At 72.6% G+C, this 111,903-nt stretch carries 103 protein-coding genes, 1 other RNA gene and 5 pseudogenes (1 of these 109 cut by a window edge); 52 read left to right on the top strand and 57 right to left on the bottom strand.

The window, feature by feature from the left end; all coding sequences use genetic code 11:
• The 3 genes in view from BJ961_RS28350 to BJ961_RS28340 are tightly spaced (at most 37 nt apart) and all read right to left on the bottom strand, a layout consistent with a single transcriptional unit that may run on beyond the window.
• Positions 1-936, bottom strand: the 5' portion of a protein-coding gene (locus BJ961_RS28350; protein WP_271415628.1) for a sensor histidine kinase. Its footprint begins 393 nt before the window's first position; the window shows 936 of its 1,329 coding nt (coding positions 1-936); it begins with the start codon at positions 934-936; its stop codon lies off the left edge, out of view.
• 37 nt (positions 937-973) lie between these two features.
• Positions 974-1,690 (bottom strand): ABC transporter permease, encoded by a 717-nt coding sequence (locus tag BJ961_RS28345; RefSeq protein WP_271415627.1) that lies wholly within the window; start codon positions 1,688-1,690, stop codon positions 974-976.
• The gene (locus tag BJ961_RS28340; RefSeq protein WP_271415626.1) at positions 1,687-2,616 is read right to left on the bottom strand and encodes an ABC transporter ATP-binding protein; all 930 of its coding nucleotides are present in this window, start codon (positions 2,614-2,616) and stop codon (positions 1,687-1,689) included. The genes BJ961_RS28345 and BJ961_RS28340 overlap by 4 nt, the downstream gene beginning before the upstream one ends.
• A gap of 221 nt (positions 2,617-2,837) precedes the next feature.
• Between BJ961_RS28340 and BJ961_RS28335 the strand changes: the two genes are divergently transcribed.
• Positions 2,838-3,725, top strand: coding sequence for a MaoC/PaaZ C-terminal domain-containing protein (locus BJ961_RS28335; protein ID WP_271415625.1), 888 nt, complete (start codon positions 2,838-2,840; stop codon positions 3,723-3,725).
• A 148-nt stretch (positions 3,726-3,873) separates the two neighbouring features.
• Here the strand turns inward: BJ961_RS28335 and BJ961_RS28330 are convergent, their stop codons facing one another.
• Together BJ961_RS28330 and BJ961_RS28325 are read right to left on the bottom strand one after the other, a co-directional pair.
• Positions 3,874-4,041: a hypothetical protein gene (locus tag BJ961_RS28330; RefSeq protein ID WP_271415624.1), complete on the bottom strand. Its 168-nt coding sequence runs from the start codon at positions 4,039-4,041 to the stop codon at positions 3,874-3,876.
• 97 nt (positions 4,042-4,138) lie between these two features.
• Positions 4,139-5,413: a hypothetical protein gene (locus tag BJ961_RS28325; protein WP_271415623.1), complete on the bottom strand. Its 1,275-nt coding sequence runs from the start codon at positions 5,411-5,413 to the stop codon at positions 4,139-4,141.
• A gap of 209 nt (positions 5,414-5,622) precedes the next feature.
• On the opposite strand from BJ961_RS28325, the gene BJ961_RS28320 reads away from it, so the two are divergent.
• The 3 genes from BJ961_RS28320 to BJ961_RS28310 are packed head-to-tail and all read left to right on the top strand — an operon-like array spanning position 5,623 to position 8,455.
• Positions 5,623-6,480: a Nif3-like dinuclear metal center hexameric protein gene (locus tag BJ961_RS28320; RefSeq protein WP_271415622.1), complete on the top strand. Its 858-nt coding sequence runs from the start codon at positions 5,623-5,625 to the stop codon at positions 6,478-6,480.
• Positions 6,477-7,220, top strand: coding sequence for a zinc ribbon domain-containing protein (locus BJ961_RS28315; RefSeq protein ID WP_328661352.1), 744 nt, complete (start codon positions 6,477-6,479; stop codon positions 7,218-7,220). The genes BJ961_RS28320 and BJ961_RS28315 overlap by 4 nt, the downstream gene beginning before the upstream one ends.
• A gap of 35 nt (positions 7,221-7,255) precedes the next feature.
• Positions 7,256-8,455: a bifunctional RNase H/acid phosphatase gene (locus tag BJ961_RS28310; protein ID WP_271415620.1), complete on the top strand. Its 1,200-nt coding sequence runs from the start codon at positions 7,256-7,258 to the stop codon at positions 8,453-8,455.
• On the opposite strand, the gene eda is transcribed toward BJ961_RS28310, so the two are convergent.
• The 4 genes from eda to BJ961_RS28290 form a co-directional block, all read right to left on the bottom strand.
• Entirely contained in the window at positions 8,430-9,089 is a 660-nt protein-coding gene (eda, locus tag BJ961_RS28305) for a bifunctional 4-hydroxy-2-oxoglutarate aldolase/2-dehydro-3-deoxy-phosphogluconate aldolase (protein WP_271415619.1), read from the bottom strand. The genes BJ961_RS28310 and eda overlap by 26 nt on opposite strands.
• Positions 9,090-9,206: 117 nt before the next feature.
• Entirely contained in the window at positions 9,207-9,989 is a 783-nt protein-coding gene (yaaA, locus tag BJ961_RS28300; RefSeq protein WP_271415618.1) for a peroxide stress protein YaaA, read from the bottom strand.
• Between the two features lie 39 nt (positions 9,990-10,028).
• Complete coding sequence (locus BJ961_RS28295; RefSeq protein ID WP_271415617.1) at positions 10,029-10,643, bottom strand: hypothetical protein; 615 nt, start codon at positions 10,641-10,643, stop codon at positions 10,029-10,031.
• Positions 10,640-11,401 (bottom strand): MerR family transcriptional regulator, encoded by a 762-nt coding sequence (locus tag BJ961_RS28290; protein ID WP_271415616.1) that lies wholly within the window; start codon positions 11,399-11,401, stop codon positions 10,640-10,642. The genes BJ961_RS28295 and BJ961_RS28290 overlap by 4 nt, the downstream gene beginning before the upstream one ends.
• Positions 11,402-11,537: 136 nt before the next feature.
• On the opposite strand from BJ961_RS28290, the gene BJ961_RS28285 reads away from it, so the two are divergent.
• The 6 genes and pseudogenes from BJ961_RS28285 (at position 11,538) to BJ961_RS28260 (ending at position 16,605) form a co-directional block, all read left to right on the top strand.
• Positions 11,538-12,104 (top strand): Uma2 family endonuclease, encoded by a 567-nt coding sequence (locus BJ961_RS28285; protein ID WP_271415615.1) that lies wholly within the window; start codon positions 11,538-11,540, stop codon positions 12,102-12,104.
• 26 nt (positions 12,105-12,130) lie between these two features.
• Positions 12,131-12,964, top strand: a complete 834-nt coding sequence (locus tag BJ961_RS28280) for an AraC family transcriptional regulator (protein ID WP_271415614.1) — start codon at positions 12,131-12,133, stop codon at positions 12,962-12,964.
• Positions 12,965-12,983: 19 nt separating this feature from the next.
• Positions 12,984-13,811: pseudogene (locus tag BJ961_RS36225) on the top strand (DMT family transporter); the annotation flags it as partial.
• Between the two features lie 70 nt (positions 13,812-13,881).
• Positions 13,882-14,295, top strand: an RNA gene (gene rnpB / locus BJ961_RS28270) — RNase P RNA component class A.
• Positions 14,296-14,327: 32 nt separating this feature from the next.
• Positions 14,328-14,786 (top strand): annotated as a pseudogene (locus BJ961_RS28265) (pyridoxamine 5'-phosphate oxidase family protein).
• Positions 14,787-14,958: 172 nt separating this feature from the next.
• Entirely contained in the window at positions 14,959-16,605 is a 1,647-nt protein-coding gene (locus BJ961_RS28260) for a serine/threonine-protein kinase (RefSeq protein ID WP_271415613.1), read from the top strand.
• A 47-nt stretch (positions 16,606-16,652) separates the two neighbouring features.
• On the opposite strand, the gene BJ961_RS28255 is transcribed toward BJ961_RS28260, so the two are convergent.
• Both BJ961_RS28255 and BJ961_RS28250 read right to left on the bottom strand, forming a co-directional pair.
• Positions 16,653-18,851, bottom strand: a complete 2,199-nt coding sequence (locus BJ961_RS28255; protein WP_271415612.1) for a serine/threonine protein kinase — start codon at positions 18,849-18,851, stop codon at positions 16,653-16,655.
• A gap of 96 nt (positions 18,852-18,947) precedes the next feature.
• The gene (locus tag BJ961_RS28250) at positions 18,948-19,775 is read right to left on the bottom strand and encodes an SDR family oxidoreductase (protein ID WP_271415611.1); all 828 of its coding nucleotides are present in this window, start codon (positions 19,773-19,775) and stop codon (positions 18,948-18,950) included.
• Positions 19,776-19,925: 150 nt separating this feature from the next.
• On the opposite strand from BJ961_RS28250, the gene BJ961_RS28245 reads away from it, so the two are divergent.
• From BJ961_RS28245 to BJ961_RS28235, 3 genes are all read left to right on the top strand, one after another.
• Positions 19,926-20,552, top strand: coding sequence for a TetR/AcrR family transcriptional regulator (locus tag BJ961_RS28245; RefSeq protein WP_271415610.1), 627 nt, complete (start codon positions 19,926-19,928; stop codon positions 20,550-20,552).
• 268 nt (positions 20,553-20,820) lie between these two features.
• Positions 20,821-21,843 (top strand): glycoside hydrolase family 11 protein, encoded by a 1,023-nt coding sequence (locus tag BJ961_RS28240; protein WP_271415609.1) that lies wholly within the window; start codon positions 20,821-20,823, stop codon positions 21,841-21,843.
• A 31-nt stretch (positions 21,844-21,874) separates the two neighbouring features.
• A complete protein-coding gene (locus tag BJ961_RS28235; RefSeq protein ID WP_271415608.1) occupies positions 21,875-22,891 on the top strand; it encodes a polysaccharide deacetylase family protein in 1,017 nt (338 codons plus the stop codon).
• Between the two features lie 58 nt (positions 22,892-22,949).
• Here BJ961_RS28235 and BJ961_RS28230 read toward each other — a convergent pair whose 3' ends face one another.
• Both BJ961_RS28230 and BJ961_RS28225 read right to left on the bottom strand, forming a co-directional pair.
• Positions 22,950-23,288 carry a MazG-like family protein gene (locus BJ961_RS28230; protein ID WP_271415607.1) on the bottom strand — a complete coding sequence of 113 codons (339 nt, stop codon included), beginning with the start codon at positions 23,286-23,288 and terminating at the stop codon, positions 22,950-22,952.
• Positions 23,289-23,318: 30 nt separating this feature from the next.
• Positions 23,319-23,861 carry a DoxX family protein gene (locus tag BJ961_RS28225; protein WP_271415606.1) on the bottom strand — a complete coding sequence of 181 codons (543 nt, stop codon included), beginning with the start codon at positions 23,859-23,861 and terminating at the stop codon, positions 23,319-23,321.
• Between the two features lie 156 nt (positions 23,862-24,017).
• Between BJ961_RS28225 and BJ961_RS28220 the strand changes: the two genes are divergently transcribed.
• The gene (locus tag BJ961_RS28220; protein WP_271415605.1) at positions 24,018-24,344 is read left to right on the top strand and encodes a nuclear transport factor 2-like protein; all 327 of its coding nucleotides are present in this window, start codon (positions 24,018-24,020) and stop codon (positions 24,342-24,344) included.
• 238 nt (positions 24,345-24,582) lie between these two features.
• On the opposite strand, the gene BJ961_RS28215 is transcribed toward BJ961_RS28220, so the two are convergent.
• Positions 24,583-25,374 (bottom strand): SDR family oxidoreductase, encoded by a 792-nt coding sequence (locus BJ961_RS28215; RefSeq protein WP_271415604.1) that lies wholly within the window; start codon positions 25,372-25,374, stop codon positions 24,583-24,585.
• Positions 25,375-25,506: 132 nt separating this feature from the next.
• Here BJ961_RS28215 and BJ961_RS28210 point away from each other — a divergent pair, with 132 nt between their 5' ends.
• Positions 25,507-27,201 (top strand): alkaline phosphatase D family protein, encoded by a 1,695-nt coding sequence (locus BJ961_RS28210; RefSeq protein WP_271415603.1) that lies wholly within the window; start codon positions 25,507-25,509, stop codon positions 27,199-27,201.
• Here the strand turns inward: BJ961_RS28210 and BJ961_RS28205 are convergent.
• Complete coding sequence (locus BJ961_RS28205) at positions 27,188-28,246, bottom strand: Gfo/Idh/MocA family protein (protein WP_271415602.1); 1,059 nt, start codon at positions 28,244-28,246, stop codon at positions 27,188-27,190. The two genes, BJ961_RS28210 and BJ961_RS28205, sit on opposite strands and share 14 nt — an antisense overlap.
• A gap of 136 nt (positions 28,247-28,382) precedes the next feature.
• Here BJ961_RS28205 and BJ961_RS28200 point away from each other — a divergent pair, with 136 nt between their 5' ends.
• From BJ961_RS28200 to BJ961_RS28180, 5 genes are all read left to right on the top strand, one after another.
• Positions 28,383-29,744 (top strand): multidrug effflux MFS transporter, encoded by a 1,362-nt coding sequence (locus BJ961_RS28200; protein ID WP_381159645.1) that lies wholly within the window; start codon positions 28,383-28,385, stop codon positions 29,742-29,744.
• Complete coding sequence (locus tag BJ961_RS28195) at positions 29,681-30,868, top strand: serine hydrolase domain-containing protein (RefSeq protein ID WP_271415600.1); 1,188 nt, start codon at positions 29,681-29,683, stop codon at positions 30,866-30,868. Before BJ961_RS28200 ends, BJ961_RS28195 begins: the two co-directional genes overlap by 64 nt.
• A 576-nt stretch (positions 30,869-31,444) precedes the next feature.
• A complete protein-coding gene (locus BJ961_RS28190) occupies positions 31,445-32,431 on the top strand; it encodes a small ribosomal subunit Rsm22 family protein (protein WP_271415599.1) in 987 nt (328 codons plus the stop codon).
• A 96-nt stretch (positions 32,432-32,527) separates the two neighbouring features.
• Positions 32,528-33,184: a response regulator transcription factor gene (locus tag BJ961_RS28185; protein ID WP_271417191.1), complete on the top strand. Its 657-nt coding sequence runs from the start codon at positions 32,528-32,530 to the stop codon at positions 33,182-33,184.
• A 125-nt stretch (positions 33,185-33,309) separates the two neighbouring features.
• On the top strand, positions 33,310-34,227 hold the full coding sequence (locus BJ961_RS28180; protein ID WP_271415598.1) for a CPBP family intramembrane glutamic endopeptidase: 918 nt from the start codon (positions 33,310-33,312) through the stop codon (positions 34,225-34,227).
• Here the strand turns inward: BJ961_RS28180 and BJ961_RS28175 are convergent.
• Positions 34,222-34,428 (bottom strand): DUF6243 family protein, encoded by a 207-nt coding sequence (locus tag BJ961_RS28175; RefSeq protein ID WP_271415597.1) that lies wholly within the window; start codon positions 34,426-34,428, stop codon positions 34,222-34,224. The two genes, BJ961_RS28180 and BJ961_RS28175, sit on opposite strands and share 6 nt — an antisense overlap.
• Positions 34,429-34,537: 109 nt before the next feature.
• Here BJ961_RS28175 and BJ961_RS28170 point away from each other — a divergent pair, with 109 nt between their 5' ends.
• Positions 34,538-35,188: a TetR/AcrR family transcriptional regulator gene (locus tag BJ961_RS28170; protein ID WP_271415596.1), complete on the top strand. Its 651-nt coding sequence runs from the start codon at positions 34,538-34,540 to the stop codon at positions 35,186-35,188.
• Positions 35,189-35,320: 132 nt separating this feature from the next.
• A complete protein-coding gene (locus BJ961_RS28165; protein ID WP_271415595.1) occupies positions 35,321-36,052 on the top strand; it encodes a bifunctional DNA primase/polymerase in 732 nt (243 codons plus the stop codon).
• Positions 36,053-36,131: 79 nt separating this feature from the next.
• Here the strand turns inward: BJ961_RS28165 and BJ961_RS28160 are convergent, their stop codons facing one another.
• Positions 36,132-37,133, bottom strand: a complete 1,002-nt coding sequence (locus tag BJ961_RS28160; RefSeq protein WP_271415594.1) for a hypothetical protein — start codon at positions 37,131-37,133, stop codon at positions 36,132-36,134.
• A pseudogene (locus tag BJ961_RS28155) lies at positions 37,093-37,230 on the bottom strand (iron transporter); the annotation flags it as partial. The gene BJ961_RS28160 and the pseudogene BJ961_RS28155, both read right to left, overlap by 41 nt.
• Before the next feature lie 126 nt (positions 37,231-37,356).
• On the opposite strand from BJ961_RS28155, the gene BJ961_RS28150 reads away from it, so the two are divergent.
• Complete coding sequence (locus BJ961_RS28150; RefSeq protein ID WP_271415593.1) at positions 37,357-38,001, top strand: PhzF family phenazine biosynthesis protein; 645 nt, start codon at positions 37,357-37,359, stop codon at positions 37,999-38,001.
• Positions 38,002-38,047: 46 nt separating this feature from the next.
• Here the strand turns inward: BJ961_RS28150 and BJ961_RS28145 are convergent, their stop codons facing one another.
• Entirely contained in the window at positions 38,048-38,695 is a 648-nt protein-coding gene (locus tag BJ961_RS28145; protein WP_271415592.1) for a biliverdin-producing heme oxygenase, read from the bottom strand.
• Positions 38,696-38,869: 174 nt separating this feature from the next.
• Positions 38,870-39,727: a type I methionyl aminopeptidase gene (map, locus tag BJ961_RS28140; protein WP_271415591.1), complete on the bottom strand. Its 858-nt coding sequence runs from the start codon at positions 39,725-39,727 to the stop codon at positions 38,870-38,872.
• A gap of 58 nt (positions 39,728-39,785) precedes the next feature.
• On the opposite strand from map, the gene BJ961_RS28135 reads away from it, so the two are divergent.
• Positions 39,786-40,028 (top strand): hypothetical protein, encoded by a 243-nt coding sequence (locus BJ961_RS28135; protein WP_271415590.1) that lies wholly within the window; start codon positions 39,786-39,788, stop codon positions 40,026-40,028.
• Here the strand turns inward: BJ961_RS28135 and BJ961_RS28130 are convergent, their stop codons facing one another.
• Positions 40,029-41,369 carry an MFS transporter gene (locus tag BJ961_RS28130; RefSeq protein WP_381159654.1) on the bottom strand — a complete coding sequence of 447 codons (1,341 nt, stop codon included), beginning with the start codon at positions 41,367-41,369 and terminating at the stop codon, positions 40,029-40,031.
• A 351-nt stretch (positions 41,370-41,720) separates the two neighbouring features.
• Positions 41,721-42,335, bottom strand: a complete 615-nt coding sequence (locus BJ961_RS28125; protein ID WP_271415589.1) for a vWA domain-containing protein — start codon at positions 42,333-42,335, stop codon at positions 41,721-41,723.
• Positions 42,336-42,466: 131 nt separating this feature from the next.
• Here BJ961_RS28125 and npdG point away from each other — a divergent pair, with 131 nt between their 5' ends.
• Positions 42,467-43,174, top strand: a complete 708-nt coding sequence (gene npdG, locus BJ961_RS28120) for an NADPH-dependent F420 reductase (RefSeq protein ID WP_271415588.1) — start codon at positions 42,467-42,469, stop codon at positions 43,172-43,174.
• Between the two features lie 83 nt (positions 43,175-43,257).
• Positions 43,258-43,458 (top strand): hypothetical protein, encoded by a 201-nt coding sequence (locus tag BJ961_RS28115; RefSeq protein ID WP_271415587.1) that lies wholly within the window; start codon positions 43,258-43,260, stop codon positions 43,456-43,458.
• Positions 43,459-43,464: 6 nt separating this feature from the next.
• On the opposite strand, the gene BJ961_RS28110 is transcribed toward BJ961_RS28115, so the two are convergent.
• Complete coding sequence (locus BJ961_RS28110) at positions 43,465-44,262, bottom strand: site-2 protease family protein (protein ID WP_271415586.1); 798 nt, start codon at positions 44,260-44,262, stop codon at positions 43,465-43,467.
• Between the two features lie 220 nt (positions 44,263-44,482).
• Here BJ961_RS28110 and BJ961_RS36220 point away from each other — a divergent pair, with 220 nt between their 5' ends.
• Both BJ961_RS36220 and BJ961_RS28100 read left to right on the top strand, forming a co-directional pair.
• Positions 44,483-45,634: an AfsR/SARP family transcriptional regulator gene (locus BJ961_RS36220; RefSeq protein ID WP_408648693.1), complete on the top strand. Its 1,152-nt coding sequence runs from the start codon at positions 44,483-44,485 to the stop codon at positions 45,632-45,634.
• 125 nt (positions 45,635-45,759) lie between these two features.
• The gene (locus BJ961_RS28100; RefSeq protein ID WP_271417189.1) at positions 45,760-47,928 is read left to right on the top strand and encodes an ATP-binding protein; all 2,169 of its coding nucleotides are present in this window, start codon (positions 45,760-45,762) and stop codon (positions 47,926-47,928) included.
• A gap of 71 nt (positions 47,929-47,999) precedes the next feature.
• On the opposite strand, the gene BJ961_RS28095 is transcribed toward BJ961_RS28100, so the two are convergent.
• The 3 genes from BJ961_RS28095 to panB all read right to left on the bottom strand — a co-directional run bounded on the left by BJ961_RS28095 (position 48,000) and on the right by panB (position 50,884).
• Positions 48,000-48,824, bottom strand: coding sequence for an ABC transporter permease (locus BJ961_RS28095; protein ID WP_271415585.1), 825 nt, complete (start codon positions 48,822-48,824; stop codon positions 48,000-48,002).
• Positions 48,821-49,846: an ATP-binding cassette domain-containing protein gene (locus BJ961_RS28090; protein ID WP_271415584.1), complete on the bottom strand. Its 1,026-nt coding sequence runs from the start codon at positions 49,844-49,846 to the stop codon at positions 48,821-48,823. The genes BJ961_RS28095 and BJ961_RS28090 overlap by 4 nt, the downstream gene beginning before the upstream one ends.
• 162 nt (positions 49,847-50,008) lie before the next feature.
• Positions 50,009-50,884: a 3-methyl-2-oxobutanoate hydroxymethyltransferase gene (panB, locus tag BJ961_RS28085; RefSeq protein WP_271415583.1), complete on the bottom strand. Its 876-nt coding sequence runs from the start codon at positions 50,882-50,884 to the stop codon at positions 50,009-50,011.
• A gap of 309 nt (positions 50,885-51,193) precedes the next feature.
• Here panB and BJ961_RS28080 point away from each other — a divergent pair, with 309 nt between their 5' ends.
• Entirely contained in the window at positions 51,194-52,246 is a 1,053-nt protein-coding gene (locus BJ961_RS28080) for an endonuclease/exonuclease/phosphatase family protein (RefSeq protein ID WP_271415582.1), read from the top strand.
• 143 nt (positions 52,247-52,389) lie between these two features.
• Positions 52,390-53,616: an MFS transporter gene (locus BJ961_RS28075; protein ID WP_271415581.1), complete on the top strand. Its 1,227-nt coding sequence runs from the start codon at positions 52,390-52,392 to the stop codon at positions 53,614-53,616.
• A gap of 172 nt (positions 53,617-53,788) precedes the next feature.
• Here BJ961_RS28075 and BJ961_RS28070 read toward each other — a convergent pair whose 3' ends face one another.
• Positions 53,789-55,318, bottom strand: coding sequence for an MFS transporter (locus BJ961_RS28070; RefSeq protein WP_271415580.1), 1,530 nt, complete (start codon positions 55,316-55,318; stop codon positions 53,789-53,791).
• A 120-nt stretch (positions 55,319-55,438) separates the two neighbouring features.
• Here BJ961_RS28070 and BJ961_RS28065 point away from each other — a divergent pair, with 120 nt between their 5' ends.
• Positions 55,439-56,464: an Lrp/AsnC family transcriptional regulator gene (locus tag BJ961_RS28065; protein ID WP_271415579.1), complete on the top strand. Its 1,026-nt coding sequence runs from the start codon at positions 55,439-55,441 to the stop codon at positions 56,462-56,464.
• A gap of 30 nt (positions 56,465-56,494) precedes the next feature.
• Here the strand turns inward: BJ961_RS28065 and BJ961_RS28060 are convergent, their stop codons facing one another.
• The 4 genes from BJ961_RS28060 to BJ961_RS28045 form a co-directional block, all read right to left on the bottom strand.
• The gene (locus tag BJ961_RS28060; protein ID WP_271415578.1) at positions 56,495-56,617 is read right to left on the bottom strand and encodes a hypothetical protein; all 123 of its coding nucleotides are present in this window, start codon (positions 56,615-56,617) and stop codon (positions 56,495-56,497) included.
• 113 nt (positions 56,618-56,730) lie between these two features.
• Positions 56,731-57,102, bottom strand: coding sequence for an ASCH domain-containing protein (locus BJ961_RS28055; protein WP_271415577.1), 372 nt, complete (start codon positions 57,100-57,102; stop codon positions 56,731-56,733).
• Positions 57,099-58,214: a hypothetical protein gene (locus BJ961_RS28050; protein WP_271415576.1), complete on the bottom strand. Its 1,116-nt coding sequence runs from the start codon at positions 58,212-58,214 to the stop codon at positions 57,099-57,101. Before BJ961_RS28050 ends, BJ961_RS28055 begins: the two co-directional genes overlap by 4 nt.
• Complete coding sequence (locus BJ961_RS28045) at positions 58,211-58,708, bottom strand: ATP-binding protein (RefSeq protein WP_271415575.1); 498 nt, start codon at positions 58,706-58,708, stop codon at positions 58,211-58,213. Before BJ961_RS28045 ends, BJ961_RS28050 begins: the two co-directional genes overlap by 4 nt.
• A gap of 108 nt (positions 58,709-58,816) precedes the next feature.
• On the opposite strand from BJ961_RS28045, the gene BJ961_RS28040 reads away from it, so the two are divergent.
• The 5 genes from BJ961_RS28040 to BJ961_RS28020 all read left to right on the top strand — a co-directional run bounded on the left by BJ961_RS28040 (position 58,817) and on the right by BJ961_RS28020 (position 62,894).
• Entirely contained in the window at positions 58,817-60,187 is a 1,371-nt protein-coding gene (locus BJ961_RS28040; protein WP_271415574.1) for an XRE family transcriptional regulator, read from the top strand.
• Positions 60,184-61,002 (top strand): class I SAM-dependent methyltransferase, encoded by an 819-nt coding sequence (locus BJ961_RS28035; RefSeq protein ID WP_271415573.1) that lies wholly within the window; start codon positions 60,184-60,186, stop codon positions 61,000-61,002. The genes BJ961_RS28040 and BJ961_RS28035 overlap by 4 nt, the downstream gene beginning before the upstream one ends.
• 171 nt (positions 61,003-61,173) lie before the next feature.
• Positions 61,174-61,698, top strand: a complete 525-nt coding sequence (locus BJ961_RS28030; RefSeq protein ID WP_271415572.1) for a hypothetical protein — start codon at positions 61,174-61,176, stop codon at positions 61,696-61,698.
• A 135-nt stretch (positions 61,699-61,833) separates the two neighbouring features.
• A complete protein-coding gene (locus BJ961_RS28025) occupies positions 61,834-62,685 on the top strand; it encodes a helix-turn-helix domain-containing protein (RefSeq protein WP_271415571.1) in 852 nt (283 codons plus the stop codon).
• Positions 62,682-62,894: a DUF397 domain-containing protein gene (locus tag BJ961_RS28020; protein ID WP_271415570.1), complete on the top strand. Its 213-nt coding sequence runs from the start codon at positions 62,682-62,684 to the stop codon at positions 62,892-62,894. The genes BJ961_RS28025 and BJ961_RS28020 overlap by 4 nt, the downstream gene beginning before the upstream one ends.
• Positions 62,895-62,955: 61 nt before the next feature.
• Here BJ961_RS28020 and BJ961_RS28015 read toward each other — a convergent pair whose 3' ends face one another.
• Together BJ961_RS28015 and BJ961_RS28010 are read right to left on the bottom strand one after the other, a co-directional pair.
• The gene (locus BJ961_RS28015; protein ID WP_271415569.1) at positions 62,956-63,858 is read right to left on the bottom strand and encodes an aldo/keto reductase; all 903 of its coding nucleotides are present in this window, start codon (positions 63,856-63,858) and stop codon (positions 62,956-62,958) included.
• Between the two features lie 15 nt (positions 63,859-63,873).
• On the bottom strand, positions 63,874-64,815 hold the full coding sequence (locus tag BJ961_RS28010; protein WP_271415568.1) for an NAD-dependent epimerase/dehydratase family protein: 942 nt from the start codon (positions 64,813-64,815) through the stop codon (positions 63,874-63,876).
• A gap of 70 nt (positions 64,816-64,885) precedes the next feature.
• Here BJ961_RS28010 and BJ961_RS28005 point away from each other — a divergent pair, with 70 nt between their 5' ends.
• The gene (locus BJ961_RS28005) at positions 64,886-65,812 is read left to right on the top strand and encodes a LysR family transcriptional regulator (RefSeq protein WP_271415567.1); all 927 of its coding nucleotides are present in this window, start codon (positions 64,886-64,888) and stop codon (positions 65,810-65,812) included.
• Between the two features lie 43 nt (positions 65,813-65,855).
• Here the strand turns inward: BJ961_RS28005 and BJ961_RS28000 are convergent, their stop codons facing one another.
• Positions 65,856-66,437 carry a TetR/AcrR family transcriptional regulator gene (locus BJ961_RS28000; RefSeq protein ID WP_271415566.1) on the bottom strand — a complete coding sequence of 194 codons (582 nt, stop codon included), beginning with the start codon at positions 66,435-66,437 and terminating at the stop codon, positions 65,856-65,858.
• Between the two features lie 128 nt (positions 66,438-66,565).
• Here BJ961_RS28000 and BJ961_RS27995 point away from each other — a divergent pair, with 128 nt between their 5' ends.
• Entirely contained in the window at positions 66,566-67,402 is an 837-nt protein-coding gene (locus BJ961_RS27995; RefSeq protein WP_381161306.1) for an SCO6745 family protein, read from the top strand.
• 128 nt (positions 67,403-67,530) lie between these two features.
• Here BJ961_RS27995 and BJ961_RS27990 read toward each other — a convergent pair whose 3' ends face one another.
• On the bottom strand, positions 67,531-68,118 hold the full coding sequence (locus BJ961_RS27990) for a TetR/AcrR family transcriptional regulator (RefSeq protein WP_271415564.1): 588 nt from the start codon (positions 68,116-68,118) through the stop codon (positions 67,531-67,533).
• 121 nt (positions 68,119-68,239) lie between these two features.
• On the opposite strand from BJ961_RS27990, the gene BJ961_RS27985 reads away from it, so the two are divergent.
• Positions 68,240-69,328, top strand: coding sequence for a saccharopine dehydrogenase NADP-binding domain-containing protein (locus BJ961_RS27985; RefSeq protein ID WP_271415563.1), 1,089 nt, complete (start codon positions 68,240-68,242; stop codon positions 69,326-69,328).
• Positions 69,329-69,371: 43 nt separating this feature from the next.
• Here the strand turns inward: BJ961_RS27985 and glnA are convergent, their stop codons facing one another.
• On the bottom strand, positions 69,372-70,733 hold the full coding sequence (gene glnA, locus BJ961_RS27980; RefSeq protein WP_052840241.1) for a type I glutamate--ammonia ligase: 1,362 nt from the start codon (positions 70,731-70,733) through the stop codon (positions 69,372-69,374).
• A 303-nt stretch (positions 70,734-71,036) separates the two neighbouring features.
• Between glnA and BJ961_RS27975 the strand changes: the two genes are divergently transcribed.
• The 3 genes from BJ961_RS27975 (at position 71,037) to BJ961_RS27965 (ending at position 74,232) form a co-directional block, all read left to right on the top strand.
• Positions 71,037-71,711 carry a DUF3105 domain-containing protein gene (locus BJ961_RS27975; RefSeq protein WP_271415562.1) on the top strand — a complete coding sequence of 225 codons (675 nt, stop codon included), beginning with the start codon at positions 71,037-71,039 and terminating at the stop codon, positions 71,709-71,711.
• On the top strand, positions 71,708-72,334 hold the full coding sequence (locus BJ961_RS27970; RefSeq protein ID WP_271415561.1) for a DUF305 domain-containing protein: 627 nt from the start codon (positions 71,708-71,710) through the stop codon (positions 72,332-72,334). The genes BJ961_RS27975 and BJ961_RS27970 overlap by 4 nt, the downstream gene beginning before the upstream one ends.
• Before the next feature lie 83 nt (positions 72,335-72,417).
• Positions 72,418-74,232 carry an NAD+ synthase gene (locus BJ961_RS27965; RefSeq protein WP_271415560.1) on the top strand — a complete coding sequence of 605 codons (1,815 nt, stop codon included), beginning with the start codon at positions 72,418-72,420 and terminating at the stop codon, positions 74,230-74,232.
• Here BJ961_RS27965 and BJ961_RS27960 read toward each other — a convergent pair.
• Complete coding sequence (locus tag BJ961_RS27960; protein ID WP_134655433.1) at positions 74,226-74,480, bottom strand: Txe/YoeB family addiction module toxin; 255 nt, start codon at positions 74,478-74,480, stop codon at positions 74,226-74,228. The genes BJ961_RS27965 and BJ961_RS27960 overlap by 7 nt on opposite strands.
• Positions 74,477-74,740 (bottom strand): type II toxin-antitoxin system Phd/YefM family antitoxin, encoded by a 264-nt coding sequence (locus BJ961_RS27955; RefSeq protein WP_271415559.1) that lies wholly within the window; start codon positions 74,738-74,740, stop codon positions 74,477-74,479. The genes BJ961_RS27960 and BJ961_RS27955 overlap by 4 nt, the downstream gene beginning before the upstream one ends.
• A gap of 173 nt (positions 74,741-74,913) precedes the next feature.
• Between BJ961_RS27955 and BJ961_RS27950 the strand changes: the two genes are divergently transcribed.
• Entirely contained in the window at positions 74,914-77,916 is a 3,003-nt protein-coding gene (locus BJ961_RS27950; RefSeq protein WP_271415558.1) for a bifunctional [glutamine synthetase] adenylyltransferase/[glutamine synthetase]-adenylyl-L-tyrosine phosphorylase, read from the top strand.
• A 79-nt stretch (positions 77,917-77,995) separates the two neighbouring features.
• Here BJ961_RS27950 and BJ961_RS27945 read toward each other — a convergent pair whose 3' ends face one another.
• Positions 77,996-78,856, bottom strand: coding sequence for a phosphatase PAP2 family protein (locus BJ961_RS27945; protein WP_271415557.1), 861 nt, complete (start codon positions 78,854-78,856; stop codon positions 77,996-77,998).
• 86 nt (positions 78,857-78,942) lie between these two features.
• Positions 78,943-79,977, bottom strand: coding sequence for a LacI family DNA-binding transcriptional regulator (locus BJ961_RS27940; RefSeq protein ID WP_271415556.1), 1,035 nt, complete (start codon positions 79,975-79,977; stop codon positions 78,943-78,945).
• 391 nt (positions 79,978-80,368) lie between these two features.
• Between BJ961_RS27940 and BJ961_RS27935 the strand changes: the two genes are divergently transcribed.
• The 4 genes from BJ961_RS27935 to BJ961_RS27920 all read left to right on the top strand — a co-directional run bounded on the left by BJ961_RS27935 (position 80,369) and on the right by BJ961_RS27920 (position 85,493).
• Positions 80,369-81,640 carry an extracellular solute-binding protein gene (locus tag BJ961_RS27935; protein WP_271415555.1) on the top strand — a complete coding sequence of 424 codons (1,272 nt, stop codon included), beginning with the start codon at positions 80,369-80,371 and terminating at the stop codon, positions 81,638-81,640.
• Positions 81,641-81,751: 111 nt separating this feature from the next.
• On the top strand, positions 81,752-82,756 hold the full coding sequence (locus BJ961_RS27930) for a carbohydrate ABC transporter permease (RefSeq protein ID WP_271415554.1): 1,005 nt from the start codon (positions 81,752-81,754) through the stop codon (positions 82,754-82,756).
• Between the two features lie 13 nt (positions 82,757-82,769).
• A complete protein-coding gene (locus BJ961_RS27925) occupies positions 82,770-83,681 on the top strand; it encodes a sugar ABC transporter permease (protein ID WP_271415553.1) in 912 nt (303 codons plus the stop codon).
• A gap of 129 nt (positions 83,682-83,810) precedes the next feature.
• Positions 83,811-85,493, top strand: a complete 1,683-nt coding sequence (locus BJ961_RS27920) for a glycoside hydrolase family 13 protein (RefSeq protein WP_271415552.1) — start codon at positions 83,811-83,813, stop codon at positions 85,491-85,493.
• A 201-nt stretch (positions 85,494-85,694) separates the two neighbouring features.
• On the opposite strand, the gene BJ961_RS27915 is transcribed toward BJ961_RS27920, so the two are convergent.
• The 3 genes from BJ961_RS27915 to BJ961_RS27905 are packed head-to-tail and all read right to left on the bottom strand — an operon-like array spanning position 85,695 to position 88,764.
• Entirely contained in the window at positions 85,695-86,324 is a 630-nt protein-coding gene (locus BJ961_RS27915) for a LutC/YkgG family protein (protein WP_271415551.1), read from the bottom strand.
• Positions 86,321-88,000: a lactate utilization protein B gene (locus BJ961_RS27910; RefSeq protein ID WP_271415550.1), complete on the bottom strand. Its 1,680-nt coding sequence runs from the start codon at positions 87,998-88,000 to the stop codon at positions 86,321-86,323. The genes BJ961_RS27915 and BJ961_RS27910 overlap by 4 nt, the downstream gene beginning before the upstream one ends.
• Positions 87,997-88,764, bottom strand: a complete 768-nt coding sequence (locus BJ961_RS27905; protein ID WP_271415549.1) for a (Fe-S)-binding protein — start codon at positions 88,762-88,764, stop codon at positions 87,997-87,999. The genes BJ961_RS27910 and BJ961_RS27905 overlap by 4 nt, the downstream gene beginning before the upstream one ends.
• A 206-nt stretch (positions 88,765-88,970) precedes the next feature.
• Between BJ961_RS27905 and BJ961_RS27900 the strand changes: the two genes are divergently transcribed.
• Complete coding sequence (locus BJ961_RS27900; RefSeq protein ID WP_271415548.1) at positions 88,971-90,644, top strand: L-lactate permease; 1,674 nt, start codon at positions 88,971-88,973, stop codon at positions 90,642-90,644.
• A 12-nt stretch (positions 90,645-90,656) separates the two neighbouring features.
• Here BJ961_RS27900 and BJ961_RS27895 read toward each other — a convergent pair whose 3' ends face one another.
• Complete coding sequence (locus BJ961_RS27895; RefSeq protein ID WP_271415547.1) at positions 90,657-91,376, bottom strand: FadR/GntR family transcriptional regulator; 720 nt, start codon at positions 91,374-91,376, stop codon at positions 90,657-90,659.
• Positions 91,377-91,580: 204 nt separating this feature from the next.
• Here BJ961_RS27895 and pulA point away from each other — a divergent pair, with 204 nt between their 5' ends.
• On the top strand, positions 91,581-96,995 hold the full coding sequence (gene pulA / locus BJ961_RS27890; protein WP_271415546.1) for a pullulanase-type alpha-1,6-glucosidase: 5,415 nt from the start codon (positions 91,581-91,583) through the stop codon (positions 96,993-96,995).
• 47 nt (positions 96,996-97,042) lie between these two features.
• Complete coding sequence (locus BJ961_RS27885; protein ID WP_271415545.1) at positions 97,043-97,399, top strand: 5-carboxymethyl-2-hydroxymuconate Delta-isomerase; 357 nt, start codon at positions 97,043-97,045, stop codon at positions 97,397-97,399.
• Between the two features lie 24 nt (positions 97,400-97,423).
• On the opposite strand, the gene BJ961_RS27880 is transcribed toward BJ961_RS27885, so the two are convergent.
• The 5 genes and pseudogenes from BJ961_RS27880 to BJ961_RS27860 all read right to left on the bottom strand — a co-directional run bounded on the left by BJ961_RS27880 (position 97,424) and on the right by BJ961_RS27860 (position 102,307).
• Positions 97,424-97,867, bottom strand: a complete 444-nt coding sequence (locus tag BJ961_RS27880) for a hypothetical protein (RefSeq protein WP_271415544.1) — start codon at positions 97,865-97,867, stop codon at positions 97,424-97,426.
• Complete coding sequence (locus tag BJ961_RS27875) at positions 97,864-98,556, bottom strand: TetR/AcrR family transcriptional regulator (protein ID WP_271415543.1); 693 nt, start codon at positions 98,554-98,556, stop codon at positions 97,864-97,866. The genes BJ961_RS27880 and BJ961_RS27875 overlap by 4 nt, the downstream gene beginning before the upstream one ends.
• 57 nt (positions 98,557-98,613) lie before the next feature.
• A pseudogene (locus BJ961_RS27870) lies at positions 98,614-99,701 on the bottom strand (PDR/VanB family oxidoreductase).
• 103 nt (positions 99,702-99,804) lie between these two features.
• On the bottom strand, positions 99,805-101,736 hold the full coding sequence (locus tag BJ961_RS27865) for a hypothetical protein (RefSeq protein ID WP_271415542.1): 1,932 nt from the start codon (positions 101,734-101,736) through the stop codon (positions 99,805-99,807).
• Between the two features lie 61 nt (positions 101,737-101,797).
• On the bottom strand, positions 101,798-102,307 hold the full coding sequence (locus BJ961_RS27860) for a tetratricopeptide repeat protein (protein WP_271415541.1): 510 nt from the start codon (positions 102,305-102,307) through the stop codon (positions 101,798-101,800).
• Positions 102,308-102,443: 136 nt separating this feature from the next.
• On the opposite strand from BJ961_RS27860, the gene BJ961_RS27855 reads away from it, so the two are divergent.
• On the top strand, positions 102,444-102,884 hold the full coding sequence (locus BJ961_RS27855) for a hypothetical protein (RefSeq protein WP_271415540.1): 441 nt from the start codon (positions 102,444-102,446) through the stop codon (positions 102,882-102,884).
• A 73-nt stretch (positions 102,885-102,957) separates the two neighbouring features.
• Here BJ961_RS27855 and BJ961_RS27850 read toward each other — a convergent pair whose 3' ends face one another.
• The 8 genes and pseudogenes from BJ961_RS27850 to BJ961_RS27815 form a co-directional block, all read right to left on the bottom strand.
• Positions 102,958-104,463 (bottom strand): DUF1996 domain-containing protein, encoded by a 1,506-nt coding sequence (locus BJ961_RS27850; RefSeq protein WP_271415539.1) that lies wholly within the window; start codon positions 104,461-104,463, stop codon positions 102,958-102,960.
• Between the two features lie 144 nt (positions 104,464-104,607).
• Entirely contained in the window at positions 104,608-105,261 is a 654-nt protein-coding gene (locus BJ961_RS27845; RefSeq protein WP_271415538.1) for a response regulator, read from the bottom strand.
• Entirely contained in the window at positions 105,246-106,523 is a 1,278-nt protein-coding gene (locus BJ961_RS27840; RefSeq protein ID WP_271415537.1) for a sensor histidine kinase, read from the bottom strand. Before BJ961_RS27840 ends, BJ961_RS27845 begins: the two co-directional genes overlap by 16 nt.
• Positions 106,524-106,575: 52 nt before the next feature.
• Positions 106,576-107,604, bottom strand: coding sequence for an SDR family oxidoreductase (locus BJ961_RS27835; RefSeq protein ID WP_271415536.1), 1,029 nt, complete (start codon positions 107,602-107,604; stop codon positions 106,576-106,578).
• Positions 107,605-107,674: 70 nt separating this feature from the next.
• Positions 107,675-108,301: a winged helix-turn-helix domain-containing protein gene (locus tag BJ961_RS27830; protein WP_271415535.1), complete on the bottom strand. Its 627-nt coding sequence runs from the start codon at positions 108,299-108,301 to the stop codon at positions 107,675-107,677.
• 343 nt (positions 108,302-108,644) lie between these two features.
• A pseudogene (locus BJ961_RS27825) lies at positions 108,645-109,061 on the bottom strand (DUF6891 domain-containing protein); the annotation flags it as partial.
• A 164-nt stretch (positions 109,062-109,225) separates the two neighbouring features.
• A complete protein-coding gene (gene glnII / locus BJ961_RS27820) occupies positions 109,226-110,266 on the bottom strand; it encodes a glutamine synthetase (RefSeq protein ID WP_271415534.1) in 1,041 nt (346 codons plus the stop codon).
• 134 nt (positions 110,267-110,400) lie between these two features.
• Entirely contained in the window at positions 110,401-110,904 is a 504-nt protein-coding gene (locus BJ961_RS27815) for a MarR family transcriptional regulator (protein ID WP_271415533.1), read from the bottom strand.
• Positions 110,905-111,007: 103 nt separating this feature from the next.
• Here BJ961_RS27815 and BJ961_RS27810 point away from each other — a divergent pair, with 103 nt between their 5' ends.
• Complete coding sequence (locus tag BJ961_RS27810; RefSeq protein WP_271415532.1) at positions 111,008-111,880, top strand: alpha/beta fold hydrolase; 873 nt, start codon at positions 111,008-111,010, stop codon at positions 111,878-111,880.
• The last annotated feature ends 23 nt before the right edge of the window (positions 111,881-111,903 follow it).

Here is a 111,903-nt window from a genome sequence, read left to right as displayed (position 1 = left end):
CCACCCCAGCAGCGCCTCGACCCGCGGCGGCAGCGGCGGGCCCGAACTGCGGACCACCGGCTCCACGTCCGCCGCGCTCAGCGCCGAACGGGCGCGGTCCAACTCGGTGGCGAGGCTCCCCTCCCGGTAGCCGGTGACCGCCTCGCGGACCTCGGTCAGTGCCTGCCGGCCGACCGACTCGATGTCCGTGACCTGGGTCAGGGCCGCCTCCAGATCGCGGTGCGCCAGCCGACGTGCGGCCTCCGACTTGACCACGATCACCGACAGCGTGTGCCCCAGCAGGTCGTGCAGGTCACGGGAGAACCGCAGCCGCTCCTCCGCCACCGCCCGCGTGGCCAGTTCCTCCCGGGCGGCGCGCAGTTCCCGTACGGCGTCGGACAGGCTCAGGATCGCGGCCGTCACCATCGTCGACAGGAAGGTCCCGTAGGCGATGTTCAGGCCGTTCCAGCCGTCCTTGACACCGGCCACGACACCCGCCACCGCCGCCAGCGACCAGCCCCAACGGCCCAGCCACCGGCCGCGCAGCGCCGCCCCCGCGGCCAGGCCGAGCAGGGGGAAGAACAGCAGCCAGCTCCCGCCGTACGCCAGGGCCAGAGCGCAGGTCACCACCGCCATGGCGGCCAGGGCCAGCCGTGTGGACAGCGACTCGCGCAACTTCTTGTGGAAGGAGCGGAAGGCGACGTGGATGTACAGCGAGTTGAAGACGATCAGCCCCGCGCCGCCGATCCACGGGTTGGAGCTGTTGCCCTGGAAGATGTTGGCGAGACTGCCCAGCCCCAGCAGCAGCCACGGCAGCAGCGTGAAACCGGTGGGCGGCGGCCCGATCCGCTCCGGCCGGCCACCGGCCCCGACCCCGGCCGCTTCCGGCTGCCGTGCCAACTGCCACGCGTCCAGGCGGGACGAGATCCCGCGCAGCCGCCCTCGGACTCCGGTCATGGCCGTCGGCCCCCTTCCACTCCGCCGCTCGCGGCGCTCAGTTGTCCGCCGCGCCGCGGCGGTAGGACAGGACGGCGTACGTCCCGAACGCCAGCAGCCACCCCGCCAGGACGAGCATGGCACCCGCGGCGGGCGCGTGTCCCGTGGCGACCGAGGTGCCCAACTCCGCGAAGCGGTTGGTCGGGGTGTACGCCGACACCGTGCGCAGCCAGTCCGGGAACAGCGCGAGCGGGAACCACAGCCCGCCGAGCACCGCGAGCCCCAGGTTGGCCACCATGTTCGCCACGCCCGTGGTCTGCCCGGTCAGCCGGTAGCCGTTGCCGAGCCCCAGCAGCGTGAAGGGGACCGAGCCCAGCCAGAGCAGCAGCGCCAGCGCCGCCCACTGCCAGGCGTCCAGCCGCACGCCGTTGACCAGCCCGCCCGCGGCGAGGACGGCGGTGATCGCGGGCAGCACGGTCACCGACGCGGTCAGCGCCCGGCCCACGACCACGTGGTGCGCGGGCATCGGCGTCACCCGCAACTGCCGCAGCCAGCCGATCGCCCGGTCCTCGGCGACCCCGCCACCGGTGTTGAGGGCCGAACCGACCGCGCCGTACGCGGCCATGCCGACCATCGCGCCGGTCTTCCACTCGCCCGCGTCGCCCCCGAGGTTGGTGAACAGCAGGTACATCAGGACCGGCATGGCGACGCCGCCGATGACGAAGCCCGGATCGCGCAGCGTACGGCGGGTCTCCAGCCGCAGGTAGTCCCTCATCGCACACTCTCCTTCTCCGGCCGGGGGCCGGCCGGTGTCGTCAGGGCCAGGAACGCGTCGTCCAGGGAGGCCGGGGCGACCTCCAGACGGCGTATCGCGCCGAGTTCCGCGAGGGCGACGACGGTCGCGTCGGAGTCCTCGGTGCGCAGCAGCGCCCGGTCACCCCGTACCTCCGAGGAACGCACCCCGGGCAGCAGCGTCAGGCCCTCGGTGGACCGGCCGGCCAGGTCGAAGGAGACGCGGCTGCCGCCCGCCGCCCGGCGCAGCTCGTCACCGGTGCCGTCCGCGACGACCCGGCCCCGGTCGACGACCAGGATCCGGTCGGCGTGCGCGTCGGCCTCCTCCAGGTAGTGGGTGGAGAAGAGGACCGTGCTGCCGCGCCGGGCGTACGCCCGCATCGACTGCCAGAAGGCCTGCCGGGCCTCCACGTCCAGGGCGGCCGTCGGCTCGTCCAGCACCAGCAGGTCTGGGCGGCCGGCCAGCGCGAGGGCGAACCGCACCCGCTGGACCTGCCCGCCGGACAGCCGGTCGACGCGCCGCCCGGCCAACTCGGTGATCCCGGCCAGCTCCAGGGCCGTGCCGGCGGGCATCGGCGCCGGGTAGCGGCCGGCCACGAAGGCGACCAGCTCGCCCACGGTGACCCGGGGCACCGCCCGTGCCTCCTGGAGCATGGCCCCCACCCGGCCCGAGCGCACGGCCCGTTCCGGAGGTCCGCCGAACAGCTCCACCGTGCCCGTGTCGGGCGGGCACAGACCGAGCAGCAGCGCGATCGCCGTCGACTTGCCCGCGCCGTTGCGGCCGAGCAGCGCGACCGTCTCGCCGGGCTCGATGCGCAGGTCCACGCCGTCGACGGCGCGGACGTCGCCGTAGGCCTTGGCCGCTTTCGCGAAGGAGACGGCGGGGGTGGTGCCCTCTGTCGGTGTCATGCCGATGACGCTACGGAGCGGACGGGGTCGGACGGCAGATGCGGTTGTCCGGTGTTCGGCAGGACAAATGTCATGGGCGGCGCGACAGATGTCATGGGCGGCGCGACAGATGTCGTGAGCGGCGGGACAGATGTCGTGGGCGCCCGGACTCCCGGGCCGCCGCGTACCGTACGGTCGGGCTGTCCGTGATCGTCGTCGTGACCATGAGGAGCGGGAGCGCCATGCCCATCGACGCAGCCGGGGCACTCGCCGCCGCGCCCCGGGTCCGCGAGATCACCTGGGGGCCCGAGGACGTCCAGCTCTACCACCTCGGCATCGGCGCGGGCCGGCCCGCCACCGACCCCCGCGAACTGCGCTACACCCTGGAGACCCGGCTGCACGTCCTGCCGAGCTTCGCGACGGTGGCCGGCGGCGGCCCACCGGGCGTGATCCGCGCCCTGTCCGTGCCCGGCGTCGACGTCGACCTCGCCCACGTCCTGCACGGCGGCCAGCGCCTGCGCCTGCACCGGCCCGTCCCGGCGCACGGCCGGGCGAACGCGGCCTCGCGCGTCGTCGCCGCGTACGACAAGGGCACGGCGGCCGTACTCGTCCTGCGCACCGAGGTCACCGACGCGGACGGGCCGCTGTGGACCGACGAGGCCGAGGTCTTCGTCCGCGGGGAAGGCGGCTGGGGCGGCGAGCGGGGCCCGTCCGGACGCCCCTCGCCCCCGCCCGCCGAACCCCCGGACCACGTCGTCGACCACGTCGTGCGCGAGGACCAGGCGCTCCTCTACCGGCTCTCCGGCGACCGGAACCCCCTGCACGCCGACCCGGAGTTCGCCGCCCGCGCCGGCTTCGAGCGGCCCGTCCTGCACGGACTGTGCACCTACGGCGCCGCGCTCAAGGCGGTCGTCGACACGCTGTGGGACGGTGACGTGACCCGGGTGCGCGAGTACCGCACACGGTTCGCCGGGGTCGTGTACCCGGGGGAGACGCTGCGCACCCGCATGTGGGGGACCGCGGGACCGGACCGCGCCGGCTCGGTGGGCGGCTCGGTGCGGGTGGCCGTCGGCGCCGTCGAACGGGACGGCGCCCCGGTCCTCGCCGACACCGTCGTCCGGTACGGGTGACGACGACGGCCCCGTCCGCCGGATGCGGCGAACGGGGCCGGAGCCGCGTACTTCGTGCGCTTCTGTGCCTCACACACGTCCTGCTCGCGGTCCTGCCCGCGTCCTGCTCACGACGTGCGCGTGTCCTGCTCGTGCCTTGTCCGGGCCGTCAGGCGGCCGTTTCGGACTCCTCGGCCGGCCTGCGGTGGCGGCCCTGCGGGGTCACCACGCCCTCCTGGCTGGAGACCGGCCCACGGTGCTTGCCGTGGCCGGTGTCGGTCTCGGAAACGTCGGCACCGGCGGCCTGGATCGGCTGGGTCGTGCTGGCGTCGTTCATCGGAAGGAATTCACCCCGTCAACATGATCTTTCCTACAGCCGGGCGAGTCTAACCGGCACACCTCGGGTCGAATCCAGACGGCCACGCCAACCGGCACTAGTTCGTTACAAGCCGTGCCAGCGGCGCCTGTTGCAGCGGAACGGGGCGCGGCGAAGCGGGCGCGGGCGCAGGCGCCGGGGCGGGCGTGGAAGCGTCCGCCGCGCCGTCGCTCCCGCCCCCGCCGGACCTGCCCGGAGCCGATTCCTCCGTATGTCCCGCGCCTCCCGCGCCATGTCCCGCGCCTCCCGCGCCCCCGGTTCCCTCCGTGCCCCTCGTCCCCTCCGCCCGCTCGTCGCCGGTCCCGGGAGCGACCAGCCGGGCCACGCCGCACGGCAACCGCGGGGTGGAACACGGCAGCCGCAGCTCCCCGTCCGGGGTCCACAGTCCGGCGCCCGCCAACCACCCTTCGGGCGCCGGGAGATGACGGACCTGCCGTTCGGCGGGCCGCCACACGCCGACCCAGCTGCCGAACGCCCCGTCCACGCGCAGCGCCACCGCGCAGCGCTCCGGGGTCAGCACCTGCCCCGGCTGGACGGCGAACGGAGTCACCACGCAGTCCGGCAGCCGCAGACACTCCGGGAAGCGCACCGGCAGCGTGCTGCCCAGGACCCCCCAGCCGAGCCGCTCCCGCCCCGGGGAGGGAGCGTCCGAGCGGATGAGCACCAGCCCGCTGTCGGGGTCGGCCAGCAGTATCCGGTCGTCGCTGTCCGGGGCGATCTGCAGCAGCGGCGACACCTCGCCGCCGCACTCCAGATCCACCACGACCGCCTTGGTGCGCCCGCCGGTCTCCCGGTCCACGGCCAGTATCCGGCCCGTGCGGTCCAGCCAGACCCCGCCCGAGCAGCGGCCCGGGATCTCGGCGACCCGCTCGGGCCCGAACGCGCCGCCCGCGACCTGCCACAGCACCGACGAGCGCGGGCCGACCGCCAGGGCGTACGCCTGCTCGCCGCCCGGCGCGGCAGGCAGCAGCCGCAGAGCGGTGGTGTCCGCCGGGCACTCGACCGCGCCCAGCGGCAGCTCGCCGGTGCCGGGCCCGGTCGGGTACAGCAGCGCGAAGAGGTGCCGGCCGGCCGCGACGCGGTGGACCAGGACCCGCCCGTCGCCCATCGGCTGCACCTCGGTGCCCGGCTCCTCCGGCTGGTTGCCCGGCAGCGGCACCGCGTACGGCTCGGGGCCGTCCAGGGTCCAGCGCTCCGGGTACCAGGCCTCGCCGCTCCCTCCGCTCCGGGCCAGACGCGCCGCGTAGGCACCCTCCGCGGTGATGCTGCAGCCCGCCTTCGGGGCCCCGCTGTTCCCGGGGTCCGCCGAAGGCTCGATCGCACAGGCCGTCATCGTTCGGTCACCTCCGGCGACGAAGCTAGTTTTCGCACGCACGGGCGGGGGACCGGCAGCGCCCCCCATCACACGTACGTGTGTCACAGGAACGATTCGCCTGAGGGGAGGGCACGGGGTGTGCTGCGCCGAACCGGGCGCCGGCGGTCACGGCGGGGTGTCCCGGCTGCGGGTACAAGGGCACAGAACCTCCAGGTAGCCTTGCACGCGTGCCCCGTCTGTCAGAAGTCATCGCCGCGCTGGACAACCTGTGGCCCGCCGAGCGGGCCGAGTCCTGGGACGCGGTCGGCACCGTCGTGGGCGACCCCGACCAGGAGGTCTCCCGGGTCCTGTTCGCCGTGGACCCCGTCCAGGAGATCGTCGACGAGGCGGTGAAGCTGGGCGCCGACCTGCTCGTCACCCACCACCCGCTGTACCTGCGCGGGACGACGACGGTCGCGGCCTCCACCTTCAAGGGCCGCGTCGTGCACACCCTCGTCAAGAACGACATCGCCCTGCACGTCGCCCACACCAACGCCGACACCGCCGACCCGGGCGTATCCGACGCGCTGGCCGGCGCCCTCGACCTGAACGTCGTCCGGCCCCTGGTGCCGGACCCGGCCGACCCCGAGGGCCGCCGGGGCCTGGGCAGGGTGTGCGAGCTGCCGCACCCGCTGACCGTCCGCGAACTGGCCGCCCGCGCCGCCGAGCGGCTGCCCGCCACGGCGCAGGGCATCCGCGTCGCGGGCGACCCGGAGGCGACCGTCCGCACGATCGCGGTCAGCGGCGGCTCCGGCGACGGCCTCTTCGACCACGTACGGGCGGCGGGCGTCGACGCCTTCCTCACCGCGGACCTCCGCCACCACCCGGCCTCGGAGGCCCGCGCCCACAGCCCCCTCGCGCTGCTCGACGCGGCGCACTGGGCCACCGAGTGGCCCTGGTGCGAGCTGGGCGCGGCCCAGCTCGACGAGATCTCCGACCGCAACGGCTGGGACCTCAGGGTCCACGTCTCGAAGACGGTCACCGACCCCTGGACCGCCCACGCGGCGTCCGCCCCGACCTCTAGCGCAATGGGAGCCCCCAACTGAAAGCCGAGCCCGCCGACCAGATCCGACTCCTCGACGTCCAGGGCCTCGACACGCGTCTCCAGCAGCTCGCGCACAAGCGCCGGTCGCTGCCCGAGCACGCCGAGATCGAGTCGCTGAACAAGGACCTCACCCAGCTGCGCGACCTGCTCGTCGCCGCGCAGACCGAGGAGAGCGACTGCGCCCGCGAGCAGACCAAGGCCGAGCAGGACGTCGACCAGGTGCGCCAGCGCGCCGGCCGCGACCAGCAGCGCCTCGACTCCGGCGCCGTCACCTCCCCGAAGGACCTGGAGAACCTCCAGCGCGAGATCGCCTCCCTCGCCAAGCGCCAGGGCGACCTCGAGGACGTCGTGCTGGAGGTGATGGAGCGCCGCGAGTCCGCGCAGGAGCGGGTCGCCGAGCTGACCGAGCGGTCCGGCGCCGTCCAGGGCAAGATCGACGACGCCACCGCGCGCCGCGACGCGGCCGTCGAGGAGCTGGACGGCGAGGCGGGCTCGGTGACCAAGGAGCGCGAGGTCGTCTCGGGCTCCGTCCCCGACGACCTGCTGAAGCTCTACGAGAAGCTGCGCGAGCAGCAGGGCGGCGTCGGCGCGGCCAAGCTGTACCAGCGCAGCTGCCAGGGGTGCCGCCAGGAGCTGGCCATCACCGAGCTGAGCGAGATCCGTGCGGCGGCGCCCGACACGGTCGTCCGCTGCGAGAACTGCCGCCGCATCCTGGTGCGCACGGCCGACTCCGGGCTGTAGGGGCCGGTTCGGTGGCTGATCCGGGGGCTGATCCGGTGACCGGTTCGCGGGGCCGGGTACGGGAGTTCGTCGTCGAGGCCGACGGCGGGTCGCGGGGCAACCCGGGGCCCGCGGGCTACGGCGCGGTGGTCCTCGACCCGGCGACGGGGGAGTCCCTGGTGGAGGCCGCCGAGTACCTCGGGGTCGTCACCAACAACGTCGCCGAGTACCGGGGGCTGTTGGCCGGCCTGCGCGCGGCGAGGGAGCTCGACCCGGACGCCGTCGTCCACGTGCGCATGGACTCCAAGCTCGTCGTCGAGCAGATGTCGGGCCGCTGGAAGATCAAGCACCCCGACATGAAGCCGCTGGCGGCCGAGGCCGCGCGGGTCTTCCCGCCCGGCCGCGTGACGTACGAGTGGATCCCCCGCGCGAGCAACAAGCACGCCGACCGCCTGGCCAACGAGGCGATGGACGCGGGCGCGCGCGGCGAACAGTGGTCACCGGCCGGGTCGACGGCGGAACTGGACGCCGCGGCCGACGCGGCCTCCACCGACGTAGGCGCACGGGCGGCCGACGCCGACGTACGCGCGGCGAAGACCGTGGCCTCGCCCGGTTGGGGACCACCCGACATGGGCGCCCCCGCCACCTTCGTCCTCCTGCGGCACGGCGAGACGCCCCTCACCCCGCAGAAGCGGTTCTCCGGCAGCGGCGGCAGCGATCCGTCCCTGTCGCCGGTCGGCCGGGAGCAGGCCGAGAAGGTCGCCGCGAGCCTCGCCCGGCGCGGCACGATCGAGGCGGTCGTCGCCTCACCCCTGGCCCGCACCCGCGAGACCGCAGGCATCGTCGCCGCCCGCCTCGGTCTCGAGGTGGCGGTCGAGGAGGGCCTGCGGGAGACGGACTTCGGCGCCTGGGAGGGCCTCACCTTCGGCGAGGTCCGCGACCGCCACCCCGACGACCTGGACGCCTGGCTGGCCTCCCCGGACGCGGAACCGACCGGCGGCGGCGAGAGCTTCGCGGCGACCGGTGTCCGGATCGCCGCGACCCGCGACCGGCTCGTCACGGAGTACGCGGGCCGCACGGTGCTGCTGGTCTCCCACGTGACGCCCATCAAGACGTTCCTGCGACTCGCCCTGGGCGCCCCGCCCGAGTCGCTGTTCCGGATGGAGCTGTCGGCGGCGTCCCTGTCGGCGGTGGCGTACTACGCGGACGGCGGCGCCAGCGTCCGCCTGTTCAACGAGACGTCCCACCTGCGCTGAGCCCGGCCGCCTCCCGGGCCAGCGCCTCGACGCGCCCCCAGTCCCGGCCGGCCACCGCGTCCTTGGGCAGCATCCAACTCCCGCCCACGCAGCCGACGTTGGGCAGCGCCAGGTACTCCGGTGCGGAGGCCGGGGTGATGCCACCGGTCGGGCAGAAACGGGCCTGCGGCAAGGGCGCGGCGAGCGCCTTGAGGTAGGCGGTGCCGCCCGCGGCCTCGGCCGGGAAGAACTTCATCTCCCGCACCCCGCGCTCCAGCAGCGCCACCACCTCCGAGGTGGTCGACACCCCCGGCAGGAACGGCACCCCGGACCCCCGCATCGCCTCCAGCAGTACGTCCGTCCACCCCGGGCTGACCAGGAACCGCGCCCCGGCCGCCACGACCTCCCCGACCTGCTCGGCCGTGACGAGCGTGCCCGCGCCGACCACCGCGTCCGGCACCTCACCGGCGATCGCCCGGATCGCGTCGAGGGCCACCGGAGTCCGCAGCGTCACCTCGATCGCGGGCAGCCCACCGGCGACGAGCGCCCGGGCGAGCGGTACCGCGTCGGCGAGGTCGTCGAGGACCACGACGGGCACGACCGGCGCGAGATCCAGCACCGAGGGGGCGGGGGAGGAGGGCAGCGGAGAACTCATGCCCTCATCGTGCCGCCGGAACGCACTCTCTGCAATCACCGTTGCAGCCAGTGCAACGCGAGGGAGCGGGGTGGGGTCGGGGCAGGGTGAGGTGGGGTGGGGCAGGGTGGGGGAGGGTCAGTGGACCTCGTCCACCAGCACGTCCAGCGACCACGGCCTCCCGGCCTTCCCGGGCGCCTCGGCCTCCACCTCGTACCCCAGCTCCCGCAGCGCCTCCACCAGCTCCCGAGGCCCTTCGGGCGCGCTCCCGGACGTCAGCAGACCCCGGACGATCCGCCCCTTGGTCGCCTTGTTGAAGTGGCTGACCACCTTCCGGGTCGGCGCGTGCAGCACCCGCACGGTCGCCGTCCGCGAGGCGACCTCGCCCTTCGGCTTCCAGGCCGCCGCGTACGCCGCCGAACGCAGGTCGAGGACGAGCCCGTTACCGGCCGTCTCCGGCAGCACCTTGGCCATCGGCGCCCGCCAGTACGCGCCCAGCGCCCCGAGGCCGGGCAGCTTCACGCCCATCGAGCACCGGTAGGAGGGGATCCGGTCGGTCACCCGCACGGCACCCCACAGCCCCGAGAACACCAGCAGCGACCTGGCCGCCCGCCTCTTCGCGGCGGCGTCGAGGGAGGCCAGGTCCAGGGCGTCGTACAGCACCCCGGTGTAGATCTCCCCGGCCGGACGCGCGCCCGCGGTCAGCAGCCCCACGTTCTTGGCGACCTCGCCGCGCAGCCCCTCGCTCAGCCCGAGCACCTCGCGCGCCTTCTCCTCGTCACCGGCGCACAGCTCGACCAGCTCCCCGAGGACGGCCTCCCGGGCCTCGGTGAGCCCCGGCAGGGACAGCGACCCGGTCTTCAGCGGGGCACCCCGGCCGGACGCGGCCTTCCCCTCGGACGGCGGCAGCAGGACAAGCACACGTACTCCTTCACATCGAGCCGGCTCCCCAGCCCCCGGTCAGGGTACGGCGTCCCCCGCCCGCGCCCGCTCGACGGCCCGTACCAGCGCCCCCGGGTCGTCGGCATGGCACCGCACCACCCGCACCTCCCGCCGCCGCCCGAAGAAGGAGACGTGGGCGACGGGCTCGGCGAGCTCGACGGTGACGGAGGTCTGGGACCCCACGGCGAGGTCCAGCTCCCCGTCCCTCGGCTCGTGCGTCGTGCGCAGCTCGCGCCGGACGGAGGCGATCCGCTCCAGCGGTATCCGCACGTCGACGTGGAGGGCCCGCCGGATCCGCAGCGTCCCGGCGGCCGGATCCAGGACGTGCGGCCGGACCACGGACGCGGCGTGCAGCCCGATCACGATCACGACCGTGTACACGTCCAGCACCAGCATCACGTGGTGCACGGCGGGCCAGTCCCGCAGCAGCACCGACATCATCACGGACTCGACGACACACACGAAGGCGAACCCGGCCATCATCGCGCCCTGCCCCCGCGCGTACCCGAAGACGGCCCCGCCGGCCGCCGCCCCGTGGGTCCGCCGGGCCGCCCACAGCCACAGGCTCCCCCACAGCTCCAGCTCGTGCCGGACGAGCAGGGACGGAAGCGCGGTGAGACCGGCGCCCCTCACGACCGCCGTCCCCGGGCGGTGATCTCCATGGCCCGCCGGACCGCCTCCGCCTGGGCCGGCGCGAAGTCGGCGAACAGGGCGCGCAGGAGACCGTGGCCGGAGTCCAGCTCGAAGCCCTCCTCGGGCAGCAGCTCCGCGGGCATGAAGGCGGCGAGTACGCGGGCCGCCTCCGCCACGCGGGGGTCGTCGGCGCGGGCGTCGGCCAACTCGTCGAGCAGCGCGTAGGTACGGCGGGCCCGTGCCGCGGCCTCCGGCGAACCCAGGGCGCCGCGCATCGCGGCCACCAGCCCCTCCCGCTCCTCCGGGGCGACGGTGCTCTCCAGCAGCACCAGCATCTCCCGGTCCCGCAGGGCCATCGGCGAATCGGACACGTCCCCGATCCCGGCGAACAGCTCCGCCAGCCCCGGCGAGACCGGCCCCTCGGGCGGCACCCCGCCCTCCGCCTCCAGCAGCGCCCGCAGCCGCGACCGGCGCTCCCGGATCGCCGCCTCCTGCCGGGCGAGATCCGCGTCCAGCTCCTCCAGCACCTCGGCGAGGTCCTTCCCGGCGTCGTCCGCCAGCACGTCCCGTACCTCTGCCAGGCCGAGCCCCAACTCGGTCAGCCGCCTGATCCTGGCCAGCACGACGACGTGCCGCAACGTGTACGTCCGATACCCGTTGGCCAGCCGCTCCGGTTCGGGCAGCAGGCCCTGATGGTGGTAGTGCCGCACGGTCCGCGTGGTGACGCCGACGGCGTCGGCGAGTTCTCCGATCCGCATGACCTCAGTAGAAACGTTGACGTTGCGGCAGGGTCAAGCAGCCACGATCGAGGGAACGGCTTCCATGCTCGCGGAGAGCGGTGGGGTGGCTGCCCCACCATGGTCGGCGAGGAACGAAGGGAGATCCGCCTTGGCGATGACACACGATCCGATCTCACTGCAGCTGCTCGTGGAATGGTTCGTCGAGCTGGAGGCACCCACGGGCTTCCGGGCGGAACTCATCGAGGGCGAGTTCGTCCTCACGCCGCCGCCGGACGGAGAACATGAACACTGCATCAGCCGGATCGTGAGCCAGATGTACAGGCGGTCGCGAGCCGACATGCAGTTCTCCGCGCACAAGGGCCTGACCCTGAAGAGCGCGGAGGGCCAACCCCTGGACCATGTGATCCCGGACGGCACCTTCGTCCCCCGCGAGCTTCGGCTGTTCCGCGGGGCAGCTCCTTGGATGCCGTGCGAGGGCGTCACCCTGGTGCTGGAGGTGACGTCCCCGCGTCGGAGGACCGACCGCGAGACCAAGCGCCGCTGCTATGCACGTGGAGCCATGCCCTTCTACTTGCTCGCCGACCGTGAGGCATCCTCGATCACACTGTTCAGCGCCCCGGAGAGCGACGACTACCGACAGCACTGCACCGTCGCCCTCGGAAAGCCGCTCACCCTCCCCGCCCCCTTCTCCTTCGACCTGGACACCACCGACTTCCTCTGATCCCGTAGGAGCAGGGGTGGTCGGCGATGGACGCGCGCGGCGAGCAGGCACGCTGGACGAGGGCACGGCTGGGGGCGGCCGGCCCTCCCCTCGACCTCCTCACCGCCCGCTTCGACCGGCACGTCTACGCCCCGCACGCCCACGACGAGTTCACGGTGGGCGTCACCGTCGGCGGCCTGGAGGTCATCGCCTACCGGGGCGGGCACATCCACTCCGGGCCGGGCTCCATCGTCGTCCTGGAACCGGGCGAGGTGCACACCGGCGGCCCGGCCGCCCCCGACGGCTACTCGTACCGCGCTCTGTACGCGACCCCGCCCCTCCTCACCGACGGCACCCGCGCCACCGCCCTCCCACACTTCCGCGAGCCGGTCATCGACGACCCGGAACTCGCCGCCGCCCTGCGCGCCGCGCACACGGACCTGGCCCGCTGCCCCGACCCCCTGGAGGCCGAGTCCCGCCTGCCCTGGCTGCTCACGGCGCTCGCCCGCCGCCACTCCACGGCCCGCGCGGCCGACGACACGGTCCCCGGTGCCGACCGCGTCGCCCGCGTCGTACGCGACCGGCTCGCCGACGAACTCCTCGCCCCGCCGCCGCTGGCCGCCCTCGCCACCGACCTCGGTCTGTCCCGCTACCAACTCCTGCGGGCCTTCCGTACGGCGACGGGGATGCCGCCGTACGCCTGGCTCGCCCAGCACCGGGTGGCCAGGGCGCGCGGGCTCCTGGACGCGGGCCTGCGCCCGGCCGAGGTGGCGGCCCTGGTGGGCTTCGCCGACCAGGCGCACCTGACCCGCTGGTTCCGCCGGGTGCTCGGGGTGACCCCGGCGGCGTACCGCAACAGCGTTCAAGACCGCACCGGGTGAGGCGGCCGAGACTCGCCGCATGACTGCACGCGGCTGGTTCCTGTTCTCCCTGATGGGAGTGGTCTGGGGTGTCCCCTACCTGATGATCAAGGTGGCGGTGGACGAGGTGTCCCCGTCCGGCGTGGTGTTCACGCGCTGCGCGCTCGGCGCGGCCCTCCTGCTCCCCTTCGCCCTGCGCAAGGGAGACCTCTTCGGCACCGTACGACGCCACTGGAAGCCGATGCTGGCCTTCGCCGTGATCGAGATCATCGGCCCCTGGTGGACCCTGACGGACGCCGAGCGGCACCTGTCCAGCTCCACCGCCGGGCTGCTGATCGCGGGCGTGCCGATCGTCGGCGTGCTCCTGGCGCGCTTCTTCGGCGCCGCGGAGCGGGTCGGCGCCCGCCGGATCACCGGCCTCGGACTCGGCCTCGGAGGCGTCGCCGTCCTCACCGTCCCGCACCTCACCGGTGGGGACGCCCGCTCACTGGCCGAGGTGCTGGTGACGGTCGTCGGCTACGCCACCGCCCCCCTCATAGCCGCCCGCCACCTCAAGAACGTCCCCACCCTCCAGCTCATCACCCCCTGTCTCACCCTGGCCGCCGTCGTCTACGCCCCCGCCGCCTTCCTGACCCGGCCCACCTCCCTCCCCTCCGGCGAGGCCCTGGCCGCCCTGGCCGGCCTCGGCGTCGTCTGCACCGCGATCGCCTTCGTGGCCTTCCTGGAGCTGATCAAGGAGGTCGGCCCGGTACGCGCCGGCGTCATCACCTACGTCAACCCGGCGGTGGCCGTCGCCGCGGGCGCTCTGCTCCTGGACGAGGACCTGACCCTCGGCATCGGCGTCGCCTTCACCCTGATCCTGGCCGGCTCGGTCCTCGCGACGGCTGCCGCCGGTCCGGGGCGGGAGGTCCGCCGGGTACCATGGTCGACACGGCAGACGAGCCGGGCGGGCGGCCGCGTGGAGTCCCTCACGGGACTTCCCGAGGAACGTCCGGGCTCCACAGGGCAGGGTGATGGCTAACGGCCACCCGGGGTGACCCGCGGGACAGTGCCACAGAAAGCAGACCGCCGGAGGCTTCGGCCCCCGGTAAGGGTGAAACGGTGGTGTAAGAGACCACCAGTGCCCAGGGCGACCTGGGCAGCTAGGTAAACCCCACCCGGAGCAAGGTCAAGAGGAGACGCCTCCTCGCAAGAAGAGGCGCCTCTGCGCGGACGATCGAGGGCTGCCCGCCCGAGTCCGCGGGTAGACCGCTGGAGACCGGTGGCAACGCCGGTCGTAGATGGATGGCCGTCGCCGGAGGGCCCGCGAGGACCCTCCGGAACAGAACCCGGCGTACAGCCCGACTCGTCTGCCGCTTCCACCGGGCTCGCCGCGCACGGCAGGATGCGCGGCGTGACGACTTCCGACTTCGATACGGACACCTTCCTGCGGCGACCCCTCACCGCTCGCCTCGCCACCGGCGGGCCCACCGTGCGCCCGGTCTGGTTCCTGTGGGAGGACGGCGCGTTCTAAGTGCTGACGGGACCGTGGACCCGGTTGTTCGACCGGGTGAGGAGCGACCCGGACATCGCGCTCGTGGTGGACGAGTGCGACCTCGCGACGGGACGCGTACGGCAGGTGATCGCGCGAGGGCAGGCCGAACTGGTGCCGTTCGACGTCCCGAGGGGGCGACGCAAACTGGCCCGGTACCTGGGAGCGGACGAGACCCGTTGGGACGAGCGGTTCGTGCGCTACCTGTACGACGCGCCGAGCGAACGCGGCACGACGTGGCTGCGGTTGCGGCCGGCCTCGCTCACGGCCAAGGACCTCAGCTACTCCGTCGCTCCCGGGGAAAGCGGGTGACCGCGTGGTGTCCCGGCCGCCCCGGCCCGGGACGTGCAGGGGGAGGGGACGGGCCGTTGTCCCTCAACCTCGCGCGTGCCGGGGGAGGTTGGGGAGAGCCGTCCCCCGGGGGTCGGTATGGTGGGGGCGGATGCGGGTTGCCGAGTGGTAGCGAGAGGGATGTGAGAGACCGGTGCTGACCGGTGTACCTGATCAGCAGGCCGACGGGGGCTCCGGGCGGCTGATCGCCGGCCGGTACCTGCTGTTCGACGTACTCGGCAAGGGCGGCATGGGCGTCGTCTGGCGGGCCCACGATCAGCTGCTCGACCGGCCGGTCGCCGCCAAGGAGCTGCGCGTCGCCGTCGAGGGCGACGAGGACCGCCGGACGCGGATGCGGCGCGCGGTCCGTGAGGCGCGCGCCGTCGCCCGGGTGCCGCACCCCCACGTGGTCGGCGTGCACGACCTGGTCGAGTTCGAGGACCGGCTCTGGATCGTCATGGAGCTGGTGCGGGGGCCCTCGCTCGCGGCCCAGGTGCGCCGGTCCGGGCCGCTCACCCCGGGGCACACCGCGCGGATCGGGCTTCAGCTGCTCGACGCGCTCAGGGCCGTCCACCTCGCGGGCACCCTGCACCGCGACGTGAAACCGGCCAACGTGCTGCTGCGGCCCGACGGCAGCGCCGTACTCACCGACTTCGGCATCGCCGCCCTCGACGACGGCGAACTGCTCACCTCCACCGGCCAACTCGTCGGCTCCATCGAGTACATGGCACCGGAACGGGCCACGGCGCAGGACGCCGGACCGGCGTCCGACCTGTGGTCGCTCGGCGCCACGCTGGTCACCGTCTGCGGAGGACGCTCGCCCTTCCGCCGGCCCGAGTACGCGGCGACCATGCACGCCGTCGTGTACGGCGAGCCGGTGCTCCCCGAGCGGCTCGGCCCGCTCCGTCCCGTCGTCGAGGCGCTGCTGCGCAAGACGCCGGGCGAGCGCCCCACCGTCGACGACGTGGCGGCGGCCCTGCGCGGCGTCGCGGCGCAGGAGGCCACCGAGGGCGCCCTGCTGCCCGTACTCGGCTCCGCGAGCGGATCGGTCGCGTCCGACGCCGACGCTGTCACCGTCACCGTCGGCCGCGACGCCGAGGAGTCGGCCCGGGCCGGAGACACGCGGCTCGCACCCCCCGGGGGCTTCGAAGGCACGGCCGTCCACACCGTCGAGAGCACGTACACACCGTCCCCGGCGCGTCAGGCGAGCCCCGGCCGGTGGCTGGCGGGGACCCTCGCCGGAGCCGCCGCGCTCGTCGGCGTCATGGGCGGCGGACTGCTCCTCGCGGGCGTGACACCCTTCCAGGGCGACGACGAACAAGGGCCGGTCCAGGGCGCCACCGAAGCCCCCGCCCCGGCGGCGACCCCCCTGGCCTCACCCGTGGGGGCGCCCCAGGAGGCGTCCTACGAGCTGGTCGTGAGCGCCCAGCAGGGCTGGCAGCCGGTGGAGAACGCGGTGGTCCGGGCGGGCGACACCGTCACCGTGCGGTTCCGGCAGGGCGAGTGGACGGTCGACCAGCAGACCATGCCCATGACCGGCCCGGCCGGCTACGACGCGCAGTCCGACCGGACGCTGGACTTCGCGGCCCAGTGCAAGGTGGACCCCGACGCGCCCTTCGGCACGCTGGTGACCCGCCTCGCCGACACCCAGGACGCACCGGTCCTCGCCATAGGAGAGGCCAAGACCTTCAAGGCGGGCGGGGACGGCCTGGTCCAGCTCCGCATCAACGACGGCGAGGGCTGCCTCGACGACAACACGGGTGAGATCGACGTGGTCGTGGAGATCACCCACGAGCCCTGACGACGGTCTTCGGCCCGCTCGGACGCCGGGGTCACCGGAAGCCGGGGTCACAGGTCGGGCATGTCGTTGCGCTTCCACACCACCCTGCCGCAGAAGGCGCCGCCGTTCTCCGGGCTCCACTGCTCGTCGGTGCCGCAGTTGCCCTCGGGCGCACCGTCGGGGGAGACGGCGGTGACACGCACGATGTACTCGTACTTGTCGGGGAAGGACGCCTCGCAGTCGGTCACCGCGTTCCAGTAGATGCTCAGTACGTCGCCCTCGTGCACGGCGAACATGCACTGGCCGACGCGGTAGTTGCGGTTCAGGCAGAGGTTGGTCTCGGTGCCGTCGTCGTTGTCGTGCCACCAGACCATGTCCTCCGACTCGCAGCCGAGGTCCTCGGAGACGGAGCTGACCCGGTAGTAGGAGCCGGGGGCGGAGCAGGAGGCCACGGTGGGGGTGGTGGAGGACCAGTCGTCGTCGTCCCGGTGATCGCCGAGGCAGTCGTCGACGTCGACCGCGGCGAACTCCTCGTCCTCGGCGCTGAGCGGGGTGGTCTCGGGTTCGGCGGGCTCGTCGTACGCGTCGTCGGTGCTGCCGCCGTCGCCGTGGTCGTCGAGCGTCGAGTCGCCCGTGTTGCCGCCGTCGCCGTACTGGCCGACGGTGTCGCCGTACTGGCCGACGGTGTCGCCACCCGTCCCGGAGGCGTCGGTGTCGGTGTCGGTCGTGGCGGAAGCGGTGGCCGCCGGCTCGTTGTCGACGGTGTCCGAGGTGTCGTTCTTGTCGTGCTGCACCAGCCAACCGACCCCGATGGCGAGGAGGATGACCACGGTGACGACCGCCGCCCAGTTGAACTCGCCCGTCTTCGCCGGTGAGGGTGGCGCGGCGGGACTGACGGGACTGACGGGACGGGGGGTGGGTTCCGCCGCCTTCGGTCTCCCGGCGCCGGGCCGGTCCAGGTACAGGCGGCCCTTCGACACGCCCGCTTCGAGAGCCAGCACCTGGTCCCGCCTCAAGGCGTAGACGTGGGTCACGGCCTGCTTCCCGGGGGCGGTCAGCCGTACGTTGCGGGAGCCGACGGGGAGGGTGACGCTCTTGCGCTCACCCGGATCGATCTTCCTGACGAACCTGCCGCCGGAGTAGACCCGTACGGTCACCTTCGCGGTGTTGCGGACCCGGAGGACGGCCTTCGGGTCGAGCTCGTCCTGCTTCGGCTGACTCGGCTGACTCGGCTGACTCGGCCGGCTCGGCTGGCTCGACTTCTTCGGCTTCTTCTGCCGCTTCGGCTCGCCGGGGGGCTCGGTGAGGAGGCGGGTGGGGGGTGTGGTCCAGGTGCGGACGACGGTTTCGGCTTCGGAGAGGGCGGTGGCGCCTTCGAGGCGCAGGCCCTCCGCCGCGTAGAGGCCGATGAGGGTGGACCAGCCGGCCGGCAGGGCGTCGGGGACCGTGTCGTCGGCGAGGATGTCGAGGAGTTCGAGGGCGGTCGGCCGGTCGCCGGGGTCGCGGGCCAGGCAGGCGGTGACCGGTCCGGTCAGCCCGTCGGGCAGGCCGTCCAGGTCGATGTCGGCGCACCGTACGTAGTTGAGTTGCTGGAGCGGTTCGACGGTCTCCGGGTAGGGGAGCCGGCCGGCGGCGATGTAGTACAGGGTCACGCCGAGGGAGTAGACGTCGGAGGCGGCCGTGCAGGACTGGCCTTCGGCCTGCTCGGGGGCGGCGAAAGCGATGGTGCCGAGGGTGAGCCGGGTACTGGTGAGGTCGCTGGCGTGCGAGATGCCGAAGTCGATGACCTTGGGGCCGTCCCCGGTGAGCAGGATGTTGAGGGGTTTCACATCGCGGTGCACGATCTTCCGGCGGTGCAGTTCGACCAGTGCCTCGGCCGCGCCCCGGCCGACGCGGCACACCGCGCCCACGTCCCGGAGCGCGCCGCGCTGCACCACCAGCGCCTCCAGGGAGGGGGCCGGTACGTACTCCATCGCCATCCACGGTTTGGCGTCCTCGGCGTCGGACCCGAGGACGCGGACCGTACGGGGACTGGTGACCCGGCTGGCGAGTTCGACCTCGCGGCGGAAGCGCTTACGGGCCTCGGTACTGACTCCGCCGGGCGCCAGCACCGTCTTGAGTGCCGCGAGCCGACCGGTCTCCTGGTCCCGGCCCAGATAGATGATCCCCATCCCACCGGTGGCGAGCTGCCCGAGCAACCGGTACGGACCGAGGCTGCGCTCCTCACCGCTCAGCTCGACGATCCCCATCGTGAACCGCTCCGCCACCGTGCCTCCCCCTCGACTCGCCCTCCGCCACACCATGACGGTGACGCGGACTCGACGGGGGCCGGTTCCCCGGCGGGGATCGTCGCCGGGCGCCGGTCAGGGACGCAGGGCCGTGGGCTGCGCGTCCGGGCGTATCGCCGCGTCGGTGCCGCCGTCCACGTAGAGGACCGCGCCGGTGGTGAACCGGGCCTCGGGGCGCAGGAACTGCTCCACCCAGAACGCGATGTCCCGGGGCTCGCCGAAGATGCCCAGCGGCATCGGGGTCGGGAAGGAGTCGGGGTCCAGCTCCTCGGCTGCGCTCGTGGAACCGGTCATGAGCGGGGTCAGGACGGCGCCCGGGGCGATCGCGTTGACCAGGATGCCCTTGCGGCCCCACTCGGGGTCGGTGGCCGTACGGCGCACCCAGTGGGCCAGGGCCAGCTTCGAGGTGGCGTACGCGGAGATGCTGGGGCTGGACTCGGACAGGGTCGGGGGCAGCACGCTCTGCGCCTTGGTCGCGCGCTCGCGGGAGGCGTTCTCGTCACCGGCGAGCAGCAGCTCCACCAGGGTGTCGTCGATCAACGGCACGGTGCTGGCGGAGTTGGAGCTGATCACGACGACGCGGGGCGCCTCGGCGCGCTCCAGCGCCTGGTGCAGCCCGTCGAGCAGGGCGACGGGGCCGAAGTAGTTGATGGACGCCACGGCCGCCGCGTCCTTGAGGTTCGGTCCGACACCGGCGACGGCGGCGACACCGTCGACGACGCCGCCGCTCCGCTCGAGGATCTCGCGCACGGCGCCCCGCCGGCCCTCGGGGGTGCCGAGATCGGCGATCACGTCGGCGGAGCGGAGATCCACCCCGATCACCCGGTGGCCGGCCGCGCGCAGCCGCTCGGCGCTGGCGGCGCCCATGCCCGACGCGGAACCGGTGACGACGAAAGTACCCATGGTGTTGCTCCTGTGCTGCCGGGCCGCGCCCTTCGCCACCCTCGCTCCAAACATAGCTCAATCAGTGATTGGATGATGATTCGGACCTGATGGAGGGCTGGCTCCCGCCGTCGGCGCCGACCCGGTTCCCGGCTGTGCTGGAATGTCCGTATGAGCAGTCCCAGCGATTCCTCCACCCGTGAACGGCTCCTCGCCGCGGCCAAGAAGCTGTTCCTGGAGAAGGCTCCGGACCAGGTGTCCGTCCGTTCCGTCAACGCCGAGGCGGGACTCAACGCGGGGGCCGTGCACTACCACTTCGGCTCCCGGGAGGGGCTGGTCTCGGCGCTGCTCGAACAGGAGCTGGGGCCGCTGTGGCTGGAGCGCATGGCCCCGCTGACGAGGGGGCCGGTCGACGCGACGTCGGTCCGCGACCTGACGGCCAGCGTGGTCGAGCCCTTCGCCGAACTCGTGCGCACGCCGGACGGCCGCATGCTCTGCCACCTGCTGGCCCGCTCGGCCATGCCGACGGGACGGCTGCCCAACGTCTCCACCCAGTTCCTGCCGGCCCCGTTCGAGGTCATGATCGGCCGGGCGCTGCCCGAGCTGTCGGTCGACGAGGTCACCGAGCGCTGCGCCCTGGCCTTCGGCCTCATCCTGGAGACCTACGGGCGCCCGCTCGCCGTGACGCCCACGGCGTCGTCCCCGTTCCCGCACCCGGCCACCGTCATCGCGTTCGTCACCGCGGGGCTGACCGCGCCCCCCGCCCTCCTGCCGCCGCACCCGGTACCCGAGCCGTAGTCCCGGAGGCCCGGGTCGGCTCGCGCGCGTATCGGCTCCGAAAGTTTCGAATCCCGGTGTTTCGCTTTCCGGGAGTCGCGCCGGACACTCTGTGGGCCGCGGGCTCGTTCGCGGCTCGCATGTCGAGTGAACTGCTACGTCGTCCTCGCGTGTGCGTCTTCGGCGATCTCGAAGGTTTCGAAACATCTACCGAAACTGTTGACGCTCGACGGGTGCGGGCCAACACTGGCGCCGTTGACCGAACCCCCACGGGAGAGGAACGCCTGTCATGAACCTGCTCATGCCGTCGCGGCGCCGCAGACGTGGTCCCGTCACCCTGCTCGTCAGAAGCGCGTGGGCCGTCGCCCTCGCCGCACTCGCCGCGCTGATGCTGCCGGGCACCGCCCGGGCCGACACGGTCGTCACGACCAACCAGGAGGGCACCAACAACGGCTACTACTACTCGTTCTGGACCGACAGCCAGGGCACCGTCTCCATGAACATGGGCTCCGGCGGCCAGTACAGCACCTCGTGGAGCAACACCGGCAACTTCGTCGCGGGCAAGGGCTGGAGCAACGGCGGGCGCAGGACCGTGCAGTACTCGGGCAGCTTCAACCCGTCCGGCAACGCGTACCTGGCGCTCTACGGGTGGACGTCGAACCCGCTCGTCGAGTACTACATCGTCGACAACTGGGGTACCTACCGGCCCACGGGCGAGTACAAGGGCACCGTCACCAGTGACGGCGGCACCTACGACATCTACAAGACGACCCGCGTCAACAAGCCCTCCGTCGAGGGCACCCGCACCTTCGACCAGTACTGGAGCGTCCGTCAGGCGAGGCGGACCGGCGGCACCATCACCACCGGCAACCACTTCGACGCGTGGGCGCGGGCCGGGATGCCGATGGGCAGCTTCAGCTACTACATGATCATGGCCACCGAGGGCTACCAGAGCAGCGGCAACTCCAGCATCAACGTCGGCGGCACGGGCTCCGGCGGTGGCGGCGACAACGGCGGCGGCGGGGGCGGCGGTGGCGGTGGCGGCGGTGGGTGCACCGCGACGCTGTCCGCCGGGCAGAAGTGGGGCGACCGGTACAACCTCGACGTGTCCGTCAGCGGGGCCAGTGACTGGACGGTGACGATGAACGTGCCGTCTCCCGCGAAGGTCATGTCGACCTGGAACATCAACGCGAGCTACCCCGGCGCGCAGACGCTGACGGCCAGGTCGAACGGCAGCGGCAACAACTGGGGTGCCACCATCCAGGCCAACGGCAACTGGACCTGGCCCTCGGTCTCCTGCAGCGCGGGCTGACCCCACCGCACGACAACCGAGAGGAGGAACCATGCGTACGCGCACCGGACCCCGCCCGTCGTCACGCCCCCTGCGCACCCTGGCCACCGGCGTGGCCGTGACCGCGCTGGCCGCCGCGGGCACCGTCGTCGCCGGCGCCGCCCCGTCCCAGGCCGCCGCCTGCACCGGCTACGTCGGGCTCACCTTCGACGACGGCCCCTCCGGCAGCACCCAGTCGCTGCTCAACGCGCTGAAGCAGAACGGGCTGCGGGCCACCATGTTCAACCAGGGCCAGTACGCCGCCCAGAACCCGTCCCTGGTCCGGGCCCAGGTCGACGCCGGGATGTGGGTCGCCAACCACAGCTACACCCACCCGCACCTGACCCAGCTCGGGCAGGCCCAGATGGACTCGGAGATCTCCCGCACCCAGCAGGCGATCGCGGGCGCGGGCGGCGGCACGCCCAAGCTGTTCCGGCCGCCGTACGGCGAGACCAACGCGACGCTCCGGTCGGTCGAGGCCAAGTACGGGCTGACCGAGGTGATCTGGGACGTCGACTCGCAGGACTGGAACAACGCCAGTACCGACGCGATCGTGCAGGCCGTCTCCCGGCTCGGCAACGGCCAGGTCGTCCTCATGCACGACTGGCCCGCCAACACCCTCGCGGCCATTCCGCGCATCGCCCAGACCCTGGCGGGCAAGGGACTGTGCTCCGGCATGATCTCGCCGCAGACCGGCCGCGCGGTCGCCCCCGACGGCAGCGGCGGGGGCGGGGACGGGGGAGGCGGCGGTGATGGTGGCGGTGGCTCCTGTACCGCGACGCTGTCGGCCGGGCAGCGGTGGGGCGACCGGTACAACCTCGACGTGTCCGTCAGCGGGGCCAGTGACTGGACGGTGACGATGAAGGTGCCGTCGCCGGCCAAGGTCATGTCGACCTGGAACATCAACGCGAGCTACCCCGACGCCCAGACGCTGACCGCCAGGTCGAACGGCAGCGGCGGCAACTGGGGCGCCACCATCCAGGCCAACGGCAACTGGACCTGGCCCTCGGTCTCCTGCAGCGCGGGCTGACCGAGTCACCGGTCCGCACCCGTGACCGACTCCCACGGGTGCGGACCCCTTCGCGCGCTCACCCGCCCAGCGACCGGCCCGCCACCCGTGCCAGATGCCGCCCGAACACCTCCCGGGCCTCGGGGGTCAGCGTCCGCAGGGCCACCATCGCCGTGATCACGACGTCGCACAGCTCGGCCTCCACGTCGTCCCAGGAGTGCGTGCGGCCCTTGCGCGGGTTCTGGCCGGTCGCGCCGATCACCGCCTCGGCGACCTCGCCGACCTCCTCCGACAGCTTCAGCATGCGCAGCAGCAGGCCCTCCCGGCCGCCGACGGGCTGGTCCGCCTCCAGCCACGTCCACAGGGCGTCGATGGTGTTCCAGGGGTCGGCGGGAGCACCGCCGGGATCGTCCGTCATACCGGGAGCCTGCCACGGACTGTCGCGGCGTCAGTCGAACAGGGGCTCCTGCTCCCCCTCCGCGGCCTTCCGCAGCCGCTTGTTCCGCGCCCCCACGATCGCGGTCGTGGCCGCCGCCGTCGCCGCGAAGGCGGCCGGGACCATCCAGTTCCGGTTGACGGCGTGGCCGAGCACGTGGTCCAGCGAGAGGCGGCCGGGGCCCGTGACCGCGAGTCCGGCGGCCGTCAGGCCGAGGGACGCCGCGTACTCGAGGCCGCCGGCCTGGGCGAAGAAGCCGTTCGGGGCGTGCACCGCCGCGGCGCCCGCCATCGCGCCGGCCGCCGCCGCCCCCGCGGCCGGTGTGGCCAGGCCCAGCGCCAGCAGCGTCCCGCCGCCCGCCTCCGCGAGGCCCGCCGCGGTGGCGCTGGCCCGCCCCGGGGCGTACCCCATGGCCTCCATGGCCTGGCCGGTCGCCTCTATACCGCCCCCGCCGAACCAGCCGAGCAGCTTCTGCGCGCCGTGCGCGGCCAGGACTCCGCCGGTACCCAGGCGGAGCAGCAGCAGGCCGAGATCACGCCGGTCACACCAGTTCACGTCGACTCCCTCGCAGACAGCGGCGGCTCATCCCCCCACCGTCGCCCGTCCGCGGCGTCCCGGCCCGTCGCGGGCGCCGTTCGGGTGGTGGGCCGGATGGCGGGCCCGGGGACGGACCGGGTGGCGGGGGTGCGGGGCCGGTGTGACGCTGCCGCCATGACGATTCAGACCACGCGACTCAGCGACCCGGCCGTCCGCGCCTTCGTCGCCGCCGTCAACGCCCACGACCGCGAGGCCTTCCTCGCGCTGCTCGCGCCGGACGCCACGATGGCCGACGACGGAGACGACCGGGACCTCGACCAGTGGATCGACCAGGAGATCTTCTCCTCCAACGGTCACATGGAGGTCGACAACGAGTCGAACGGCGGTCGCGCCCTGATCGCCCGCTACCGCAACGACACCTGGGGCGAGATGCGCACCCGGTGGGACTTCACCGTCGACGAGGGCGGCCACATCACCCGGTTCGAGACCGGGCAGGCCTAGCCGGGACCTGACGCGACAGCCGTTCCGCTCACCGGCGTTTCCCGCGGTACCACTCGGGCCCCCCACCGGTGCCGCGGAACGGCTGTCGCCTTCCCCCCCTCGGGTACGGCCCGCGGGCCCCCGAAGACCAACGCTCCAAGTGTGAAGCTCTGGTGAAGGAGAGTTGAGCACACGTCCTCCACCGGCCGCAATACCGTGGAGTGTGAAACTCCGATTGTGTGACCCGTGCGGTGCGTGCTCAGCCGCGTCCCACGTACGGCATCGCCGTCGCCATGACCGTCGCGAACTGCACGTTCGCCTCCAGCGGCAGCTCGGCCATGTGCCGCACCGTGCGCGCCACGTCGGCGACGTCCATCACGGGCTCGGGTGCCGTCTCCCCGTCGGCCTGGAGCGCGCCGGTCGCCATACCGGCCGTCATGTCGGTCGCCGCGTTGCCGATGTCGATCTGGCCCACCGCGATGCCGTAGGGGCGGCCGTCCAGCGACAGTGACTTGGTCAGGCCGGTCAGCGCGTGCTTGGTCGCCGTGTACGCCACCGAGTGCGGACGCGGCGTGTGCGCCGAGATCGAGCCGTTGTTGATGATCCGGCCGCCCTGCGGGTCCTGCTCCTTCATCTGCCGGTACGCCGCCTGCGCGCACAGGAAGGCGCCGTTGAGGTTGGTGTCCACCACGTGCCGCCAGGCGTCGTAGGGCAGTTCCTCGACCGGCACACCGCCGGGGCCGAACGTCCCCGCGTTGTTGAACAGCAGGTCCAGCCGTCCGAACCGGTCCCGCACTGCGGCGAAGAGGGCGGCCACCTCCTCCGGGCGTGACACGTCCGCGCGGACGGTGAGCGCCCTGCCGCCGCCCGCGGGCGCCGCCGCGGCCGTCTGCGCCAGGGTCTCGGGGCGGCGGCCGGCCAGGGCCACCGCCCAGCCCGCGGTGAGCAGTTCGACGGCTACCGCCCGGCCGATGCCGGACCCGGCACCCGTGACGACGGCGACCTTCCGCGCGCCGGGGGTTTCCTCGTCGGTGATTCTCACGGTGTTCATGGGTCGGCAGCGTACGGGGCCCGGAGCGGGCGGAACTCATCCTTCCGACACGCGATCGCCATGTCCGCGCCAAGCCCGGGTCGTTCCGGCCCCTTCGAATGCCCCTTGCAACCACCGCCAGGGGAGGAACGGATGACACCCGCGAACCACCAGGACCCGACCCGTGCCGCGCACCGGGGCCAGGCCCCGGTCCCGGCCCGGCCGCAGCCCTCGCACGCGCCCGAACTCCGCGCCGCCGCCCGCGGCCTCGGCCGCCGCCGCTTCCTGACCGTCACCGGCGCCGCCGCCGCGCTCGCCTTCTCCGTGAACCTGCCGACCGCCGGAACCGCGAGCGCCGCCGAACTGGACGCCGCGCGGCTCACCGACGACCCCTTCACGCTCGGCGTGGCCTCGGGCGACCCGCAGCCCGACTCCGTCCTGCTGTGGACCCGGCTGGCCCCGTCCCCCTACCAGGCCGACAGCGGACTGCCCGCCCAACGCGTCGAGGTGAGCTGGGAGCTGGCCCTCGACGCACGGTTCCGGCGCGTCGTCAGACGCGGCAGGACCACCGCCCACCCCGAGTTCCACCACACCGTCCACGTCGAGGTCGACCACCTCGCCCCCGGCCACGTCTACCACTACCGCTTCCGCGCCGGCCGGTACGTCAGCCCCGCCGGCCGCACCCGCACCGCGCCCGCGCGGCACGGCCGCGCCGCCGACCTGACCTTCGGCCTGGTCTCCTGCCAGCGCTACGACCAGGGCTACTACACCGCGTACCGGCACCTGGCCGAGGACGACGTGGACTTCGTCCTCCACCTCGGCGACTACCTCTACGAGTACGCCGTCAACGCCACCGGCGGCTCCCGCGCCTACCCCGCGGGCACCCTGCCCGCCCACTTCGCCCACGAGACGGTGACGCTGGAGGACTACCGGCTGCGGTACGCCCTCTACAAGTCCGACCCCGACCTGCGGGCCGCGCACGCCGCCCACCCGTTCGTCGTCACCTGGGACGACCACGAGACCGAGAACAACTACGCGGGCGACACCCCGGAGAACAGCGTCCCGCCGGAGGAGTTCCTGCTCCGCCGGGCCGCCGCCTACCGCGCCTACTGGGAGAACATGCCGCTGCGCCGGCCCCAACTGCCCGACGGCCCCGACCTGAGGCTCTACCGCCGCCTGCACTGGGGACGGCTGGCCCAGTTCGACGTCCTCGACACCCGCCAGTACCGCTCCAACCAGGCGTACGGCGACGGCTGGCAGTTCCCCGGCCCCGAGTCCGAGGACCCCGCGCGCACCCTCACCGGCGACGCCCAGGAGCGCTGGCTGATCAACGGCTGGCACCGGTCGGACGCCCGGTGGAACGTGGTGCCCCAGCAGGTCACCTTCTCCCAGCGGTACAACTCGACCAGCACGCCGTCCAAGGTCTCCATGGACTCCTGGGACGGCTACCCGGCCTCCCGCGAGCGGGTACTGGCCGGCGCGCAGGCCGCCGGGGTCGACAACCTCATGGTCCTCACCGGCGACGTGCACGTCTCCTACGGCTTCGACATCAAACGCGACTTCGACGACCCGGACTCCCGGACCGTGGGCACGGAGATCGTCACCACCTCCGTCACCAGCGGCGGCAACGGCTCGGCGAAGCCGTCCAACTGGGACACCCTCATGACCGCCAACCCGCACCTGCGGTTCTTCAACGGACTGCGCGGCTACGCGACCGTGTCCCTCGGCCGGGAGTCGGCGCGCGCCGACTTCAAGACGGTGTCCCACGTGACGACCGAGGGTGCGCCGCTCACCACCGCCGGGTCCTTCGTGACCGAGGCGGGGGAGCCGGGGCTCAAGCCGGCGTGACGACCGGCTCTGCCGCTTCTCCCTGTTCTCCCGCTTCTCCCGCTTCTTCCGTTTCTCCCGGGTAGCGGACGCCGACGCGGTCCCTGATCGCGTCGAGCGTCCGCATCACGGCCAGCGTGCCCTCCAGCGGGACCAGCGGCGACTCGGTCTCCCCGGCGCGCAGCGCCCGCATCACCTCCCGGGCCTCGTGCTTGAGGCTGGCGCGGGGACCGTCCGCCGGGTCGGCCCGGAACTCCTGCGGATCCTGGCCGTCCCGGTGCAGCACGAAGTGGTCCGGGAAGAAGAAGCCGTACGGGACGTCGATGCGGCCCTCGGAGCCGGTGATCGACGCGGAGTTCGGCGTACCGCCGGTGATCGAGCAGTGGACCGAGGCGAGGGCGCCGCCGTCGTAGGAGAGCAGCGCGCCCGTCTGGAGGTCGACGCCCTCCTCCGAGAGCACCGCGCGCGCCGCCACGTCCGACGGCTCGCCGAGCAGCAACTGCGCGAAGGACACCGGGTACACGCCCAGGTCGAGCAGCGCGCCGCCGCCCTGCGCGGGGTCGCGCAGCCGGTGCGCCGGGGGGAAGGGGCCCGCGAGGCCGAAGTCCGCCTGGAGGCTGCGGACCTCGCCGATCGCGCCGCCGTCCACCAGCTCCTTCAGACGGCGCACCAGCGGGTTGCAGTACATCCACATGGCTTCCATCAGGAAGACGCCGTTCTCGCGGGCGAGCGCGACCAGTTCCGCCGCCTCGCGCGCGTTCAGCGTGAACGGCTTCTCGCACAGCACGTTGCGGCCCGCCTCCAGGCAGAGGCCGGCGGCGGCCCGGTGCGCCGAGTGCGGGGTCGCCACGTACACCACGTCGACGTCCTCGTCCCGCGCCAGCGACTCCCAGCCGCCGTACGCCCGCGCTATCCCGAACCGCTCGGCGAACGCCTTCGCCGACGCCTCGGTCCGCGAGGCCACCGCCACCACCTCGGCGTCCGGCAGATCGACCAGATCCGCCGTGAACGTCGCCGCCATTCCGCCCGTCGCCAGAATCCCCCAGCGCACCTTCTGCCCGGTCACCGCTGACACCCCGCCCCACCCTCGCTCAGGTTCGTTCGTCGTTCGTTCGTCGTTCGTCGTTCGGGTCTGTTCGTTCAAGTCCGTACGAGCTGAGAGCATAGGTGGCGGATCTGCAGAAGAGGGAGGGGCACATCACATGCCCGAGCGCGGGCCGTCCATACCGCACAAGTCACCGGACATGACCATCACGGAATCGGCGGCACATCTGCCGCAGACATCGCATTCGTCGTATTCGTCGCAAACGCCGCCCACGCTGCCCGCCGCGCGGCGTATCAGTCTGCTCGTCACACTCATCCTCGGCAGCCTGACCGCCACGCCGCCCCTGGCGATGGACATGTACCTCCCCTCGCTCCCGGAGGTCACCCGGTCGCTGGGCGCACCCGCCGCGACCGTCCAGCTGACGCTCACCGCGTGCCTGGCCGGCATGGCCCTCGGGCAGATCGTCGTCGGGCCGATGAGCGACAAGTGGGGACGCCGGCGCCCGCTGCTGGCCGGACTCGCCGTCTACGTCGTCGCCACCGCCCTGTGCGCCGTCGCGCCCACCGTGGAAGTCCTCGTCGCCTTCCGGCTCCTGCAGGGACTCGCCGGCGCCGCCGGGATCGTCATCGCCCGCGCCGTCGTACGCGACCTGTACGACGGCGTCGCCATGGCCCGCTTCTTCTCCACCCTCATGCTGATCTCCGGCGTCGCGCCGATCGTCGCGCCGCTCATCGGCGGACAGATCCTGCGCTTCACCGACTGGCGGGGCGTGTTCGTCGTCCTCGTCGTGGTCGGCCTGGCGCTGGGCGCGGTCGTGTGGGCCAAACTGCCGGAGACGCTGCCCGTCGAGGAACGGCACGCGGGCGGTGTCGGCGACACCCTGCGCGCGATGCGCGGGCTGCTCGCCGACCGTGCCTTCACCGGGTACATGCTCGCCGGCGGCTTCGCCTTCGCCTCGCTGTTCGCCTACGTCGCGGCCTCGCCGTTCGTCATGCAGGAGATCTACGGAGCCTCCGCGCAGACGTTCAGCCTGCTGTTCGGGCTCAACTCGATCGGGCTCGTCGTGGTCGGCCAGATCAACGGCAAGGTTCTCGTCGGCCGGGTCAGGCTGGACCGGGTGCTCGGCCTCGGCCTCGTCGTCGTGATCGCCGCCGCGACCGTGCTGCTGCTCATGTCCCTGGGCGTCTTCGGCGAGGTCGGGCTCGGGCCGGTCGCCGCCGTACTGTTCGTGCTGATGTCCGCGATGGGCATCAGCCTGCCCAACACCCAGGCGCTCGCCCTGATGCGGGTCAAGAAGTCCGCGGGCTCCGCCTCCGCGCTGCTCGGCACGTCCTCCTTCCTCATCGGCGCCGTCGCCTCCCCGCTGGTGGGGATCGCGGGGGAGGACACCGCCGTACCGATGGCCCTGGTCCAGCTGGTCGCGGCGGTCCTCGCGCTCGGCTTCCTCGTGACCATGTGCCGCGGGCAGGGGAACGGCAACGGAGCGGGGCAGGGTGCAGGCAAGGGAGCGGACAGCTGAGCGCTCCCAGACTGCGCGGCGACACCCCGGAGCGGGCCGGGCTCGACCCCGACACCCTCCGCCGTGTCGTCGCCCAGGTACACGACCTCACGGCCGGCGAACGCCCCTGGGCGGCGGGCGCCGTCGTGGCTCTCGGGCGCGGACCCGTACTCGCCGTCGAGGAAGCGGCGGGCTGGGCCGTGCGGTACGCCTCCTACGACCCCGGCACCGACAGGGGCGTGGAGCTGCCCGCGGGCTCGCGGGTGCCGATGACCGTGGACACGCCGTTCGACCTGGCGTCCCTGACGAAGGTCTTCACCGCGGTCGCCGCCGTGCAGCAGATCGAGCGGGGCACGCTCGGCATCGACGCGGAGGTCGGCGCCTACCTGCCGGACTTCCGGGCCGCGGCCCGGCACCGCGTCACCGTACGGCAGTTGCTCACCCACACCTCGGGGCTGCGGCCCGAACTCCCGCTGTACGACTGCGCCGACGACGAGGCACGGCTGCGGCGGCTGCGCGCGGAGCCGCCGGTGGGGGTGCCCGGCACGTACTGCTACTCCGACCTGAACCTGCTGCTCCTCCAGCAGGTGCTGGAACGCATCACCGGCCGCGCCCTCGACGTCCTCGTCCGGGACGGGATCACCCGGCCGCTGGGCATGACCGCGACGGGCTTCGGGCCGTGTCCCGGTGCGGCGGCCACGGAGGACCAGCGGCGGCCCTGGGCCAAGGTGGACCGGGGGATGCTGCGCGGGGTGGTGCACGACGAGAACGCGTGGGCGCTGGGCGGGGTGGCCGGCCACGCGGGGCTGTTCTCCACGGGGCGGGACCTCGCCGTCTTCTGCCGGACCCTGCTCGCGGGGGGCTCCCACGGGCCCGCGCGCATCCTCGGGCCCGACTTCGTGGAACTGCTCCTCGCCGAGCCGGGGCTCGGCTTCGCCCTCGACCAGCCGTGGTTCATGGGCGAGCTGGCGGGGCGCGGGGCGGCCGGGCACACCGGGTTCACCGGCACGATGCTCGTCCTCGACCGGGCCACGGACACCTTCGCGGTCCTCCTCGCCAACACCGTCCACCCGCGCCGCCGTGCTCCGGCCAACGGGCCCCGGGCGGCGCTGTGCACGGGGGTGGCGCGGGCGGTGCGGGTCTGACGGGTGGTGGGGGTGCGGGTGGTGCCTGCGGCGCCTGGTGCGGGTTCGGTGGGGGTGCGGGTAGCGCCTTGGGTTCGGTGGGGGGTCGGGGCCGGGACGGGGGTGTCCGTCCTCGGAACGGCGCGGAATCGGTCGCTTGAAGAGGCTCGTGGCGTTGACGCGCCAACCGCTGCGGGCGGACACCCCCCGACCCGTCCCCTTTCCGCCGTACGCGGCTGACCCTCGCCCCTCTCCGGTGCCGCTTCGCGCCGTACGCGGCTTTCCGGTGACTCCTCTTCGGGGGCGCTTCCCGCCGTACGCGGCTTTCCGACGGCTCCTCTTCGGGGGCGCTTCCCGTCGTACGCGGCTTTCCGGCGCCGTCTCTCCGGTGCCGCTACCCGCCGTGCGCGGCTCACCCGCCGTCGCTGCGAGTTGTGCCTTCCCCGGTGTCTGAACGGACTGGGAGGTGTCCCCGCGGCGGCACGGGTGGGCGCGGCACCCCGTGACGCCGGGCCGCGCTCCCCGTCCCCCCGCGTGCACATCCGCGCCGGGTGGCCACGGCGGCCCGCCGCGCGGAGTGCCTCGTACAATCGCCGGGTGAACCACCCCGCCCCCGCCGACACCCTGCGCGCCGCCCTCGCCGACCTCGTGGACGGGCTGCCGCCGCGGCAGGCCGCGCAGGCCGTGGAGCGGCTGATCGCCAACTACCGCGGGGACACCCCGACCCACGCCCCCATCCTCCGGGACCGTGCCGACGTCGTCGCCTACGCCGCGTACCGCATGCCGGCCACCTTCGCCGCGGTGCGGTCCGCGCTGGCCGCGTTCGCCGAGGCCGTGCCGGACTGGGTGCCCGGCAGCCACGTGGACGTGGGCGGGGGGACCGGCGCCGCGACCTGGGCCGTCAGCGACGTCTGGGACGGTGAACGGCCGGTGACCGTGCTCGACTGGGCCGAACCCGCGCTCGCCCTCGGCCGGGAGATCGCCGCCTCGCACCCCGCCCTGCGCGACGTCCGCTGGCAGCGCTCCCGGATCGGAGCGGCGCTCACCGTCGAGAGCGCCGACCTCGTCACGGTCTCCTACGTGCTCAACGAACTGACCGACTCCGACCGTGCCGCCCTCGTCGACGCCGCCGCCGGAGCCGCGCGGGCCGTCGTGATCGTCGAGGCCGGCACCCCCGCCGGCTACGGCCGCGTCATCGAGGCCCGCGACCGGCTGATCGCCGCCGGGTTCCGGGTCGCGGCGCCCTGCCCGCACAGTGCCGCCTGCCCCATCGCGCCCGGCACGGACTGGTGCCACTTCGCGGCCCGCGTCAGCCGGTCCAGCCTGCACCGGCAGGTCAAGAGCGGGTCCCTCGCCTACGAGGACGAGAAGTTCAGCTACGTCGCCGCCACCCGGCTCCCCGTCTCCCCGGCCCCCTCCCGCGTGGTCCGGCGTCCGCAGATCCGCAAGGGCCAGGTCCTGCTCGACCTCTGCGAACCCGATGAGCGACTGAGCCGCCGTACCGTCACCAAGCGCCACGGCGACCTGTACAAGGCCGCACGCGACGCCGCCTGGGGTGACCCCTGGCCGGTCGGGGACGAGTGACGGTTGCGGACGTCAACGATGCTTGCCAGTAGGGTTGTTGGCGGCCCCGACGATCTGGAAGTGGACCTCCCCGTGGAACGTGAAGCGCACCCCGCCCTGCGGATCGTGATCGCCGAGGACGACCCGCTGCTGCGCGAAGGACTCGCCCTGCTGCTGCGCGCCGAGGGCCTGGACGTGGTGGCCACCGCGGACACCGCCGAGTCGGTGCTGGCGGCCATCGACGAGCACGAGCCCGACGTGGCCATCCTGGACGTGCGGATGCCGCCCACGCACACCGACGAGGGAGTCCGCGCTGCCGTCGAGGCGCGGCGGCGCCGACCCGGGCTCGCCGTCCTGGTGCTGTCCGCGTACGTGGAGCAGTCCTTCGCCACCGACCTGCTGACCGGCGGGGTGGGCGGCCTCGGCTACCTGCTCAAGGAACGCGTCGGCCGGGTCGAGGAGTTCATGGACGCGCTCGGCCGGGTCGCGGGCGGCGGCACCGCCATCGACCCCGAGGTGGTCGCCCAACTGTTCACCCGGACCCGGCAGGACACCCGGCTGGAGCGGCTCAGTCCGCGCGAGCGGGAGGTGCTCGGTCTGATGGCCGAGGGGCTGGGCAACAGCGCCATCGCCGGGCGGCTCGTGGTCACCGACGGCGCGGTCCACAAGCACATCCGCAGCATCTTCGCCAAGCTCGACCTGTCCCCGGCCGACCAGGTCGACCGGCGGGTGGCGGCCGTCCTGCACTACCTGGAGAACGCCCAGCCGCACTGACCGGCCGGGTACAGCCTGCTGTACCTCGCTCGGGGCGTGCGCGGCAATGTTTCCCGGGACCGCGGCTGGTGTGCTGAACACGTCGGTTCAGCAGACCGGTTCAGCCATCCCGAAGGGACGTCGCGGTGACCACGTACGCACAGAGCAGGGCGCACACCGGAGGGGACGACCGGGCGGGCGGTCTGCGGGGCAGTATCCGGCGTGCTCCGACGACCTGGTTCTTCTCGCTGGCGTTCGGGCTGAGCTGGGTGGCCTGGACGCCGTACATCCTGGGCGGGAACGGCCTGGGCGTCCTCGGTCTCACCTTCCCCGGCGGCGAGGCCGGTGGCCAGCTCCTGGGCGTGCTGCCGGGCGCCTACCTCGGTCCCGTCCTGTCGGCGTTCCTGGTCACCGCGGCCACCGAAGGGCGGGCGGGACTGCGGGCCTGGACGGGGCGGATGACCAAGTGGCGCGTCGACTGGCGGTGGTACGCCGCGGTGATCGTCGCGGTGCCCGCCGTACTCACGGTGACGTCGATCGTGCTCGGCGGCGGCACACCGGTGCTGCCCGGTGCGGCGGTGCTTGCCGCGTTCGTGCCCGGACTCATCGTGCAGATGGTCACCACCGGCCTCGCCGAGGAGCCCGGCTGGCGCGACTTCGCCATGCCGATCCTCCAGCGACGCCACGGCGCCCTGCGCGCCACCCTGGTCGTCGGCCCGCTGTGGGGCGTGTGGCACCTGCCGCTGTTCCTGTCCGACTGGGGCGGCTACCCGGACGTGCCCTGGTGGCAGCCGGTGGAGTTCATCGCCACGACGATCGCCTTCAGTGTGGTGATGACCTGGGTGTTCAACCGCACCGGCCAGAGCCTGCCGCTGGCGATGCTGCTGCACGTGGGTGTCAACAACTACTTCTCGATCGCCTGGTCCGACATGTTCCCGCGGCTGTCCTCCGGCTACACCACACACGTGTTCCTTCTCAGCTCCGCCGTCGCGGCCACGGTGCTGCTGATCTCGACCCGGGGCCGGCTCGGCCACGAGCCGGCCCCGGACGCCCTGCGCTCATGACGTTCCGTCGGCGGTGTCCTGCCTGTCCTGCCTGTCTTGTTGTCGCTCGCGCAGGGCGCGCAGCAGTTCCCGCTTCCGGGCCTGCGGGGACGGGCCGCCGCCCACGCGGCCGGCCCGGTCGCCGCCGCGCAGGGCGTCGCGGCCGAGCTTGCGGCGGGTGCCGCCGACGCCCAGCATGTTGCCGCTTCCACCTCGGGTCATGGGGGCTCCTCCAGATCGGATACCAGTAGCGAAACGAGACGGCCCGTCTCGTTCGATGGCTCCACTGTCGGCGAGACGTACCGTCTTGTCAACCTGGTAACTTCGAACCATGGCCACCCACAAGTCCACGGACACCACGACCCCCGCCGCCGAGCGGCCGCACCCCGACGCCGCCCGGCGCAGCCAGCGGTCCCGCCAGGCCATCTACGACGCCGCCCTCGCCCTGGTGGGGGAGGTCGGCTACCCGAAGACCACCATCGAGGGCATCGCCGCCCGCGCCGGCGTCGGCAAGCAGACGATCTACCGCTGGTGGTCCTCGAAGGCGGACGTCCTGCTGGAGGCCTTCCTCGACCTGGGCGAGCGGCTCGTGGAGGCGGCCGGCGAGGAGGCGTACACCATTCCGAACACCGGCGACGTGGCCGCCGACCTCAAGGTCGTACTGCGCTCCACCGTCGACGAACTGCGCGATCCGAAGTTCGAGGCCCCCTACCGCGCCCTGGCCGCGGAGGGCGTCGTCAACGAACAGCTGGGCCGGACCTTCGTCGCCCGGCTCCTGGAGCCGTCGCTCCAGCTCCACGCCGACCGGCTGCGCGCGGCCCAGGAGACGGGCGAGGTGCGGTCGGACATCGACCCGCGGATCGCGCTGGAACTCTTCGTCTCCCCGCTCGCCCAGCGCTGGCTCCAGTACACGGGGCCGTTCTCGCACGACTACACCGACACGCTTGTCGACTACGCCCTCCACGGGCTCGCCCCCCGGTGACCCCGCCCAGCGGTGATCTCCGCAAGCCCGGAGAAGCCTGACCAGGGAAGTTTGTCCGTTCGCGACCCCGAAGCGCGGAATGGTGCGACGATAGGGCATGCTGGAGCGCACGACGGCGAGGCAAGGGGATAGATGAGCGCGGAGTTCGGCGGTCGGAGCGGTCTGCAGGGCAAACTCTCCTCGTGGCTGCGCGGACGCCGCCCCAAGGAGGCCCCCGGAGACGGCGGCCGGGAGGACCTGCTGCTCGCCGCCGCCGGTGCGGGACTGCCCCTGGCACCCGCCGCGCACCCCGCCGGATACCGTTGCTCCTGCGATCGCGTGGGCTGCCCCACCCCCGCCCGGCACCCGGTGTCGTTCGCCTGGCAGACGCAGTCCACGACCGACCGCGCGCAGATCGAGCGCTGGGCCCGGCACCAGCCCGAGGCCAACTTCATCACCGCCACCGGCATGGTCCACGACGTCCTGGACGTGCCCCTGGAGGCCGGTCGCGAGGCGCTGGAGCGGCTGCTCGACGCCGGGGTCGAGGTCGGCCCGGTCGCCGAGAGCGACGACGGACGCATGCTGCTGTTCACCCTCACCCGCGGCACCCCCGACGACGAGGACGAGTGGTGGCCCTGCGAGCTGGACTGCCACCCCGAGACCATGGACGAGCACCCCGGACTGCGCTGGCACTGCCGCGGTTCCTACGTCCTCGTACCGCCCGCCCGGCTGCCCGGCGAGCATCGCACCGTGCACTGGGTGCGCGGGCCCGAGCATCCGCTGCCGGACCCGCTGACCCTGCTGGAGACCCTCACCGACGCCTGCGCCCGGCACGTCGGCGAGGAGAGCGACCACGCGGGCGCCGCCTGGCCGCTGCGCCGCTGAGAACCCCGCGCCGCCGAAGGCCCCGGGGCGCCGAGTGGTCCCGGGGCGCCGAGTGGTCCCGGGGGCGTGCGGGGGGGGGCTACTCGCCCTTCGCCGACGTCATGCCCTGGACCCGGCCCAGCAGTGACACCTGTCCGTCGCCCGGGCCGTCCGCCGGGTCGAGCGCGACCTCGTTGGAGACGAACTCCATCGTCAGCGACTGCTTGATCTCGCCTTCCGTCAGCGCCAGCACGTCCTTGTTCGGCGTCGGCACGGACGCGCCCTGCGCGGCGGTCTGCTTCTCGAAGTGCCGCGTCGAGAAGAACACGAGCGCCCCGCCGTCCTTCGTACGCAGCGCCAGCGGCGCGTAGTCGCCGTTCGTCAGCGGTTCGTCGATGTACTGCGTGACCAGGCCGGGGCGGGACGACCGCTTCCCGCGCAGCTCCCGCCACGAACTGGTGTGGACACCGTCCGCGAAGGTCTTCCCGCCGTCCGCGAGGTACGTCGCGTAGCCCTTGCTGAGGTCGGCCGGTGCCACGCTCACGTCCGTGGAGTTCGCGGGAACGGCCTCGGCCCAGCCGTCCCGGTCGGTCTTGAACTCGGGCATCTTGCCGGGCGCGACCAGCGTCAGGTACGCCGCCTCCCAGACCTCGTCCAGGCCGTCGCGGGTGAAGACCAGCAACCAGCGTGCGTTCCCGCCCTTGTTGGCCTTGGCGTCCGCGACGAACCAGCGCGGCCAGCCCGCCTTCTTCGGGATCGTGAACGTCGCGTCGGTCAGCTCCAGCGGCGTGTGCGACGGGTTCCCGTCCGGATGGTTGGCCCGGCCCGCCTTCAGCCGCGCCGAGTCGATGGCGGCGAGGGCACCCGTCGTGCGGTCGGCGTCCAGGGAGGCGTCGTACGCCTTGTCGGCCTTGTTGTACGCGGTGGTGAACTGCTCCAGCGCCTTCGCGGCCTCGGCCCGGGTGACGGCGGGCAGCACCTCGCGCTCACCGTGCACCACCACGCACCCGCTCGCCGTCAACGACAAAGCGGTCGCCGAGGCGGATATGAGCGCGCACTTCTCAAGCCTGCGGGGCCTTCGAGGGCCGTGATCCCTGCTCATCAGGTTCCTTCACCTTCCCCTTCCCGGAGGCGAACCCTACCGGGGCGCGGGCGGCCGCGAGCGCCGGGACCGGGTACAGCGGCCACACCGTGACCTCCGGGTCACGGCGTGCGGTGCGGGACGACCAGCAGCGCCCCCGTGCGCGGATGCGGGAACACCCCCACCGGCTGGTCGTGGACCTCGGAGAGCAGCCCCCGCCCGCGGACGATGCTTGAATGCCCCGGTGACCGACTACGACGTACTGCGCGTCTTCTGCGCGCCGAACGGCGGCTACGGCAACGAACTGGGCGTCGTCCGGGACGGATCCGTGCTGCCGGAGCCCGAGCGGCGGCAGGAACTGGCCGGGAAGCTCGGCTTCAGCGAGACCGTGTTCGTCGACGACCCGGAGCGCGGCGTCGTCGACATCTACACGCCCACCCTGCGCCTGCCCTTCGCCGGACACCCCTGCGTCGGCACCGCCTGGCTGCTCGACGTGCCCGAACTCGTCACCCCGGCCGGGGTGGTGGGCGCCCGGCTCGACGGGGAGTTCAGCTGGATCGAGGCCCGCCCCGAGTGGGCCCCGCCGCGCACCCTGCGCCAGTACGCCACCGTCGCCGAGGTCGACGACCTGACGGTGCCTGAGAAAGGGGAGTGGGTCTATGCCTGGGCGTGGGAGGACGAGGCGGCCGGGCGGGTGCGGGCGCGTGCCTTCCCGGGGCGCGACGACGGGATCGACGAGGACGAGGCGACCGGTGCGGCGGCGCTGCTGCTGACCGCGGGGCTGGGCCGCGCCCTCAACATCACCCAGGGGGTCGGCTCCCAGATCCTCACCGCGCCGCAGCCCGAGGGCTGGGTCGAGATCGGCGGCAGGGTGCGCCTGGAGCGGTGACGCCGCCCGCCCGCCGCCGACGTGCCGACCGGGCCCGCGGCCCGGCTCAGGCGGACAGCGGGAACTCCTCGCCCAGCCCCCGGAAGACCGCCGTGTTGAGGTCGAAGGCGCGCTTGCACTCGGCGACGATCCGCTGCTTCTCCAGGTCGTCGGCGCGGATGCCGTCCAGCAGTTCGCGGTACTCCCGCTTGAACGCGGCCGGGTTGGCGATCTCCTCGAACACGTAGAAGCGGACGCCGTCGCCCTTCCTGACGAAGCCCCAGGTCCGCTCCGCCTTGTCGCGGATGATCTGGCCGCCCGACAGGTCGCCGAGGTAGCGGGTGTAGTGGTGCGCGACGTACCCCGCCGGCCACTGCTCGGCGCACTCGCGCACCCGGGCCGCGTACGCCTCGGTCGCGGGCAGGGCGGTCAGCCCCGTGCGCCACCCGGCGCCCCGCAGATGCGCCAGGTCCCGCTCCAGCGAGGCCAGCCGCAGCAGCTCCGGCCGGACGAAGGGTCCGGCCACCGGGTCCGACGCCAGCCGTCCGGCGCCGGCCTCCAGGGCCTCGTAGACGAACCACAGCTGCTCGGTGTAGCGCGCGTACGCGTCGACGCCGAGTCGGCCACCGAGCAGGTCGCTCATGAACGTGGAGGTCTCCGCCTCCACGTGCTGCTCGTGGGAGGCCGTGCGGATGAGGGTCGAGAAGGAGTCCATGGGCCGATCTTCTTTGGTTAGGCTTACCTAAGTCAAGACCTTCCCGACGGGACGTCGGCAAAGATTCCGACAGGCTGTCGGTAAAAACCCTACCCCGTGGCGCACGCGAAAGCCCGCCCTCCGAGGAGAGCGGGCTCGTGCGGGTCGACGGGACGGGCCGGCGGGCCCCCGGGCTCAGGGCAGTGTCAGGATCTCGGCGCCCGAGTCCGTCACCACCAGCGTGTGCTCGAACTGCGCCGTGCGCCTGCGGTCCTTCGTCACGACCGTCCAGCCGTCGTCCCACATGTCGTACTCGTGGGTCCCCAGCGTCAGCATCGGCTCGATCGTGAAGGTCATCCCGGGCTGGATGACGGTCGTCGCGTGCGGGCTGTCGTAGTGCGGGACGATGAGCCCCGAGTGGAACGACGTGTTGATGCCGTGACCGGTGAAGTCCCGCACCACCCCGTACCCGAACCGCTTGGCGTACGACTCGATGACGCGGCCGATGATGTTGATCTGCCGGCCCGGCCTGACCGCCTTGATCGCGCGGGCCAGCGACTCCCGGGTCCGCTCGACCAGCAGCCGGCTCTCCTCGTCCACGTCGCCCACGAGGTAGGTCGCGTTGTTGTCGCCGTGCACCCCGCCGATGTACGCGGTCACGTCGAGGTTCACGATGTCGCCGTCGCGCAGCACCGTGGAGTCGGGGATGCCGTGGCAGATCACCTCGTTGACCGAGCTGCACAGGGACTTGGGGTAGCCGCGGTAGCCGAGCGTCGAGGGGTAGGCGCCGTGGTCGCACATGTAGGCGTGCGCCACCCGGTCCAGCTCGTCCGTCGTCACACCGGGCGCGATGTGCTTCGCGGCCTCCTCCATCGCCCGCGCCGCGATCCGCCCGGCCAAGCGCATCGCCTCGACGGTCTCGGGTGTCTGCACCTCCGGCCCGGTGTACGGCGTCGGCGCGGGCTTGCCGACGTACTCGGGCCTGCGGATGTTTCCGGGCACGGAACGGGTGGGAGACAGCTCCCCTGGAACGAGCAGCGACTGGCCAGACATACCGGCGAGTCTAACCAGCGGCCATGGGGGAACATGTCGGTGGCGAGAGGAGCTGCCCATGGCCCTGTTCAAGAAGCGCACGGTCGGCAAACCGGGCGAGTGGTACTACTGCCTGGAGCACCAGAAGGTCGAGGAGGGCCCGGACTGCCCGGGCAAGGACCGCTTCGGGCCGTACACCTCCCGCACCGAGGCCGAGAACGCGATGCGCACCGCCCGCGAACGCAACCTCGAGTGGGAGAACGACCCCCGGTGGCACGACGCCTCGTCGGCGGGACGCCCCGACGACTCCGACGACCGCTGATCAGTCGCCCGCGTCGGCTGCGCGTCTCTCGCGCAGCCGCACCGCGTGCTCGTTCGTCCGCACGTCGTACCTCATCATCGTCGGCAGGCACAGCGCCAGCAGCCCCACCGCGCCCGCGCACAGCAGCCCGCCCGACCACACCGACGCCCGCACCCCGGCCAGCGCGGCCGTGCCGCCCGCCCGGACCTGGCCGAGCTGCGGGCCCACCGAGTACGACAGCAGCTCGATCCCGGCGAGCCGGCCGCGCAGTTCGTCGGGGATCGTCTGGTTCCACATCGCCCCGCGGAAGATCCCGCTGACCATGTCGCAGGCACCGGCCAGGACGAAGCACAGCAGTACCAGCCACACGTTTCCGGCGACGCCCGCGGCGGCGATCGCGACACCCCAGCCGAGCGCCGCCAGCACCACCAGCCGCCCGTGCCGGTGCACCCGCGACGTCCACCCGCTGCTCACGCTCACCAGCAGTGAACCCGCCGGGATCGCGGCGTACATCAGCCCCAGCGACCAGTCGGCGTCCAACTCGTCCGCCAGGAACGGCAGCACCGCGAGCGGCATCGCCAGGAACATCGCCGCGAGGTCCACCGCGTAGGTGCCCAGCAACTCCTTGCGGCCCCACGCGTACCGGGCGCCCTCGGCGATCGCCGCCCAGGACGGCCTGCGCGCCTCCTTCGACGCCGGGGAGGCGGTCAGCCCGACGCCCAGCGCCACCGAGACGGCGAAGGTGACCAGATCCACCGCGTACGCCCAGCCCAGCCCCGCGTACGCCACCACCACGCCCGCCAGCGCGGGTCCGGCGACCCCGCCGACCTGCCAGCGCAGCGAGTTCAGCGAGGCGGCGGCCGGCAGGTGCTCGTGGGCCACGATCCGCGGGATCAGCGAGTCCAGGGCCGGGCGCTGCACCGCCCCGAGCGCCGACGTGAACGCGGCCACCACGTACAGCGGCCACACGGCGGGGTCCGGCATCAGCGCGTTGACCAGCAGCACCGCGCACAGGACGCCCTGACCGGCCTCCGTCCGCACGATCAGCTTCCGCTTGTCCCAGGCGTCGGCCAGCGCACCGCCGTACAGCCCGAACACCACCAGCGGCACCAGTTCCACGGCGCCGATCGCGCCCACCGCCGCCGCCGACCCCGTCAGCTCCTTGATCTGCACCGGCAGCGCGACGAACGTCAGGAAACTCCCGAAGTTCGTGATCAGCCCGGCGACCCAGAGCCGACGGAAGTCCGGGGAGGCCCGCCAGGGGGCGAGGTCGGGCAGCAGGGCACGCCAGCCGGTGAGGACGCTGGCGGACGGGCCGGCGGGTTCGTCGGGAGGCGCGTCGGGGGAGGAGGTCTCGGTCACGAGGGGTCATCGTCCGGCGGCCGCCCAAGCACGGGCAACCGCTTTTCACAACCGCCCGTCGCGGACTGGAGGGTGGTGGGGGTCTCTGGAGGGTGGTGGGGGTCTCGGGTCGTCGAACGGGCGGGGCAGGCGGTGGCGGGCCGGGGCCGTCGGGGTTCTCGGCGTCCGTCGCCGGATGGACGGTGGTCGGGTGGTCGGGTGGTCGACCGGGCGGGGAAGGGGCGGTGGCGGGGCGGGCCGTCGGGGTTCTCGGGCGTGCGTCGTCGGCTGGAGGGTGGTGAGGGTCTCCGGTGGTCGACCGGGCGGGGAGGGGCGGTGGCGGGGCGGGGGTCAGGGAGTTGCCGGTGGCCGTCACCAGCCGGACGGTGGCGGGGCCGTCAGGTGGTCGGCCAGTCGGGACAGGCGGTCCCGGAAGCGGCTGCGGCCGCGGGGCTGCGGCACCGCGTTCTCCCCGGCCGCCGCGCTGACCAGGTGCTGCACCGTGTCCAGGTCCAGCTCGGCGCCGTCCGGCACGGTCAGCGCCTCGTGCGCCATCGCCGTCAGCTCCCGCTCACCCGGCTCGCGGCCGGTGCCCAGCGCCAGCACCGTCGCCCCAGCACGCCGCGCGTCGTGCACCCGCTCCAGGAGCCGGGCGCCGGGGTCGTCCGGCGTCACCACGAGCAGCGTCTCCCCGCGCCGGGCCGCCGCCAGCCGCCCGAGGCCGACCGCCAGGTGCGCCGGGTCCGACCGGCGCGCGTCGTGCCGTACCAGCGTGGGCGCCAGCTCCGGCGTCCCCGACCAGGCGGCCTCGTCCACCAGGTGCGCCGCCAGGTGCCAGGGCTCGTGCTCGGCGGTGCCCACCAGCAGCAGCCCGCCCCCGTGCGGGACCACCGACCCCCGCAGCGCCCCCGCGAACCTCCGGGTGGCACCCAGCCACTCGGTCCCGGCGAGCACTTCCCGCAGCAGCGCGACCCGTACGGCGTCCATACCGGCGCATCCTGCCGCAACCCGCGCCGCCCGGTCCGGCGTTCGCCCCCGAATCACCCGGTCCGGGGATCACCGCGCACTGGGCGGGACGCGTACTCCTGTGCGGGCCGGGGCGGACGTAGGGTCGCCCCATGACCTCTACCGACAGTGCTGCACAGAAGGCCCCCGCCAAGGACCCCTGGGACCTGCCCGACGTATCCGGGCTGGTCGTCGGCGTACTCGGCGGCACGGGTCCCCAGGGCAAGGGCCTCGCGTACCGCCTCGCCAAGGCCGGCCAGAAGGTGGTCGTCGGCTCCCGCGCCGCCGAGCGCGCCGAAGCCGCCGCCGAGGAGATCGGGCACGGCGTCGAGGGCGCCGACAACGCGGAGACCGCCCGCCGCAGCGACGTCGTGATCGTCGCCGTGCCGTGGGACGGCCACGGCAAGACCCTCGAAGGACTGCGCGACGAACTGGCCGGCAAGCTCGTCGTCGACTGCGTCAACCCGCTCGGCTTCGACAAGAAGGGCGCCTACGCCCTCAAGCCCGAGGAGGGCAGCGCCGCCGAACAGGCCGCCGCGCTGCTGCCGGACAGCCGGGTCGCCGCCGCCTTCCACCACCTGTCCGCCGTGCTCCTCCAGGACCCGGAGATCGACGAGATCGACACCGACGTGATGGTGCTCGGCGAGGACCGCGCCGACGTGGAGATCGTCCAGGCCCTCGCCGGCCGGATCCCCGGCATGCGCGGCGTCTTCGCCGGACGGCTGCGCAACGCCCACCAGGTCGAGTCGCTGGTCGCCAACCTGATCTCCGTCAACCGCCGCTACAAGGCACACGCCGGGCTCCGCGTCACCGACGTGTGAGGCGATGGGGGACACTGGTGGGTGCCCCGCGGTACCCGCCGTACCCGGGCACCCGCACGTGTCCCCCGACAGGAGCCCGCATCATGCCCCGCCTCGCCCTCTACGCCCTGGTCGTCTGCGTCCTCGCCGTGGCCGCCGCCGTCGTCTCCTTCGTGCAGGGCAGCGTGCTGATCGGCATCGTGTGGGTGCTGCTGTCGGGCCTGTCGTCCAACATGTGCTGGTACTACGTCAAGCGCGGCCGGGACGCCCGCCGCGCCGCCTCGTCCCCGTCCGTCACCGGCTGAGCGGCGTCACCCGCCCGGCGTGCACAGCGGGTCGGTCTGCCAGAAGCGGAACAGCTCGAAACCGCAGTACGTCTCGACCTCGCCGATCCCCAGGCTCCCCAGGAGCGCGTCGACCGCGTCGAAGAACACGCCGTTGAGCGCCGGGATCCACAACAGCGCGAACACGATCAGCAGCCCGAACGGCGCCAGCGGCTCCACCTGCCGCCGCACGTTGTACGACAGCCAGGGCTCGATCACCCCGTAGCCGTCCAGGCCCGGCACCGGCAGGAAGTTCAGGATCGCCGCCGTGACCTGGAGCAGCGCCAGAAACGCCAGCGCGAACCGGAAGTCGCGCGGCACGCCGTCCAGCGCGTCCAGCCAGAACGGCGCCGTGCACACGACGGCGAACAGCACGTTGGTCAGCGGACCCGCCGCCGAGATCAGACTGTGCCGCCACCGTCCCCGGATCCGCCCGCGCTCGATGAAGACGGCACCGCCGGGCAACCCGATCCCGCCCATGATCACGAAGAGGACGGGCAGCACGATGCTGAGCAGCGCGTGCGTGTACTTCACCGGGTTCAGCGTGAGGTAGCCCTTCGCGCCGACCGAGATGTCGCCGCTGTGCAGCGCGGTGCGGGCGTGCGCGTACTCGTGCAGGCACAGCGACACGACCCACGCGGCCGTCACGAACAGGAACACCGCGAGCCCCGGCTGCTCGGCGAATCCGGTCCAGGTGGCCCAGCCCGTGACCGCGGCGACGGCGACGATCCCGAGGAAGACGGGACTGACACGTCGGTCACTGGGGCGGGCGGTGGCGGTGGACATGGAACTCCCTGGCTGTCGGACACGCGGGGCACCTGCGGGACTGCCCGACCGTACCGGGCGCACGGGGAGAACGTCTCGCGGGTGGCGGTCGGTTCCGCAAGGCCGGGCCGCCGGGCCACCGCGGCGACCGGGGGGCACGGCGGGCCTTCCCGGGCGGGATGCCGCGCCGAGCGGTCAAAACCCCGTGACCGGCTCCGACGGCAGCGGGGACAATGGGCCCGTGCGCTACCGCATCCTCGGCACCACCCAGGTACTCCGTCCCGACGGCACGGCCGTCCCGCTCGGCGGGGCGCGGCTGCGCGCGCTGCTGACCGTGCTCGCCCTCCGCGCCGGCCGCGCCGTGCCCGCGGGGCTGCTGGTGGAGGAGGTGTGGGACGGCGACCCGCCCGCCGACGCGGCGGGCGCCCTGCAGGCGCTGGTCGGGCGGCTGCGCCGCGCGCTGGGCGCCGACTCGGTCGCCTCGGCCGACGGCGGGTACCGGCTCACCGCCGCCCCGGACGACGTCGACCTGCACCGCTTCGACCGGCTGGCCGGCGAGGGCACCCGCGCCCTGGGCGACGGCGACCCCGCCAAGGCGGCCGTCGTACTCGACGACGCCCTCGCCCTGTGGCACGGTCCCGCCCTCGCCGACCTGCCCGACCGCACCGCCGAGGCGGCCCGCTGGGACACCCGGCACCTGGACGCCCTGCGGGCCCGCCACACCGCCGCCCTGGGACTCGGACAGGCCGAGCACTCCCTGCCCGAGCTGACCGCCCTGTGCGACGCCCACCCCCTCGACGAGCCCCTCCAGGCCCTGCGGCTGCGCGCCCTGCGCGACACCGGCCGCACCGCCGAGGCGCTGGCCGCCTACGAGGCCGTACGCCGGCTGCTCGCCGACCGGCTCGGCACCGACCCGGGCCCGGAGCTGCGGGCCCTGCACGGGGAGCTGCTCGCGCCGGTGGAACTCCCGGCGCCGCCCGGCGCACACCCGGGGCCCGGGCCCGGCACCGGCCCGTCGGCGCCCGGAACCCCGCCGGGCGCCGGGACACCCGGAACGTCCCGGGGGCCCCGGACCCCCGAGGACCCCGGGACGCCCACCACACCGGCGGCGCCCGCGGACCCCCGCCCGCCGAGGCCGCGCCCGCCTCGCGCCGCCGGGGCAACCTCCGCGCCCGGCTCACCTCCTTCGTCGGCCGGGACGGCGACCTGGAGGCGCTGCGCGCCGACCTGGCGTCCGCGCGGCTCGTCACGCTGCTCGGGCCCGGCGGCGCCGGCAAGACCCGGCTGTCGCAGGAGGCCGCCGAGGGCGCCGGGGACACCGCACCGGACGGCGTGTGGCTGGCCGAGCTGGCCCCCGTCGACGACCCCGCCGGCGTACCCGAGGCCGTCCTGACCGCCGTCGGCGCCCGCGAGACCGTGCTGTACGGTGCCGGCGCCGAGGAGATGCGGGCCGTCACCGTCACCGACCGGCAGGCCACCGCCGTCGAGCGGCTCGTCGAGCACTGCGGCCGGCGCCGCATGCTGATCGTCCTCGACAACTGCGAGCACGTCGTCGACGCCGCCGCCCGCCTCACCGAGGAACTCCTCGCCCGCTGCCCCCACCTGACCGTCCTCGCCACCAGCCGCGAACCCCTCGGCGTACCGGGGGAGTCGCTGCGCCCCGTGGAGCCGCTGCCCGAGCCCGCCGCGCTGCGGCTGCTCGCCGACCGGGGCGCCGCCGCCCGCCCCGGCTTCCGCGTCGACGCCGACGAGGCGACCGCCGCCGCCTGCGCCGAGATCTGCCGCCGCCTCGACGGCCTGCCGCTGGCCATCGAACTGGCCGCGGCCCGGCTGCGGATGCTCACCCCGCGGCAGATCGCCGACCGCCTCGACGACCGCTTCCGGCTGCTCACCTCCGGCAGCCGCACCGTCCTGCCCCGCCAGCAGACGCTGCGCGCGGTCGTCGACTGGTCCTGGGACCTGCTCGACACCGACGAACGCGACGTGCTGGGACGGCTGTCCGTCTTCGCGGGCGGCTGCGACCTCGCCGCCGCCGAGGCGGTGTGCGGGCCCGCCGCCCTGGACGCCCTCGGCTCCCTCGTCGACAAGTCCCTCGTCGTGGCCGCACCCGTGGCCGACCCGTTCCTCGGCGACGGCATGCGCTACCGGCTCCTGGAGACCGTCGCCGAGTACGCCGCAGAACGCCTCGCCGAGTCCGGCGGCCGCGCCGGCGCCGAACGCGCGCACCTGACGTACTACCGCGAACTCGCCCGCACCACCGACCCGTTGCTCCGCGGCCCCGAACAGCTCGCCGCCATCGAGCGGCTGGAGCGCGAGTACGAGAACCTGCGCACCGCCCTGCGCCACGCCGTCGCCGAACGCGACGAGCAGGAGGCGCTGAGCCTGGCGCTGTCGCTGGTCTGGTACTGGCAGATGCGCGACCTGCGGGTGGAGGCCCGCGGCTGGCTCAGCGAGGTCATGGCGCTCGCCCCGGACCCCTTCGCCGAACCGGTCCGCCCCGCCCTGCCGGTGTGGGAGCGGTGCACGGCCGCCCCGCCCCCGATGACCGGCGAGGTCCTCGCCGAGGCCCGGCGCGGGGTCCACCTCGCCCATCTGGCCTGCATGGACACGGAGCTGGACGCCTGGCAGAACCCGCGGGCCCGGAGCAAACTGCGCGCCATCACCGAGACCTACGAACCCGGCCTGCCGCAGACCTGCTCCAGCCCCGGCCTGTTCTGGTTCTTCGCCGTGATGTTCATGGGCGACCTGAAGCGGCTGCGCCGGATCATGGACGCCACCGTACGCACCTGCCGCCGGACCCCGGGCTACGAGTGGGAGCTGGCGGGCTCCCTGCAGATGCGCGCCAACATGCTCGCCAACCGCTCCGACTGGGCGGGCGACGCGACCCGCGACGCCGACGAGTCCCTGGAGATCTACCGCCGCCTCGGCGACGCCTGGGGCATGGCCGAGGCCCTCTCCGGTCGCGCCGAGGCCCGGGAACGCACGGGCGAGTACCACCTGGCGGCCGCCGACTACCGGGCCGCGGCCGAACACGCCGAGCGGCTCGGCGCCCACGCCCAGGTGGACGTCCTGCACGCCCGGCTCGGCAGCGTGCTGCTGGAGGCGGGCGACGACGAACAGGGCGAGCGCCTGCTGCGCGACGTGATCGACCGCACGGCGGGCACGGGCCACAACGGCGCCATGCCCGCCGCCCGGCTGTTCCTCGCCGGCTGGCTCGGCATGACCGGGCGGACCGCCGGGGCGAGCGAGCAACTGCGGCTGCTGCGCGAGGACTTCTCCCTCGCCAACTTCGTGGTCTTCGACGCCTTCATCCTCGCCTCGGAAGCCTGGATCGACACGCTGGAGGGCCGGCACGAGGAGTGCCTGACCAAGGTCCGCGGCTCGCTCCAGCGGGCCGAGGACCCGCTGTCCACGGCCGTCGCCCCGCACATGCGCTCCGCCTACCTGACCATCGCCGCGATGGCGCTGGCCCGCGTGGACGCGGGGAGCCGGGCCGCGGACGGCGCACGGTGCGTCGGCGCCGCCGACGCGATGCTGCCCCCGGGCCACGTGTCGGGCGGGCAGGAGCGCAGCGCGCGTGACCGGGCCGTCGAGCGGGTCCGTCAGGTGCTCGGCACCGAGGCGTACGCCGCCGCGTACGCCGAGGGCGGCGGCCTCTCCCCCGAGGAGGCCGTCGCCCTCGTCTGACACGTCCGCGACTCGGCCTTCGCGGCTCAGCCCTTCACGCTTCGGCCCTTCACGCTTCGGCCCTTCGCGACTCAGCTCTTCGTGCGGAACTTGTGGATGGCGATCGGCGCCATCACCGCGGTCAGCGCGGCCGACCAGCCCAGCGTCACCCACAGGTCGTGCGTGACGGGACCGCCCACCATCAGGCCGCGCGCGGTGTCCGCGAGGGACGACAGCGGGTTGTAGTCGGTGAACGACCGCAGCCAGCCGGGCATCGAGTCGGTCGGCGCGAAGATCGACGAGCCGAACTGCAGGGGCATCAGCACCAGGAATCCCATCGCCTGCACGGACTGCGCGTTCTTCATGACCACGCCGAGGGTGATGAACACCCACATCAGCGCCGAGCCGAACACCGCGGACAGCCCCACCGAGGCCAGCAGCCCGGCCCAGTTGGTGATGTCGAAGCCGACCAGCACGGCGACGACCATCAGCACCGCGGTCGCGAACAGCATCCGCAGCAGCTCCACCGCGATCTTCGCGAACAGCACCGAGCCGCGCCCGATCGGCAGAGACCGGAAACGGTCCATGACACCGGAGTTGAAGTCCTGGTTGAACCCGGTCCCCACCCCCTGGGCCATGTTCATGCCCATCATGGCCATCAGCCCGGGGATGACGTACTGCACGTACGCCTGCTGGCCGCCGCCCAGCGACTGCCCGATGGAGCCGCCGAACACGTACACGAACAGCAGGGTGAAGACGATCGGGAAGAGGATGGCGTCGAACATCGACTCCGGGTCCTGCCGGATCCACAGCAGGTTGCGGCGGACCAGCGCGCTGGTGTGCCGCAGGTGCGCGCGCGGGGAGATCCGGGCGTCCGGGGTGAGCCGGGCTTCGGGGGTGACGGTGGCGGCGCTCATACGGCGACCTCCTCGCGGGCTTCGGTGGGCGCCGGGTCCTGCGGTGCACTGGCGCGGTGGCCGGTGAGGGACAGGAAGACCTCGTCCAGGCTGGGCAGTTCGGTGGTGATGGAGGCGATCGTGATGCCGCGCGCGGTGACCGCGCCGACCACGGCCGTCAGCTGCTCGTCGCTGAGGATCGGCACCAGGACGGTGCCGCCGCGCGCGTCGACCGTGGAGTTGGCGAGCCCGGTGATGCCCAGCTCGTCCAGGAAGGCGGCGAGCGGCCGCAGTTGCAGCGGGTCGGCCGGCCGGACGCGCAGGGTGCGGCCGCCGACCTTGGCCTTCAGCGCCTCGATGCCGCCCTTCGCGATGACCTTGCCGCGGTCCACGACGGTCAGCTCGGAGGCGAGCTGCTCGGCCTCCTCCATGTACTGGGTGGTGAGCAGCACCGTGACGCCGTCGCCGACCATCCGCTTGACCTCGTCCCACACCTCGTTGCGGGTGCGCGGGTCCAGGCCGGTGGTGGGCTCGTCCAGGTAGAGGACCGCCGGGCGCCCGATCATGGACGCCGCCAGGTCCAGGCGCCGCCGCATGCCGCCCGAGTAGGTGGCCGCGGGCCGCTTGCCGGCCTCGGTGAGCGAGAACCGCTCCAGCAGCTCGTCGGCGCGCGTGCGGGCCTCCTTGCGGGGCAGGTCGAGGAGCCGGCCGATCAGGTAGAGGTTCTCCCAGCCGGGGAGCTTCTCGTCCACGGACGCGTACTGCCCGGTGAGGCCTATGACCCTGCGCAGTTGCCGCGGCTGGCGCACGACGTCGTAGCCCGCGACGTGCGCCCGGCCGGAGTCGGGGGTGATGAGGGTGGACAGGATGCGCACCAGGGTGGTCTTCCCCGCGCCGTTCGGCCCGAGCACACCCATCACGGTGCCCTCGCGCACATCCAGGTCGACGCCGTCCAGCGCCTTGGTCTCGCCGTAGTGCTTGACCAGCCCCCGCACGGTGACCGCGCTGCCCGCGGCCGGGGGGTTGTCGTCGATTCGCTTCATGCCCCAGACGATGGCAGGGGGCACCGACAAACCACCGACATCCCGCCGACAGCCACCCGGCCCCGCCGACGGGGGAAGATCGGCGGGGCCGGTGACGTACCGCGATGGCCTACTGGGGACACGCGTCGGATGCGGATGCGGATGCGGATGCGGATGCGGGTGCTAGTGCACCGAGTGCTCGTCCTGGGGGTACGTTCCGCCGACGACGTCCTCGGCGTACGCCTTCGCGGCGTCGCCCATGACCTTGCGCAGGTCGGCGTACTGCTTGACGAACTTCGGCATCCGGCCGCCGGTCAGCCCGAGCATGTCGGTCCACACCAGCACCTGGGCGTCCGTGTCCGGGCCCGCGCCGATCCCGACCGTGGGGATGTGCAGCGTCCGCGTCACCTCGGCGGCCAGCTCGGCCGGCACCAGCTCCAGTACGACCGCGAAGGCGCCCGCGTCCTGCACGGCCTTGGCGTCGCGCAGCAGCTGCTGGGCCGCCTCCTCGCCGCGGCCCTGGACGCGGTAGCCCATGGAGTTGACGGACTGCGGGGTGAGGCCGATGTGCGCCATCACCGGGATGCCGGACTCCACCAGCAGTTCGATCTGCCGGTGCGAGCGCTCGCCGCCCTCCAGCTTGACCGCCCCGACGCCGGCCTCCTTGACCAGCCGGGTCGCCGAGCGCAGCGCCTGCACCGGGCCCTCCTGGTAGGAACCGAAGGGCAGGTCGCCCACGATCAGGGCGCGACTGGTGCCCCGTACGACCGCGGCCGAGAGCATCGTCATCTCGTCCAGCGTGACCGGCACGGTGGTCTCGTAGCCGAGGTGGCAGTTGCCCGCGGAGTCGCCGACGAGCATCACCGGGATGCCGGACTCGTCGAAGACGGACGCGGTCATCGCGTCGTACGCGGTGAGCATGGGCCACTTCTCGCCGCGCTCCTTGGCGGTGGTGATGTCCCGGACGGTGATACGGCGGTTGGTCTTGCCCCCGTACAGCGCCCTGTTCCCCTCGGCGGGCTTGCGCTGCGGCGTCTGGGCAGCCGAAAGCTGCGTCATGGCAACGGCTCCTTCATGTCATCTCGAGGCACCCTGACGGTGTCCCCGGATCCCTTCCATGGTGGCACTTGTCGCGGGCCGACGGCTAGGGGGACCTCCGTCACGCCGCGATGCGACGGTCCAGGGGCCGGAATGTGCCCGTTCTGTCACAGAGTCGCCCGTTCTTGTGCCGGGAGGAACTCCGCGGGGCGACCCGTACGTCCTCGTGCCGTACGGCCGTCGAGGGACGGCGGGATCGGAGCCGATCATCCCCTATGGTGCTGAGTCACAGGGGGCGACGGTGTGCACAGCGGGCAGTGAGGCGACGGTATGGCGCAGCAGGCGTACATGACGGAGACGGACAGCGGCGGCTCGGATCCGGAGCGCCGCGCAAACCGGCTTCGGCGCCTGTTCGACCGGGTGGTCACCGGCTGGCGCGGCGACCGCCGGATCTGGCGCCGGGGACTGGTCACCGCCGCCGTCGCGATCCTCCTGGCCGGTGTCATGGCGGCCCACTCGCGCATCCCGAACGCCATCGGCAACCTCGGCAGCCTCACCGAGACCTTCCTGCCCTGGTTCGGCCTGCTGGTCCCGGTCCTGCTGGTGATCGCCCTGGTCCGCAAGTCCGCGACGGCGCTGATCGCGCTGGTCCTGCCGGTGAGCGTGTGGCTGAACCTCTTCGGCGGCCTGTTCTTCGACAAGACCGGCTCCGGCGGCGACCTCACGGTGGCCACGCACAACGTCAACGCCGACAACGCCGACCCGGCGGGCACCGCCCGCGCGGTCGCCGCCGCCGGCGCGGACGTGCTGGCCCTGGAGGAACTGAAGGCGTCCGCCGTACCGACGTACGAGAAGGCGCTGGAGGAGAAGTACCCGCACCACGCGGTCGTGGGCACCGTCGGGCTGTGGAGCAAGTACCCGGTCAGCGGCGTGAAGGCCGTCGACATCGAACTGGGCTGGAAGCGCGCGATGCGCGCCACCGTCGCCACCCCGTCCGGTCCGATCGCCGTGTACGTCGCTCACCTGCCCTCCGTACGGGTGAAGCTGGAGGCCGGTTTCACCGCCCGGCAGCGGGACAAGAGCGCCGAGGCCCTCGGTAAGGCCATCGGCCACGAGAAGCTGCCCCGCAAGATCCTGCTCGGCGACCTCAACGGCACCATGAACGACCGCTCGCTCACCGCGATCACCTCCCAGCTGCGCTCCCCGCAGGGCGCCGTCGGCGACGGCTTCGGCTTCAGCTGGCCGGCGTCCTTCCCGATGGCCCGCATCGACCAGATCCTGGTCACCGGCGTCGAACCGACGACCAGCTGGACCCTCCCGGCGACCGGCAGCGACCACCTTCCGATCGCCGCGCGTGTGAAGGTCGACACAACGGCTTCCTAGAATTCGCCTGCGGAATACCCGCCCTGAGAGTCTTTGTTCCGTACGGGAACATACAGTCGTCCCCCGTCCCGGTCCCGGTCCCCGGTCGCACCGGCACCCGTCCCTCCCGTACGCACCCCGCTCTCGAAAGGCGACACCCCTTCATGCCCCTGGCCCTGCTCGCCCTTGCCGTGGGCGCCTTCGGCATCGGTACCACCGAGTTCGTGATGATGGGCCTGCTGCCCGACGTCGCCGACGACCTGGGCATCTCCATCCCCACCGCCGGCCACCTCGTCTCCGCCTACGCGCTCGGCGTCGTCGTCGGCGCCCCGCTGCTCGCGGCGGCGACGACCCGGATGTCGCGCCGCGCCGTCCTGATCGCCCTGATGGCGCTCTTCGTGGTCGGCAACGCCCTGTCGGCCGTCGCCCCCGGCGAGATCTCCCTGCTGGCCGCCCGCTTCGTCAGCGGCCTGCCGCACGGCGCCTTCTTCGGCGTCGGCGCGGTCGTCGCCACCGGCATGGTCGCGCCGGAACGCAGGGCCCGCTCCGTCTCCCTGATGTTCCTCGGCCTCACCGTCGCCAACATCGTCGGCGTCCCCGCCGCCACCGCCGTCGGCCAGCAGCTCGGCTGGCGGGCCACCTTCCTCGGCGTGAGCGCGATCGGCGTGGCGGCGATAGCGGCGCTGGCCGTCCTGATCCCGCGCGACAGCGCCCCCGCCCCCACCACCGGCCTGCGCGGCGAACTGGCCGCCCTGCGCTCCCTGCCCGTCTGGCTGGCGCTCGGCACGACGGTGGCGGGCTTCGGCGCGCTCTTCGCCGCGTACAGCTACATCACGCCGATGCTCACCGACGCCGCCGGGTTCGCCGAGACGAGCGTGACGCTGCTGCTGGCCCTGTTCGGCGTCGGCGCCACCGCGGGCAACCTGCTGGGCGGACGCCTGGCCGACCACTCCCTGCGCGGCACCCTCTTCGGCGGCCTCGCCTCCCTCGTCGTGGTGCTGGCGCTGTTCCCCCTGCTGATGCGTACGCCGGTCACGGCGGCCGTGTCCGTGGCGCTGCTCGGCATGGCGGCCTTCGTCACCGGCTCCCCCCTCCAGCTCATGGTGATGGAGAAGGCCGCGGCGGCCCCCTCCCTCGCCTCCTCGGCCAACCAGGCCGCCTTCAACCTGGCCAACGCCGGCGGCGCCTGGATCGGCGGCCTCGCCCTCGCGGCGGGCCTCGGCACCACGTCCCCGGCGACGGCGGGCGCCGCCCTGGCGGTCCTCGGCCTGGCGGTCGCGGGCACGGCGTACGCGGTGGACCGCCGCCGGGCGGCCCTCACCCCGGCCCCCGGCCGCGAGCGCGTGGTCGCGGGACACGTGCCGGAGGCGGCGGAGGCGGTACGGCGGTGAGGGCGGCGGGGGCCGCGCGGGCTGCGTGGGCCGGCCCGGTCCTACGATGGTGAAGGCGCCGGGCCGCGGGCCGCGTGCCGCTTGTGCCGCGTGGGCCGCACCGGTCGTACGGCGTTGACGGTGCCGGGGGCGCGGTGACGCCCCCCGGCACCTCGTCGTCTCCGGCGTCCGGTCAGCGCGTCGCCGGTACGGCGGCGGGCTCGTCCGCGGCCCCCTCCGTCGCCGTGCCCTTCGGGCGGCGGGTGAGCCAGAACACCAGCGCCGCACAGGCCGTCGCGAGGGCGCCCGCGCTCACCGCGAGGGTGTTGTGGCCGGTGGCGAACACCGCGTGCAGGGTGTCCTGGAGGGCGCCCCGCTGCCCGGCCGGGGCCGCGTCGAGGAGCGTGTCGGCCCCTCCGCCGGACAGCACCCGCGCGGTGCCGTCCGGGTCGGCGACCCGCCCGCCCAGGGAGTGGGCCATGGAGGAGACGGCCAGGGAGCCGAAGACGGCGACCCCGAAGGCGTAGCCGAGCTGCTCGAACGTGCTGTAGGTGCCCGAGGCCATGCCGGCCCGCTCGGCGGGGACGGACTCCAGCGCGAGGGACGCGGCGACCTGGAAGACCAGCCCCATGCCGACGCCGCTCAGGGCCAGCCCGCCGACCAGGGCCGGCCAGCCCGAGTCGGGGCCCAGGAAGCCCTCGATCCCGACGCCGAGCCCGGCCAGGAACAGGCCGAGCGTGGCGCCCACCCGGGGCGAGGGCCTGGGCACGAACCGTCCGCTCAGCACCGCCACCGCGGCCGCCGCCAGCGCGTGGGGCAGCACGACCAGGCCGGCGCCGACGGGGGAGAGGTGCTGCACCGACTGCAGCCAGATCGACGTGTAGGGCAGGATCCCGTACACCGCCCCCTCGCCGACGGCGATCGTGATCATCGCGGCGGTGAACGCCCGGTGCCGGAACAACGACAGATCCAGCAGCGGATGCGTCCGGCGCCGCTGCACCGCGACGAACCCCGCGAACGCCGCCACCGCCACGGCCAGCGGCACCACCGTGCCCGCCGACGCCCAGCCGTGGGCGTGGGAGGAGGTCAGCGCGTAGACGCAGCCGCCCGCGCCGAGCGCGAAGAGCACCATGCCGGGCAGGTCCGGACGCCGTGCGGAGTCCCGGGCCGGAACCGAACGGGGGATGTAGCGGAACGTCATGGCCAGGGCGAGGACGGTCACCGGAACGTTGACGTAGAAGATCCACCGCCAGTCCAGGGCCTCGGTGAGCAGCCCGCCCAGGATCGGGCCCAGCGCGGAGGCACTGGAGGCGACCGCGGCCCAGACGCCGAAAGCGAGCCCGAGCCGCCGCCCCGAGTAGAGGGTGCTGATCAGGGAAAGGGTGGTGGTGAACATCGCTGCGGCCCCCACGCCCTGCACCAGCCGGGCCGCGATCAGCCACCCCATGTCCGGTGCGAGCGCACAGACCACCGAGGCGAGCGCGAACACGACCAGCCCCGCCACGTACACGCGCCGGCGCCCGTGCAGGTCCGCGAGCATCCCCACACCGAGCAGGGTGGCGGCCACCGCGAGGGCGTAGCCGTCGGCGACCCACTGGAGTTGCGAGAGCGAGGAGCCCAGGGACTCCGACATGGACGGCAGCGCGACCAGCACGATCGTGACATCGACGAGCAGCATGAACGTGCCCAGACAGACGGCGGCCAACGGCCCCCAGATACGCATGACACAGGCTCCCGGAGAGGTGAGGCGGACAAGGACCCGCCCACTGTGCTGGCCGACGTGCGGGGCACCGAGTCATAGCCTGGGTCGTGCAAGCATTCGGCTCAGAGACGAGGTACGGCGGTGGAATCCGGCGGCGCCCTGGACCAGCTCGACCCGCAACTCCTGGAGGCCCTCCAGCTCGACGGGCGGACACCCTTCAGCCGCCTCGCCCGCCGGCTGGACGTCTCCGAACGCACCGTCGCCCGCCGCTACCAGCGCCTGCGCTCCCTGGGCCTGCGCATCGTCGGCCAGCCCGTGCCCGACCGCCTGGGCCTGGTCCGCTGGCTGCTGCGGCTGCGCTGCACCCCCGACGCGGCCGGCACCATCGCCGACGCGCTGGCCCGCCGCCCCGACACCACCTGGGTCACCCTCGCCTCGGGCGGCACCGAGCTGTACTGCGCCCTCAACACCCGCAGCGCCGACGAACGCAACGCCCTCCTCCTGCGCAAACTCCCCCGCACACCGCACGTCCTGTCGGTCAGCGCGCACTGCATGATGCGGATCTACGTCGGCACCACCAGCACCTGGCACGCCACCCGCTTCCGCCCCGCCGCCCCCGCGGTGGATTCCGGCGCCGTCGCGGGGCGTTCCGGGCCACTCACGGGGGGTTCCGGTACCCCGACGGTGCCTTCCGGCTCCTCAGCCGCCTCGGCCACCCCGCTGACCCTGGACGCCACCGACCGCGTCCTCTTCGCGGAGCTGGCCCGGGACGGCCGCGCCACGTTGCCCGAACTCGCCCGGGCCGCCGGCCGCTCCCCCTCCAGCGTCCAACGCCACCTCGACCGGCTGCGCACCGAAGGGGCCCTGAGCCTCTCCGTCGACTTCGACCCCGAGCTGCTCGGCTACCACATGGCCACCCAGCTCTGGCTCAACGTGGCCCCCGCCCACCTGCGCACCGTCGGGGAGACCCTGGCCACCCACCCCGCGATCGCCTTCGCCGCCGCCATCACCGGCCCCTCCAACCTGGTTGCCTCCGGAGTCTTCCGCACCCCCGCCGACCTCTACGACTACATCGACGGGCACATCGGCCCCCTGCCGGGCATCCAGAGCATCGAGACCGCCCCCACCCTGCGCGAGGTCAAACGCCTCGCACCGGCACTGCCGTGACCGTCTCGTCGGTGAGGTCCTGCGGGACGGTCAGGCGGTGTGCCGCCGCAGCGCGGCACCGTGCCGAGTACCACCGGCAGCGCCGAAGAGCCGGTGGAGGGCGGCGGCGAGGCCGAGGAGGTTGACCCCGGCGGCGAGGAGGGCCAAGGTCACCCCGACCGTGGTGACCAGGAGCGCCTCGGCGACGAAGAAGTGCAGGACCTGGCGCTCCTTCGCCCCGGTCAGGCCGAGCAGGGCCAGGTCGCGGCGCCGGTCCGCGGTCGCCTTCAGCAGGGTGGACCGGGGCAGGGCGTGAGTTCGATCTCGATGGCCAGGGCGCCAAGAATTTCCTTCTCGGGTCCGTAGATGGTGCGGATGTTGGCGAGTTGCTGGTCGCGGGTGGCAGTCGGGTTGACGTTCGACGGTCCCTCGCCGTCGAGAAGGGCCCTGAAGTCGGGGTACTCGGTGACCCGGAGGACCATCACGTCGCAACGCTGGTCGGTGTCCTTGACGCGGAAGCGGATGGTGTCGCCGGCGGCGAGGTCGGCGAGGTGCGAGTACTTGACCCGCACCTCGATCGTTTTGGTGCCTGCGGTGACGAGGTCGAAGTACTGGCGGTAGAGGTTGAGCTCGCGGACACGGGCGGTGCGGTCGGTCATCGGATGGGAACGCTCCTCACGGACGGTGCGGTGATCAGACGGCCGATCTCGGCGGCCGAGTACGAACGGAAGAAGTGGCGTGGGTCGGAGAGCAGTGTCTCGGTCATGCCGAGGAGTTGGTGGGCGTACTCGTCGACGGTGCCGGGCCACTGTCGGCTGTCGAGCATCCAAGGAGCGGTGCCCTCGGGCAAGGGGGCACGGCCTTCGCGTACGAGGGATTTGGACAGCTTCGCGCCGGTGTCGGACACGATCTGCGGGCAGAACAGTCGGGCCGGGAACCGGGCGCGGACGAGGCCCACGGCCTGAAGGGCTTCGTCGACCAGATGGGAGCCGAAGACCCAGTCGCCGCCCTTGACCATGATGTGCAGCGTGCCCCGGGAACTGGTCAGAGCGAGTTCCTTGACCAGGTTGCGGTAGAGGGTGGCCAAGTCCAGGTACGCGTCGACGGTGGGCGTGATGCTGGTCTCGTACGGACCGTGGTGCAGGCAGACGGCGGAGACCGCCGCCGACTCCGGTTCGGTGAGGCGGACTCGGGTGCGTTCGGCATGCTTCTCCGCCCAGCCGCAGTCGGCGTGGGGACAGGGGACACGGAGATGAGGGACGCCGGTGGAAGGCGCGAGCCACCAGCGGGCGGCGTCGATGTGGGGCAGGAGACCGAGCCAGGTGCGGCGGTAGTGCTCACCGGCCTGCTGCTGCGAGTACGTCTCGATTCGGTGCGGAACACGAAGGCGTCGCGAAAGGGCGGTGAAGAGGGGCTCGTAGAGACGGGCGACGAGGTTGTTCAGTGTCTGCTTACCCATGGCCTGGGCGTAGGCGCGCTGGTAGTGGTGACCGCTTACCGGGTCGGTTGTCACCTCGTACGGGGCGTTGTCCAGAGCGCTGAACAGCACCTCGGTGGGGAGGCCGAAACGGTCGCGCAGTCGTGCAGCCACGGCGAAGGCGAGGGACTGCACGAGTGAGGTGCCGATGTGCGGGACGCCGTTGATCTGGGTACCGACGACCAGCACGATCCGCTCAGGCGGGTTGGCGAGAATGCGTGGGGTCAGGACGTCCTCGGCGTGGTGGAGAGCGTTGGCGAGAACAGTGTTGGGCGAGACGGGATGCGTGGTCATGACGGGTCCCCCTTCGGTGCCGTGTCGCGGGACAGCGCGGACGCCCCGCTCCTGTCGCGGTCGAATGAGGCCCAGACACACTTTCCGGGTCCCGTCCTCTGCTGGACGCCCCAGCCGTCCGCCGTGGCGGAGACGATCAGCAGGCCGCGCCCGTCGACGGCGGACTCGCCGGGGACGCGTTGGACCGGGGTGCCGTCGCCGGCGTCGTGAACCTCGATGCGCAAGTGCTCGTCGAGTGAGCTGACACGCACGAGAACTTGTCGACCCGCGGGCGCCCCGTGGAGCACGGCGTTGGTGACGATCTCAGAGGCGCACAGCCGCATGTCGTCGAGGCGGCTTGTCTCACCCCATTCGGTCAGCGTGGCGACGACGAAGTCGCGAGCGGCACGTGGGGTGGTCCGACGGCGGGGGAAGAACATCGTGCGGTCTCGCTCCCCGCACGGAAGGCGATCGGGCAGGGCGGTGGCTGCGCCGGAGATGAGTTTGCTTGCCATGGCCGACAGCAAAGCGGTTTAACTCATTCGGGTCGGGAGCCGGCAAGGAGGCCAACCCGGGGGCCACTATGGGGGCCAGAGGCAGATCACGTGTTCCGAGGGGACGGCATGGGCGACACCGGAATCGGCGCCTTGCTCGTCCGGCTGCGCAGCGCGCGTGGCTGGACCCAGCAAAGGGTCGCCGACGAATACAACGCCCTGGAAGGGCGCGCAGCGAAGACCGGCAAAGAGATCGGGCGGTACGAGCGCGAAGCACGGACCCCCGTCCCTTACGCCCGAAAGTACCTGGCACAGGTCTTCGGTGTGGACGTCGCCCTGTTCGACCGAGCCGTCGCCGTCAGTAAGGGGCAGCGTGGCGAGGCCGGTGCCGTCGGTTTCGAGAACGTACCCTCTCAGCCGTCGCTCCACGGCTCCCGCGTCCGTACGGAGCCGCTCTCGGCGGACGCGGCACGGTCGGCCGAGTTCGCCCGGTTCATCGCGCAGCGCAACGCCGACGAGTTCGTCGTCGAACAACTCGAAGCGGACGTCGACCGCCTCGCCCGTACGTACATCAGCCATCCGCTGATGGAGCAGTACGTGGAGATCAAGCGGTTACGGGACGGAGTGTTCGATCTGCTGCGAGGACGTCAGCATCCTCGGCAGACCATCGGCCTCTACCTCGCCGCCTCCCGCCTCTGCGGCCTGTCGGCACACGTCTGTCTGGACCTCGGAGACTACGACTCCGCCGCCACACACGCCCGCACGGCGCGGGTCTGTGCCGAAACGGTCGGACACGAGGGGATGTTCGCCTGGGTCCGGGCAGTGGAATCGTTGATCGCGTACTGGACTGGAAGATACGAGCAGGCGGCCCGGTTGGCGCAGGCCGGTCTCCGGCACAGGGCGAGCGGCAGCATCGGTGCACGGCTGGCGAGTCTGGAGGCGCGGGCGTCGGCGATGGTCGGCGATTCGGCACGTGCGCTCGGTGCGCTGTCGGATGCCGAACGATCCCGTGAGGCGGCCTCGGGCCGGGACGAGGTAGGAGGAGTCTTCGACTTCCCTGCGGCCAAGCAGTTCGCGTACGCCGGTACAACCCTCCTGGCAATCGGCGGGCAGGAACACGTCCAGCGGGCCATCGCCAGCGCCGAGACGGCCATCCGCCTGTACCGCAGCGCTGATGGAGACGACCAGTCGGTCGGCGACCTGTTCGCTGCGCACCTCGACCTCGCCCGCGGACATCTGTTCCTGGCGGACCTGGACGGCACGGAGGAGAAACTCGGCTTCGTTCTCGCAGCCCCACCGGAGCGTATGTCGGCCAGTATCGTGCGTCGGCTCACCGCTCTCGGGCGGGAACTGGGAACGCCGCAGTACGGTGGAGCCGCGCAGGCGGCACACCTGCGCGAACGCATTCAGCACACGGCCGTTCGTGCGTCCCTGCCCTCTCCCGCTGCCCCAAGGGCGTGGGAGACCCCCGCAGCCCACACCCCGGAGTCGCCGACGTGACCGACCTGTCCGCTGCCCACGACGCTGCCGTGACCGACCGGTCCCGCCTGGCGGACCACGCCTACAACGGAGACCGGGACCTGGCCGCCAGGCAGTCGCTCTATCAGTGGCAGACACCCCGGTACGACCTCCCCGGCCTCGTTGCAGAGCGGCTGCGTGCCGTACGCGGCCGGGTCGTGGACCTCGGTTGCGGTAACGGCAAGTTCATCCAGCGGCTCCGCCAGGACCGCCCGGACCTGCCGCTGCTCGGCCTGGACATCGCCCCCGGCATCCTCACCAGTGTCCCTGGCCCGGTTGCCGTGGCGGATGCCACGAGACTGCCGCTGGCCGCGGAGAGCGTCGACGCCGCTCTCGCCCTCCACATGCTGTACCACGTGCCCGACATTCCCCAGGCGATCAGGGAACTGGCCCGGGTCATCGCCCGCGACGGAGTACTGATCGCTTCCACCAACAGCGATCGCGACAAGGCCGAGCTCGACGACCTGTGGCAGCAAGCCGCCGGCGATGTCCTCGGTACCGGCCGGGGTCCGGCCCGGATCTCGCTCAGCGCGCGCTTCTCCCTGGAGGCGGCTCCGGCGTTGTTCGGCGAGGAGTTCAGCCGGGTGGAGGTTGTCGGACTGCCGGGAACCATCACCGTCCGTGATCCGGAACCCGTCATCGCCCACATGGCTTCGTACCGCGCCTGGGCAGACCAGCACGAGGTCCCCTTCGACGCGACCATCGACAGAGCCCGCACAATCGTCACCGGCCATGTCGCCCGACACGGTGCGTACGAGATCACCTGTCTCGGCGGGATCCTTGTTTGCCGGCGCTGAGATTGCCTTCTGTTCGACGGCTCCGAGACGCGCTTCTTGTCTGGTGCGCTGGAGCAGAACTGAGCCAACGATGGCTCCGAAGAACGCCTGACACAGACCCGCCGCCACGGTCGTAACCGCCTAGGTACGCGTACTCAGTCGAAATCCGGCGATGGCAGGAACACTGAAACCATGCTGTCGCACCGGACTGTCGCCGTCCTGGGTGTCGTCATCGCCTCGCTGGCCTTGACCGGTTGCGGGGACGACCTCTTCTCCAACATGAACGGGACGCGCGAGGCGAACTCTGCCCCCGCTTCTGCCGCAGAGCCCCACGAGCCTGCGGGAGACACTTCACCCCACTACGAGGACAACGGTGCAGCTCGTCGTCCAGGAGTAATGACGCGCGAAGACAAGCAGGTGGCCACCGTCAAGGCCGAGGCGGTCAAGGCGGCTCTCAAGGCGCAGCGGCAACGTGGACAGACCTCCCCTGATCAGCTGCTGTCCGTCCTCGAGAGCATCGCTGCCCCCGGGCGAGTCGAAGTCGCGGACCGCACGACGGGCACATCAGGTACCGCCCCTGCCGACGGAAGTGTCTTCGGCCTCTACATCGGCGAATCCGCCTGCGTCTCCGGTGCCGTGAGCAACTCACGCATCTGGGTCGATGTCAACGGACACTATCCAGAGACAGGTTGCATCGCACCTCCCGCCGCGCATTGAGTCGTCCTCGGGCCCGGCCTCGGGCGCTGGGCCTCACGTCCGAGTGACAGGGCGGCCGTATCCCGCCACCCAGCGGTGCCCATCCGCCTACCGTGACGCCCGTCGCGATACGACGCGTACGACGGAGGGGTGCGGATGTCGGTGAACGGCGGTACGGACGAGCCGGGTTGGGAGGTCGACCCGGACGACGAGTGGGGCGTGGCCGTCCTCACCACCGTGGGGAGGCAGCTGAGGCTGCGTCGCGAGGCGGCGGGCCTGCGGGTGGGCGACTTCGCGGTGGCCGTCGGGTACGGGGAGGACCTCGTCTACAAGGTGGAGGGCGGGAAGCGGATCCCCCGGCGCGAGTACCTGGAGAAGGCGGACCAGCTCTTGCAGGCGGACGGTCTCATCGCCGCGGCCTGGGAGGACGTGAAGAAGGTCCGCTACCCCAAGCAGGTGCGGGACCTGACGAAGCTGGAGTCGCGGGCCGTCGAGTCGCTGTCGTACGGCAGTTACAGCCTGCACGGGCTGCTCCAGACCGAGGAGTACGCGCGCGCCCTGCTCGGCAGGCGGCGACCGGCCCTCACCGACGACGAGGTGGAGAGCGCCCTCGCCGCACGGATGGGGCGCAGGGCGATGTTCGAGCGGGATCCGGCCCCGGAACTCGGTTTCGTCCAGGAAGAGGCCACCCTCAGGCGTCCCGTGGGAGGCATGATGGTGCTGCGGCGACAGCTCGAACACCTGCTGGAGGTGGGGCGGTTGCGGCACGTCGAGATCCAGGTGATGCCCACGTCCCGCGGTGACCATCCGGGAGGAGGACGGATGCAGGTACTCAAGTTCGAGGACGGCACGGCGGTCGGCCGGGCCGACGACGAGTTCGGTGGTCGTCCCGTCACGGATCCCCGGCACCTGCGGGTCCTCGAACTGCGCTATGGCAGTATCCGGGCCGAGGCCCTGCCCGTCCGTGAATCGATGGCCTTCGTCGAACAACTGCTGGGGGAGACATGACCGGTAAGGACACACCCGCACACCTCGCCGACCTGGCCTGGTTCAAGAGCAGTTACAGCGACACCAGCAATCCCAGCGACTGCGTCGAGGTCGCGACAGCTCGCGCCGCCGTCCACGTCCGCGACTCCAAGCGCCCCGACGGCCCCCGCCTCGCCGTCGAACCCACGGCGTGGACGGCGTTCGTGGCCTGGCCCCGCGTGGCGGACTAGCGGGGGCCATCGGTGCGTGTCGGCCCCGGACGGGCTGGTCCGGGGCCGAGCGCGCGGTGGGTCAGGGGCGGTCCGGGCGAGCCGCGCTTCGTGGGTCGTCCAGCAGGCTCTGCTCCGCCTCGCTCAGTTCGAGCTCGGCCGCCTTGGCGGAGTCCTGGATCGACGCCGGACGGCTGGCGCCCGGCACCGGGATCACCACCGGGGAGCGGGCCAGCAGCCACGCCAGGACGACCTGCTGTGGGCTGACGCCGTGCGCGGCCGCGACGCGGTGGAAGGCTGTGCTCGCGGTGGTGGGTCCGCGGGTGCCGTCGAGTGAGCTGGGAGAGATGCCGCCCAGTGGGCTCCAGGGCAGGAAGGCCAGCCCCAACCGGGTGCTCAGCCGCAGCTCGGCCTCGCTGTCGCGGACGGCCGGTGAGTACTGGTTCTGCACGGAGACGAGGCCGTTGCCGAGGATCGTGTGCGCTTCGCGGATCTGCTCGGCGGTGACGTTGGAGATCCCCGCGGCGCGGATGGTGCCGGCGTCGATCAGCTCCCGCAGCGTGCCCACGGACTCCGCCCAGGGCACGGCCGGGTCCGGCTTGTGCAGTTGGTACAGGCCGAGGGCTTCCACACCCAGGCGCTTCACGGACGCCTCCGCGGCGCGTCTGAGGTGGCCGGGGGCGGCGTTGACGGTCCAGCTGCCGTCACCGGGACGGCCGCGACCGCCCTTCGTGGCGACGAGCACATGGGAGGTGTCCCCGCCGTAACGGGCCAGGGCGCGGGCGATGAGAAGCTCGTTGTGGCCGGTCTCACCGGCGTGCCAGTGGTAGCTGTCGGCGGTGTCGATGAGGGTGATCCCGGCGTCCAGGGCGGCGTGGACGGTGGCGACGGCGCGCTGTTCGTCCGGTCGGCGCTCGATGGACAGGGGCATGGCGCCCAGGCCGACGGCGCTCACGGCGACATCACCGATGGTGCGGATCCTCATGGGTGTGTCCGTTCCTCAGGAAGTGGGGGCGCCGGTGGTGGCCAGGACTTCGGCGACGGCACCGGGAAGCCAGTCGGCGGTGCGGGAGAAGGAGAAGCCCAGTTCCTTCGCGCGGGCGTTGCTCATGGCGTAGTGGCGGTCGAACGAGAACGGCGAGGCGGGCTCGCCGGCGGCGACGCCGCGATACACCGCCTCCCTTCCGGCCCGCGCGGCGATGACAGCACCGAGGCGGTAGACGTCGAGGGCACCGTCGGAGCAGGCGTTGACCGGCCCGGTGGCATCGGTGAGCGTGGCCGCCCACCGCAGCAGCTCCGCCAGCTCCTCGTAGTGGATGAAGACCGTGGGCAGCGCCTCGGCGTGCACGGCGATCGGCGTGCCGTGGGTGATGCGCTCGGTGTAGTGCAGGAGCCTGCCGGTGAACTCCGCCGCGCCGCCGCCGAGGACGTGGGCGCTGCGTACGGCGGCGAAGGCGAACCCGCGGTGCTGAGCCAGGACGGCCTCCGCCTGGCGTTTGCCCTCGGCGTAATGCGCCTGAAGGTACGCGGCGTCGTGCCAGGGCAGGTCCATCCGCACCAGCCAGGCGGCCGGATCAACCGTCTCCTCGGGCACCGGTGTTCCGGGCGGGACGGCAGGCAGCGCGGCGGTGGCCGGATCGTAGACCTCGATCGTGGAGGTCAGGACGTAGCGCCGGGTCCGGCCGCTGAAGGCACGGGCGGCGATCGCGGCCTGCACCGGGGTGTAGCAGACCTGGTCCACGACGGCGTCGAAGCTGCGCGACCCCAGCGCGGCGACCAGGGCAGCCTCGTCGTCACGGTCGGCGACGAGGTGCTCGACCCCCTCCGGCGGTGGGGCGGAGCCGCGGTTGAGCACCGTGACCCGGTGGCCCGCCGCCTGCAGGCGTTGCACCAGAACCTTGCCGAAGTAGCGGCTTCCGCCGATCACGCAGATCCTCTTCATGCCCCCATCCTGAACACCTACAGTCAACAGCAGAAGTGCTCAATTACTGGCCACGTGTTAAGGATTATTGTTGATCGATGTGCAGCGGCTCCGTGTCCTGCGGACGGTGGCCGAACACGGCAGCTTCAACCGGGCGGCGGCAGCCCTCCGCCTCACCCCCTCGGCCGTCTCCCAGCACGTCGCCGCGCTCGAGCGCAGTCTCGGTGCCCAGGTCGTCGCGCGCAGTACCCGCGGAGTCACCCTGACCCCGGCCGGCCGGATCATGGTCGGCGCCGCCGAGTCGGTCGCCGCGGAGCTCGTACACGCCCAGCGACAGGTCGATCGACTCGACAGCGGCCGCACCCGGATCACCATCGCCACCTTCACCAGCGGAGGCAGACTCCTCCTGCCCCTCGCCCTCACCCATCTCGCCGCCGCCCACCCCGACACCGTGATCCACGTCAGGGAAGCCGAGCCCGAGGACAGCCTGCCGCTGGTCCGTCAAGGCGCAGTGGATCTCGCACTCGCCTACCACTTCGACGGCCCGCTGCCCGGCCGGCCCGGCCCCGCCTCCAGCCTGGTGTGGACATCACTCCTCGAAGACCCCCTGCACGTCGTCCTGCCCGACGCCCATCCCCTGGCAGGCCGGGAGTCGCTCGACATCGCCGAGCTGGCCGCCGAGCCCTGGGTGCTCGGCTGCCTCAAGACCGAGGCGTACCTGCGCCGTTACGCCGAGCGAGCCGGTTTCGACCCGGAGGTGCGCAGCACGACGACCGACTACTTCTTCGCCCGCTCGCTCGTCGCCGCGGGCCTCGGGATCTCACTGGTCCCCTCCATCGCGCAGACCCCGCCAGTGGCGGGAGTACGCACCGTCCCGATCGCGCCGCCGTCCCCGACCCGGCACATCGGCGTCGCCGCCATCCGCCGCCGCGGTCTTCCCCAGGTCGTGACCATGGTGCGAGCCCTCCAGCGACAGGCAGCAGAGCTGGACGGGACCGACCCGCACGCCGCGACGTGACCTCATGGATCCTCGTGGGTGCTCATCGATCCTCGTTTGACCCTCATCCCGCTGAGGAGGACGGTGGGGCCGGCCGGAACATCACGCCCGTCAGCGCCCCGAAGGCGGCTTCCGGATCCCGCCCGTCGAGCAGACCGTCAAGGTTGTGGGAGAGCAGCAACGTCGCGAAGCCGTGGGCCATCGACCAGGCCGCCATGAAGCCGAGGACCGGATCGGCGTCACGGCCCTCCACGGCGGTACGGAGCATGCTCCGTGTCTGTTCGCGCGCCGCGAGGAGTTCCGGGTCGTCCGGGTGCAGGAGCTCCGGCCGGAACATGACCTGGAAATGCGCCGGGTGCGCGGTCGCGAAGCGTACGTACCGGACACCCAGGTCGCGCAGGTCCTCCGCCTCGCCGAGCGCCGCGGACAGGAGGGTGTGGCCCTCGGTGGCGATGGCGGTGAGAAGGCCCGCGCGGTCCTTGAAGTGGTGTGCGGGCGCGGCATGGGAGACGCCCGCGCGGCGGGCCAGGTCGCGCAGGGACAGAGCTGTCGGTCCTTCGGCCGCGATGACGTCGAGGGCCGCGGTGAGCACGGCTCGCCGCAGGTCGCCGTGATGGTAGGAGCGTGCGGGGGGTTCGGTGGGCATGAGGGCAGCCTAGCGTCATCTAGTCATTGACAAGATCGTGTGTCGAAGGGAGTCTGGGCGCGGGAAGAACGTGTGGGCCGAGGGCAAGGGGAGCCGTCTTGAGCAACGACAACGGACGTGTGAGGCAGATGTGGCACCTCTTGGAGCCCCTGCATGCCGTCGTCTACTTCGCGCCGCAGGTCTTCGAGGAGGTCGAGTCGCTCGGCTACAGCACCGGCGAGCGCTGGCCGAGCTACTTCGCCCTGCGGGCGGCGCCACTCGGGACACCCGGGTTCCGCCAGGTGGCCTCCGCGTTCTACAGCTTCAGCCCGCGCACGGTCGCCGAGCACATCCCCGCAGCCTGGGACGTCGCCGCACCGGGCAAGGTGATCGACGCCCGCACGCGCGGGGTCGACCGGGCCTACCGCGCTCTCTTCGGCGGGCGGACGGACAGCCCCGAAGTCGCCGAGGCCGCGGCACTCGCCCGCCGGGCAGCGGAGGCCGTGCACACCGAGGGCCGCCCGCTCGCCGCCGCCCATGCCGAGTCGCCCTGGCCGCAGGAACCGCACCTCGTGCTGTGGCAGGCCGCGACGATCCTGCGCGAGCACCGCGGCGACGGTCACATCGCCGCTCTTCTCGTCGCGGACCTCGACCCGGTGGAGGCGCTGGTGTCGTTCGCCGCGATCGGCGCGGCACCGGCCGACGTCTTCGCGAGCCGCGGCTGGAGCGAGCACGAATGGGCGGCCGCCCGCGAACGGCTCCTCGTACGGGGACTGCTGAACGCCGACGGCTTCGCGACCGACACGGGCAGCGCCCTGCGTGCCGAGGTCGAGCGCCGCACCGACGAACTGGCCGCCGCCCCCTGGCGGACTCTCGGCGACAAGGACACCGAGAGGCTCGCCGAACTGCTCGGCCCGCTCTGGCTGGAGGTCCTGGGCTCAGGCATGCTGCCGCGCACCACCACGCTCGGCATCGGCAAGGTCTGACATCCCGCGCCGTCCCCCTCCTGCCGCACGGCATGACCCGGCCGGCGCGAGAGCTCCAGGTGAGCCAGGTCCTGGAGGGGGAGCCGGCCGATTCCGCCGTTCGTTCGACGGAGTCGGCCCGTGGGCTCTCACTCGGAGCGGCTGCTGTCCATTCCTGCGGTGACAGTGTGGCGCAGCGACGCCGCGACCGAGTCGAGGCAGTCCGCGAAGTCCCTCCGACCGCGCCCGTCGGTCCAACGGTCGAAGGCGTTCTGGGAGGCGATGGTGGCGATCTGCGCCACCAGTTTCGCGCTGTCCTCGTCGACGCCTCGCCGCAGGAGCGCGTCGTGGATCGCGCTGGTGACCGCGGCGAGCTTGGTGCGCTCCCGCTCCTGGAGCTCGGGGCTGGAGGCGATCACGGCACGCCGCTCGGCGGTGCGGTCGATGTGCTCGGCGAGGGCGGCGCCGACCTGGGCGAAGGCCTCGAGGGCGGCCGACAGGGGAGAGGCTCCGGGGCGGGCGTCGAGGACTGCTTCGTGGATCGCGGCGGGCAGCCGTTCCGAGCCGGCGAACAGGACTTCGCGCTTGTCGGGGAAGTAGCGGAAGTACGAGCGGCGGGTGATTCCGGCGCGCTCGGCGATCTGTGTCACGGTCACGTCGTCGTACCCGTGCTCCGTGTAGAGCTCGAGCGCCGCCTTCGTGAGGCGTTCCTCGGTTCCGGGGTCCCATCTGGCCATGGTCGGACGATATCAAGTGATGTCTCAGTGTGCCATCAGTGCTAGGCTCAGTGATGACACTGTGAGACATCACTGAGGGGCCGGGTGAATCCGGCACTCCCGGAACGACAGGAGTAATCCCATGGCTGAGACCCCTCGGAGCGCACGATCCGGAGAGATCTGGATCCTCGGCGCCGGCGGGCGCATCGGGAGCGCGGTCACCGCGCACCTCGCCGCTCAAGGACTCGAACCCGTTCTGGTGGGACGCGAAAGCGGCGGTGACCGGCTGCGCAAGACCGCTGCGGACCTCGGTACGCGTGCCGTCGTCGCGGACGGAGTCGACGGCATCGCGGCCGAGATCACCCGGCAGCGACCCGCGGTGGTCTTCAACGGCATCGGCGACTACGCCCAGACAGCCACGGTCCTCGCCCGAGCCTGCATGCCCGGCGGCCACTACCTCGACCTGGCCGCAGACCTGACCGCCGTCCCCCGCCTGCTCGACCTGCATCAGGAAGCCGAACAGGCGGGCAGCACACTGGTGACCGGTGCCGGCTTCGGCGTGCTGGCCACCGAGGCCGTCGTGATCAAACTGTGCGAGGACCGCCCCGCCCCCGCCGACGTACGCGTCGACGCCCTGGCCTCCGTGTCCCTCAGTGCCGGAGTGGTCGGTGCCGCCTTCGCCGCCTCGATGATCGACATGTTCACCACGGGCGGACGCCGCTATACCGACGGACGCATGGCCCCCGCACGCCTCGGCGCCGATCCTCAACACCTCACCCTGCCCGACGGGCAGCGGGCGAAGTCCGCGGGCGCTCCCACCGCCGAGCTCCTCGCCGCCCACCGGGCCAGCAACGCGCCCTCCGTCACCGTGACCACCGGGATGGCCCCCACCTCGCCCGCCGTGCGGGCCCTGGCCCCGCTGGCCGGAAGGCTGCTGTCCATCGAGGCGCTGCGACGCTTCGCCCTCGAGAGGACGGCCAAGGCCAGGATGAAGGAAACCCCGGCCCCGCGCCGGTACTCCTGGGGGCACGCGGTCGCCACCTGGCCCGACGGCACCCGCCGCGAGGGCTGGTTGCGGGCCGACGACGGCATGGACTACACCGCCTCGGTGGCAGCCGCGGTGGCAGGCAACCTCGCCCGCGGCGAAGGCCGGCCGGGCGCCCACACTCCCGGCGCCCTGTTCGGCGCCGGCCTCGCCGAGCAGGCGGGAGGGCAGTTCCTCATCGACTGAAGAGGCGTCCGCGTCCCACCCCGACGCGCCTCCGCCTGCCCCGCTACAGCACCGGCAGCGACTTCCGCAGCTCGAACGCCGTGACCTGGGAGCGGTACTCCTCCCACTCCTGGCGCTTGTTGCGGAGGAAGAAGTCGAAGACGTGCTCGCCGAGGGTCTCGGCGACCAGGTCGCTGCGTTCCATCAGGGCGAGGGCCTCGCCCAGGTTCTGGGGGAGGGGCTCGATGCCCAGGGCGCGGCGCTCCGCGTCCGAGAGGGCCCAGACGTCGTCCTCCGCGCCCGGCGGGAGCTCGTAGCCCTCCTCGATGCCCTTGAGGCCGGCGGCGAGGAGGACGGCGTAGGTGAGGTACGGGTTGGCGCCGGAGTCGATGGAGCGGACCTCCACGCGGGCCGAGCCGGTCTTGCCGGGCTTGTACATCGGGACGCGGACCAGGGCGGAGCGGTTGTTGTGGCCCCAGCAGATGTAGGAGGGAGCCTCGCCGCCCGCGCCGGCGGTGCGCTCGGTGCCGCCCCAGATGCGCTTGTAGGAGTTCACCCACTGGTTGGTGACCGCGGAGATCTCGGCGGCGTGGCGCAGCAGGCCCGCGATGAAGGAGCGCCCCACCTTGGAGAGCTGGTACTCCGCGCCGGACTCGTAGAACGCGTTGCGGTCGCCCTCGAAGAGGGAGAGGTGGGTGTGCATGCCCGAGCCCGGGTACTCCGAGAACGGCTTCGGCATGAACGTGGCCTGGAGGCCCTGCTCCAGCGCCACCTGCTTCATGACCAGGCGGAACGTCATGATGTTGTCGGCCGTGGACAGTGCGTCCGCGTAGCGCAGGTCGATCTCCTGCTGGCCCGGGGCGCCCTCGTGGTGGGAGAACTCCACCGAGATGCCCATCGACTCCAGCATCGTGATCGCCTGGCGGCGGAAGTCCATGCCGATGTTCTGCGGAGTGTGGTCGAAGTAGCCGGAGTTGTCGGCGGGGGTGGGCACCGAGCCGTCGACCGGCTTGTCCTTCAGCAGGAAGAACTCGATCTCCGGGTGGGTGTAGAAGGTGAAGCCCAGGTCGGAGGTGCGGGCCAGGGCGCGCTTGAGGACGTAGCGCGGGTCCGCGAAGGACGGCGAGCCGTCCGGCATCAGGATGTCGCAGAACATGCGGGCCGTGCCCGGGGCCTCCGCGCGCCAGGGCAGGACCTGGAACGTCGACGGGTCCGGCTTGGCGATCATGTCGGACTCGTAGACCCGGGCGAAGCCCTCGATCGCGGAGCCGTCGAAGCCGATGCCCTCGTCGAAGGCCTGCTCCAGTTCGGCCGGGGCCACGGCGACGGACTTGAGGAAGCCCAGCACGTCCGTGAACCACAGGCGTACGAACCGGATGTCGCGCTCCTCCAGCGTCCGGATCACGAACTCCTGCTGCTTGTCCATCTTCCGCTTCCCCATCCTCGCTGGTCAGGCCGCCTGTCTCCGGTACGGCGGGAGGCGGTCGGGCACCTGAGCATCACACCACAGGACCGTTTCGTACGCGTTGCGGGCCTCGGTCGGCCGGCCCGCCCCGTGAGCGCAGCGTAGAGGCCACCTGTTCGATCGGGCCATTCCTGGGATCCGGCCGGGACGGATCCTGCGACCTCCCTACGAAGGACCGGTCCCGCGCCATTACGATCAGCGGACCTCACCGCCTCTCCGTCCTCAGATCCCTCCCGAGATTTCTTCCCAGAAGGGCAACACCCCATGGGTTCCGCCAAGAAGAGCAGCACCACGGCGCGACAGGCCCGCATAGCCGAGATGCGGCGTGCCGAGGAGGCCCGCACCCGCCGCAACCGGATCCTCACGGTCGCGCTCAGCACCGTGGTCGTCGCCGGTCTCGTCGTCGGCGGCGTCTTCCTCGTCCGGTCGCAGTCCGACGACTCCGACGGCATGGAGTCCAAGGGCGACGGGACGAAGACCTCCGGCAAGTTCGCCACCGACGCGGACGGGCTGCGGACCTGGAAGGGCGACCTCGGCCGCAACCACGTCACCGAGAAGGTGACCTACCCCGTCGAACCCCCCGTCGGAGGGGACCACAACCAGGTCTGGATGAACTGCGACGGCGACGTCTACACCAAGCCGCTGAACAACGAGAACGCCGTGCACTCGCTGGAGCACGGCGCCGTCTGGGTGACGTACACCGACAAGGCGGACAAGGCCGACGTCGACAAGCTCGCCGCCAAGGTCGAGAAGACGCCGTACTCGCTGATGAGCCCGGACGAGAAGCAGAAGGACCCGATCGTGCTGTCCGCCTGGGGACACCAGCGCACGGTGACCGGCGCCGACGACCCGAACGTGGACACGTTCTTCGAGAAGTTCGTCCAGGGCGAGCAGACCCCCGAGCCGGGGGCCGCGTGCACCAACGGGCTGTCCCAGTGACCCCGAAGCGGACCGGCTGGATCGCGGGCGCCGCGGCCGCGGTGCTCGTCGCGGCCGGTGGGATCACCTACGCGGTCGCCGGGGACGACGGCGGCAGCCGGGTCCCGTCCGCCGACTCCGCGGACGCCGGGTTCGCGCGGGACATGTCGGTCCACCACCAGCAGGCCGTGGAGATGTCGTACATCGTGCGCGACCGCACCGACGACGAGGAGGTGCGGCGGCTCGCGTACGACATCGCGCAGACCCAGGCCAACCAGCGCGGCATGATGATCGGCTGGCTCGACCTGTGGGCGCTGCCCAAGGTGTCCTCCGACCCGCCGATGACCTGGATGGGCATGGGCGACGCGCCCTCCGCGGGCAAGGGCTCGCTGATGCCCGGGATGGCCACCGACGCGGAGATGGAGAAGCTCGGGACGCTCAACGGGAAGCAGGCCGAGGTCTTCTACCTCCAGCTGATGACCGAGCACCACAAGGGCGGCGTCCACATGGCGAAGGGGTGCGTCGACAGGTGCACCGTCGGCGTGGAGAAGCGGCTGGCCGGGGGCATGGTGGAGTCGCAGGAGTCGGAGATCCGGCTGATGGCGGACCTGCTGGCCGAGCGGGGCGCGAAACCGAGGAGCTGAGACGGCGTGCGTGAGGTCTCGGACATCAGGCGGTAACACAACCGTCGCCCCATTGCGTCGTTCTGACGATTACAGTGGGGCCCGTGCCCCGCCTACGACTCGCCCTCAACCAGATCGACTCCACCGTCGGCGACCTCGACGGCAACGCCGAGTCGGTCCTGCGCTGGACCCGGCACGCGGCCGGGCAGGGAGCGCACCTGGTGGCGTTCCCGGAGATGACGCTGACCGGGTACCCGGTGGAGGACCTGGCCCTCAGGTCCTCCTTCGTCGAGGCGTCCCGCGCCGCCCTGCGCTCGCTCGCGGCGCGGCTGGCGGACGAGGGCCTCGGCGCGGTACCCGTGGTCGTCGGCCACCTCGACCGCTCGGCGACCGCGCAGCCCAGGTACGGCCAGCCCGCCGGCGCCCCGCAGAACGCGGCGGCCGTGCTGCACGGCGGCGAGGTGGCGCTCAGCTTCGCCAAGCACCACCTGCCGAACTACGGCGTCTTCGACGAGTACCGCCACTTCGTGCCCGGCGACACCCTGCCCGTGGTGCGGGTGCGCGGCGTCGACGTGGCGCTCGCCATCTGCGAGGACCTCTGGCAGGACGGCGGCCGGGTGCCGGCCACCCGCTCGGCGCGGGCCGGGCTGCTGCTCTCCGTCAACGCCTCCCCGTACGAGCGCGACAAGGACGACACCCGGCTCGAACTGGTCCGCAAGCGCGCCCAGGAGGCCGGGTGCACCACCGCCTACCTCGCCATGACCGGCGGGCAGGACGAGCTGGTCTTCGACGGCGACTCGATCGTCGTCGACCGGGACGGGCGGGTTCTGGCGCGGGCGCCGCGGTTCACCGAGGGGTGCGTGGTGCTGGACCTCGACCTGCCCGCCGCCGAGGCGCAGCCGCCCGCGGGCGTCGTGGACGACGGACTGCGCATCGACCGGGTGGTGCTCTCCGAAGCGGAGGAGGCGGCGGACACGATGCCCGCCGGTGAGCCGTGGCGGTCCGGCGGCCACGCCGAGCCGCTGGACGACGACGAGGAGGTCTACTCGGCCCTCGTCACCGGCCTGCGCGCCTACGTCGCGAAGAACGGCTTCCGCTCGGTGCTGATCGGCCTGTCCGGCGGCATCGACTCCGCGCTGGTCGCGTCGATCGCCTGCGACGCACTCGGCGCGCGGCACGTGTACGGCGTCTCGATGCCGTCCAGGTACTCCTCCCAGCACTCCCGGGACGACGCGGCCGAGCTGGCCCGGCGCACCGGCCTCACCCTCCGCACCGTGTCCATCGAGCCGATGTTCGACGCGTACACGGGCGCGCTGGAGCTGACCGGACTGGCGGAGGAGAACCTCCAGTCCCGGCTGCGCGGCACGCTGCTGATGGCCATCTCCAACCAGGAGGGCCACCTCGTGCTGGCCCCCGGCAACAAGTCGGAGCTGGCGGTCGGCTACTCCACGCTGTACGGCGACTCGGTGGGCGCGTACGGGCCCATCAAGGACGTGTACAAGACGTCGGTCCTCCGCCTCGCCGAGTGGCGCAACCGGGCGGCCCGGGACCGCGGCCGGACCCCGCCCATCCCCGAGAACTCGATCACCAAGCCGCCCAGCGCCGAGCTGCGCCCCGGCCAGGTCGACACGGACTCCCTGCCGGACTACCCGGTGCTGGACGCGATCCTCGCCCTGTACGTCGACCGCGACCGGGGCGCGGACGAGATCGTGGCCGCCGGATACGACCGGGAACTGGTGACGCGGACGCTGCGCATGGTGGACGCCGCGGAGTACAAGCGGCGGCAGTACCCGCCGGGCACCAAGATCTCGCCCAAGGGCTTCGGCAGGGACCGCCGCCTGCCGGTCACCAACCGCTGGCGCGAGACCGGCCGAGGCGGCCGAGCCGCTGCACCAGCCGGTTCGGGCACGCCTCAGTAGTGGTAGCGCGCCTGGACGATGATCAGCACGTCGTCGGTGGGCTTGTACACGAGACGGTGCGTGTCGTCGATGCGCCGTGACCAGTAGCCCGACAGGTCCCCCTTGAGCGGCTCCGGCTTGCCGATGCCCTTGAACGGGTCACGGGTGATGTCGGAGATCAGCCTGTTGATCCGCTTGGTCACCTTCCGGTCGCTCTCGGCCCAGTGGACGTAGTCCTCCCAGCCGTGGGACGTGAAAGTGATTCTCACGCCCGCTCCGCGTCCGGGTCGATCAGGTCGTGCCGCCGTGCCCCGCCCGCTTCGGCCTCCGCGATGGAGTCGAGCAGACGGCGGGCGTTGCGCGGGGAGCGCAGCAGATGCACCGTCTCCGTCCACGCCGTGAAGTCCTCCTCGGACATGAGCACGGCGTTCCCCTTGCGGGAGGTGATGTGTACCGGGGCGTGGTCCTCGTTGACCTGCTCTATCAGCGGGAACAGATTCTGACGGGCTTCGCTGGCGGTAATGGACATACCAGTGCCTCCCTTCCTCGGCTTGTACAAGATATCGTACGAGTCGGGAGGGGTCCACCGGGGATCGGGAGCGGTACGCCCCGGCGCCCGCACGCCGTTGTCCGGCTACGCTCAGCCCGTACGACCTTGATCCGACCGGGCCCACGCGCCCCGCAGTCCGACAGGAGGCCGAGATGACGGCGCCGGGGCGCAGGAGCAGTACCTTCACACGGCTGCTGCGGCACGGCTTCACCGATCCCTCGGCCGCCGAACGACTCCTGGACGGCGCGGAACTGGCCGAGCTGCGCGCCGACCCCGTCCTCCTGGAGGCGCTGGGCGCCACCGCCGACCCGGACCTCGCCCTGCACGGACTGGTGCGGCTCCTGGAGGCGCAGCCCGACCCCACCGCCCGGCAGGAGCTGCTGGACACGCTGATAGCGGCCAAGCCGCTGCGCGACCGTCTCCTCGGTGTGCTCGGCGCCTCCGAGGCGCTCGCCGACCACCTCGCCCGGCACGCCGGGGACTGGCAGGCCCTGGTGACGTACGAGCCGCGGGACCTGCACCGCGGTGTCGAGGAGTTCGAGCGGGGGCTCGCCGAGGCCACCGACCCGGTCTCCCTGCGCGTCGCCTACCGGCGCTGCCTGCTGTCCATCGCCGCCCGTGACGTGTGCGGCACCATCGACGTCGCCGAGACCGCCGCCGAGCTGGCCGACCTCGCCACCGCCACCCTGCGCGCCGCCCTGGCCCTCGCCGAGGCCGCCGCGCCCGAGGACGCCGCGCGGTGCAGGCTCGCGGTGATCGCGATGGGCAAGTGCGGCGGACACGAGCTGAACTACGTCTCCGACGTCGACGTCATCTTCGTGGGCGAGGCGTCGGACACGGGCCCCGACGCCGACGAGACCGGGGCGATGCGGGCCGCGACCTCGCTCGCCGCGCACCTGATGCGGATCTGCTCCGAGACCACCGTCGAGGGCTCCATCTGGCCCGTCGACGCCAACCTCCGCCCCGAGGGCCGCAACGGCCCCCTCGTGCGCACCCTCAGCAGCCACGTCGCCTACTACCAGCGCTGGGCCAAGACCTGGGAGTTCCAGGCGCTGCTCAAGGCCCGCCCGGTGGCCGGCGACCCCGGCCTCGGCGCCGAGTACGTCGCCGCCCTCCAGCCCCTGGTGTGGCAGGCCGCCGACCGCGAGAACTTCGTCCCGGACGTGCAGAAGATGCGCCGCCGGGTGGTGGAGACCATCCCCGTCGCCGAGGTCGACCGGCAGCTGAAACTCGGCCCCGGCGGCCTCCGGGACGTCGAGTTCGCCGTACAGCTCCTCCAACTGGTGCACGGGCGGGCCGACACCTCCCTGCACAGCGGCACCACACTCGACGCGCTGGAGGCCCTCGCCGCGGGCGGCTACGTCGGCCGCACCGACGCCGCCCAGCTCGACGAGGCGTACCGCTTCCTGCGCTCCATGGAGCACCGCATCCAGCTGCACCGGCTGCGCCGCACCCACCTCGTGCCCGAGGACGAGGCCGACCTGCGCCGCCTCGGCCGCTCCCTGGGCCTGCGCACCGACCCGGTCGCCGGGCTGCTGCGCGCCTGGAAGCGGCACGCCTCCGTCGTACGCCGGCTGCACGAGAAGCTGTTCTACCGGCCGCTGCTCGACGCCGTCGCCCAGCTCGCCCCCGGCGAGGCCCGGCTCAGCCCCGAGGCGGCCCGGGAACGCCTGGTCGCCCTCGGATACGCCGACCCGGCCGCCGCCCTGCGGCACCTGGAGGCGCTGGCGTCCGGCGTCACCCGCAAGGCCGCCATCCAGCGGACCCTGCTGCCCGTGCTGCTGGGCTGGTTCGCCGACTCCGCCGACCCGGACACCGGGCTGCTCAACTTCCGCAAGGTCTCCGACGCGCTCGGCAAGACCCCCTGGTACCTCCGGCTGCTGCGGGACGAGGGCGCCGCCGCCGAGAACCTCGCCCGCGTGCTGTCCGCCGGGCGGCTCGCCCCCGACCTGCTGATGCGGGCCCCGGAGGCGGTCGCGCTGCTCGGCGACGGCGTCGCCGGGGGACTGCGGCCGCGCGGCCGGGCCCAGCTGGAGCAGGAGACCCTCGCCGCGGTCCGCCGCGCCGACGACGCCGTACAGGCCGTCACCGCGGTACGCGGCGTACGGCGCCGGGAGCTGTTCCGCACGGCCGCCGCGGACATCGTCGGCTCCTACGGCACCGAGGCCCAGCCCGTCGAGGCCGACCAGGGCGCCCTGGTGGACCTCGTCGGCGGCGCCGTGTCCGACCTGACGGCGGCGACGCTGGCGGGGACGCTGCGGGCGGTCGTGCGCGACAAGTGGGGCGACGTCCTGCCCACCCGGTTCGCGATCATCGGCATGGGCCGCTTCGGCGGGCACGAGCTGGGCTACGGCTCCGACGCGGACGTCCTCTTCGTGCACGAGCCCCGCGACGGGGTGGACGAGCGGGAGGCGGGCGACGCCGCCAACAAGGTCGTCGCCGAGATGCGGCGCCTGCTCCAGGTGCCGAGCGCCGACCCGCCGCTGCTGATCGACGCCGACCTGCGCCCCGAGGGCCGGTCCGGGCCGCTGGTGCGGACCCTGAAGTCGTACGCGGCCTACTACCGGCGCTGGTCGCTCGGCTGGGAGTCGCACGCCCTGCTGCGGGCCGAGTTCGTCGCCGGGGACGAGGACCTGGGGCGGCGCTTCATCGAGCTGATCGACCCCCTGCGCTACCCGGCGGGCGGGCTGGAGGAGGACGCCGTACGGGAGATCCGGCGGCTCAAGGCCCGCATGGAGTCCGAGCGGCTGCCGCGCGGCGCCGACCCCAAGCTGCACGCCAAACTGGGGCCGGGCGGGCTCTCCGACGTGGAATGGACCGTGCAGCTCTTCCAGCTCCGGCACGGGCACGAGGTCGCCGGGCTGCGGACCACCGGGACACGCGCGGCCCTGGCCGCCGCCCGGGACGCCGGGTTCGTCTCGCAGGAGGACACCGCGACCCTCGACGAGGCGTGGGTGCTGGCGACCCGGGTGCGCAACGCCGTGATGCTGGTCCGGGGACGGGCCGGCGACACCTTCCCGACCGACCCGCGCGAGCTGGCGGCCGTGGGCCGCTACCTCGGCCACGCCTCGGGCCACGCGGGCGACATGCTGGACGAGTACCGGCGTACGGCACGCAGGGCCCGGACGGTGGTGGAGGAGCTGTTCTACGCATGACGGCTTCCGCCTCGGCCGCGCCCCCGCTGCCGGGGCTGGGACTGGAGGTCGCGCGGCCCGGCGTCGCGGCACCCCGCAGCTAAGCCCGCCCCGGCAACCACACCCTCCGCCGTACGGCCCGCGGCACCACCCGGGGCAACGCGTACGGCAGCCTCCCGTACCACACGGCAGCGACCCCGTACCCGAACGCCAGACACGCCACACCCCCTACCGCGTCCAGCCAGAAGTGGTTCGCCGTCGCCACGATCACCACCAGCGTGAGCGCCGGGTACACCAGCCCCAGCACCCGCACCCACGGCACCGAGGCCAGCGCGAAGACGGTCAGCCCGCACCACACCGACCACCCGATGTGCATCGACGGCATCGCCGCGTACTGGTTGGACATGTTCTTCAGGTCCCCGGACGCCATCGACCCCCACGTCTGGTGCACCAGCACCGTGTCGACGAAGTGCCCGCCGGTCATCAGGCGGGGCGGGGCGAGCGGAAACAGGTAGTAGCCGGCCAGGGCCACGCCCGTGGTCGCGAAGAGGACCAGTCGGGTCGCCGCGTAGCGGCCGGGATGACTGCGGAAGAGCCACACCAGTACGCCCAGGGTCACCACGAAGTGCATGGTGGCGTAGTAGTAGTTCATGCCGACGACGAGCCAGGTCACCGAGTTCACGGCGTGGTTGACGGACTCCTCGACGGCGATGCCGAGTTGGTTCTCGACGCGCCAGATCCAGTCGGCGTTGCGCAGCGCCGCCGTCCGCTGTTCCGGCACCGCGTTGCGGACCAGGGAGTACGTCCAGTAACTGAGCGCGATCAGAAGGATCTCGAACCACAGGCGGGGCCGGCGCGGAGCGCGAAGGCGGCGCAGGAGGCCCCTCCCCGTCGTCTCGGCGACGGGGCGCGGAACGCCGTCCTCCAGGCGTTCCCCAGTCCTCGCGGTCGCGTCACCCATAGGCGTGAAGTCTGCCAGAAAAGCCCTGTTTCACCGATGATCCCCCTGTTTGTCCCGTCCCGCATCCGCCGGACGGAGCGCGGAGGTCAGGGGCGGTTGCGCTCGCCCGGTGCGGACGCCGTCGAGCCGCGTACCACCAGCTCCGGCATGAACACGAACTCGCTGTGCGGCGCGGGGGTGCCGCCGATCTCCTCCAGCAGCGTGCGCACCGCCGCCTGCCCCATCGCCGGGACCGGCTTGCGGACCGTCGTCAGCGGCGGGTCGGTGAAGGCGATCAGCGGCGAGTCGTCGAAGCCGACGACCGAGATGTCCTTGGGCACGTCCAGGTCGAGCTGCCGGGCCGCGCGTATCGCACCCAGCGCCATCATGTCGCTGGCGCACACCACCGCCGTGCAGTCCCGTCCGATGAGCGCGGTGGCCGCCGCCTGGCCGCCCTCCAGGGTGTAGAGCGAGTGCTGGACCATCTCCTTCTCGACCGTCTCCGCACTCAGGTGCAACTGGTCCTGCACGGTGCGGACGAAACCCTCGATCTTGCGCTGCACCGGCACGAACCGCTTCGGCCCCAGCGCCAGCCCGATCCGGGTGTGGCCGAGCGAGACGAGGTGCGTGACCGCGAGACTCATCGCCGCCCGGTCGTCGGGGGAGATGAAGGGCGCCTGCACCTTCGAGGAGAAGCCGTCGACGAGGACGAACGGCACGCCCTGCGCGCGCAGCCGCTCGTAGCGCTGCATGTCGGCGGTGGTGTCGGCGTGCAGCCCCGAGACGTAGATGATGCCGGCGACCCCGCGGTCGACCAGCATCTCGGTCAACTCGTCCTCGGTGGAGCCGCCCGGGGTCTGGGTGGCGAGGACCGGCGTGTAGCCCTGGCGGGTCAGCGCCTGCCCGATCACCTGCGCCAGCGCCGGGAATATCGGGTTCTCCAACTCCGGGGTGATCAGGCCCACCAGGCCCTCGCTGCGCTGACGCAGCCGCACCGGGCGCTCGTAGCCCAGCACGTCGAGGGCGGCGAGTACGGACTGGCGGGTGGTGGCGGCGACGCCCGGCTTCCCGTTGAGGACGCGGCTGACGGTCGCTTCGCTCACCCCCGCCTGGGCGGCGATGTCGGCAAGCCGTGTGGTCACAGGGGTGGACTGTACCTGTCGGCCGCCGCCTTGCACACCGATCGGGCGCCGTGGGCGGCCTGTTGGACGGCCCGTCGGACGGCCCGGCACGGGCTGCTGCGTCATCGCGCTCCCTCAAGAATGTGGCGGCAAGAGCTTGCAGAGTCTTGCACAACCGGCCCGATACCGCTCGGGCCCCGTAAACAAGCGTCTCATGACGGTCGCCGAGAGGTCACGCCCGGATAACTTCGGAGATCTCTTGCACATTTTTGCAGCAAGACCTTTCGCCGAGCTTTCAACGCTGTTACGTTCACGTCGCCCGACGGCAGCAACGAAGCGGTCGGCGGTCGGCAGGAGCGGCGGACGGGCCCGCACCCTGCACCACACGGGCTTTCACCCTCAAGGAGAACTCATGCGGCGTGGCATAGCGGCCACCGCGCTGGTGGCGTCCCTCGCCCTGGCGGCGACGGCGTGCGGCGGGGACGGCGACAGCGACAGCGAGTCGGGCGGACCGGTCACCATCACCTACTGGGACACGTCCAACGCGACCAACGAGGCGCCGACCTACAAGGCCCTGGTCAAGGAGTTCGAGGCCGCCAACAAGGGCGTCAAGGTCAACTTCGTCAACGTCCCCTTCGACCAGGCGCAGAACAAGTTCGACACCGCCGCCGGTGCCTCGGGGGCCCCGGACGTGCTGCGCACGGACGTCGGCTGGACCGCCGCCTTCGCCAAGAAGGGCTTCTTCCTGCCGCTGGACGGCACCGAGGCCCTCGCCGAGCAGGACAAGTTCCAGCCCAAGCTGATCGAGCAGGCCAAGTACGAGGGCAAGACCTACGGCGTCCCGCTGGTCACCGACACCCTCGCCTTCGTCTACAACAAGGAACTGTTCAAGAAGGCCGGCGTCGAGGCCCCCAAGACCTGGGACGACCTGAAGAAGGCCGCCGCCACCATCAAGGACAAGACCGGCGTCGACGGCTACTGGGCCTCCACCGCCGGGTACTACGCGCAGCCGTTCCTGTACGGCGAGGGCACCGACACGGTCGACGTCGAGGCCAAGAAGATCACCGTCAACTCGCCCGAGGCGAAGAAGGCGTACGGCACCTGGCTGAGCCTGTTCGACGGCAAGGGCCTGCACAAGGCCGACGTCACCGCGGACGCCTACGCCCACATCCAGGAGGCGTTCGTCAGCGGCAAGGTCGCCTCGATCATCCAGGGCCCGTGGGAGATCACCAACTTCTACAAGGGCTCCGCCTTCAAGGACAAGAGCAACCTCGGCATCGCCACCGTCCCGGCCGGCACCACCGGCAAGGCGGGCGCCCCGACCGGCGGCCACAACCTGTCGGTCTACGCCGGTTCGGACAAGGCGCACCAGGAGGCGGCGCTGAAGTTCGTGAACTTCATGACCTCGGCGAAGTCCCAGGAGGCCGTCGCCCTGAAGAACTCCACGCTGCCGACCCGCGACGACGCCTACACCGAGCAGGTCAAGGCCGACCCGGGCATCGCCGGCTACCAGACGGTCCTGCCCGCCGCCCAGCCGCGCCCGTCGCTGCCGGAGTACAGCTCCCTGCTGACCCCGCTGGACGACGAGCTGCCCCAGATCGCCGGCGGCAAGAAGTCCCTGGACAAGGGGCTGGGCGACGTCGAGACCGCGATCGCCAAGCTGGTGCCGGACTTCAGCAAGTAGAGGCACCCGACCGCCGGGTCCCCCAGTGGGGGGAGGGGACCCGGCGGTCACCGGCCGTGCGCCGCACCCCCGACCCTCTGATCTTCCTGATGCTCCCGAAGGTGTCGAACCATGACAGTCACCATCGACCGCGCGACCGGCAAGCGCCGCGGTGACCGCAGCCCGCGGCCCGGCCTCGGCCGGCGTCTGAAAGACGGCTACCAGAAGCACTGGTACGCCTACGCCATGATCGCGCCGGTGGCCGTCGTGATCGGCGTCCTCGTGCTGTATCCGCTGGGATACGGCCTCTACCTCACCCTCACCGACGCCAACAGCCTCAACAGCGCGCGCACCATCGGCGTCAACGAGATCGAGGCCACCTACAAGTTCGTCGGCCTGGACAACTACGCCGACATCCTGTGGGGCCCGACGGCGTACGACCGCTTCTGGTCGCACTTCATCTGGACCATCGTGTGGACGGCGGTCTGCGTCGGCCTGCACTACTTCATCGGCCTGGGCCTGGCCCTGCTCCTCAACCAGAAGCTGCGCGGCCGCACCCTCTACCGGCTGATCCTGGTCCTGCCGTGGGCCGTGCCCACCTTCGTCACCGTCTTCGGCTGGCGCTTCATGCTCGCCGACGAGGGCATCATCAACGCGGCCCTGGAGTGGCTGCACCTGCCGACGCCGGCGTGGCTCGAGGACACCTTCTGGCAGCGGTTCTCCGCCATCATGGTCAACACGTGGTGCGGTGTGCCGTTCATGATGGTCTCCCTCCTCGGCGGCCTGCAGTCCATCGACAACACTCTGTACGAGGCGTCCGAGATGGACGGCGCGAACGCCTGGCAGCAGTTCCGCCACGTCACCCTGCCCGGCCTCAGGTCCGTCAGCTCCACCGTCGTCCTGCTCGGCGTCATCTGGACCTTCAACCAGTTCGCCGTGATCTTCCTGCTGTTCGGCAACACCGCCCCCGACGCGCAGATCCTCGTCACCTGGGCGTACCAGCTCGGCTTCGGGCAGCAGCCGCGCGACTTCGCGCAGTCCGCGGCCTACGGCATCCTGCTGCTGGCCATCCTGATCGTCTTCACCTCCTTCTACCGCCGCTGGCTGAACCGCAATGAGCAGCAGCTCGCGAACTGAGGCAGGAGCCGCCATGAGTACAAGCACCGCGCCGACCGAGGCCCCCGCCGAGCGGGCCGCCCCGTCCGCCGCAGCCCCGCGCAAGGTCCGCGGCCGCGGCGAACGCAGCCGCGCCGCGTCCCTCGCCTCCCACGGCGTCCTGACCCTCGCGAGCCTCGTCGCGCTCTTCCCGGTCGCCTGGCTGGTCTACCTGTCCCTCGGCCCGGACAAGAACGACTACCTGCACCCCGGGCGCATCTGGTCGAAGATGACCTTCGACAACTACGCGTTCGTGCTCCAGGACACCAACTTCTTCGACTGGCTGAAGAGTTCGCTGATCGTCTCGCTGGGCACCACGGTCATCGGCGTCATGGTCGCCGCCACCACCGGCTACGCGGTCTCGCGGATGCGCTTCCCCGGCTACAAGAAGCTCATGTGGGTCCTGCTGGTCACCCAGATGTTCCCCATCGCGGTACTGATCGTGCCGATGTACCAGATCCTGTCGAAGCTCCAGCTCATCGACAACTACTTCGGCCTGGTCCTCGTCTACTGCTCGACCGCGGTGCCGTACTGCGCCTGGCTGCTCAAGGGCTACTTCGACACCATCCCGTTCGAGATCGACGAGGCCGGACGCGTCGACGGGCTGAGCCCCTTCGGCACCTTCTTCCGGCTGATCCTGCCGCTGGCCCGGCCGGGCCTCGCGGTCGCCGGCTTCTACAGCTTCATCACCGCCTTCGGCGAGGTCGCCTTCGCCTCGACGTTCATGCTCAGCGACACGAAGTACACCTTCGCCGTCGGACTGCAGAGCTTCGTCAGCGAGCACGACGCGCAGCGCAACCTGATGGCGGCCACCGCCGTGCTCGTCGCGATACCCGTCTCCGCGTTCTTCTACCTGGTGCAGAAGAACCTGGTGACCGGCCTCACCGCGGGCGGCACGAAGGGCTGATCGCCGCCCGACCCGGAAAACGTCCGGCCGCGGTGCCCATCCGACCCCGCAGCACCGCGGCCGGCCGCCTCCTCCGCCACCGACGCCTCGACTCCGTACCGCTCCGTTTCGCTACGTACCAAGGACGACATGAGCCAGCAGCCTTCCGCCGCACCGGCCCCCACCTCCGCCGTCGCCACCGTCTCCGAGCGCCACGACTGGTGGCGGGACGCGGTCATCTACCAGGTGTACCCGCGCAGCTTCGCCGACAGCAACGGCGACGGCATGGGCGACCTGGAGGGTGTCCGCACCCGCCTGCCCTACCTGCGCGACCTGGGCGTGGACGCCGTGTGGCTCAGCCCCTTCTACGCCTCCCCGCAGGCCGACGCCGGCTACGACGTCGCCGACTACCGGGCCGTCGACCCCATGTTCGGCACCCTCCTGGACGCCGACGCGCTGATCCGCGACGCCCACGCGCTGGGCCTGCGCATCATCGTCGACCTGGTGCCCAACCACTCCTCCGACCAGTACGAGTGGTTCAAGCGCGCCCTCGCCGAGGGCCCCGGCTCCCCCTCCCGGGACCGCTACCACTTCCGCCCCGGCAAGGGGAAGAACGGCGAACTGCCGCCCAACGACTGGGAGTCCATCTTCGGCGGCCCCGCCTGGACCCGGGTCACCGAGCCCGACGGCACGCCGGGGGAGTGGTACCTGCACCTGTTCGCCCCCGAGCAGCCCGACTTCAACTGGGAGCACCCGGCCGTCGGCGACGAGTTCCGCTCCATCCTGCGGTTCTGGCTGGACATGGGCGTGGACGGCTTCCGCATCGACGTCGCCCACGGCATGGTGAAGGCCGCGGGCCTGCCCGACCTCGGGTCCCACGAGCAGCTGAAGCTGCTGGGCAACGATGTCATGCCGTTCTTCGACCAGGACGGCGTCCACGACATCTACCGCCAGTGGCGGCTGATCCTCGACGAGTACAGCGGCGAGCGCATCTTCGTCGCCGAGGCCTGGACCCCGACCGTCGAGCGCACCGCCCACTACGTCCGCCCGGACGAGCTGCACCAGGCGTTCAACTTCCAGTACCTGGGCACCCACTGGGACGCCGAGGAGCTGCGCACGGTCATCGACCGCACGCTGGACGCCATGCGCCCGGTCGGCGCCCCCGCCACCTGGGTCCTCTCCAACCACGACGTCACCCGCCACGCCACCCGCTTCGCCAACCCGGCGGGCCTCGGCACCCAGATCCGCCTGGCCGGCGACCGCGCACTGGGCCTGCGCCGCGCCCGCGCCGCCACCCTCCTCATGCTGGCCCTGCCCGGCTCGGCCTACGTCTACCAGGGCGAGGAACTGGGCCTCCCCGACGTCGTCGACCTGCCCGACGAGGTCCGCCAGGACCCGGCCTACTTCCGCGGCGCGGGCCAGGACGGCTTCCGCGACGGCTGCCGCGTCCCGATCCCGTGGACCCGCGAGGGCTCCTCGTACGGCTTCGGAGAGGGCGGCAGCTGGCTGCCGCAGCCGGCGGGCTGGGGCGAGCTGAGCGTAGAGGCGCAGACCGGCGAGCCCGGCTCGACCCTGGAGCTGTACCGCGAGGCCCTGGCCGTCCGCCGCGCCACCGCCGACCTCGGCGCGGGCGACGCGATCGAGTGGCTGCGCGCCCCCGAGGGCGTCGTCGCCTTCCGGCGCGGGGACTTCGTCTGCGTCGCCAACACCACCGGCGAATCGGTGGCGGTGCCCGCACACGGACGCGTCCTGCTGGCCAGCGGTGAGATCACCGAGGCGTCCGGCGAGGCGAAGGTACCGGCGGACACGACGGTGTGGTGGACCCGGGCCTGACACCCGGCAGAACCCGCTGCCAGGAGGCCCGCCGCGTTCCGAGGAGGGGAGCGGCGGGCCTCGCTGACGGGGGTGGTGTGCCGAAAAGCGTGAGCAGTCGGCGGCCATGTGTCCTCCGGGCGCTCAAACGAGCGGCCCAAGGACAAAGTCGGCCCGAGTGCTCACGCTTTTGAGGTGATGCCCCCACCCTCCGCCCGGCGCTCACGCGTCGGTGCGGATCACCACCTCCAGGGTGCGCGGGCCGTGCACGCCCTCGACCCGCTCCAACTCGATGTCGGAGGTCGCCGACGGCCCGCTGATCAGCGTCGTCGGCCGCTCCGGCACCAGCCGTGCCACGGCCTCCGGCACGCCGACCGTCACCGACGACAGGTCGACGACGCACACGTGCAGGTCGGGGACGAGCGACAGCGCCCGTCGGCCCTGGCCGGACGAGCCGTCCAGGAAGATCGTGCCGGTCTCCGCGCAGCTGACGGCGGAGGCGGTCACCACCGCGTCCAGCGCGTCGAGCGCGGGCGCCGGAACGTCCGCCGAGTCCTCCCGGACCTCGCCGTCGTAGGCGCCCAGCCAGGTCGGGTCGAGTCCGGCCGGCACCCCGACCTTCCGCGCCCCGCGCTCGCGCAGCACCTCGGCGACGACCGCCGCGGTGCGGTCGGCGGTGCACGGGTGCACCCGCGCCTTGTAGTCGACCAGCCGGTCCACGAAGAGGGCGAGCCGCTCCTCGTCGGGCAGGGTGCGGCCGGTGAGGTAGGCGCGGGGGACGGCCACCTCGGGCGCGCGGGACAGGGCCAGCGCGTCCCGGACCCGTCCGAGCACAGTCTCGCGTGCGGTCACCGCTCCTCCTCGGGGTCATGGGCGCCGGCCAGGGCGCCGGATGCGTCGGAGCTGTCGGGGCCATCGGGGTAGGCGGGTTCGGCGGGGGCCGCCACACCGCGACCGGCCGCCTCGGCGGGGCCGGCCGTCTCGGCGGGGCCGGCCGTCTCGGTCCGCCGGGCCGCCTCGCCCTCCTCGGCCGCCGCTCGCAGGGCTCCCGCGCCGTCGGCGGAGGCCAGCCAGGAGCGGAAGCTCTGCTTGGGCGGCGCCGGGGTGTCCCGGCTGTCGCTCCAGCCGTCGAACGGCGGTGGGAGGTGCGAGAACACGCCGTCCCGCCCGGCCAGCACACGGCCCGCTCCGGCCGCCTTCTGCGCGGCGGTGAACAGCTTCGGCCGCTTCATGACCGTGGCCGCCGCCTTCATCGCCAGCTTCTCGGCCGTCACCCCGGACCGCTCGGTGTGCTGGTGGCGCAGCTCGACCAGGAGCGACGGGATGTCGATCTTCACCGGGCAGGCGTCGAAGCAGGCCCCGCACAGGCTGGAGGCGTACGGCAGCGAGCTGTTGGGGTCGTCCTTCGCGGCGTGCATCCCGGCGAGCTGCGGGGTGAGCACCGCGCCGATCGGCCCGGGGTAGGTCGAGCCGTAGGCGTGGCCGCCGGTCCGCTCGTACACGGGACAGACGTTGAGGCAGGCCGAGCAGCGGATGCAGTTGAGGGCCTCGCGCCCGATCCGGTCCGCGAGCGCCGCCGTGCGCCCGTTGTCGAGCAGCACCAGATGGAACTCCTGCGGCCCGTCGCCCGGGGTCACCCCCGTCCACATCGAGGTGTACGGGTTCATCCGCTCACCGGTCGAGGAACGCGGCAGCAACTGGAGGAAGACCTCCAGGTCCTGGTAGCGGGGGAGTACCTTCTCGATGCCCATGACGGTGATCAGCGTCCGGGGCATGGTCAGGCACATCCGGCCGTTGCCCTCGGACTCGACCACCGACAGGGTGCCGGTCTCGGCGATCCCGAAGTTGGCGCCGGAGACCGCCACCGGGGTCGTCATGAACTTCTCGCGCAGGTACGCGCGGGCCGCCGCCGCCAGATGCGCGGGCACGGAGTCGAGGTCCGGGTCGACGCCCGGGATCTCCCGGCGGAAGATGTCCCGGACCTCGTCGCGGTTGCGGTGGATCGCCGGGACCAGGATGTGCGACGGCTTGTCGTGGGCGAGCTGCACGATCAGCTCGGCCAGGTCGGTCTCGTACGCGGTGATCCCCCGCGTCTCCAGGTGCTCGTTGAGCCCGATCTCCTGGGTGGCCATCGACTTGACCTTGATGACCTCGTCGCTGCCGGTCTCCTCGACCAGCCGGGTGACGATCTCGTTGGCCTCCACGCCGTCGCGCGCCCAGTGGACGGTGCCGCCGTGCTCGGTGACCTTCCGCTCCAGCTGTTCCAGCAGCTCGGGCAGCCGGTTCATGGTGTCCGTCTTGATCGCCGAACCGGCGTCGCGCAGCGCCTCCCAGTCCGGCAGTTCACCGGTGACCGCGAGCCGCTTGGCGCGGATGGAGTGGGTGGCCTTGCCGAGGTTGCGGCGCAACTGCTCGTTGCGCAGCTCACCGCTCGCGGCCTTGGGGAACTTCTTGTCGCCGCGCAGGTTGCCCGTCCCGTACGGCGAGCGGGGCGGGGCGGCGGGCATGCCGAGGAAGGTGCTGCTCATCGGGCGGCCTCCGTCAGGGCGTACGGCGAGGTGCGGGTCGCGGCGAGGATCTGCGCCAGGTGCAGGGTGCGCGTACCGGCCTTGATGCGGGACAGGCCGCCGCCGATGTGCATCAGGCAGGACGCGTCGCCGGCCGTGCACACGTCGGCGCCGGTGCCGGTGACGTGGCGCATCTTGTCCTGGAGCATGGCGGAGGAGGTCTCGCCGTTCTTGACCGCGAAGGTGCCGCCGAACCCGCAGCAGGCATCCGCCTCGGGCAGCTCCACCAGGTCGATGCCGTCGACCGCGCGCAGCAGCCGCAGCGGCTTGTCGCCCACCCGCAGCATCCGCAGCGAGTGGCAGGTCGGGTGGTACGTCACCCGGTGCGGGAAGTACGCGCCGACCCGCGTCACGTCCAGGACGTCGACGAGGAACTCCGACAGCTCGTACGTCTTGGCCTTCACGGTGGCGACCCCGGCACGCAGTGCCGCGTCCCCGTACCGCTCGGCGACGATCTCGTGCTGGTGGCGGACCGAGCCCGCGCACGAACCGGACGGCATCACCACCGCCTCGATCGACGGGTCGCCGAACTGCTCGGCGAAGCCCCGCACCAGGGGGACCGGCTCGCGCTGGTAGCCGGTGTTGACGTGCATCTGGCCGCAGCAGGTCTGCTCCGGCGGAAACACCACGTCGTGCCCCAGACGGGCCAGCAGTACCGCGGTGGATTTCACCGCCTCGGGGAAGAGTGTGTCTCCCAGACAGGTGGCGAAGAGTCCGATGCGCATGGGATCTCCTCGATCGTTCGTATGGTCGGACCATACTAGCCTCGGTCCGTAAGGGGAAGAGAAATAGTTTGGTCGGACCTTATTGACATGCGACATCTTCAGTGACCTACTGAGAAACCGTTCGACAGTGACAGGGCGCCCAGGCCGCTCGGGGCTCGGGGCACCCGGTGCCGGCACGGCGCGCAAAACTCAGGAGGAGCACTTCCGTGACCACCGCGCCACCGGCCGTCCTAGCGGCCTTCACCCCCGACGTGGCCGCCGTCGGGGACAGCCTCGCCGCCACCGCCCTCCTGGGCGTGGTCCCCCTCGCGGCCTTCTTCCTGCTGCTGATGGCGGCCAAGCGCTCGGCCCTGCAGTCCGCGCTCGGTGCCCTGCTGGTCGCCCTGCTGGTGGCGGTGTTCGGCTACGGGATGCCGGTTCGGCTGGGCGTGCTCTCCGCCACCCAGGGCGCGGTGTTCGGCCTCTTCCCGGTGATGCTGATCGTCGTCGCCGCGATCTGGTTCTACGAACTCACCGTGATCAGCAAGCGCTTCGAGGACCTGCGCCGCTCCTTCAGCGCCGTCGGCCGGGGCGATCTGCGGATTCAGGCCATGCTCATCGCGTTCTGTTTCGGCGGCCTCCTGGAGGCCCTCGCCGGCTTCGGCGCCCCGGTCGCGATCACCGCCGCGATGCTGATGGCCCTCGGACTGCCGAAGCTCAAGTCGGCCGTGACCGTCCTGCTCGCCAACACCGCACCGGTCGCCTTCGGCGCCATGGCCATCCCCATCACCACCGCCGGGAACCTCACCGGCATCCCGGCCGAGGACGTCGCCGCGGTGATCGGCAGGCAGAGCCCGCTGCTGGCGCTCTTCGTGCCGCTGCTGCTGCTCTTCGTCGTCGACGGACGGCGCGGTGTCCGGCAGTTGTGGCCCATCGCCCTGGTCACCGGATTCGTCTTCGCGCTCGCCCAGTTCTGGTGCGCGTCCCACTTCGCGTACGAACTCACCGACGTCGTCGCCTCACTCGCCGGCTTCGCGGCCGCCGTGCTGATGCTGCGCTTCTGGGTGCCGAAGACCCCCGACGACCAGCGCTCCCAGGTCGACCCGGAGCCGCTGACCCCCCGCCGGGTCACGTTGGCCGTGCTGCCGTACGTCCTGGTCATCGCGATCTTCGGGCTCGCCAAGCTGAACGTCGGCGGGCTGGACATGCCCACGCTGCTCGGCAAGCTCACCCTGGAGCTCGACTGGCCGGGCCTGTACGGCAACCTCCTCGCCGCGGACGGTTCCCCCTCCGGGAGCGCGGTCTACAAGCTGGAGGTGCTGGGCAACCCCGGCACGCTGCTGATCATCTCCGGGCTCCTCGTGATGCTCGTGTACGGCCTGGCGGGCGACACCGACCGCTATCCGATGACCGCCCGCGCGGGTCTGGCCGCCGCGGGACGCACCGTGAAGAACATGCGCACCGCCATCGCCACGGTCGCCACCGTGCTGGCGCTCGGATACGTCATGAACCAGTCCGGCCAGACGGTCGCCATCGGCACCTGGCTCGCCGCCGTCGGCGGACTCTTCGCCCTGTTCTCCCCGATACTCGGCTGGCTCGGCACCGCCGTCACCGGCTCCGACACCTCCGCGAACGCACTGTTCGCCACCCTCCAGCAGACCGCGGGCCAGGGCGCGGGCATCGACCCGACCCTGCTGGTCGCCGCCAACACCTCCGGTGGCGTCGTCGGCAAGATGGTCAGCCCGCAGAACCTGACCATCGCCGCCACCGCGGTCGAACAGCCCGGCTCCGAACGCGTCCTGCTGGGCAGGGTCGCCGGATACAGCGTCGGGATGCTGGCGGTGCTGTGCGTCCTGGTGTACCTGCAGTCGCTGCCGGTGCTGTCCTGGATGCTGCCGTAACCGGACGGGGCGCTAGCCGCTGACCAGGGTGCCGTGGAAGCCGCGGATGTGCTTCTCGGCCAGGTCGGCGGCCTTCCCGCCCTCGCCCGCGCGCACCAGTCGCAGCAGTTCGGCGTGCTCGGCGTTGAGCGCCGCAGCCGTGGCCGGCCAGTCCTCGGCGGCCTCCAGGGCCCGCAGGATCAGCGGGCGCACCGACTCGCGCACGGCCGAGGTGAGGGTGGAGGTGAGCTGGTTGCCGGAGCCGCGGGCGATCTGCACGTGGAAGCGGGTGTCGAGGTCGTTGAACTCGGGCACGTCCACGCCCGGTTCACCCATCCTCGCGACGAGTGCCGCCGCCTCGTCGAGGTCCTCCGCCGAGGCATGCTCCGCGGCGGCCTCGAAACTCGAGCGCTCCAGCACCACGCGGGCCTCCAGCACGTCCTCCAGGCCGTAGCTCCCCAGCGCGAAGTGCAGGCGCAGCAGCCGGCCGAGCGCGTCGTCGGGGTTGCGCACGATCCGCGCACCGGCGTCCGGTCCGCGGCCCGCCTGCGCGACCAGCACCCCGATGGTCTCCAGCACCCGCAGCGCCTCGCGCAGCGCGGACCGGCTGACACCCAGGACCGGTGCCAGCTCGCGCTCCGGCGGCAGCCGGTCCCCGGCCTTCAACTCCCCGGCCAGCACGCGTTCCTCGATGCTCTGGAGCACGAGTTCGTGCGTGCGGGACTGCCGCACGGGCTGCCACTCGACGGACATCTGCCACTCCCTCGCTCGGCCGGACGGTTTACCGCCCCAACTATGTCACACAACGTATGTGGTCGGACCAAACCGTCCGACAGCCCCAAGATCGTGAAAATTCTTGCCGTTGCTTTCACTGCTCTTGCCGCAACTCTTGCGACAGCGCTACGGTCTCGCCGGGGTCGGACCCGAACGAGCCGTACTCGCAAGGAGCTCACGCCTGTGATACCGAGATGGCCGGTGCCTGTCGCGCGCCGTACCGCACGAGTGAGACGGGTCGCGGCCGTCACCGTGACCGCGCTCGCCGCCGCCCTGCTTCCCCCGCTCGCCGCGCGGGCCGACGCCCCGCCCGCGCCCCCGTCCGACGCGAAGCTGGCGAAGACCGCCGCACGCCACGACCTGACCCGCGAGCAGTTCTACTTCGTCCTGCCGGACCGTTTCGCCAACGGCGACACGCGCAACGACAAGGGCGGCCTGACCGGCACCCGGCTCACCACCGGCTACGACCCCACCGACAAGGGCTTCTACCAGGGCGGCGACCTCAAGGGCCTCACCGAGAAGCTCGACTACATCAAGGGCCTGGGCACCACCTCCATCTGGATGGCGCCCCTCTTCAAGAACCAGCCCGTCCAGGGCACCGGCAAGGACGCCTCGGCCGGCTACCACGGCTACTGGATCACCGACTTCACCCAGGTCGACCCGCACTTCGGCACCAACCAGGACCTGAAGAACCTCATCTCCAAGGCCCACGCCAAGGGCATGAAGGTCTTCTTCGACGTCATCACCAACCACACCGCGGACGTCGTCGACTACGAGGAGAAGTCCTACGACTACCTCTCCAAGGGCGCCTTCCCCTACCTGACCAAGGACGGAAAGCCCTTCGACGACGCGGACTACGCGGACGGCGAGCGCCGCTTCCCGCGCGTGGACGCCGGCTCCTTCCCGCGCACCCCGGTCGTCCCGGCCGCGAAGAAGAACCTCAAGGTCCCGTCCTGGCTCAACGACCCCGCGATGTACCACAACCGGGGCGACTCCACCTGGGCCGGCGAGTCGGCCACCTACGGCGACTTCAACGGCCTCGACGACCTGTGGACCGAACGTCCCGAGGTCGTCGACGGCATGGAGAAGATCTACCAGCGGTGGGTGAAGGACTTCGCCATCGACGGCTTCCGGATCGACACCGTGAAGCACGTCGACATGGAGTTCTGGACCCAGTGGGCGACCGCGCTGGACGCCTACGCCGCCAAGAAGGGCCGCGACGACTTCTTCATGTTCGGCGAGGTCTACTCCGCCGACACCTCCGTCACCGCGCCCTACGTCACCCAGGGCCGCCTGGACTCCACCCTGGACTTCCCCTTCCAGGACGCGGCCCGCGCGTACGCCTCCCAGGGCGGCAGCGCCCGGAAGCTCGCCTCGGTCTTCGGCGACGACTACAAGTACACGACCGACAAGGCCAACGCCTACGAGCAGGTCACCTTCCTCGGCAACCACGACATGGGCCGCATCGGCACCTTCCTCAAGCAGGACGACCCCGAGGCCACCGACGCCGAACTGCTGAAGAAGGACAAGCTCGCCAACGAGCTGATGTTCCTCAGCCGCGGCAACCCGGTGATCTACTACGGCGACGAGCAGGGCTTCACCGGCGCCGGCGGTGACAAGGACGCCCGCCAGCCGATGTTCGCCTCCCGCACAGCCGACTACCTCGACGACGACCAGCTCGGCACCGACCGCACCCACGCCGAGGCCGCCTACGACCCGAGCGCCCCGCTCTACCGGCAGATCAGCGCCCTCGCCGAGCTGCGCAAGGCCAACCCGGCCCTCGCCGACGGCGTCCAGACCGAGCGCTACGCCGCCGACGGCGCCGGGATCTACGCCTTCTCCCGCACCGACGCGAAGACCGGCACCGAGTACGTCGTCGCCTTCAACAACGCCGACGCGGCCAGGACCGCCACCTTCGCCACCGGCTCGGCGGACATGGCCTTCCGCGGCCTCTACGGCACCGACGCCACCGTGACGTCGGGCGCCGACACCAAGGTCACCGTCACCGTTCCGGCCGGGTCGGCCGTCGTCCTCAAGGCCGCGGGCAGGCTCGCCCGGCCCGTCGCCAAGCCGACGATCACCCTGCACGCCCCGGACCCCGGCGCCACCGGCACCGTCGAGCTGAGCGCCGACGTCGCGGGCGGCCGGCTCAACCGCGTCGTCTTCGCCGCCCAGACCGGGAACGGGAAGTGGCGCACCCTCGGCACCGCCGACCACGCCCCCTACAAGGTCACCCAGGCCGTCGACGCGGACACCCCGCCCGGCACCGCCCTGCGCTACAAGGCGGTCGTCGTCGACTCGGCGGGCCGCACCGCGAGCGCCACGGCCGCCTCCACCACCGGCACCCCGCCCGCCGAGGAGGTCCCCACCGCCGCCTCCCGGGACTACGCGGTCGTCCACTACAAGCGCGCGGACGGGAACTACGACGACTGGGGCCTGTACGCCTGGGGCGACCTCGCCGACGGCGAGGCGACCACCTGGCCCGACACCCACCCCTTCACCGGCCGCGACGCCTACGGCGCCTTCGCCTACGTCAAGCTCAAGCCGGGCGCGTCGAACGTCGGCTTCCTCGTCATCGACAAGGGCGGCAACAAGGACGTCGCCGCCGACCGCACCATCGACGTCACCGCAACCGGCGAGGTGTGGATCGAGCAGGGCAAGGAGCAGGTCGCCACGGAGCGGCCCGAGTACCCCGCCCAGGACACCACCAAGGCCGTACTGCACTACAAGCGCGCCGACGGCACCTACGACGGCTGGGGCCTGCACGTCTGGGGCGACGCCGCGAACCCCACCGACTGGGCCAAGCCGCTCCAGCCGGTCGGGACCGACCCCTACGGCGCGGTCTTCGAGGTGCCCCTCACCGAGGGCGCGAGCAGCCTCAGCTACATCGTCCACCAGGGCGACGAGAAGGACCTGCCCACCGACCAGGCCCTCGACCTCAAGGCCGACGGCCACGAGGTGTGGCTGCTGAGCGGCCAGGAGGACTACCTGCTGCCGCAGCCCGCGGGCTCGGCCGCGGCCGTCGACCTCACCACCTCCAAGGCGGTCTGGATCGACCGGAACACCGTCGCCTGGAACGGCTCGGAAGGCGCCGCCTCCACCCAGCTGCTCGCCTCCCGCACCGGCTCCATCGCCGCCGCGGACGGCCGGCTCACCGGCGACGACCAGCAGTGGCTCCGCCTCACGAAGAGCGCCCTCACCGACGCCCAGAAGGCGAAGTTCCCGCACCTGGAGGAGTACACCGCCTGGTCCGTCGACCCGCGCGACCGCGACCGGGTCCGCGAGGCCCTGCGCGGCCAGGTCGTCGCCGCCCAGCGCACCGCCACCGGCGCCCTGCTCGCGGCGACGGGCGTACAGACCGCCGGGGCCCTGGACGACCTGTACGCGGACCGGGCGACCGGGGCCGATCTCGGCCCGGTCTTCCACCACGGCCGGCCCACCCTCTCCGTGTGGGCGCCGACAGCACAGGACGTCCGGCTGGAGATCGGCGACCGCACCGTGCGGATGCGGCGCGACGACGCCACCGGCGTCTGGTCCGTCACCGGCCCCAAGTCCTGGAAGGGCAAGTCCTACCGGTACGCGGTGAAGGTCTGGGCACCCACCGCGGGCGAGGTCGTCACCAACAAGGTCACCGACCCGTACTCCCTCGCCCTGACCACCGACTCCGAGCGCAGCCTCGTCGTCGACCTGGACGACCGCTCCCTCGCCCCCCGCGGCTGGGAGCACTACCGCAAGCCCGAGGCCGTCCCGCTGCGGGACGCGCAGATCCAGGAGCTGCACATCCGCGACTTCTCCGTCGCCGACCCGACCGCCGACGCGGACCACCGGGGCACCTACCTCGCCTTCACCGACGAGAAGAGCGACGGCTCGAAGCACCTGCGCGAGCTGGCCGAGGCCGGTACGTCCTACGTGCACCTGCTGCCCGCCTTCGACATCGCCACCATCCCCGAGAAGAAGTCCGAGCAGACCACGCCCGACTGCGACCTCGCCTCCTACCCGGCCGACTCCGAGAAGCAGCAGGAGTGCGTGACCAAGGCCGCCGCCAAGGACGCCTTCAACTGGGGCTACGACCCGTACCACTACACGGTCCCCGAGGGCTCCTACGCCACCGACCCGGACGGCACCGAGCGCACCGTCGAGTTCCGCAAGATGGTCAAGGCCCTCAACGACGACGGCCTGCGCGTCGTCATGGACGTCGTCTACAACCACACGGCCGCGAGCGGACAGGCGAAGACCAGCGTCCTCGACCGGATCGTGCCCGGCTACTACCAGCGGCTGCTCGCCGACGGCTCGGTCGCCAACAGCACCTGCTGCTCGAACACCGCCACCGAGAACGCCATGATGGGCAAGCTCGTCGTCGACTCGGTCGTCACCTGGGCCAAGGAGTACAAGGTCGACGGCTTCCGCTTCGACCTCATGGGCCACCACCCGAAGGCCAACATCCTCGCGGTCAGGAAGGCCCTGGACGCGCTGACCCTCAAGAAGGACGGCGTCGACGGCAAGAAGGTCATCCTGTACGGCGAGGGGTGGAACTTCGGCGAGGTCGCCGACGACGCCCGCTTCGTGCAGGCCACCCAGAAGAACATGGCCGGCACCGGCATCGCCACCTTCTCCGACCGGGCCCGCGACGCCGTACGCGGCGGCGGCCCCTTCGACGAGGACCCCGGCGTCCAGGGCTTCGCCTCCGGCCTCTACACCGACCCCAACGGCTCGGAGAACAACGGCACCGAGGCAGAGCAGAAGGCCCGCCTGCTGCACTACCAGGACCTGATCAAGGTCGGGCTGACCGGCAGCCTCGCCGACTACGCCTTCACCGACACCGACGGCAAGGAGGTCAAGGGCTCCGAGGTCGACTACAACGGCGCACCCGCCGGATACGCGGCGGCACCCGGCGACGCCCTCGCCTACGCCGACGCGCACGACAACGAGTCCCTCTTCGACGCGCTGACCTTCAAGCTGCCGAAGGACACCTCCGCCGACGACCGGGCCCGCATGCAGGTCCTCGCCATGGCGACCGCCGCCCTCTCGCAGGGCCCGGCGCTCTCCCAGGCGGGCACCGACCTGCTGCGCTCCAAGTCACTGGACCGCAACTCCTACGACAGCGGCGACTGGTTCAACGCCCTGCACTGGAACTGCGCCGACGGCAACGGCTTCGGCCGGGGGCTGCCACCGGCCGCGGACAACCAGGACAAGTGGCCGTACGCCAAGCCCCTGCTGAGCGACGTCCAGGTCGGCTGCCCGCAGATCAACGGCGCCTCGGCCGCCTACCAGGACCTGCTGAAAATCCGTACGAGCGAGAAGGACTTCTCCCTCACGACGGCCGGCCAGGTGCAGTCCCGGCTCTCCTTCCCGCTCTCCGGCAAGGAGGAGACACCCGGCGTGATCACCATGCGCCTCGGTGACCTGGTCGTGGTCTTCAACGCGACCCCGCAGGAGCAGCGGCAGCGGGTGACCGACGCGGCCGGAACCGGCTACCGGCTGCACCCGGTGCAGGCGTCCGGAGCGGACGGGGCTGTGAAGAAGGCGGCCTACGCGGACGAAACGGGCACCTTCACGGTGCCGGCCCGCACGGTGGCGGTCTTCACCCGCGCCGGCTAGCGCCCCGCGGTTAGGGTGCTCCTGTCCGCCGCAGAACAGGAGCACCCATGCCGCAGATCAGTGTCGAGCGTTCCCCCTATCTCGACGACGTCGACTGGGAGGAGTTCGCGCTCGCCCTGCACCCGGTGGTCGTCGAGACGGCCGCCGCACGGCTGGAGGCGTGCAAGACCAGGGTGACGCGCACCGAGGACGAGGTCGTCGGCGCGGAACTCGAGCGGCACGCCATCGTCAACGTCTCGATCGCCCTGCTCGCCGGACGCGACGACGCGACCAAGACCCGGCTCACCGAGGCCGTGGTGGAACTCCTGCGCGAGCACGTGCCCCCCAGGGACGGCCTCCGGCTGCACCTGTCGGCCGAGGTCCGCGACCTGGACCCGTCGTACCGGAAGTACGAGAGCCAGTAGGCCCCGCCGGGCGGGTCGCGGGGCTCACGGCAGGTCGCGGCGGCCCAGCCAGGCCGGCCGCACCGGCACCCCGTCCGCGTCCACCTCGGGCTCCGGCCCGACCGGCGGGGGAGCGGGGGCGGGCGGGGCCGCCTCGGCGACCGGCTCCGGGGGCGCCTCGACCACGGGCTCGGGGGCCTTCGGCGCCGCCGAGTCCTCCAGCAGTTCCGCCACCGTGAACCGGGTGACGAACGACTGCCAGGCCCCGTCCACGACGAGCAGGAACCCGTCGCCGACCCGCAGCAGGCGACGCCGCCGGGGGCTGAGGGGATGGGTGGGGGAGTAACTCCGCGCCCGCCGTTCCAGTTCCCCGAGCGCCTCTTCCAGGGACCCGGAGACGTGCCCCACCACCTGGGCCTCCGTGTGCTTGCGCTCCCCGGTGCCCACGGTCGTCTCCACGACCAGTCCCCACTCCGGCAGGGCACTCACCGGGCCGTCAGCGTGAGCAGCCGGTCCACCAGGTCCGCGAAGGGGCCGTCGGCGGGTTCGTCCGCGAGGACGCGGCGCATCAGGGCGCCCATCTCCTCGTCGTGGGCGGCGCTCACCGCCACCAGCGCGCCGAAGTCCTGCACGAGCTGCGCCGCCAGTTCGGCGCGCGGGATGCGGCGCCCGTCCAGCCAGATCAGCGCCGTCGACTCGGCGAGCGAGATCCAGGAGCGGACGACCAGTTCCAGGCGGACGGGCGCGTCGGTGACGTCCAGATGCGAAAGGATCTGGACATACGCGGCCTGCCGCACGGAGTCCACCAGCGCGTTGGTCGTGGAGGAGCCGACGGCCGGCCCGCCGCGCATCAGGGCCGAGAAACCCGGGCCGTGCTCGTCGACGAAGTCGAAGTAGCGGACCATGACCCGCAGCAGCCGCGCCCCCAGCGGGCCCTCGCGCGGCTCCGCGAACCGGGCCGCCAGATCGTCCGAGGCGCGCTGCAACGCGGCCTCGTACAGGCTGAGTTTGCCGGGGAAGTAGTGATAGACCAGCGGACGCGAGATGCCCGCCGCCGACGCTATCTCGTCGATGGACACCTCGTCGGGCGAGCGACGGCTGAACAGATCGAGCGCGACGCCGATCAACTGCTGCCGCCGCTCCTCGACGCCCATTCTGCGGCGTGCCCCGGTAGTCATACGAACACCTTACCGATCGAATCCGGCCCCCGAACGGGCCGGACCGGGCATCGGTGTTCACATGTCGAGCACCAGCCGTGTCCCCCGGCACCTGGACACGCAGATGAGCATCGAGTCACCCCGCTCGGAGTCGGTCAGCAGCTCGTCCCGGTGATCGATCTCGCCCTCCAGCACCTTCTGTTGGCAGGTCCCGCACCAGCCCTGCTCGCAGGAGTACGGGGTGTTCGGCAGCTCGGCGCGCACGGCGGCCAGCACCGAGGAGTCGCCGGGCACGGTCAGCGTGCGCCCGCTGCGGTGCAGCTCGACCTCGAACTCCCCGTCGCCGTCGGCCGTCGCGAGCGGCGCGAACCGCTCCAGGTGCGGTGCGACACCCTCGGGCAGCCGCTCCCCGACGGCCGCCATCAGGCCCTCGGGCCCACAGCAGTACACGGCCGCGCCCTCGGGGAGGTCCGTCAGGAAGGTGTCGAGGTCGGGCCGCCCGTCCTCGTTCTCGGCGACCACGGTGACACGGCCGCCCTCGGGGTCGAGCTTCTCGACCTCCTCCAGGAACGGCATCGACGCGCGCGTCCGCCCGCCGTACAGCAGCCGCCACTCGGTGCCCTCCGGCAGCGACCGCAGCATGGGCAGGAGGGGCGTGATGCCGATACCCCCGGCGACGAAGGCGTAGGCGGGCGCGTCGACCAGCGGGAAGCGGTTGCGCGGTCCGCGCACCTCCAGCTCCGACCCCTCCTGCACCTGCTCGTGCACCTCGCGCGAGCCGCCCCGCCCGTCCTCGACCAGCCGTGCGGCGACGGTGTACGACGAGGTGTCCTCCGGATCGCCGCACAGCGAGTACTGCCGTACGAGCCCCGACGGCAGCACCAGGTCCAGATGGGCCCCCGGCTCCCAGCGCGGCAGGTCGGCGCCCTCCAGGCGGATCCGCACCACCCCGTCGGCCACCCGCTCGTGCGCGGTCACCAGCAGCGTCGGCGGGCGGGAGCGGGACGCCCCGGAGACCGACGGCCGCGGCGCGGACCCCGGCCGCCGCGGCGACCCTGCGTCCGGCGCCGCACCGCCCGGCCGACGACGAGGGCGGCACCGGCCGCCAGGAGCAGGGCCGTCGGCCTCGGCAGCCGTGCCGCGAACGGAACATGCTTATGAGACATGGCGTCAATGTACTGACGGGTAGCTCGGCGCGGAACCCTCTTGCGCGTACTTGTTGACGCCAGCGTCAACGAGCGGGTGAGCGAGCGAGGGGGCGAGCGGGTGCTAGCGCAGTCCGCCGATCGTCCGCCCGTTCTTCAGCGTGCCCTTCAGCTCCGCCCGCGCGCCCTGCTCGGCCTTGGCCGTCAGCAGGTTCCCGTCGGCCGCGCCGCTGATGCCGCCCGTCGCCTCGATCGACTCGGTGTCGCGGCTGCCCGCGGCGAGCAGGTACCAGTGCCCGCCCTCCGACTTCCACAGCACCCCGGCCAGTACGTGCGGGTCGCGCTCGCCGCAGGCCGGCACGTCCTGGGCCTTGGCCGCCACCGCGCCCTGCACGCCGCCCGGCGTCCGGAACTGCGCCATCGCCCGGACCCCTTCGCCCCGCCAGGTCTCGGCCCGGGTGCACACCCACGTCCCCGACCCCGTCGCGTCGGGCAGCGGCTGCGTCGCGAACTCCCAGGCGTTCACCGACCGCACCCCCTGCCCGCGGACCGCGCCCAGTGAGCAGGCGTACGGTGCCCAGGCGCCCAGCGCCTTCGCGCCCGAGGCGTCCTTCGCCGCACCGGGGCGTCCGGTGGTCAGACGCGCGGGCACCAGCTCACCGAGGTCGGTGACCACCCGGGTGTCCGAGCCGTCGGTCAGCTCCAGCACGTTCCACGACGTGCACGCGCCGGACTCCTGCTGCACCGGGCTGGACAGCGGGGACGTCACGCCGTCGGTGAGCGTCAGCTCCCTGGCACCGGAGTCCGGCTCGACCAGATCGCGCCCGGCCGCCTTCGTCACCCAGGGGGCCGTCAGATAGCGGACGTTCCCGTCGGCCCGGCCGAGGACCACCGCGGTCGCCGCGGCCCGGCCGGCCCCGTCGGTCCGCGCGAAGTCCAGGGCGGCCCCGGCCGTCCCGTCCTTCGGCTCGGCGTACCGGACCAGCCGGAGACCGTCGTGCAGGATCACCACCCGGGCGTTGTCGACGGCCCCGGCGTACAGCAGCTGCGGCGGACCGGCCGGGCCGCCGGTCTGGGTCCCCGGCGTCGCGGACACCCCCACGCCCTCGCCGGGCCGGGCCCAGACGGCCAGGGCGCGGCGCAGCAGTTCCCCGTCGCCGGTGAGGTCACCGCGCGCCGGCCACACCGAGAAGTCCGTGCGGGCGGACGTCTCCCACGCCGCCGGCGCGGCCTTCGTCAGCCGGCCCGGGTCGAGGGCGGCCTCGGCGGCCGGGTTGCGGGCGTACGGCGGGGCGGCGGCGCCGTCCGGGCCCCAGCCGTCCCCGGGCAGCCCGAGGAGCGCCCCGCACACCACCAGCGCCGCCCCGGCGACCAGCGCGGCCCTCGTGTGCTGCCGCCGGCGCAGCAGATCGGTCGGCCGGGCCTGCAGCGAGCAGGGGTCGAACTCCGGGGAGCCCAGCAGCCCGTACTGGCCCGGCACCCCGTCGGCCTCCCGCAGCGCGGCGTCCGCGTCGGCGACCCCGGCGGCCCCGAGCAACTGCCGTACGCCGTCGTCGGGGAGGTTCTCCAGACCGCGCAGCGCGTACGCCGCCCGGCCCGGCCCGCTGAGCGCGGACAGCCGCTGGTCCAGGGCGAGTTCGTCGGCACCGCCGGAACGCGGGAAGAGCTTGAGGCCCCGCACGTGGGGCAGCAGCGGCGGCAGCTGGGACCGCCTGGGCCACGCCCGCCGCCGCAGCGGCAGCCCCGCCTCCAGCGCCGTACGCACCACCCGGAGCCGGATCAGCGCGTACCCGGGGTCGATCTCGCGGCCGGTGGACTGGGCCGGGATCACGGGCGTCGCCGTCCGGTTCCGGGGCAGGGCGCGCTGGGTGAGGGCGTGCGCGGTCAGGACGCGGCGGCTGCGGCCGAGCCCCGGCGGCAGCACCAGATAGGCCAGCCGGGCCAGGCGCGGGTAGTGCTCGACGAGCGCGGCCTCGGCCTGCTCGACGTCGACGACCGGGTCGGACGAGGAGGCGGAGGACGGTGCGGGGCGCGGGGCGACATCCTGTGGCTGCACGTTCAGCAGAACGAGCGAACCCGGCGATGGTCACCATGGGCCCGGTCCGGTCCGGGGCGCGCTACTCCTCGGGTTCCACCAGCAGCCGCGCGTAGTTGGCCATCGACCTCTGGTAGCGCGGCAGATGGGGTGCGAGGGCGCCGAGCACCAGGGACAGGCCCTCGCGGTCGCGGCCCATGCTCGACAGGCACAGCGCGAGCGTCGCCCGCACCGCGTCGTTCAACTCGTCGGAGGGGGCCACCAGTTCGGGTGAGAGCAGCTTCACGCCCTCCTCCGGGTGCCCGGTGTTGCGCAGGGAGCTGGAGAGCTGGATCTTCGCCCGGCGCCCCTTGTAGGGGCTCGCCCCGCTCAGCCCGCGTTCCAGGGCCTCGCGGTACAGCGGCACCGCCCGGTCGGAGTGGCCGGTGGAGTCCCAGGCGCAGGCGCGCTCGAACAGGCCGAGGGGGCTGTCCGCCGGCAACTCGTCGGCGAGGGCGTCGATCGCCGCGCGGAAGTCGGCGGCACCCTCCTCGGCGTAGTCGTCGATCGCCGCCCAGGCGGCCGTCACGCGCTCTTCCCAGTCCTGGTCCACGCCGCCACTCTCGCACGGACCGGCGCACCGGGGCACCCGGGGCGCTGAGTACTTCGCGGCCCGTGCCCGTATCGATGGCGGGAGCCCCTCGCGGGGGCTCCGTGCGGCATGTCGCACCAGCGGACCGGAGGAACACATGAGGCTCACCCGACCGATGCTCGCGCCGGCCGCCCTGGCGGCGGTACTGGCGCTGACGGGCTGCGGATCCGGCGGGGACGGCGCCGCCGCCGTACCGAGGACGGCGACCGGCAGTCTGGAGCACCTGGCGGCCGAGGCGAAGTGCGCGCCGGACCTGCAGACCGACGCCGACACCATCCGGCAGGCCCTCTGCGGGACGGGCGACGAGAAGTACGTCCTCGCCACCTTCGCCACCGACCGGGGCCAACGCGAGTGGATCAACACGGCCAAGGACTACGGCGGCTACTACCTCGTCGGCCGCAAGTGGGTCGCCGTCGGCCACGAGGACGTCGTGGCCCAACTCCGCGGCAGCCTCGGCGGCACCCTGGAGCAGGGCGTCCGGCACGGCGGCGGCGACCACTCGGCAGGGTCGGGGGAGCACGCGGGGCACGGTGGCTGACCGGGAGCGGAGCGGGAACGGCAGTGGGCCGGCGGCGGGGAGACCCGCCACCGGCCCACTGCCGTTCCTCGGACTACTGGCAGTCCTTGCCGCGGTTGACGCAGCCGACCACCTTGTTCATCAGCTTCTCGTCCATGACGTTGATGAAGTCGTTGTGATCGGTGATCGGCTTGTGCAGCTGCTCCGGGAAGCTGTCCACGGCGTACGGGTTCCGCACCTGGCCGTTCTCGACGGTCGGGGCGGGGATGTCGTACGCGAGGCGGATCTGCAGCTGCGGGACGGCCTGGAAGCCGTCCGGGCAGCTGCCGTCCCGCTGGACGAACGCCATGTGGTCCCGGTGGTTGGCGCTGTCGATGTTCCGGCCGTCCCAGCAGCTCTGGAAGTTGACCGTCCGCAGCACCTGGCTGCCCTCGGGGCACAGCGGGTACTTGTCCGTCACCTGCCGGTCCTCGAAGCCGGAGCAGCTCCACGAGGTGTTGGCGTTCGCGTCGCCGTTGGTGAAGGACTTGGCGTCGCCGGTGATGACGCGCAGGAACTTCGGCATCGCGACCACGTCGCCCTGCCGGCTGCCGACGAACGTGATCCGCGCCTCGGCCGGCTTGAGGATCCTGCCGATGTTGCCCTCGGCGCCACCGCCCTGGTCGCCCGCGTCGAACTCCTGCGTACCGTCCTGGAGGCGCAGCACCGGCCAGTAGTACGTGGACCTGTCGGCCTGGTTCCGGCAGGAGGTGTCCGCGGCGGCGAGGTCCTCGTCGCTGGAGAAGGCGTCGTTGTCCTGGTTGCCGACGTAGTCGTGCGTGTGGTGCGCGCCGTTGTCGACACCCGGGGCGGCGATCAGGTTGTCGCTGTTGAACAGGTTGTTCTCGTTGACGCCGCAGTCCGTGGTGAAGGTGCCCGTGGAACCGCCGTCGCCGTTCGCGGCCAGACCGTTCCCGCTGTCGCGGGAGTTCGGTTCGACGTCGTTGATGTCGACGAAGTCCTCGGCGACCGGGCCCGCGACACCGTTGCCGTTGTCGTCCTGGTTCTGACCGCCGTCGCCCTGACCGCCGTCGCCCTGGCCCCCGTCCTCCTGGCCCCCGCCGTTCTGACCGCCGCCGTTCTGCGGCCGGTCCGCGGGGCGGCCCTGGCATCCGGCCAGCTCGTCCAGGGTGTCGTCGGCCCTGCCGCCGGCCCGGTTGATCTCCAGCTGGATGCGGTCGATGAGCGCCTTCCGCCGGTCCTCGAGCGGGCCGAGAATGGTGTTCTGGACGAACCGCGCGTCACCCGCCTGCGCCCGCCGTGTGGTGGCGAGCCGCTGGTAGGCGTCGGTGATCTGGCTGTCCATCGTGGCCAGTTCGCCGTCGACCTCCCCGCGCGCCCGGTCCGGCACGTCACGGATCCTCTGACCGACGTCGGGACAGTCGATCGTCGCCACCTGCGCGGCGGCCGACCGGGTCCGGTCGTGGCCGGAATGCTCCTCGTGCGCCGAGGCGTGGAAGTTGGCCCAGACCAGCCCGCCCCCGCCGACCGCCAGGGCCGCCGCCCCGGCAACGATCTTGGTGGCCAGCGGCGTACGGCGTTTTCTCGTGTTGCGTCCCATGGAACTCCTCTGACTTCCTTGCGGGGCATCGAGGGCGCCCGACAGGAGTGAAGCGGCTCCCCTCCATACGGAAGCCGCTCCGGCGGTGTTCACCGGACTCCGAAATCGACGGGGCCCGTGGGACGCGAGGGACACGCGACGGGGTCAGCGGCCGCGGTCCAGGTAGGCGAGAACCGCCAGGACACGGCGGTTGTCGTCGTCCGAGACCTCCAGGCTCAACTTCGCGAAGATGTTCGCCGTGTGCTTCGCGATCGCCCGCTCCGTGACGACGAGCTTGCCCGCGATCGCTCCGTTGGTCCGGCCCTGCGCCATCAGCTCCAGCACCTCCAGTTCGCGGGGCGTCAGCCGCTCCAGCGGCCGGTCCTCCGCCGCGCGCCGGCTGAGCAGCTGCTGGATGACCTGCGGATCCATCGCCGTGCCGCCCGCCGCCACCCGCCGTACGGCGTCCACGAACTGCTCCGCGTCGAACACCCGGTCCTTGAGCAGGTACCCCACCCCGCCGCTCCCGTCGGCCAGCAGCTCACTCGCGTACAACTGCTCCACGTGCTGGGAGAGGACCAGGACCGGCATCCCGGGCCGGTTGCGGCGGGCCTCGAGCGCGCACTGCAGGCCCTCGTCGGTGAGCGTGGGCGGCAGCCGGACGTCGACCACGGCGACGTCCGGCTCCAGTTCGGCCAGGGCCCGGGACAGCTCGGGGCCGGTCTCGACGGCAGCGGCGATCTCGAAGTCGTGGGCTTCCAGGAGCCGGACCAGTCCGTCGCGCAGCAGGAACAGGTCTTCGGCTAGGACAACGCGCAAGGGATCTCCATGGTGACCATGGTGGGGCCGCCCGCGGGCGAGCTGACGGCCAGGACGCCGTCGAATGTACCGAGTCGCCGCTCCAGCCCCACCAGGCCCGATCCCTTCCCGACCACCGCACCGCCCTTGCCGTTGTCGGTGACGGTGACGCGCAGCCGGCCGTCCTCATGGTGCAGGTCGATCCAGATCCGGTCGGCGCCGGAGTGCTTCACGGCATTGGTGAGCACCTCGCTGACCGCGAAGTACGCGGCCGACTCCACGGGTGCCTCGGCGCGGCCGGGCAGGTCCACGGCGACCTCGACGGTGAGGGGCAGCCGCAGGGCGAGGGCGCGCACCGCGTCGCCCAGCCCGCGTTCGGCGAGTACCGGCGGATGGATGCCGCGCACCAGCTCACGCAGCTCGGTCAGGGCGTCGGCCGAGGACTGGCGGGCCTGCGCGAGCAACTCCCTGGCCTTCGCCGGGTTTTTCTCCAGCAGCGCCTCGACGGTGCCCAGGTCCATGCCCATGGCGACCAGCCGGGCCTGCGCCCCGTCGTGCAGGTCGCGCTCGATGCGGCGCAGCTCGGCGGCGGAGGTGTCGACGGCGTCGCGCCGCGTCTCGGTCAGTACGCGTACCCGTTCGGCGAGTTCGCCCTGGCCGGAGCCGAGCATCGCATGGGTGAGCCGGAAGTGGGCGTGCAGCAGGAGCGGGGCGAGCCAGAGGGCGGCGACGAGCAGCACGAGGCCCAGGCCCGCGGCGGCGAAGGCGGAGGTCTGGTCGGTGACATGGACGAAGCCGTACCAGTACCCGTCGGGCAGCACCCGCCACAGCCCGGCCGCGATGACGAAGCCCTCCAGCGGGTAGAGCGGCAGCGCGAAGGCCAGCAGAGCGGTGACGAAGCCCGCAGTCATGTCGACCGGCAGCCAGCGAAGGTCCCGCCAGGTCGCCGGGTCACGGAGCATCCCGAAGGTCCGGGCCCACGGATTGGCGTCCGCGGGCAGCGTCCGGTACGCCCGCGGTATCCGCACCCCGCCCCACTGGGCGGCGAGCAGCCGGCGCCGGTCCGCGAAGGCCCGTACTCCGCTCAGCACGTACGGCGTGGTGACGATGCCCACCCCGATCGGGACGAGGGCGACGGACACGAGGGTCAGGCAGAAGCAGAGCACCGCCCCGGGCAGGGAGATGAAGGCCAACGCCAGTCCGCGGACGGCCGACGACGCCATGCCGTGAACCCGCGTTCGTGGCTGTGTCACCCGTGTGCCGCTCTTCGTCTCGATGCTCATGGCATCAGTGTGGCGGAGGCGACCGGGCGGAACACTGGGCCGGGCACCCCGATCAGGGGGTGGTGCCAGATACACCCCCGCCGGGCCCGTCGGCGGCGAGGACCTTCGCCTCCGTCTCCGCGTCCAGGCCGACCGGCGGCCGGTCCGGGCGCCGGGGCGCCGTGCCGCCGATGCCGCGCAGCCAGGCCCAGGTGTCGGTGACGGTGTCGCCCACCGAACGGCAGGTGAGCCCCGTCGCCAGGGCGCGGGAGACGTCCGCGCTCTGCAGGGCGTCGTGCAGGTCGCTGCCCGGCGGCGTCCACACCGGCAGCTGCCCCCACGGCTCGATGCCGGCGGCGAGGACCGTCTCGGGCGCGGTCCACCGCAGCTCCGCCGCGCCGCCGGTGGCTCCCGCGCAGGCGTCGAGCAGGCCGCCCATGGTGGCGTGCCCCGGCGGCGAGGCCAGGTTGTACGGTCCGCTCAGCTCCCGCTCGACCGCGCCGAGCGTCCAGTCGGCGAGGTCGCGGACGTCGACGTACTGCAGGGGCAGCTCACGCGGGCCCGGGGCCAGGACGGGGCCGCCGCGGGCGACGCGGTCCAGCCACCACGGCAGCCGGCCGACGTTCTCGTACGGACCGAGGATCAGCCCGGCCCGCACGAGCACCGAGCGGTCCGCGCCGAAGGCGTCCAGGACGGCCAGCTCGGCGCCCCGCTTGTCCCGGGCGTAGTCGCGCCGGCCGGCGTCCGCCGAGGCGCCCTCGACGAGCGGGGCGTCCTCGGCGTACCCGGCGGGCGGGGCCCAGGCGTACACCGAGCAGCTTGACACGTACACGTACCGTCCGGCGCGGCCCCGCAGCAGCCGCGCCGCGTCCCGTACGGCGCGGGGCGCCGCCGACCAGGTGTCGACGACGGCGTCCCAGGTGCCCCGGGCCAGGGCGGCGAGCCCGTCGGGCGCGGTGCGGTCGCCGTGCAACGCCCGCACCCCCGGCGGCGGGGCGTGCCGCCCGCGGTGCAGGACGGTCACCTCCCAGCCGCGGCCGAGCGCCGCCTCGACCACGGCCCGCCCCACGAACTCCGTACCGCCCAGCACCAGTAGCCTCATGCCGGTCACTGTGCCCGGTGCGGCGGCCCCGGGGAACGTTTCTCTGCCCTCGGCAGAGAGGTGCGCGGGGTCAGCGTCCGGTGGGCGGCGTGTACTTGTAGCCGACGCGCCGCACGGTCTGGATCGTCTGCCGGTGCTCCGCGCCGAGCTTGCGGCGCAGCCGGGCCACGTGCACGTCGACGGTGCGGCCGTCGCCCACATGTCCGTAGCCCCACACCGTGGTGACCAGCTGATCGCGGGTGTGCACCCGGTGCGGGTGGGTCACGAGATGGGCGAGCAGTTCGAACTCCAGGTAGGTCAGGTCGAGTTCGCGTCCGTCGACGGCCGCGGTGCGCCGTGCGGCATCGATCCGGACGAGCGGGTCCCCGCCCTGTCCCCGCGCACCGTCGGCGCCGCCCACCGGCGCCGGGTCGGTCCCGCCCAGTGGCCGGAACGGCGGCTGCCGGTCGGCGGGGACGAGGACCAGGTATCCGACCATCGGGGGCCGGCCCGGCAGCGCCGGCAGGGTGTGCTGGGGTGCGGGCATCCAGGTGGCGCCCGGCGGCAGCAGGTCCGCGACGTCCACCACCTCGTCCCGGTCGACGGCGCGCAGCCGGTGCCGGGGGCCGCCGGCGCCCGGGAGGGCGGAGGGGGCGGCGCCGGGGGCGTGGGTGGGGGAGTCGAGGGTGACGGTGGACAGGGAACGGGTGGTCGCCATGAGACGTCAGCTCTTTCGCGCGAGAGGTTCGTCGGGAGGAGCGACGGGCGCGAGTTCATGGTCGGGCGCGTCGCGGGACGTACGTCGTGCGCACCGGCGAAGGCGTGGAAGGCCTGGGGTGTTCGGCGTTCTAGCGGGCCGGCGCGGTCGTCGCGCGGCAACACACCCGGTCGAAGTCGTCGTGCTGACGGGAAGGCCAGAACGGCTCGAGGTCATGGCGACCCGTCGCTGCGTACTTCCGGAAGCTGGCCATGGGCCCATTGAAGCAGACGGCGGCGGGGGAGAGGAGACTCCTCTCAGGGTGTGGACGCCGGCCGGCGTGAACCAGCCGCCGGGCCGGTCGTCCCGCCAGCCGTTTGCGCCAGTTCAGCGGGGTGACCAAGACGGCGGTGCCCGGGTCGCCGTCCCCCCGGGTGGACAGCCCGGACCCGGCGAACGCCGCCACGACCTCGTGTCCGACGGCCGTGGTCGTCTCCTCGAAACCGTCGAAACCGCCGTGGCGCAGCACGAGTCCGTGCCCCTCGGCGGCGGCCTCGGTGCTCTGCCGGTGGAAGTCCAGGGCCTCGAAGACGCGGGTGAGCCGGTCGGGGCCGGTGGTCTCCTCGCCCCAGGTCTCCTGCTCGGCCAGCCGCTCCAGCCACAGCCGGTCCGCCAACCGCCAGGCCTGGGAGCGGGACACCGGCCATGCGTCACCGGTGTCCGGGTCCCGGTGGTCCCGCACGGTCGCGACCAGTGCCCTGCGGCTGTCGTACCCGCAGCGCCAGTCGACGCCCGCGTCCCAGCCGGGCTCCTGGCGGGCCCGGCCGGTACTCCCCGCCCTCCTCGTGCCACACCTGCGCGAACACGTGGGGGACGTCCGGTATCCGCTGCACCACCAGGAAGCGGTCGTCGGCGTGGCCGATACCACTGGCAGCGCGGCCGGGCTCAGACCTGGCCGGCCTTCTCCAGCGCCGCGCAGCAGGTGTCGACGAGCAGCCGCGTCACCACGTACGGGTCGACGTTGGCGTTGGGGCGGCGGTCCTCGATGTAGCCCTTGCCGTCCTTCTCGACCTGCCACGGGATGCGCACCGAGGCACCGCGGTCGGAGACGCCGTAGGAGTACTCGTTCCACGGGGCGGTCTCGTGCAGGCCGGTGAGGCGGTCGTCGATGCCGGCGCCGTAGTTCTTGACGTGGTCCATCGGCTTGGAGCCCTCACCGAGGGACTCGGCGGCGGTGATGATCGCGGCATACCCCTCGGGTCCTTCGCGCATCGCCCTGGTGGAGAAGTTGGTGTGCGCGCCCGCGCCGTTCCAGTCGCCCTTGACCGGCTTGGGGTCGAGGGTGGCGGAGACCTCGAAGTCCTCGGCCGTGCGGTAGAGCAGCCAGCGGGCCACCCACAGCTGGTCGGAGACGTCCAGCGGGGCCAGCGGGCCGACCTGGAACTCCCACTGGCCGGGCATGACCTCGGCGTTGATGCCGGAGATGCCGAGACCGGCCTTCAGGCAGTTCTCCAGGTGGGCCTCGACGACGTCGCGGCCGAAGATCTCGTCCGAGCCGACACCGCAGTAGTAGCCGCCCTGCGCGGCCGGGAAGCCGCCCTCGGGGAAGCCGAGCGGGCGGGCGCCCTTGAAGAACGTGTACTCCTGCTCGATGCCGAAGACCGGCTCCTGCGCGGCGAAGCGCTCCGACACCTCGGCCAGTTCGGCGCGGGTGTTGCTGGGGTGCGGCGTCAGGTCCGTGTCCAGGACCTCGCACAGCACCAGGATGTCGTCGCCGCCGCGGAGCGGGTCGGGGCAGGAGAAGACCGGCTTCAGCACGCAGTCCGAGGAGCCGCCCTCGGCCTGGTTGGTGGAGGAGCCGTCGAAGCCCCAGACCGGCAGGGCGTCCAGGCCGGCGGGGGCGTCCGTGATGATCTTCGTCTTGGAACGGAGCTTGGCCGTCGGCTCGGTGCCGTCGATCCAGATGTACTCAGCCTTGAAGGTCACGGGGCCACATCCTTCGGGGTGGGTCTGGGCGCGTTCGCGGGTGCTGCGGCGTGCGGCACCGGGGCGCCGCGTCCACTGCCGAGCAGCGTGGCAACGGGCGATTTCCCGACCGTTGCCCGTGTGTGAACCCCGTGTTACCCGGCGTCGTTGTGGTGCGGTTCACGGGGCCGTGCGGGGTCGCGGTGCCCGGCCCCGCCCTCCTCGGCCGCCTCCCGCACTCCGGTCAGGAAGCCCCTGATCGCCGCCAGTTCCCGCGCGTCGTACCCGCGCAGCAGTTCCACCGCACGCCCGATCAGCGGCCCGAAGTGGGCCTGGCCCAGGCCGACGGCCCGCTCGTCCACCTCGACGGTGACCCTGCGCCGGTCCCGTGCGTCGCGCACCCGGCGCACGTGACCGGCCCGCTCCAGCCGGTCGACCAGCGCCGTCGCCCCCGCGGAGTTCAGCCCGAGCGCGGCACCCAGGCGGCCGGCGGTCATCGCCTCGTCGGCCCGCGCGGCGTCCATGAGCACGATGAGCGCGCGGACGTCGGTGGGGTGCATGCCGTTGCGCTGCGCGAACCGGGCGCTGTGCGCCCCCAGTTCGACGGTGACCGCGCGCAGCAGATGGACGATCTCCATCTCCGTCCCGGGGTCGGTCATGGGGTCAGCCCTCCGTTTTCGTCTCGCTCGACAAGTATCTCGTTCAGCGAGATAATACTGGAGGAGCAGGAACAGGGAGCAGGCGAAACAGGGGGCACCACGCATGAGCGCTCGCGGTCCGTACGACGCCGCACGTTTCCACGACGCCTACGACAAGGTCATGGCCAAATGGCCCGAGGGAACCGGGCCGGTGACGGTGCCCACCCCCTTCGGCGACACCCACGTCCACGTGAGTGGCCCGGCCGACGGCCGCCCCCTCGTACTGCTGCCGGGCGGCGGCGCGGCGACCTCCGCCTCCTGGTACGCCCAGGCGGCCGCGCTGTCCCGCACCCACCGCGTCCACGCCGTCGACCTGGTCGGCGCCCCCGGCCGCAGCACACCGGCCGGGGAGCGCCACCCCCGTACGGTCGCCGACCTCACCGACTGGCTGGACGCGGTCCTCGACGGCCTCGGCATCGGGGAGACGGACCTCGGCGGGCACTCCTACGGCGCCTGGATCGCCCTGCACCACGCCCTGCACGCACCCGACCGGGTACGCCGCCTGTTCCTCCTGGACCCGACCCGGTGCTTCGCCGGGTTCAGGGCGGCCTACCTGCTCCGGGCGCTGCCGATGCTGCTGCGGCCCACGCCCCGCCGGGTCCGTGCCTTCCTGGACCGGGAGACCGGCGCGACCCCGCTCGACGCCGACTGGCTCGCCCTCCAGGAGGCCGCCGTCGGCTTCCCCGAACGCAGGCCGGTGACCGGGCCGCGCCCCGCCCCGCAGGCGCTGCGCGCACTGGACCTCCCGGTCCTGGTGCTCGTGGCCGCGAACAGCGGGGCCCACGACCCGGCCGAGGTGGCGGCCCGGGCGCGCGAGCTGCTGCCCCGGGTGCGGACGGCCGTCCTGCCGGACATCTCCCATCACGCGCTGCCGCAGTGCGCGCCGGCCGAACTGGGCCACCGCCTCGCCGACTTCCTCACCGCGCCGGGCGACTGAGCCTCACCCGCGTCGCGCCCCGC

Origin of the sequence: Streptomyces lienomycini, assembly GCF_027947595.1 — a bacterium.
Taxonomy (GTDB): Bacteria; Actinomycetota; Actinomycetes; order Streptomycetales; family Streptomycetaceae; genus Streptomyces; species Streptomyces lienomycini.
The sequence above is the reverse complement of the archived record's forward strand: the minus strand, read 5'-3'. Positions and strand labels throughout refer to the sequence as shown.

Excerpts from the sequence above, each read along its gene's own strand:
- BJ961_RS28345 (WP_271415627.1), bottom strand. The coding sequence starts at position 1,690 with ATGAGGGACTACCTGCGGCTGGAGACCCGCCGTACGCTGCGCGATCCG.
- BJ961_RS28340 (WP_271415626.1), bottom strand. The coding sequence starts at position 2,616 with ATGACACCGACAGAGGGCACCACCCCCGCCGTCTCCTTCGCGAAAGCG.
- BJ961_RS28335 (WP_271415625.1), top strand. The coding sequence starts at position 2,838 with ATGCCCATCGACGCAGCCGGGGCACTCGCCGCCGCGCCCCGGGTCCGC.
- BJ961_RS28330 (WP_271415624.1), bottom strand. The coding sequence starts at position 4,041 with ATGAACGACGCCAGCACGACCCAGCCGATCCAGGCCGCCGGTGCCGAC.
- BJ961_RS28325 (WP_271415623.1), bottom strand. The coding sequence starts at position 5,413 with ATGACGGCCTGTGCGATCGAGCCTTCGGCGGACCCCGGGAACAGCGGG.
- eda (WP_271415619.1), bottom strand. The coding sequence starts at position 9,089 with ATGAGTTCTCCGCTGCCCTCCTCCCCCGCCCCCTCGGTGCTGGATCTC.
- BJ961_RS28290 (WP_271415616.1), bottom strand. The coding sequence starts at position 11,401 with ATGCGGATCGGAGAACTCGCCGACGCCGTCGGCGTCACCACGCGGACC.
- BJ961_RS28285 (WP_271415615.1), top strand. The coding sequence starts at position 11,538 with ATGACACACGATCCGATCTCACTGCAGCTGCTCGTGGAATGGTTCGTC.
- BJ961_RS28280 (WP_271415614.1), top strand. The coding sequence starts at position 12,131 with ATGGACGCGCGCGGCGAGCAGGCACGCTGGACGAGGGCACGGCTGGGG.
- BJ961_RS28250 (WP_271415611.1), bottom strand. The coding sequence starts at position 19,775 with ATGGGTACTTTCGTCGTCACCGGTTCCGCGTCGGGCATGGGCGCCGCC.
- BJ961_RS28245 (WP_271415610.1), top strand. The coding sequence starts at position 19,926 with ATGAGCAGTCCCAGCGATTCCTCCACCCGTGAACGGCTCCTCGCCGCG.
- BJ961_RS28240 (WP_271415609.1), top strand. The coding sequence starts at position 20,821 with ATGAACCTGCTCATGCCGTCGCGGCGCCGCAGACGTGGTCCCGTCACC.
- BJ961_RS28235 (WP_271415608.1), top strand. The coding sequence starts at position 21,875 with ATGCGTACGCGCACCGGACCCCGCCCGTCGTCACGCCCCCTGCGCACC.
- BJ961_RS28230 (WP_271415607.1), bottom strand. The coding sequence starts at position 23,288 with ATGACGGACGATCCCGGCGGTGCTCCCGCCGACCCCTGGAACACCATC.
- BJ961_RS28220 (WP_271415605.1), top strand. The coding sequence starts at position 24,018 with ATGACGATTCAGACCACGCGACTCAGCGACCCGGCCGTCCGCGCCTTC.
- BJ961_RS28215 (WP_271415604.1), bottom strand. The coding sequence starts at position 25,374 with ATGAACACCGTGAGAATCACCGACGAGGAAACCCCCGGCGCGCGGAAG.
- BJ961_RS28210 (WP_271415603.1), top strand. The coding sequence starts at position 25,507 with ATGACACCCGCGAACCACCAGGACCCGACCCGTGCCGCGCACCGGGGC.
- BJ961_RS28200 (WP_381159645.1), top strand. The coding sequence starts at position 28,383 with ATGCCCGAGCGCGGGCCGTCCATACCGCACAAGTCACCGGACATGACC.
- BJ961_RS28175 (WP_271415597.1), bottom strand. The coding sequence starts at position 34,428 with ATGACCCGAGGTGGAAGCGGCAACATGCTGGGCGTCGGCGGCACCCGC.
- BJ961_RS28170 (WP_271415596.1), top strand. The coding sequence starts at position 34,538 with ATGGCCACCCACAAGTCCACGGACACCACGACCCCCGCCGCCGAGCGG.
- BJ961_RS28165 (WP_271415595.1), top strand. The coding sequence starts at position 35,321 with ATGAGCGCGGAGTTCGGCGGTCGGAGCGGTCTGCAGGGCAAACTCTCC.
- BJ961_RS28160 (WP_271415594.1), bottom strand. The coding sequence starts at position 37,133 with ATGAGCAGGGATCACGGCCCTCGAAGGCCCCGCAGGCTTGAGAAGTGC.
- BJ961_RS28145 (WP_271415592.1), bottom strand. The coding sequence starts at position 38,695 with ATGGACTCCTTCTCGACCCTCATCCGCACGGCCTCCCACGAGCAGCAC.
- map (WP_271415591.1), bottom strand. The coding sequence starts at position 39,727 with ATGTCTGGCCAGTCGCTGCTCGTTCCAGGGGAGCTGTCTCCCACCCGT.
- BJ961_RS28135 (WP_271415590.1), top strand. The coding sequence starts at position 39,786 with ATGGCCCTGTTCAAGAAGCGCACGGTCGGCAAACCGGGCGAGTGGTAC.
- BJ961_RS28125 (WP_271415589.1), bottom strand. The coding sequence starts at position 42,335 with ATGGACGCCGTACGGGTCGCGCTGCTGCGGGAAGTGCTCGCCGGGACC.
- npdG (WP_271415588.1), top strand. The coding sequence starts at position 42,467 with ATGACCTCTACCGACAGTGCTGCACAGAAGGCCCCCGCCAAGGACCCC.
- BJ961_RS28115 (WP_271415587.1), top strand. The coding sequence starts at position 43,258 with ATGCCCCGCCTCGCCCTCTACGCCCTGGTCGTCTGCGTCCTCGCCGTG.
- BJ961_RS28110 (WP_271415586.1), bottom strand. The coding sequence starts at position 44,262 with ATGTCCACCGCCACCGCCCGCCCCAGTGACCGACGTGTCAGTCCCGTC.
- BJ961_RS28100 (WP_271417189.1), top strand. The coding sequence starts at position 45,760 with ATGCTGATCGTCCTCGACAACTGCGAGCACGTCGTCGACGCCGCCGCC.
- BJ961_RS28095 (WP_271415585.1), bottom strand. The coding sequence starts at position 48,824 with ATGAGCGCCGCCACCGTCACCCCCGAAGCCCGGCTCACCCCGGACGCC.
- BJ961_RS28090 (WP_271415584.1), bottom strand. The coding sequence starts at position 49,846 with ATGAAGCGAATCGACGACAACCCCCCGGCCGCGGGCAGCGCGGTCACC.
- panB (WP_271415583.1), bottom strand. The coding sequence starts at position 50,884 with ATGACGCAGCTTTCGGCTGCCCAGACGCCGCAGCGCAAGCCCGCCGAG.
- BJ961_RS28080 (WP_271415582.1), top strand. The coding sequence starts at position 51,194 with ATGGCGCAGCAGGCGTACATGACGGAGACGGACAGCGGCGGCTCGGAT.
- BJ961_RS28075 (WP_271415581.1), top strand. The coding sequence starts at position 52,390 with ATGCCCCTGGCCCTGCTCGCCCTTGCCGTGGGCGCCTTCGGCATCGGT.
- BJ961_RS28070 (WP_271415580.1), bottom strand. The coding sequence starts at position 55,318 with ATGCGTATCTGGGGGCCGTTGGCCGCCGTCTGTCTGGGCACGTTCATG.
- BJ961_RS28055 (WP_271415577.1), bottom strand. The coding sequence starts at position 57,102 with ATGACCGACCGCACCGCCCGTGTCCGCGAGCTCAACCTCTACCGCCAG.
- BJ961_RS28050 (WP_271415576.1), bottom strand. The coding sequence starts at position 58,214 with ATGACCACGCATCCCGTCTCGCCCAACACTGTTCTCGCCAACGCTCTC.
- BJ961_RS28045 (WP_271415575.1), bottom strand. The coding sequence starts at position 58,708 with ATGGCAAGCAAACTCATCTCCGGCGCAGCCACCGCCCTGCCCGATCGC.
- BJ961_RS28040 (WP_271415574.1), top strand. The coding sequence starts at position 58,817 with ATGGGCGACACCGGAATCGGCGCCTTGCTCGTCCGGCTGCGCAGCGCG.
- BJ961_RS28030 (WP_271415572.1), top strand. The coding sequence starts at position 61,174 with ATGCTGTCGCACCGGACTGTCGCCGTCCTGGGTGTCGTCATCGCCTCG.
- BJ961_RS28025 (WP_271415571.1), top strand. The coding sequence starts at position 61,834 with ATGTCGGTGAACGGCGGTACGGACGAGCCGGGTTGGGAGGTCGACCCG.
- BJ961_RS28020 (WP_271415570.1), top strand. The coding sequence starts at position 62,682 with ATGACCGGTAAGGACACACCCGCACACCTCGCCGACCTGGCCTGGTTC.
- BJ961_RS28015 (WP_271415569.1), bottom strand. The coding sequence starts at position 63,858 with ATGAGGATCCGCACCATCGGTGATGTCGCCGTGAGCGCCGTCGGCCTG.
- BJ961_RS28010 (WP_271415568.1), bottom strand. The coding sequence starts at position 64,815 with ATGAAGAGGATCTGCGTGATCGGCGGAAGCCGCTACTTCGGCAAGGTT.
- BJ961_RS28000 (WP_271415566.1), bottom strand. The coding sequence starts at position 66,437 with ATGCCCACCGAACCCCCCGCACGCTCCTACCATCACGGCGACCTGCGG.
- BJ961_RS27995 (WP_381161306.1), top strand. The coding sequence starts at position 66,566 with ATGTGGCACCTCTTGGAGCCCCTGCATGCCGTCGTCTACTTCGCGCCG.
- BJ961_RS27990 (WP_271415564.1), bottom strand. The coding sequence starts at position 68,118 with ATGGCCAGATGGGACCCCGGAACCGAGGAACGCCTCACGAAGGCGGCG.
- BJ961_RS27985 (WP_271415563.1), top strand. The coding sequence starts at position 68,240 with ATGGCTGAGACCCCTCGGAGCGCACGATCCGGAGAGATCTGGATCCTC.
- glnA (WP_052840241.1), bottom strand. The coding sequence starts at position 70,733 with ATGGACAAGCAGCAGGAGTTCGTGATCCGGACGCTGGAGGAGCGCGAC.
- BJ961_RS27975 (WP_271415562.1), top strand. The coding sequence starts at position 71,037 with ATGGGTTCCGCCAAGAAGAGCAGCACCACGGCGCGACAGGCCCGCATA.
- BJ961_RS27955 (WP_271415559.1), bottom strand. The coding sequence starts at position 74,740 with ATGTCCATTACCGCCAGCGAAGCCCGTCAGAATCTGTTCCCGCTGATA.
- BJ961_RS27950 (WP_271415558.1), top strand. The coding sequence starts at position 74,914 with ATGACGGCGCCGGGGCGCAGGAGCAGTACCTTCACACGGCTGCTGCGG.
- BJ961_RS27945 (WP_271415557.1), bottom strand. The coding sequence starts at position 78,856 with ATGGGTGACGCGACCGCGAGGACTGGGGAACGCCTGGAGGACGGCGTT.
- BJ961_RS27935 (WP_271415555.1), top strand. The coding sequence starts at position 80,369 with ATGCGGCGTGGCATAGCGGCCACCGCGCTGGTGGCGTCCCTCGCCCTG.
- BJ961_RS27930 (WP_271415554.1), top strand. The coding sequence starts at position 81,752 with ATGACAGTCACCATCGACCGCGCGACCGGCAAGCGCCGCGGTGACCGC.
- BJ961_RS27925 (WP_271415553.1), top strand. The coding sequence starts at position 82,770 with ATGAGTACAAGCACCGCGCCGACCGAGGCCCCCGCCGAGCGGGCCGCC.
- BJ961_RS27920 (WP_271415552.1), top strand. The coding sequence starts at position 83,811 with ATGAGCCAGCAGCCTTCCGCCGCACCGGCCCCCACCTCCGCCGTCGCC.
- BJ961_RS27910 (WP_271415550.1), bottom strand. The coding sequence starts at position 88,000 with ATGAGCAGCACCTTCCTCGGCATGCCCGCCGCCCCGCCCCGCTCGCCG.
- BJ961_RS27905 (WP_271415549.1), bottom strand. The coding sequence starts at position 88,764 with ATGCGCATCGGACTCTTCGCCACCTGTCTGGGAGACACACTCTTCCCC.
- BJ961_RS27895 (WP_271415547.1), bottom strand. The coding sequence starts at position 91,376 with ATGTCCGTCGAGTGGCAGCCCGTGCGGCAGTCCCGCACGCACGAACTC.
- BJ961_RS27885 (WP_271415545.1), top strand. The coding sequence starts at position 97,043 with ATGCCGCAGATCAGTGTCGAGCGTTCCCCCTATCTCGACGACGTCGAC.
- BJ961_RS27875 (WP_271415543.1), bottom strand. The coding sequence starts at position 98,556 with ATGACTACCGGGGCACGCCGCAGAATGGGCGTCGAGGAGCGGCGGCAG.
- BJ961_RS27855 (WP_271415540.1), top strand. The coding sequence starts at position 102,444 with ATGAGGCTCACCCGACCGATGCTCGCGCCGGCCGCCCTGGCGGCGGTA.
- BJ961_RS27850 (WP_271415539.1), bottom strand. The coding sequence starts at position 104,463 with ATGGGACGCAACACGAGAAAACGCCGTACGCCGCTGGCCACCAAGATC.
- BJ961_RS27840 (WP_271415537.1), bottom strand. The coding sequence starts at position 106,523 with ATGAGCATCGAGACGAAGAGCGGCACACGGGTGACACAGCCACGAACG.
- BJ961_RS27835 (WP_271415536.1), bottom strand. The coding sequence starts at position 107,604 with ATGAGGCTACTGGTGCTGGGCGGTACGGAGTTCGTGGGGCGGGCCGTG.
- BJ961_RS27830 (WP_271415535.1), bottom strand. The coding sequence starts at position 108,301 with ATGGCGACCACCCGTTCCCTGTCCACCGTCACCCTCGACTCCCCCACC.
- BJ961_RS27815 (WP_271415533.1), bottom strand. The coding sequence starts at position 110,904 with ATGACCGACCCCGGGACGGAGATGGAGATCGTCCATCTGCTGCGCGCG.
- BJ961_RS27810 (WP_271415532.1), top strand. The coding sequence starts at position 111,008 with ATGAGCGCTCGCGGTCCGTACGACGCCGCACGTTTCCACGACGCCTAC.